The organism is Bacillus swezeyi (assembly GCF_001969815.1).
In the GTDB taxonomy this organism is placed as follows: Bacteria; Bacillota; Bacilli; order Bacillales; family Bacillaceae; genus Bacillus; species Bacillus swezeyi.
Genome location: NZ_MRBK01000004.1, coordinates 230,686 through 346,028, shown reverse-complemented (window position 1 = coordinate 346,028; position 115,343 = coordinate 230,686). Strand labels below are relative to the sequence as shown.

Annotated in this window: 110 protein-coding genes, 3 pseudogenes and 1 riboswitch (2 of these 114 only partly in view); of the genes and pseudogenes, 69 read left to right on the top strand and 44 right to left on the bottom strand. The window is 44.5% G+C overall.

Going from position 1 to position 115,343, the window contains the following annotated elements; translation table 11 throughout:
• The 4 genes from BTA30_RS04505 to BTA30_RS04490 all read left to right on the top strand — a co-directional run.
• Positions 1–524 carry the 3' portion of an ABC transporter ATP-binding protein gene (locus tag BTA30_RS04505; protein ID WP_076759799.1) on the top strand. The gene continues 391 nt to the left of window position 1, outside the view, so only the last 524 of its 915 coding nucleotides appear in the window; its start codon lies beyond the left edge, outside the window; the stop codon is at positions 522–524.
• Positions 521–1,279 (top strand): ABC transporter permease, encoded by a 759-nt coding sequence (locus tag BTA30_RS04500; RefSeq protein WP_076759797.1) that lies wholly within the window; start codon positions 521–523, stop codon positions 1,277–1,279. Before BTA30_RS04505 ends, BTA30_RS04500 begins: the two co-directional genes overlap by 4 nt.
• An 11-nt stretch (positions 1,280–1,290) precedes the next feature.
• A complete protein-coding gene (locus BTA30_RS04495; RefSeq protein ID WP_076759794.1) occupies positions 1,291–2,028 on the top strand; it encodes an ABC transporter permease in 738 nt (245 codons plus the stop codon).
• Between the two features lie 596 nt (positions 2,029–2,624).
• Positions 2,625–3,278, top strand: coding sequence for a winged helix-turn-helix domain-containing protein (locus BTA30_RS04490; RefSeq protein WP_076759790.1), 654 nt, complete (start codon positions 2,625–2,627; stop codon positions 3,276–3,278).
• Positions 3,279–3,361: 83 nt separating this feature from the next.
• On the opposite strand, the gene BTA30_RS04485 is transcribed toward BTA30_RS04490, so the two are convergent.
• Positions 3,362–3,949 carry a flavoprotein gene (locus BTA30_RS04485; protein ID WP_076759788.1) on the bottom strand — a complete coding sequence of 196 codons (588 nt, stop codon included), beginning with the start codon at positions 3,947–3,949 and terminating at the stop codon, positions 3,362–3,364.
• 180 nt (positions 3,950–4,129) lie between these two features.
• Here BTA30_RS04485 and BTA30_RS04480 point away from each other — a divergent pair, with 180 nt between their 5' ends.
• A complete protein-coding gene (locus BTA30_RS04480) occupies positions 4,130–7,330 on the top strand; it encodes a type 2 lanthipeptide synthetase LanM family protein (RefSeq protein WP_411813137.1) in 3,201 nt (1,066 codons plus the stop codon).
• 50 nt (positions 7,331–7,380) lie between these two features.
• Positions 7,381–9,534 (top strand): peptidase domain-containing ABC transporter, encoded by a 2,154-nt coding sequence (locus BTA30_RS04475; RefSeq protein WP_239693575.1) that lies wholly within the window; start codon positions 7,381–7,383, stop codon positions 9,532–9,534.
• A 69-nt stretch (positions 9,535–9,603) separates the two neighbouring features.
• On the opposite strand, the gene BTA30_RS04470 is transcribed toward BTA30_RS04475, so the two are convergent.
• The 6 genes from BTA30_RS04470 to argR all read right to left on the bottom strand — a co-directional run bounded on the left by BTA30_RS04470 (position 9,604) and on the right by argR (position 15,825).
• Positions 9,604–10,281, bottom strand: coding sequence for a Crp/Fnr family transcriptional regulator (locus BTA30_RS04470; protein WP_076759782.1), 678 nt, complete (start codon positions 10,279–10,281; stop codon positions 9,604–9,606).
• Between the two features lie 113 nt (positions 10,282–10,394).
• Positions 10,395–11,348: a carbamate kinase gene (gene arcC / locus BTA30_RS04465; protein WP_076759780.1), complete on the bottom strand. Its 954-nt coding sequence runs from the start codon at positions 11,346–11,348 to the stop codon at positions 10,395–10,397.
• A gap of 18 nt (positions 11,349–11,366) precedes the next feature.
• Positions 11,367–12,773 (bottom strand): arginine-ornithine antiporter, encoded by a 1,407-nt coding sequence (gene arcD / locus BTA30_RS04460; protein ID WP_076759777.1) that lies wholly within the window; start codon positions 12,771–12,773, stop codon positions 11,367–11,369.
• Positions 12,774–12,826: 53 nt separating this feature from the next.
• On the bottom strand, positions 12,827–13,834 hold the full coding sequence (gene argF, locus BTA30_RS04455) for an ornithine carbamoyltransferase (RefSeq protein WP_076759774.1): 1,008 nt from the start codon (positions 13,832–13,834) through the stop codon (positions 12,827–12,829).
• Between the two features lie 29 nt (positions 13,835–13,863).
• Positions 13,864–15,099, bottom strand: coding sequence for an arginine deiminase (gene arcA, locus BTA30_RS04450; RefSeq protein ID WP_076760259.1), 1,236 nt, complete (start codon positions 15,097–15,099; stop codon positions 13,864–13,866).
• Between the two features lie 285 nt (positions 15,100–15,384).
• Complete coding sequence (gene argR / locus BTA30_RS04440) at positions 15,385–15,825, bottom strand: arginine repressor (protein WP_076759771.1); 441 nt, start codon at positions 15,823–15,825, stop codon at positions 15,385–15,387.
• 173 nt (positions 15,826–15,998) lie between these two features.
• A riboswitch (guanidine-I (ykkC/yxkD leader) is annotated at positions 15,999–16,104 on the top strand.
• 87 nt (positions 16,105–16,191) lie between these two features.
• Between argR and BTA30_RS04435 the strand changes: the two genes are divergently transcribed.
• The 13 genes from BTA30_RS04435 to BTA30_RS04375 all read left to right on the top strand — a co-directional run bounded on the left by BTA30_RS04435 (position 16,192) and on the right by BTA30_RS04375 (position 28,560).
• Positions 16,192–17,028 carry a YitT family protein gene (locus BTA30_RS04435; protein ID WP_076759768.1) on the top strand — a complete coding sequence of 279 codons (837 nt, stop codon included), beginning with the start codon at positions 16,192–16,194 and terminating at the stop codon, positions 17,026–17,028.
• A gap of 283 nt (positions 17,029–17,311) precedes the next feature.
• Positions 17,312–17,614 (top strand): WXG100 family type VII secretion target, encoded by a 303-nt coding sequence (locus BTA30_RS04430; protein ID WP_076759765.1) that lies wholly within the window; start codon positions 17,312–17,314, stop codon positions 17,612–17,614.
• A gap of 21 nt (positions 17,615–17,635) precedes the next feature.
• Positions 17,636–18,859 (top strand): tape measure protein, encoded by a 1,224-nt coding sequence (locus tag BTA30_RS04425; protein ID WP_076759763.1) that lies wholly within the window; start codon positions 17,636–17,638, stop codon positions 18,857–18,859.
• An 11-nt stretch (positions 18,860–18,870) separates the two neighbouring features.
• A complete protein-coding gene (locus BTA30_RS04420; protein WP_076759760.1) occupies positions 18,871–19,653 on the top strand; it encodes a YfjC family protein in 783 nt (260 codons plus the stop codon).
• Positions 19,654–19,687: 34 nt separating this feature from the next.
• A complete protein-coding gene (locus BTA30_RS04415) occupies positions 19,688–20,224 on the top strand; it encodes a YfjD family protein (RefSeq protein ID WP_076760258.1) in 537 nt (178 codons plus the stop codon).
• 10 nt (positions 20,225–20,234) lie between these two features.
• Positions 20,235–20,795 carry a YfjD family protein gene (locus BTA30_RS04410; protein ID WP_076760257.1) on the top strand — a complete coding sequence of 187 codons (561 nt, stop codon included), beginning with the start codon at positions 20,235–20,237 and terminating at the stop codon, positions 20,793–20,795.
• Between the two features lie 317 nt (positions 20,796–21,112).
• Positions 21,113–23,029, top strand: coding sequence for a lipoteichoic acid synthase (ltaS, locus tag BTA30_RS04405; RefSeq protein ID WP_076759756.1), 1,917 nt, complete (start codon positions 21,113–21,115; stop codon positions 23,027–23,029).
• Positions 23,030–23,217: 188 nt separating this feature from the next.
• A complete protein-coding gene (locus BTA30_RS04400) occupies positions 23,218–23,646 on the top strand; it encodes a YwqH-like family protein (protein WP_076759753.1) in 429 nt (142 codons plus the stop codon).
• Between the two features lie 52 nt (positions 23,647–23,698).
• Positions 23,699–25,555, top strand: coding sequence for a ribonuclease YeeF family protein (locus BTA30_RS04395; RefSeq protein ID WP_076759751.1), 1,857 nt, complete (start codon positions 23,699–23,701; stop codon positions 25,553–25,555).
• 21 nt (positions 25,556–25,576) lie between these two features.
• Positions 25,577–26,362: a hypothetical protein gene (locus tag BTA30_RS04390; protein ID WP_076759748.1), complete on the top strand. Its 786-nt coding sequence runs from the start codon at positions 25,577–25,579 to the stop codon at positions 26,360–26,362.
• 127 nt (positions 26,363–26,489) lie between these two features.
• Positions 26,490–27,119: a hypothetical protein gene (locus BTA30_RS04385; protein ID WP_239693582.1), complete on the top strand. Its 630-nt coding sequence runs from the start codon at positions 26,490–26,492 to the stop codon at positions 27,117–27,119.
• A gap of 171 nt (positions 27,120–27,290) precedes the next feature.
• Positions 27,291–27,560: an excalibur calcium-binding domain-containing protein gene (locus BTA30_RS04380; RefSeq protein ID WP_076759743.1), complete on the top strand. Its 270-nt coding sequence runs from the start codon at positions 27,291–27,293 to the stop codon at positions 27,558–27,560.
• A gap of 124 nt (positions 27,561–27,684) precedes the next feature.
• Positions 27,685–28,560 (top strand): glycerophosphodiester phosphodiesterase, encoded by an 876-nt coding sequence (locus tag BTA30_RS04375; protein WP_076760256.1) that lies wholly within the window; start codon positions 27,685–27,687, stop codon positions 28,558–28,560.
• 72 nt (positions 28,561–28,632) lie between these two features.
• Here the strand turns inward: BTA30_RS04375 and cimH are convergent, their stop codons facing one another.
• On the bottom strand, positions 28,633–29,985 hold the full coding sequence (cimH, locus tag BTA30_RS04370; RefSeq protein ID WP_076759739.1) for a citrate/malate transporter CimH: 1,353 nt from the start codon (positions 29,983–29,985) through the stop codon (positions 28,633–28,635).
• A gap of 657 nt (positions 29,986–30,642) precedes the next feature.
• Here cimH and BTA30_RS04365 point away from each other — a divergent pair.
• Positions 30,643–32,892 (top strand): glycosyltransferase, encoded by a 2,250-nt coding sequence (locus tag BTA30_RS04365; protein WP_076759736.1) that lies wholly within the window; start codon positions 30,643–30,645, stop codon positions 32,890–32,892.
• Positions 32,893–32,935: 43 nt separating this feature from the next.
• Here BTA30_RS04365 and BTA30_RS04360 read toward each other — a convergent pair whose 3' ends face one another.
• Positions 32,936–33,484, bottom strand: coding sequence for a pyridoxamine 5'-phosphate oxidase family protein (locus BTA30_RS04360; protein ID WP_094777287.1), 549 nt, complete (start codon positions 33,482–33,484; stop codon positions 32,936–32,938).
• A gap of 94 nt (positions 33,485–33,578) precedes the next feature.
• On the opposite strand from BTA30_RS04360, the gene pdxR reads away from it, so the two are divergent.
• Positions 33,579–35,003, top strand: coding sequence for a MocR-like pyridoxine biosynthesis transcription factor PdxR (gene pdxR / locus BTA30_RS04355; protein ID WP_192855960.1), 1,425 nt, complete (start codon positions 33,579–33,581; stop codon positions 35,001–35,003).
• Positions 35,004–35,064: 61 nt separating this feature from the next.
• Positions 35,065–35,916, top strand: a complete 852-nt coding sequence (locus BTA30_RS04350; RefSeq protein ID WP_083696850.1) for a polysaccharide deacetylase family protein — start codon at positions 35,065–35,067, stop codon at positions 35,914–35,916.
• A 34-nt stretch (positions 35,917–35,950) separates the two neighbouring features.
• Here BTA30_RS04350 and BTA30_RS04345 read toward each other — a convergent pair whose 3' ends face one another.
• The 3 genes from BTA30_RS04345 to BTA30_RS04335 form a co-directional block, all read right to left on the bottom strand.
• Positions 35,951–36,199, bottom strand: a complete 249-nt coding sequence (locus tag BTA30_RS04345) for a hypothetical protein (RefSeq protein ID WP_076759731.1) — start codon at positions 36,197–36,199, stop codon at positions 35,951–35,953.
• 319 nt (positions 36,200–36,518) lie between these two features.
• On the bottom strand, positions 36,519–36,710 hold the full coding sequence (locus BTA30_RS04340; protein WP_076759727.1) for a hypothetical protein: 192 nt from the start codon (positions 36,708–36,710) through the stop codon (positions 36,519–36,521).
• A 32-nt stretch (positions 36,711–36,742) separates the two neighbouring features.
• Positions 36,743–36,925, bottom strand: coding sequence for a hypothetical protein (locus BTA30_RS04335; protein ID WP_076759723.1), 183 nt, complete (start codon positions 36,923–36,925; stop codon positions 36,743–36,745).
• 170 nt (positions 36,926–37,095) lie between these two features.
• Between BTA30_RS04335 and BTA30_RS04330 the strand changes: the two genes are divergently transcribed.
• The gene (locus BTA30_RS04330; RefSeq protein ID WP_076759721.1) at positions 37,096–38,142 is read left to right on the top strand and encodes a lactonase family protein; all 1,047 of its coding nucleotides are present in this window, start codon (positions 37,096–37,098) and stop codon (positions 38,140–38,142) included.
• Between the two features lie 77 nt (positions 38,143–38,219).
• Here BTA30_RS04330 and BTA30_RS04325 read toward each other — a convergent pair whose 3' ends face one another.
• A complete protein-coding gene (locus BTA30_RS04325; protein WP_076759718.1) occupies positions 38,220–38,567 on the bottom strand; it encodes a helix-turn-helix domain-containing protein in 348 nt (115 codons plus the stop codon).
• A gap of 213 nt (positions 38,568–38,780) precedes the next feature.
• Between BTA30_RS04325 and BTA30_RS04320 the strand changes: the two genes are divergently transcribed.
• The 4 genes from BTA30_RS04320 (at position 38,781) to BTA30_RS04305 (ending at position 44,313) form a co-directional block, all read left to right on the top strand.
• Positions 38,781–39,770: an asparaginase gene (locus BTA30_RS04320; protein WP_076759715.1), complete on the top strand. Its 990-nt coding sequence runs from the start codon at positions 38,781–38,783 to the stop codon at positions 39,768–39,770.
• Positions 39,771–39,791: 21 nt separating this feature from the next.
• On the top strand, positions 39,792–41,219 hold the full coding sequence (aspA, locus tag BTA30_RS04315) for an aspartate ammonia-lyase (RefSeq protein WP_076759712.1): 1,428 nt from the start codon (positions 39,792–39,794) through the stop codon (positions 41,217–41,219).
• Between the two features lie 330 nt (positions 41,220–41,549).
• Positions 41,550–42,947, top strand: coding sequence for a Na+/H+ antiporter NhaC (nhaC, locus tag BTA30_RS04310; RefSeq protein ID WP_076759709.1), 1,398 nt, complete (start codon positions 41,550–41,552; stop codon positions 42,945–42,947).
• Positions 42,948–42,981: 34 nt separating this feature from the next.
• Positions 42,982–44,313 (top strand): NAD-dependent malic enzyme, encoded by a 1,332-nt coding sequence (locus tag BTA30_RS04305; protein ID WP_076759706.1) that lies wholly within the window; start codon positions 42,982–42,984, stop codon positions 44,311–44,313.
• Between the two features lie 17 nt (positions 44,314–44,330).
• Here the strand turns inward: BTA30_RS04305 and BTA30_RS04300 are convergent, their stop codons facing one another.
• Together BTA30_RS04300 and BTA30_RS04295 are read right to left on the bottom strand one after the other, a co-directional pair.
• Positions 44,331–44,720 carry a DUF1259 domain-containing protein gene (locus BTA30_RS04300; protein ID WP_076759702.1) on the bottom strand — a complete coding sequence of 130 codons (390 nt, stop codon included), beginning with the start codon at positions 44,718–44,720 and terminating at the stop codon, positions 44,331–44,333.
• A 91-nt stretch (positions 44,721–44,811) separates the two neighbouring features.
• A complete protein-coding gene (locus BTA30_RS04295; RefSeq protein ID WP_076759700.1) occupies positions 44,812–45,600 on the bottom strand; it encodes a formate/nitrite transporter family protein in 789 nt (262 codons plus the stop codon).
• Between the two features lie 195 nt (positions 45,601–45,795).
• Between BTA30_RS04295 and BTA30_RS04290 the strand changes: the two genes are divergently transcribed.
• The 6 genes from BTA30_RS04290 to BTA30_RS04265 all read left to right on the top strand — a co-directional run bounded on the left by BTA30_RS04290 (position 45,796) and on the right by BTA30_RS04265 (position 53,932).
• Positions 45,796–46,665: a fructosamine kinase family protein gene (locus tag BTA30_RS04290; RefSeq protein ID WP_076759697.1), complete on the top strand. Its 870-nt coding sequence runs from the start codon at positions 45,796–45,798 to the stop codon at positions 46,663–46,665.
• Positions 46,666–47,059: 394 nt separating this feature from the next.
• Positions 47,060–48,466 carry a cytochrome ubiquinol oxidase subunit I gene (locus BTA30_RS04285; RefSeq protein WP_076759694.1) on the top strand — a complete coding sequence of 469 codons (1,407 nt, stop codon included), beginning with the start codon at positions 47,060–47,062 and terminating at the stop codon, positions 48,464–48,466.
• Complete coding sequence (gene cydB / locus BTA30_RS04280) at positions 48,453–49,469, top strand: cytochrome d ubiquinol oxidase subunit II (protein ID WP_076759692.1); 1,017 nt, start codon at positions 48,453–48,455, stop codon at positions 49,467–49,469. Before BTA30_RS04285 ends, cydB begins: the two co-directional genes overlap by 14 nt.
• A complete protein-coding gene (gene cydD / locus BTA30_RS04275; RefSeq protein ID WP_076759689.1) occupies positions 49,469–51,193 on the top strand; it encodes a thiol reductant ABC exporter subunit CydD in 1,725 nt (574 codons plus the stop codon). Before cydB ends, cydD begins: the two co-directional genes overlap by 1 nt.
• A complete protein-coding gene (gene cydC, locus BTA30_RS04270) occupies positions 51,190–52,938 on the top strand; it encodes a thiol reductant ABC exporter subunit CydC (RefSeq protein ID WP_076759685.1) in 1,749 nt (582 codons plus the stop codon). The genes cydD and cydC overlap by 4 nt, the downstream gene beginning before the upstream one ends.
• 151 nt (positions 52,939–53,089) lie before the next feature.
• Positions 53,090–53,932: an NAD(P)H-hydrate dehydratase gene (locus BTA30_RS04265; protein WP_076759683.1), complete on the top strand. Its 843-nt coding sequence runs from the start codon at positions 53,090–53,092 to the stop codon at positions 53,930–53,932.
• A 45-nt stretch (positions 53,933–53,977) separates the two neighbouring features.
• Here BTA30_RS04265 and BTA30_RS04260 read toward each other — a convergent pair whose 3' ends face one another.
• From BTA30_RS04260 to katA, 4 genes are all read right to left on the bottom strand, one after another.
• Positions 53,978–54,994, bottom strand: a complete 1,017-nt coding sequence (locus BTA30_RS04260) for a pectate lyase family protein (protein ID WP_076759680.1) — start codon at positions 54,992–54,994, stop codon at positions 53,978–53,980.
• 550 nt (positions 54,995–55,544) lie between these two features.
• A complete protein-coding gene (gene hemH / locus BTA30_RS04250; protein ID WP_076759674.1) occupies positions 55,545–56,489 on the bottom strand; it encodes a ferrochelatase in 945 nt (314 codons plus the stop codon).
• Between the two features lie 7 nt (positions 56,490–56,496).
• Complete coding sequence (locus BTA30_RS04245) at positions 56,497–56,913, bottom strand: Fur family transcriptional regulator (protein WP_076759671.1); 417 nt, start codon at positions 56,911–56,913, stop codon at positions 56,497–56,499.
• Between the two features lie 118 nt (positions 56,914–57,031).
• A complete protein-coding gene (gene katA / locus BTA30_RS04240) occupies positions 57,032–58,489 on the bottom strand; it encodes a catalase KatA (RefSeq protein WP_076759667.1) in 1,458 nt (485 codons plus the stop codon).
• A gap of 233 nt (positions 58,490–58,722) precedes the next feature.
• On the opposite strand from katA, the gene BTA30_RS04235 reads away from it, so the two are divergent.
• Positions 58,723–60,288 (top strand): catalase, encoded by a 1,566-nt coding sequence (locus tag BTA30_RS04235; RefSeq protein WP_239693581.1) that lies wholly within the window; start codon positions 58,723–58,725, stop codon positions 60,286–60,288.
• A gap of 509 nt (positions 60,289–60,797) precedes the next feature.
• The gene (locus BTA30_RS22970) at positions 60,798–61,229 is read left to right on the top strand and encodes a hypothetical protein (RefSeq protein WP_076759662.1); all 432 of its coding nucleotides are present in this window, start codon (positions 60,798–60,800) and stop codon (positions 61,227–61,229) included.
• A 120-nt stretch (positions 61,230–61,349) separates the two neighbouring features.
• On the opposite strand, the pseudogene BTA30_RS23680 reads toward BTA30_RS22970, so the two are convergent.
• Positions 61,350–61,595 (bottom strand): annotated as a pseudogene (locus BTA30_RS23680) (hypothetical protein); the annotation flags it as partial.
• A gap of 19 nt (positions 61,596–61,614) precedes the next feature.
• Positions 61,615–62,163: an MFS transporter gene (locus tag BTA30_RS23675; protein ID WP_239693574.1), complete on the bottom strand. Its 549-nt coding sequence runs from the start codon at positions 62,161–62,163 to the stop codon at positions 61,615–61,617.
• A 402-nt stretch (positions 62,164–62,565) separates the two neighbouring features.
• Between BTA30_RS23675 and sigY the strand changes: the two genes are divergently transcribed.
• From sigY to BTA30_RS04190, 7 genes are all read left to right on the top strand, one after another.
• On the top strand, positions 62,566–63,099 hold the full coding sequence (gene sigY, locus BTA30_RS04220; RefSeq protein WP_076759660.1) for an RNA polymerase sigma factor SigY: 534 nt from the start codon (positions 62,566–62,568) through the stop codon (positions 63,097–63,099).
• Positions 63,096–63,422: a YxlC family protein gene (locus BTA30_RS04215; RefSeq protein WP_076759657.1), complete on the top strand. Its 327-nt coding sequence runs from the start codon at positions 63,096–63,098 to the stop codon at positions 63,420–63,422. The genes sigY and BTA30_RS04215 overlap by 4 nt, the downstream gene beginning before the upstream one ends.
• Positions 63,423–63,638 (top strand): transcriptional regulator, encoded by a 216-nt coding sequence (locus BTA30_RS04210; RefSeq protein ID WP_076759654.1) that lies wholly within the window; start codon positions 63,423–63,425, stop codon positions 63,636–63,638.
• Positions 63,638–63,850, top strand: a complete 213-nt coding sequence (locus tag BTA30_RS04205) for a PLD nuclease N-terminal domain-containing protein (protein WP_076759651.1) — start codon at positions 63,638–63,640, stop codon at positions 63,848–63,850. The genes BTA30_RS04210 and BTA30_RS04205 overlap by 1 nt, the downstream gene beginning before the upstream one ends.
• The gene (locus tag BTA30_RS04200; RefSeq protein ID WP_076760253.1) at positions 63,850–64,737 is read left to right on the top strand and encodes an ABC transporter ATP-binding protein; all 888 of its coding nucleotides are present in this window, start codon (positions 63,850–63,852) and stop codon (positions 64,735–64,737) included. The genes BTA30_RS04205 and BTA30_RS04200 overlap by 1 nt, the downstream gene beginning before the upstream one ends.
• The gene (locus BTA30_RS04195) at positions 64,734–65,510 is read left to right on the top strand and encodes an ABC transporter permease (protein WP_076759649.1); all 777 of its coding nucleotides are present in this window, start codon (positions 64,734–64,736) and stop codon (positions 65,508–65,510) included. Before BTA30_RS04200 ends, BTA30_RS04195 begins: the two co-directional genes overlap by 4 nt.
• 122 nt (positions 65,511–65,632) lie before the next feature.
• Complete coding sequence (locus BTA30_RS04190; RefSeq protein WP_076759645.1) at positions 65,633–66,850, top strand: multidrug effflux MFS transporter; 1,218 nt, start codon at positions 65,633–65,635, stop codon at positions 66,848–66,850.
• Between the two features lie 52 nt (positions 66,851–66,902).
• On the opposite strand, the gene bslB (BTA30_RS04185) is transcribed toward BTA30_RS04190, so the two are convergent.
• On the bottom strand, positions 66,903–67,376 hold the full coding sequence (bslB, locus tag BTA30_RS04185) for a biofilm surface layer hydrophobin BslB (protein WP_076759643.1): 474 nt from the start codon (positions 67,374–67,376) through the stop codon (positions 66,903–66,905).
• Positions 67,377–67,630: 254 nt separating this feature from the next.
• Positions 67,631–68,188: a biofilm surface layer hydrophobin BslB gene (gene bslB, locus BTA30_RS04180; protein ID WP_076759640.1), complete on the bottom strand. Its 558-nt coding sequence runs from the start codon at positions 68,186–68,188 to the stop codon at positions 67,631–67,633.
• Between the two features lie 325 nt (positions 68,189–68,513).
• Between bslB (BTA30_RS04180) and BTA30_RS04175 the strand changes: the two genes are divergently transcribed.
• The 4 genes from BTA30_RS04175 to BTA30_RS04160 all read left to right on the top strand — a co-directional run bounded on the left by BTA30_RS04175 (position 68,514) and on the right by BTA30_RS04160 (position 72,661).
• A complete protein-coding gene (locus BTA30_RS04175; RefSeq protein ID WP_076759638.1) occupies positions 68,514–69,173 on the top strand; it encodes a rhamnogalacturonan acetylesterase in 660 nt (219 codons plus the stop codon).
• Positions 69,174–69,287: 114 nt separating this feature from the next.
• Positions 69,288–71,003 carry an ABC transporter ATP-binding protein gene (locus BTA30_RS04170; RefSeq protein WP_076759635.1) on the top strand — a complete coding sequence of 572 codons (1,716 nt, stop codon included), beginning with the start codon at positions 69,288–69,290 and terminating at the stop codon, positions 71,001–71,003.
• 137 nt (positions 71,004–71,140) lie between these two features.
• Positions 71,141–71,449 (top strand): PadR family transcriptional regulator, encoded by a 309-nt coding sequence (locus tag BTA30_RS04165; RefSeq protein ID WP_076759632.1) that lies wholly within the window; start codon positions 71,141–71,143, stop codon positions 71,447–71,449.
• 18 nt (positions 71,450–71,467) lie between these two features.
• Positions 71,468–72,661 carry a chromate transporter gene (locus tag BTA30_RS04160; RefSeq protein ID WP_076759631.1) on the top strand — a complete coding sequence of 398 codons (1,194 nt, stop codon included), beginning with the start codon at positions 71,468–71,470 and terminating at the stop codon, positions 72,659–72,661.
• A gap of 91 nt (positions 72,662–72,752) precedes the next feature.
• Here BTA30_RS04160 and prpB read toward each other — a convergent pair whose 3' ends face one another.
• The 6 genes from prpB to BTA30_RS04130 all read right to left on the bottom strand — a co-directional run bounded on the left by prpB (position 72,753) and on the right by BTA30_RS04130 (position 79,010).
• Complete coding sequence (gene prpB / locus BTA30_RS04155; protein WP_076759628.1) at positions 72,753–73,670, bottom strand: methylisocitrate lyase; 918 nt, start codon at positions 73,668–73,670, stop codon at positions 72,753–72,755.
• A 12-nt stretch (positions 73,671–73,682) separates the two neighbouring features.
• Positions 73,683–75,122, bottom strand: a complete 1,440-nt coding sequence (locus tag BTA30_RS04150) for a bifunctional 2-methylcitrate dehydratase/aconitate hydratase (RefSeq protein ID WP_076759626.1) — start codon at positions 75,120–75,122, stop codon at positions 73,683–73,685.
• Positions 75,123–75,154: 32 nt separating this feature from the next.
• Positions 75,155–76,270: a citrate synthase gene (gene mmgD, locus BTA30_RS04145; protein ID WP_076759624.1), complete on the bottom strand. Its 1,116-nt coding sequence runs from the start codon at positions 76,268–76,270 to the stop codon at positions 75,155–75,157.
• Between the two features lie 76 nt (positions 76,271–76,346).
• Positions 76,347–77,018 carry a GntR family transcriptional regulator gene (locus BTA30_RS04140; RefSeq protein WP_076759622.1) on the bottom strand — a complete coding sequence of 224 codons (672 nt, stop codon included), beginning with the start codon at positions 77,016–77,018 and terminating at the stop codon, positions 76,347–76,349.
• A gap of 157 nt (positions 77,019–77,175) precedes the next feature.
• Entirely contained in the window at positions 77,176–78,024 is an 849-nt protein-coding gene (locus tag BTA30_RS04135; RefSeq protein ID WP_076759619.1) for a dTDP-4-dehydrorhamnose reductase family protein, read from the bottom strand.
• On the bottom strand, positions 78,021–79,010 hold the full coding sequence (locus tag BTA30_RS04130) for a polysaccharide biosynthesis protein (RefSeq protein WP_076759617.1): 990 nt from the start codon (positions 79,008–79,010) through the stop codon (positions 78,021–78,023). The genes BTA30_RS04135 and BTA30_RS04130 overlap by 4 nt, the downstream gene beginning before the upstream one ends.
• A gap of 290 nt (positions 79,011–79,300) precedes the next feature.
• Between BTA30_RS04130 and wecB the strand changes: the two genes are divergently transcribed.
• The 8 genes and pseudogenes from wecB to BTA30_RS04095 all read left to right on the top strand — a co-directional run bounded on the left by wecB (position 79,301) and on the right by BTA30_RS04095 (position 86,875).
• Positions 79,301–80,392 carry a non-hydrolyzing UDP-N-acetylglucosamine 2-epimerase gene (gene wecB / locus BTA30_RS04125; protein ID WP_076759614.1) on the top strand — a complete coding sequence of 364 codons (1,092 nt, stop codon included), beginning with the start codon at positions 79,301–79,303 and terminating at the stop codon, positions 80,390–80,392.
• A 129-nt stretch (positions 80,393–80,521) separates the two neighbouring features.
• Positions 80,522–81,112, top strand: coding sequence for a DNA-3-methyladenine glycosylase (locus tag BTA30_RS04120; protein WP_076759612.1), 591 nt, complete (start codon positions 80,522–80,524; stop codon positions 81,110–81,112).
• 61 nt (positions 81,113–81,173) lie between these two features.
• Positions 81,174–81,284, top strand: a pseudogene (locus BTA30_RS24560) (hypothetical protein); the annotation flags it as partial.
• 171 nt (positions 81,285–81,455) lie between these two features.
• Positions 81,456–83,402 (top strand): BglG family transcription antiterminator, encoded by a 1,947-nt coding sequence (locus BTA30_RS04115; protein ID WP_076759610.1) that lies wholly within the window; start codon positions 81,456–81,458, stop codon positions 83,400–83,402.
• Between the two features lie 127 nt (positions 83,403–83,529).
• Entirely contained in the window at positions 83,530–83,835 is a 306-nt protein-coding gene (gene licB / locus BTA30_RS04110) for a PTS lichenan transporter subunit IIB (protein WP_076759607.1), read from the top strand.
• 14 nt (positions 83,836–83,849) lie between these two features.
• The gene (celB, locus tag BTA30_RS04105) at positions 83,850–85,202 is read left to right on the top strand and encodes a PTS cellobiose transporter subunit IIC (RefSeq protein WP_076759605.1); all 1,353 of its coding nucleotides are present in this window, start codon (positions 83,850–83,852) and stop codon (positions 85,200–85,202) included.
• A gap of 15 nt (positions 85,203–85,217) precedes the next feature.
• Entirely contained in the window at positions 85,218–85,547 is a 330-nt protein-coding gene (locus BTA30_RS04100; protein ID WP_076759602.1) for a PTS lactose/cellobiose transporter subunit IIA, read from the top strand.
• Complete coding sequence (locus tag BTA30_RS04095) at positions 85,547–86,875, top strand: 6-phospho-beta-glucosidase (RefSeq protein WP_076759599.1); 1,329 nt, start codon at positions 85,547–85,549, stop codon at positions 86,873–86,875. The genes BTA30_RS04100 and BTA30_RS04095 overlap by 1 nt, the downstream gene beginning before the upstream one ends.
• A gap of 155 nt (positions 86,876–87,030) precedes the next feature.
• Here the strand turns inward: BTA30_RS04095 and BTA30_RS04090 are convergent, their stop codons facing one another.
• The 8 genes from BTA30_RS04090 to BTA30_RS04055 form a co-directional block, all read right to left on the bottom strand.
• Positions 87,031–88,299, bottom strand: a complete 1,269-nt coding sequence (locus BTA30_RS04090) for an MFS transporter (protein WP_076760252.1) — start codon at positions 88,297–88,299, stop codon at positions 87,031–87,033.
• A 205-nt stretch (positions 88,300–88,504) separates the two neighbouring features.
• Positions 88,505–89,596, bottom strand: coding sequence for a branched-chain amino acid aminotransferase (locus BTA30_RS04085; RefSeq protein WP_076759598.1), 1,092 nt, complete (start codon positions 89,594–89,596; stop codon positions 88,505–88,507).
• Positions 89,597–89,777: 181 nt separating this feature from the next.
• Positions 89,778–90,947: a D-alanyl-lipoteichoic acid biosynthesis protein DltD gene (dltD, locus tag BTA30_RS04080; RefSeq protein WP_076759596.1), complete on the bottom strand. Its 1,170-nt coding sequence runs from the start codon at positions 90,945–90,947 to the stop codon at positions 89,778–89,780.
• Positions 90,947–91,183: a D-alanine--poly(phosphoribitol) ligase subunit 2 gene (dltC, locus tag BTA30_RS04075; protein ID WP_076759594.1), complete on the bottom strand. Its 237-nt coding sequence runs from the start codon at positions 91,181–91,183 to the stop codon at positions 90,947–90,949. Before dltC ends, dltD begins: the two co-directional genes overlap by 1 nt.
• Before the next feature lie 15 nt (positions 91,184–91,198).
• Entirely contained in the window at positions 91,199–92,356 is a 1,158-nt protein-coding gene (gene dltB, locus BTA30_RS04070) for a D-alanyl-lipoteichoic acid biosynthesis protein DltB (RefSeq protein ID WP_076759592.1), read from the bottom strand.
• Entirely contained in the window at positions 92,353–93,861 is a 1,509-nt protein-coding gene (dltA, locus tag BTA30_RS04065; protein WP_076759590.1) for a D-alanine--poly(phosphoribitol) ligase subunit DltA, read from the bottom strand. The genes dltB and dltA overlap by 4 nt, the downstream gene beginning before the upstream one ends.
• Before the next feature lie 14 nt (positions 93,862–93,875).
• Positions 93,876–94,025, bottom strand: a complete 150-nt coding sequence (locus tag BTA30_RS04060) for a teichoic acid D-Ala incorporation-associated protein DltX (protein ID WP_026589214.1) — start codon at positions 94,023–94,025, stop codon at positions 93,876–93,878.
• Positions 94,026–94,302: 277 nt separating this feature from the next.
• A complete protein-coding gene (locus BTA30_RS04055) occupies positions 94,303–94,386 on the bottom strand; it encodes a YjcZ family sporulation protein (RefSeq protein ID WP_076759588.1) in 84 nt (27 codons plus the stop codon).
• Between the two features lie 228 nt (positions 94,387–94,614).
• On the opposite strand from BTA30_RS04055, the gene ywaC reads away from it, so the two are divergent.
• The 3 genes from ywaC (at position 94,615) to BTA30_RS04040 (ending at position 97,235) form a co-directional block, all read left to right on the top strand.
• A complete protein-coding gene (gene ywaC, locus BTA30_RS04050; RefSeq protein WP_076760251.1) occupies positions 94,615–95,250 on the top strand; it encodes a GTP pyrophosphokinase YwaC in 636 nt (211 codons plus the stop codon).
• Positions 95,251–95,634: 384 nt separating this feature from the next.
• Complete coding sequence (locus BTA30_RS04045; RefSeq protein WP_076759586.1) at positions 95,635–95,880, top strand: hypothetical protein; 246 nt, start codon at positions 95,635–95,637, stop codon at positions 95,878–95,880.
• Positions 95,877–97,235, top strand: coding sequence for an MFS transporter (locus tag BTA30_RS04040; protein ID WP_076759583.1), 1,359 nt, complete (start codon positions 95,877–95,879; stop codon positions 97,233–97,235). Before BTA30_RS04045 ends, BTA30_RS04040 begins: the two co-directional genes overlap by 4 nt.
• 323 nt (positions 97,236–97,558) lie before the next feature.
• Here BTA30_RS04040 and BTA30_RS04035 read toward each other — a convergent pair whose 3' ends face one another.
• Together BTA30_RS04035 and BTA30_RS04030 are read right to left on the bottom strand one after the other, a co-directional pair.
• Positions 97,559–97,933 carry a hypothetical protein gene (locus BTA30_RS04035; RefSeq protein ID WP_076759581.1) on the bottom strand — a complete coding sequence of 125 codons (375 nt, stop codon included), beginning with the start codon at positions 97,931–97,933 and terminating at the stop codon, positions 97,559–97,561.
• 489 nt (positions 97,934–98,422) lie between these two features.
• Positions 98,423–99,763 carry a M28 family metallopeptidase gene (locus tag BTA30_RS04030; protein ID WP_076759579.1) on the bottom strand — a complete coding sequence of 447 codons (1,341 nt, stop codon included), beginning with the start codon at positions 99,761–99,763 and terminating at the stop codon, positions 98,423–98,425.
• A gap of 316 nt (positions 99,764–100,079) precedes the next feature.
• Between BTA30_RS04030 and BTA30_RS04020 the strand changes: the two genes are divergently transcribed.
• The 4 genes and pseudogenes from BTA30_RS04020 (at position 100,080) to BTA30_RS23665 (ending at position 102,674) form a co-directional block, all read left to right on the top strand.
• On the top strand, positions 100,080–100,805 hold the full coding sequence (locus BTA30_RS04020) for a YwaF family protein (protein WP_076759575.1): 726 nt from the start codon (positions 100,080–100,082) through the stop codon (positions 100,803–100,805).
• A gap of 88 nt (positions 100,806–100,893) precedes the next feature.
• Positions 100,894–101,757, top strand: coding sequence for a glycosyltransferase family 8 protein (locus BTA30_RS04015; protein ID WP_076759572.1), 864 nt, complete (start codon positions 100,894–100,896; stop codon positions 101,755–101,757).
• Positions 101,758–101,901: 144 nt separating this feature from the next.
• Positions 101,902–102,183 (top strand): annotated as a pseudogene (locus BTA30_RS23670) (glycerate dehydrogenase); the annotation flags it as partial.
• On the top strand, positions 102,162–102,674 hold the full coding sequence (locus BTA30_RS23665; RefSeq protein ID WP_327834447.1) for an NAD(P)-dependent oxidoreductase: 513 nt from the start codon (positions 102,162–102,164) through the stop codon (positions 102,672–102,674). The pseudogene BTA30_RS23670 and the gene BTA30_RS23665, both read left to right, overlap by 22 nt.
• A 33-nt stretch (positions 102,675–102,707) precedes the next feature.
• Here BTA30_RS23665 and BTA30_RS04005 read toward each other — a convergent pair whose 3' ends face one another.
• A complete protein-coding gene (locus BTA30_RS04005) occupies positions 102,708–103,088 on the bottom strand; it encodes a VOC family protein (protein ID WP_076759570.1) in 381 nt (126 codons plus the stop codon).
• A 153-nt stretch (positions 103,089–103,241) separates the two neighbouring features.
• On the opposite strand from BTA30_RS04005, the gene BTA30_RS04000 reads away from it, so the two are divergent.
• Positions 103,242–104,432 carry a class I SAM-dependent rRNA methyltransferase gene (locus BTA30_RS04000; protein WP_076759568.1) on the top strand — a complete coding sequence of 397 codons (1,191 nt, stop codon included), beginning with the start codon at positions 103,242–103,244 and terminating at the stop codon, positions 104,430–104,432.
• Between the two features lie 542 nt (positions 104,433–104,974).
• On the opposite strand, the gene BTA30_RS03995 is transcribed toward BTA30_RS04000, so the two are convergent.
• On the bottom strand, positions 104,975–105,658 hold the full coding sequence (locus BTA30_RS03995; protein ID WP_076759566.1) for a CidB/LrgB family autolysis modulator: 684 nt from the start codon (positions 105,656–105,658) through the stop codon (positions 104,975–104,977).
• The gene (locus BTA30_RS03990; RefSeq protein WP_076759564.1) at positions 105,640–106,026 is read right to left on the bottom strand and encodes a CidA/LrgA family holin-like protein; all 387 of its coding nucleotides are present in this window, start codon (positions 106,024–106,026) and stop codon (positions 105,640–105,642) included. Before BTA30_RS03990 ends, BTA30_RS03995 begins: the two co-directional genes overlap by 19 nt.
• A 483-nt stretch (positions 106,027–106,509) precedes the next feature.
• Between BTA30_RS03990 and BTA30_RS03985 the strand changes: the two genes are divergently transcribed.
• The 5 genes from BTA30_RS03985 (at position 106,510) to thiE (ending at position 109,744) form a co-directional block, all read left to right on the top strand.
• Entirely contained in the window at positions 106,510–106,938 is a 429-nt protein-coding gene (locus BTA30_RS03985; RefSeq protein ID WP_076759562.1) for a DUF5082 family protein, read from the top strand.
• Positions 106,935–107,204 (top strand): YwqI/YxiC family protein, encoded by a 270-nt coding sequence (locus BTA30_RS03980; RefSeq protein ID WP_076759559.1) that lies wholly within the window; start codon positions 106,935–106,937, stop codon positions 107,202–107,204. Before BTA30_RS03985 ends, BTA30_RS03980 begins: the two co-directional genes overlap by 4 nt.
• Before the next feature lie 140 nt (positions 107,205–107,344).
• Positions 107,345–108,262, top strand: coding sequence for a cidABC operon transcriptional activator CidR (cidR, locus tag BTA30_RS03975; protein WP_076759557.1), 918 nt, complete (start codon positions 107,345–107,347; stop codon positions 108,260–108,262).
• The gene (thiM, locus tag BTA30_RS03970; protein ID WP_076759555.1) at positions 108,259–109,068 is read left to right on the top strand and encodes a hydroxyethylthiazole kinase; all 810 of its coding nucleotides are present in this window, start codon (positions 108,259–108,261) and stop codon (positions 109,066–109,068) included. Before cidR ends, thiM begins: the two co-directional genes overlap by 4 nt.
• Position 109,069: 1 nt before the next feature.
• The gene (gene thiE / locus BTA30_RS03965) at positions 109,070–109,744 is read left to right on the top strand and encodes a thiamine phosphate synthase (protein WP_076759553.1); all 675 of its coding nucleotides are present in this window, start codon (positions 109,070–109,072) and stop codon (positions 109,742–109,744) included.
• A 36-nt stretch (positions 109,745–109,780) separates the two neighbouring features.
• Here the strand turns inward: thiE and BTA30_RS03960 are convergent, their stop codons facing one another.
• Positions 109,781–110,944, bottom strand: a complete 1,164-nt coding sequence (locus tag BTA30_RS03960; RefSeq protein WP_076759551.1) for an ROK family transcriptional regulator — start codon at positions 110,942–110,944, stop codon at positions 109,781–109,783.
• Between the two features lie 212 nt (positions 110,945–111,156).
• Between BTA30_RS03960 and xylA the strand changes: the two genes are divergently transcribed.
• Entirely contained in the window at positions 111,157–112,515 is a 1,359-nt protein-coding gene (xylA, locus tag BTA30_RS03955) for a xylose isomerase (RefSeq protein WP_076759549.1), read from the top strand.
• On the top strand, positions 112,503–114,002 hold the full coding sequence (gene xylB, locus BTA30_RS03950) for a xylulokinase (protein ID WP_076759547.1): 1,500 nt from the start codon (positions 112,503–112,505) through the stop codon (positions 114,000–114,002). Before xylA ends, xylB begins: the two co-directional genes overlap by 13 nt.
• A 56-nt stretch (positions 114,003–114,058) precedes the next feature.
• Here the strand turns inward: xylB and BTA30_RS03945 are convergent, their stop codons facing one another.
• A protein-coding gene (locus tag BTA30_RS03945; RefSeq protein ID WP_076759545.1) for a solute symporter family protein crosses the window boundary here: on the bottom strand, positions 114,059–115,343 show its 3' portion. It continues 254 nt past the right edge of the window; the window shows 1,285 of its 1,539 coding nt (coding positions 255–1,539); its start codon lies beyond the right edge, outside the window — the gene reads right to left on this strand; the stop codon is at positions 114,059–114,061.

The window sequence follows — 115,343 nt, the reverse complement described above, 5'->3', positions numbered from 1 at the left end:
AAGAATACTCGCTTGGTATGAAGCAAAGATTGGGGATTGCCGCTGCTTTAATGAGCAAGCCCGACCTCTTGGTGCTGGATGAACCGACAAATGGACTGGACCCTGCCGGCATTCATGAAATTCGGGAGCTGATCAAGGAATTGCCGGATAGATATGGGATGACCGTTCTTGTATCCAGCCATTTATTGAGTGAGATTGACCAAATGGCGACACAAGTGGGCATTATTATGAATGGAAAGCTCATTTTTCAAGATGATATCGAAGCTTTAAGGAAAAAACAAAAACCACTCCTGAAAATTGGAGCCAACAATATTCATGAAGCCCAATCGATTATTCAAAACCGGGGGTTGCATGCGAAGCTTCAGGAAGGGAACTTATGGATTGCTGAAACATCGCCTGAATTTGTTTCGGAAATTAACGGAATGCTGGTTAAGTCGGGTGTCTCTGTTTACCGATTGGAAGAAGTCAAACGTTCTTTAGAAGACATCTTTCTGGAACTCACAGGTACGGAGGGAAGTTTATGAGACAAGTGTTGCGCGGTGAGTCTCTGAAACTGAGGCGTTCATCTCTGTTTATCGTCGTCATCTTAGTCCCTCTTGTTGTTCTTGCATATGAACTCTTGAATTTAACTTATCGGGGCGAGTATGTCCAAAAGCAAGCCGAGATGTTTAAGGCGTCCTCGATGTGGCAATATATGCTGTTTGATAACAGTATGCTGTTTGGGCTGGGGTTTCCTTTAGCTGTAACAATTATTGCCTCAATCATTGCAAATATAGAGCACCAGACAAATTCCTGGAAACAAACGCTGTCTCTGCCTATATCAAAAGTAAGGATTTACTTAAGCAAGTATATTTGGCTTTTTAACAGCCTGCTCTTAACGACAACCTTATTTGCAATAGGCATGGTTGTACTGGGAAAGGCCTTGGGATTTGAAGAACCGATACCATGGGGGCTTTTATTCGGCGACAGTTATGTCATGCTGCTTACGGCTCTGCCGATTATGTCTTTTCAATTATGGCTGTCTATTACATTTAAAAACCAAGCATTTTCAATTCTCATCGGCACAGTCAGCTCAATTGTTGGTTTATTTTTAGCCGCCGGAATAACAACGCGCTGGTTTCCGCTTGCTTACCCCAGCCAGTCATCGACCATCATCTTGCAATATGAGGGTTTGGGGATCAATCCGGATCTATCCGCTTTTGTTGTGATTAATGTTTTTGTCGGACTGATGCTGCTGATCGTTGGCGCCCTTCATTTTAAAAAGCGAGACGTGCTGTAGGAGGAACTATCATGTTAAAAAATATATTAGCTGCTGAAAGGTTAAAATTAAAGCGTTCGAAAATGTGGGTGTTGTATGTATTGGCCCCTTTTATCAGCGTCATATTGGCCTACACTAACTTTCGGAATAACTATAAACTATTTGTACAGCCAGGCGACAACGAGTGGGTTGAAGCCTGGACCCAAATTGCCGTTTTTATGGGATCTTTTGTTCTGCCGATTCTTGTCGGTATATACGCCGCATTTGTGTGCAGAGGGGAACATGTGGGCGGAGGATGGAAGCAACTGCTGGCCCAGCCGGTTTTAAGGTCTCGGGTATTCTTTGTAAAAAGCGTCATGGTTGCCATGATGGTTGGCGTGACGATGAGCATCTTATGTATACTCTTTATTTTATTCGGATTCCTTAATGGGCTGAAAGGCGGTCTGCCTTTTTTCACGATTTTAGGATATGTGGTTCAGGGATCAATCGCCTGCCTTCCGCTTATTGTGCTGCAGCTGATCATCTCCATCAGGTATAAAACATTCGGTATACCGCTGGCGGTCAGCATTGGATTTACATTGCCGTCCATACTTGCCGCTAATACGCCGTTGGGACAAATTTACCCTTGGACTCTTCCTATGCTGGGGATGTCTCCGCCTGATGAATCACCAATTGATTCATATCCGTTATTTTATAGTGTATTAATTGTTTTGTTTGTACTGGTAACAGCATTTGGGGTGAGAAATTTCTCTCGGCGGGATATGATTTAAAGGCACTGGAAAAGGATGATTTTCCCCCGAAAACTTAAGGATATCTAAGAAATGGACTTTAAAAATCACTTATTTCCATTTAGAAAACTTCCTATTCTGACACAAAAATGGTAAATTGTGCACAGGAGGTGATTAAATCCAAAAAATCGACATTTATCAGAAGCCAATTCAATGCAGGACCAATATACGGCTGTTCTTTGCAATTGAATTTGGCATCCATAGGACTTATAGGGTTGAAATATCTGCTGTAAACAGTTTGAATAGAAGCTGTTTTCCGATCTGCTTTTTTAGGAAAACAGCTTTTTGGTTTCAAAATATAAAAATCATAATATTCATGACATATTAACCTCGGAAAAAAGGCTGAGCCTATTGAAAGCAGGGCTTGCTTCTCTTCTAATTTTCGAAAGATTTGTAATAATCAGCTGAGATTTTATCATTTCTGTTATGTATGCCTGCCCTTTTTCTCTTGGATGGCTGCAGGGAGAATACAGAATGAAAAGAATGAGATTTTTCAACTTGAATTCGCGGCAATTGAAGCGGACTTAAAGATACCTCCGGTGGCGGCAGTTTCACATTATGTTGAATAGGAGAATTGGATGAAAAAAATACTTGTCTTTTCAAAAAACAGCTATTTCTTAGCTTATACAAGGCATGTTTTTAAGCCTAATGGAGTTGAAATCATTTGTATCAAATCTTCTAGTGAATTAAAAAGGAGGACGGGTAGCGAAAATTTTTCCGCTGTGATATTGGATAAGTGCCTTTCTAATGATTTGAACCTGTCACTATTCAAAAACATCAGCAGTCCTCTTATCATTTTAGACTCGTTGGAATCTCAGGATGCTTTGGATTTTACATTTACCCCCTTTATTGACCTTTTAGATAATATGAAAAAGAAAAAAAGAAATATTATTGAGCTTTCACCTTCAACTTTTTTTGATATCGGCAAACATTGCATCTGGAAAAAAGAAGAGTATATTCCGCTGCCGGCTCAAGAATTCAAAATCTTATACCTGCTTTATTTAAATTTAAACAACATTGTCACATCTGAAGAATTGATCAGTTACGCAGATTTAACCAGTCGATCCAGTTTATATGTTTATATTAACTCTCTGCGGGAGAAGATTGAAGAAAACCTGGGAAACCCCGAGATTATTCAAACAAAATTTGGAAAAGGCTATCTTATTAAGAAGAAGCAGTCATCCAGCTATACAGAAAAAGTTGTAAAGATGACAGGAAGTGAACATTTGTAGAAACATCTTAGGAATATATCATATGTTCTTATTTCAGATGAAAAAAGCCTCTTAGCACATTGCTTAAGAGACTCATGCCATGATCATGATGTTACTTGATGTTCAATCCTTGTTTCTATGATTTCGGCCATTTCAATTAGGGCTTTATCCGGAGGAATGATGGCCCGGTTAAGCTTTCTTTTCCCGCTTGAAACCTCGAAAGCCATAATTTCTACGGGATCAATGACGATATGATCATCTTCCCGGAGCTGCTGTATATTGCGAGCCACCGCTTTTTTTTGCCACATGACATCGTTCATCGCAGGGAAGAAAAGAGTTTGATGGGGATGCGCCAGTATAGTTGTCGTTAGCAAGTTAATGGCTGCCCCTTGGGATGCCTGTCCCAATATGTTTGCTGTTGCTGGGAGAACACAATATATATCTGCCCAGCCCCCGATTTCAACATGGCTGTAACGCTTCCCATTTTCATCTTTCTGATCGGTATAAACCTTGTCACAAAAGTAGGAGACGGTGCTGGCAGGAATCAGATCTTCGGCCGATTTTGTAAGAATAACCCGTACTTCTTTAAAATAGTTTCTGAAATATAAAAGATATGAAGATATTCCGACTGATGAGATCGATCCTGAAACACCTATCAAAAGTTTTTTGTTTTTTAAGTATGAAAAATCCATTTTAACCTCCAGTTTTTGTATTTCATTATATGGTATGTATTGAAATAATGTAATTCATATATTTAATATTAGTTTTTTTTAAGAAGATATCTTAAAATCCAACTTATATTTTCTATAATTTGTTTTAATTTTCAAATATTGTGATATGTTTATGGAGATTTCTATATAGAAAAGAATGGGGTGTTCATTTTGAAAGCAGGACTTACTGAACAGTCAACAAAATGGAGCAGTGCTTCATCCTTAATAGAAAGAAAAATCAGCCGCGAAAATAAGGGGAATTGGAGCGAAGCATCGGAAAAGCGTTTCGAAAGATGGAGGATGCTCGTAGAAAGCGATGAAGCTATTCGTCTGGAGGATATTTTATCGGCGTATCATATGAATATCGATGTCTTAAAAAATACGTTGGATCAAGATCAAACAGAGTTTGCCCATCCTGCCGATCATCAGGAATGGTTAGGCATTATTCAATCGGTGAACAGCGGCGCCTATGAGCAAACAGAGATTGAAGTGAACAAAGATATTCTTTTTTTTCATTTTGTAAAACCATTTCTTAAGGCAGCAAAAGGAAAATTGAAAGAGAAACTAGAACAAGCCGGGCGGTATGAAGAAATCATGAAAAGCTTCAGTCCGGATGTCGAGATTCAACTCATAACGAACCTTGCAGATGCCCTTGCATCTATAAGCAGCAGAACGCTCATTTTGGAATTGAATGTCGCAAGGGTTACCGGACAGCTTCAAGGTGATACTTCAGAAGACAGGGCAAAATACTATAATGAAGTGATGCTGAATGATCCATCATATTTGCAGGCGATAAGGGAAGAATACGTTGTCCTTACGCGAATGCTGGCAGCAAAGACAAGGTTTTGGACTGATAATGTATATGACATATTATTAAGATATCATGAAGACCAGCGGCTTCTTTCAGATCATTTTAATGATGGGCGGGCACTTGGAATCATAACCGGGATCGACACTGGAAGCAATGTGTCAGACTCACATAACCGGGGAAAAACGGTCGCCATCTTAAGCTTTGATTCAGGCTTTAAAATGGTGTACAAGCCCCGGTCTCTTGAAATAGATGAACAGTTTAATCGCTTTATTCATTTCTTGAATTCAAAAGGATTAACCCACGATCTCAAAACAGTTCAGACACTTAACAGACAACACTACGGATGGACGGAATTCATTACTTATACGGAGTGTCAAAACAAACAGCAGGTGGAGCATTTTTATTGGCGAATTGGGGCTTTTTTAGCCGTTTTATACGCCATGAATGCTGTGGATTTCCATCACCAGAATTTGATTGCTCACGGTGAATATCCCGTTTTAATAGACCTTGAGTCATTGCTTCATAACAATTCAAGATATTCGGATGACAGCGCCTTCAGCAAAGCCCATGACCGGATCGAGCGTTCAGTGCTCCGTGTCGGCCTTCTGCCAAGGAAAATTGGAAGCAAACAAGGGATTGAAGGCATTGACCTCAGTGCCTTGGGTGCGCAAGAAGGACAAGTATCTCCTCACAAAACAACCGTCATCGTCGACCGCAATAAAGATACAGTTCACATAAAGGAACAAAATTATCCAATACCCGTTAGTTTTCACCGGCCGATGCTAAACGGCAAAACGGAAAATGCAGCTCATTTTGAAGAAAGTATTGTCTTGGGATTTGAAGAACTTTATCGTTTCTTTATGAAACATAAAAAAGAAATAAAAGCCCAAATGGATTCATTTAAGGGGATCTCTGTCAGGCAAATTTTAAGAGGAACAGCGAGATATTCCAATCTTCTCAGAATAAGTCTTCACCCGGATTTTATGAGGGACGGCTTGGATAGAGACATGATTTTGGATAAGCTGTGGCTTGATACAAAACTCAATCCGCATTTGAAAAACATTGTCTTGCATGAGAAAAGAGATCTGTTTGTCGGCGACATCCCATACTTTGTCAGCAAACCTGAGGGCACCCACCTATGGGATTCAAAAGGAGAATTGATTCCGAATTTCTTCAAGAGGAGCGCGCTTGAAGAAGCCAAGCTTAAAATTGGCCGCTTAAATCAGATTGATTTTCAAGAGCAGGTCGGTTTTATTCGGACGGCTTTTCTCGTTTTGAAGGATTCGCCAGGAAAACGAGACACATTAAAAAGAACCGATATCCCTCCTTCCTTTAAAACGGAAGATTTCCTGCAGGAGGCAGTCAAAATCGGCAGATATTTAGCGGTCAGGGCGATTCCGGGCGAACAGGAAGGACAAAAAGACCTTTCATGGATTGGTTCATTTGTAGACAATATGCGGGAAGATCAATTTAAAATCTCTCCGGCAAACAGTACGCTATATGAGGGTGTAGCCGGGATATCATTATTCTTTGGCTATTTGGGTCATATGACAAAAGACCCCCGCTTCACGGAAATATCCAGACAAGCCTTAGTCCCTGTGCAAAGGAGTCTGCCAACATCCAAAGATATAAGCGCTTTTGGCGGTATCTCTTCCTATCTTTACGTATTGGACCATTTATCTGTTTTATGGAAGGAACAGGACTTAATTGAAAAAGAGCTTGAACCGGCTTTAGAAAGATTACAGCTATTCATCTCCAATGATCAAAATAATGATATTTTGACAGGAGCTGCTGGTACAGCCATCGTCTTAAAAAATCTATATAGACGTTTTAAAGATGAAAAAATCATGTCATTGATCATAAAATGCGGAGACCAGCTTATCCGCAATATGTCGGAAATGAGCAAGGGAGCAGGCTGGAAGGTGCCTGCGAACCCGGTTCCGGCCTCAGGATTTGCACATGGGGCAGCAGGCATTTCTTGGGCTCTTTATGAAATATATGAGCTAACGAAAGAAAGCAGATATAAAGAAGCGGCTGATCAAGGCCTGGAATTTGAACGGACTCTGTTTATTCCGGAATTCAATAATTGGGCTGACATCAAGCTTGAAAATGGGGATTACCGGAATGTCAATTTTACAGCATGGTGCAACGGGGCAGCCGGTATAGGGCTCAGCCGTGCGTTAATCTTTTCCTATCATCGCGAGGATATCATAAAAGAAGAAGCGCTGACGGCTGCTAAAGCGATTCTTAAAAACGGATTTGGTCAGAACCATTGTCTTTGCCATGGTGACTTGGGGAATTTGGAAATCCTTCAGATCATCGCAAGAACATTGAAAAATAAAGAACTGTATGATTGGGAAGCATCGCTGAGTCATCAAATTTTAAAGGATATCAAAATAAGAGGATATTTGACAGGATTTGAAAAAAATAATGATTCACCTTCTTTAATGATGGGATACTCAGGGATTGGTATAGGGCTGCTGAAAATCTATTCGCCGGATCAAGTGCCTTCAATTTTAACGCTGCAATCACCTCAAGATTTAAACCTATAAATGTGGTTAGGCCTTACTAAGTAAGGTCTAATTTTTTAGGAGTGACAATCATGAAAAAGGTTCCTCTTATCAGACAAATGGGACAGAATGAATGCGGGCCCGCCTGTTTATCGATGATTCTTCATTTTTACGGCTGTAAGGTGTCCTTAAATGAAATCAGTGAAGCATGCAACGCGCAAAGCCGCGGCGTCTCAATCAAAACATTAACCGGGGTATCGTCCCGTTACGGCTTGACATGCAGAGCCTTTCAAGTATGTGCGAAAGATCTGTATGCCCACATTTCTTCTATTGTTCCCTGCATTCTTTTTTGGGATGAACGACATTTCGTTGTGTTGGAGAGCTTGAAGAAAGACCATTTAGAGATTATTGATCCAATGACAGGAAGGAAAAAGATAACTAAAGAAGATTTTGCGAAGCATTACAGTCAAGTCATCTTAACATTTGAAAAGACGGATGCTTTTCAACAAAGATCTTCTTATTCAGATTTAAAATATTATATGAAATACGCAGTACAAAGCTGGAAGATTGTATTATCCATTTTGATCTTTTCTCTTCTAACACAAGCTTTTATCTTCTTCATTCCTTTTTTAATGAAAGAAATGATTGATGCCGCTGTTCTAGAAAACAGCTTGAGCTATTTTTTGAAAATTGAAGTTGGAATGTTGTTTCTTCTTTTCATCATAGGCCTGTTTTTTCTCAGAAGCTATTGGGTTATCAAGTTGCAAGCGTCATTCAGCCAACAGATGACAAACGACTTTATCAATCATGTATTGAAACTGCCGTTGAGTTTTTATGAACATCGAACTGCTGGAGATATTGCATCAAGGATCAATAATATTGCTGTCATCAGAGAAATCATTGTTCGTAATGGTTCAGGTGCAATACTTGATGCACTGATGCTTTTGACTATTTTTACCGCCATGTCCACTCAATCGATGAGGCTCGCTTTGTTTTCCATAGGACTGGCATTGCTTCAATTGCTATTAATGGCTTTTATTATGCCAAAGCTAAACGATTTGAAAAGAAAAAACCTGTCAGCTCAGACTGCTTCTCAAAGCTTTATGGCTGAGGCGCTCCGAGCTATGCCTTTTATCAAATCAAATGGACTGGACCCATATATAGTGAAGAGATCACTTCATTATGACAAGAAACAAACGGAGTCCTTCAAACGGCATGCTTTTACAGATGCTGTGTTAGAGAGCATCAGCAGCAGTCTGCAATTCTGTGCCCCCCTCATTTTAATCGGTTTTGGTTTAAAGGAGACAGTAAACGGCAGTTTAACCATTGGCGGCTTAATCGGGTTTAGCGCTTTAGGAGCTTGTTTTTTCCTGCCTGTGGCTTCTCTTATCAGACATATGCAGCAGTTTCAATTTATTGGAGATATACTTGAAAGAATAAGAGACGTTTTTAAAACGGAGCCGGAAAGAAGCACACATAAACCTTTGGATTTTAATATCGCAGAACAAGATATTCGACTTGAGAATGTTTCCTTTTCTTATGGAAACACTCCGGTCATAAAAAATCTTTCTTTAACAGTTAAAGCCGGCACAAAAGCCGCCTTGATTGGAACGTCAGGCAGCGGCAAAACAACGCTGTCAAGGCTTATTTTAGGATTGTACAGACCAGATGCCGGAAAAGTTTATTATGGAGATCAAGATTTAACGGGTATCAACCTTTATGAACTGCGGGGGAAAATGGGGGCTGTATTACAAGAAAGCTATCTCTTTAATGATACGATTGCCAATAATATTTCAGGATTTAAAGACCTGTCCTTCGACGCAATCATAAACGCGGCTAAGCATGTCGATCTGCATGAGGATATCGAGCAGATGCCCATGGGATATAACACGATCATAGGGGAGAATGGGAGCTTTTTATCAGGAGGGCAAAAGCAGCGTCTAGCAATTGCCAGGGCTATTGTCAACAATCCCTCCGTGGTCATATTGGATGAAATAACAAGTCACCTCGATACCTTGACAGAAAGTAAAATTGACAGCTACTTTGATCAATCAAAGACGACTCGGATTATCATTTCCCATCGCCTTTCCGGTATTAAAAACGCCGATCAAATCGTCGTTTTAGACAGCGGGGAAATCATTGAGCAAGGGTCGCATCATGAATTAATAGAAAATAAAGGCCGCTATTATGAATTGTGGAAGAAGGAGGAAGAAAAGAAACGGAAAATGATCGCCTATTCTTTATGACATGAATTCATCCCGAAAAAAACGGGATGATGTCATATGCAGAGAAGTATGGTTTCTTTTTGTTCAATGTTACGCAAAATACTCGGGGCGATTGATCATAATCTGTTTGTTCATCTGGCTGATAATCCCTTCACAGCGGAGTTTTTTCAGGACAGCGCTTACGGTTTCGCGGGAGGTGCCGGAGATTTTGGCGATTTCTGCGGCGGTAATCGGACAGCTGATCACGGTTGAATTCCTTTCTTTCTGGCCGAGGCTTTCGGTCAAATAATAGATGGCTTGCGTCACCCGGTCATGCGCATGGGAGAGTGTGATTCGTTTGAGCCTTTCTTCGTGAAGGGCAAGGATATCGGATAATTGATTGAGAACATCAAAGAGAAGTTTTTTATTTTCCCTTACAAGATCTTCGAAAATGTTCATGGGAATATAGTAGAGTTCAATATCTGTCAAGGCTTCAGCGGCATAATGATAGTGTTCATCGCGAAACAGGCCGCCAAATGGAAAGAGTGTATGAGGACGTACGTAGTCGGTATAAAACATGGATCCTGTTTCATTGGATTTTTCGAGTTTAATAAAGCCGTCGAGAAGGAGATACATTCGTTCCCGGGGGTCTTCTTCCATAAATAAAATCTGGCCTTTGTGGTAAGTCCGCCAATAGATAAACTGCTTGATGTTTTCCAGCTCTTTTTTACTCAGGGAAGCGAATAGGGAAAACCTTTTCAGTTGATGTACGATGTCTTTGTTCTGCATATTAACGACCACCCTTATCATTTTCTTATGAACTAAGGTTATATACTTTAAATTTTACCTGTTTTTGACGATTGGCAAAAGGAAGAACCCTTGAAAGGCCCTTCCTTTGGAGCTTAAGCTTGTTCGACAATGGTGCCGGCATTGCCTTTGAGAGCTTCCTTGGCCAGCTTCAGGGAGGTAATCACTGTTTTGTTTCCTTTTTTGGCTTCGGCAAACTGAATGGCTGCTTTCACCTTTGGCAGCATGCTTCCCTCTGCAAACTGTTTTTCTTTGATATAGCCCTTCAGCTCTTCAGTTGTCACATGTTTAAGCGTCCGTTCTGTCGGTTTTAAATAATCAACGGCAACATGATCGACGCCTGTTAAAATGACCAGTTCGTCTGCATGAACGAGCTCTGCCAATTTACAGGCGGCAAAATCTTTGTCGATGACGGCGTCGATACCGCAAATCGCGTGGTTCTTTTCGATGACGGGAACGCCGCCTCCTCCGGCCGCGATGACAACATGGCCTTGTTCCACTAAATCATTGATGACATCGTACTCAAGAATGGATACAGGAGCCGGTGAAGGCACAACGCGGCGCCAGCCTCTTCCGGCGTCTTCTTTAAAAACGAGGTCGCCGTTCCGGCTGTTCATCAGTTCTTTTGCTTCTTCTTCGCTGTAAAACGGTCCGATCGGTTTTGTCGGATTGCGAAAGGCCTCATCATCGCTGCGCACGGCGACGCGAGTAATCACGGTCGCCGCATGCCCGTTCTTTCCTTTGGCTTGCAGCGCTTGATCAAGGGCGTTTTGCAGCCAGCAGCCGATCATTCCTTGTGTCATCGATACACACGTTTCAAGCGGCATGGCAGGTGTTTTTGGAGAGTCCGCCTGCTTTTGCTGAATCATCAGATTGCCGACTTGCGGACCGTTTCCGTGTGTGATGATCAATTCAGCTCCGCTGTCAATCATATCTGCCAGATACACGGCCGTTTCTTCCAATGCCCGTTTCTGCGCTTCTGCGCTGGCGTCATCTCCTGTTTGAATAGCATTACCGCCAAGCGCGACGACAATTTTTCTTTTTTTCATTTAAGACACCTCTGTTTGTTAAATTGAAATGCTTCCCGCCATTAATTTCACGATGGCAATAATAGCCAATATTAAGATGATGACGGCAATGACAAGCTCAGCCTTATTGAAAGCGGGTCCTTCTTTTTCTTTGCGAACTGATCGGAATACCAAGATGCCGGGGGCGTATAAAATCATCGTCAACAGCAGATAGTCAAGGCCTGCCGCATAGACGAGCCAGATGCCGTAAATGCTTGCGATCACCCCTATCGTGATGTTTTTGATCCGATCCGGCTCCTTGTGAAGCCAGCTGTATTTGAGCTGATAAAACCCGGAAAATAAATACGGGATTAAGATTGCCGAAGATGCTAAGGAAAAAGCGAATTGGTATGCTGTATCCGAAATGAGAAAAGTCAGCAGAAACAGCTGGATGATAGCGTTTGTCAATGTCAGCGCATTTGATGGAGCACCGTTTTTATTTTCTTTGCCGAACCACTTCGGAAAAACGCCTTCCCGTGCGGCAATCAGCGGCAGCTCTCCGGCAAATAGCGTCCAGGCCAGCCAGGCGCCTATTACTGAAATAATCAGACCTAAGTTAATCAGTACAGCACCCCATTTGCCGACGATATGCTCCATAATGGAAGCCATTGAAGGATTGGGAAGGCCGGCTAAGTCTTGTTGATTCATGGCGCCGAGCGACAGCATGGTGATCATCACATAAATCACCAGCACACTGATCAGTCCAATAACGGTCGCTTTGCCGACATCGCTTGATTTCTTGGCCCGGCTTGAAAAAAGAACGGCCCCTTCAATACCTGTGAACACCCAAACGGTGACAAGCATCGTGCTCTTCACTTGGGCTCCGATCGAGCCTAGCGACAGTCCTTTTCCCCAAAAGTCGGCCGTAAATAAATCAAGATGAAAAACAAAGATGACGGCGACGATGAAAGCAAAAATCGGCACCAGTTTTGAAATGGTTGTAATCAAATTAATCATGGCAGCAGACTGAATACCGCGCAGAATCAAAAAGTGTACGCTCCATAAAATCACGCTTGCACCGATAATCGATGCGATATTTTGGCCGTTTCCAAACGCGGGGATAAAATACCCGACTGCACTGAACAGCAGCGTCCCATATGCCACATTTCCGAGCAGGGCTGCGAACCAGTAACCCCAGCCGCTGTTGAATCCCATGAAATGGCCGAACCCTTCCCTGGCATAAGTAAAAATACCGCCGTCTAAATCAGGTCTTTTCGTCGTCAGATTTTGGAAAGAGAAGGCCAACGCGATCATGCCGACTCCGGTGATGACCCAGCCGATTAAAATCGCGCCTGCTCCGGCTCCTGAAGCCATGTCGCTTGCCAGGTTGAAGGCTCCGCCGCCGATCATTGACCCGATGACAAGCGCAATGAGCGCAAACAGCCCCAGTTTTTTTTCTTCCGCCATTTTTGTCACCTCATTCGGTATAGGATGGAAAAGGGAATTGCACCCTTTTCCTGTCAGTCAAGATCGCCGAGTGTCGCCGCCATGACAGCTTTGATTGTGTGCATCCGGTTTTCTGCTTCATCGAATACTTTAGAATGTTTGCTGCGGAACACTTCATCCGTCACTTCCATTTCTTTGATGCCATGCTGTTCATACACGTTTTGTCCGTATTTTGTATGAAGATCATGAAAGGCGGGCAGACAGTGCAGAAAGATGACATTTTCATTGCCTGTTTTCTTCACAAGCTCCATGTTCACTTGATAGGGCTTCAGCAATTTGATTCTTTCAGCGAATTTATCTTCTTCCCCCATAGAGACCCAGACATCTGTATACAGCACATCGGCTCCGGACGCGGCTTTGTCTATATCGCTTGTTACAGTGATGCTTCCTCCGGATTCTTCAGCGAAAGTTTCCGCCATTTTGACGATGTCCTGGTCAGGGAAAAGGTCTTCAGGCGAGCATATTCTCACATCCATTCCGACTTTGGCTCCGCCGATGAGCAGACTGTTGGCGACATTGTTCCGTCCATCGCCGATATAAGTGAGCTTCACGCCCTTCACGCGCCCGGTGTGTTCTTTTACTGTCATAAAGTCGGCCAGCATTTGTGTCGGATGCCATAAATCCGTTAAACCGTTCCATACCGGTACGCCTGAATGCTCGGCCAGAGATACGACTTTTTCATGTTCAAAACCGCGGAATTCGATGCCGTCAAACATCCTGCCAAGCACTTTAGCCGTATCCTCAATCGATTCTTTTTTACCGAGCTGAATATCGTCTTTGCCGAGGTATTCAGGATGTGCACCGAGGTCGATGCAAGCAGTCGTGAAAGCGCATCGCGTTCTTGTTGACGGTTTTTCAAATAATAAAGCGATGTTTTTGCCTTCCAAATGGCGATGTCTGACCCCTTGTGCCTTTTGATCTTTTAACTGTTGGGCAAGGTCGAGCAAATAAAGGATTTCTTCTTCAGAAAAGTCTTTTTCAGCTAAGTAGCTTCTTCCTTTTAAGTCAATTGTTTTTGCCATTTTTCTCTCTCCTTTTTCTTCTGAATTCGCTATTTTACATCGTCGCGGTACAGCGGCATGCTCATACAGCGCGGACCGCCTCGGCCTCTTGAAAGCTCTCCGCTCGGGATTTCAATGACTTTAATGCCCTGTTCTCTCAAGCAGGCATTGGAAATGTAGTTTCGATCATAAGTGACCACAACACCGGGGGCGATGGCGAGCGTGTTTGATCCGTCATTCCATTGCTCGCGGGCTGAAGCGATTTCATCTCCGCCTCCGCAGAAAATCAGGTTCACATCTGAAAGGCCGAGCGTTTTCTTCAGCACTTCCAGCAGATTGTGCTCTTCTGTAATTTGAACGTCTTCTTCCGTTTTTCCCCGCTCAAGAATGAAGATTCGCATATCGCCTTCCGGACCCTGGATGGCGGGATGGATCGTGAATTGGTCGCGGTCAACCATCGTAAAGACGGTATCTAAATGCATAAAGGCCCTGGTCTTCGGTATTTCGACAGCAAGCACCCGGCGAATCCGGTCCTGGCGTTTAAACAAATTGCGGACAAGACGTTCGATTGCCTGTGCGGTGGAGCGTTCTGAAACACCGATCGCAACCGTTTCATCATTTAGCACAAGCTCATCTCCGCCCTCGATATTGAATTTGAAGTCGCGGTCAAGCCAGACCGGAATGTCATGTTCTTTAAACCGCGGGTGGTGTTCTATGATGTAGCGCATAAACAGGGACTCTCTCCGGCGTGCCGGCTCTTTCATTTTATTGATGGTCAGCCCGCTGCCGATCGCGGCTGCCGGGTCTCTTGTAAAATAAAGGTTCGGCATCGGGTCGAGATAAAATGGATAGTGGTCTTCCATCAGCTCGTGCAGGTGAGAGCGCAGCCCCAGCTCGATTTCGTTTTTTCGGACTCCGCTCATCACATGTTCGACCATTGACTCGGCTTCAAAGGAGAGCAAGTATTCCTTTAGTCTGTGATAAGCTCCGTTTATATCTGCTTTGCTTTCAGATAAAAGCTCGCTGACAAATTGTTCGCGGACTGAAGTGTCACCTAAAGCTTCAGCAGCCAGCTTCTCTAAATAAAGCACTTCCACTCCTTGCTTTTTTAGGGTATCTGCAAATTGGTCATGTTCGTTTTGAACGGCCGGTAAAAAAGGAATATCGTCAAAGAGAAGCCTCTCCAGGTAATCGGGTGTGAGATTTTCCAATTCTCGCCCGGGCCTCTTCAGCATGACTGTTTTCAAATGGCCGATTTCTGAGTAAATGTGAATCGGTGCTGTCATGATCATCCCGCCTCCTAATCTGTTTTTATTACATTTACAGCTTAAAACAGCGAGGCGGGCTGCGATGTGAAAGCGATAACAACAAAAATGTGATCTATTTCACAAGTTTTTTGATGTAGCAAAAACAAAAGTGAATAAATATGACAAAATGACATGGAGTCCTTGTCAGGGCAAAGTAAACATCGTATAAAACGTGTATATTTTTTTGAGGATTTTTTTAAAAAAAATTTTTGTAGGATCATATCTTCCAAAATAAAAAGAGCTGATCCAAATGGGGATCAGCTATCAGCATAAATGTTCACAAAATGATTGGGCGGTCTCTGGTGATTGAGAAATCACAAGACAAGTATCATTCCCGCATATACAGCCCAGCATCTCCGGTCGTCCCAGTTTATCAAGAAGGACTCCGATGGCATGGGCATTTCCGGGCATCGTCTTAATAATGATTAAGTTTTCCGCCTGGTTCACCTGCAAGACAACTTCTGAAATTTTGTCTTTCAGAACTTTGGAAGGGTTGATTGATAAAGAAGTATTCGTGGCATAGACGAGTTTTCCGGCTTCATTAAGCTGTTTGACAAGATACATCTCTTTAATATCCCGGGAAATGGTAGATTGGGAAGCCATTATGCCGCGGCTTTGCAGCAGAGCTGCCAATTGCTCCTGGGTTTCTACCGGATGTTCGAGAATGGTTTGTTTAATGAGCCATTGCCGTTTCTGTTTATTCATCAGGGCGCCTCCCTTCGGCAAGGACGTATATCTACTATTATAAGATGTTTTTTTGTTTTGACATGGAAGCTATTTTACAAAAAACCAAATATTTTAGGCTGGAAAAAAGGCTTGATAGACACCAGAAATTCACTTATAATGCTTGAAGATGACAAATTGATAAAATGAGAGAAAAAGTGGTTTTCTAGGGTTCCGCAGGTGCTCCGCATTTGGTCTGGTCCGAGAGAAAACACATAACGAGAACTCGTTATGACACGGAGGGATAAAAGCCCTGGAGTTTTGGCTCTTGATCAAAAGAGCCTTCTCCGGGGCTTTTTTGCTTTTTAAATAGGAAATTACTTTTAGATATAGGAAGGAGCTGCAGTTATGAAAAAGAAAGCAATTGATATGGTTATGATTATGATAGGCGCATTTTTCTTTGCGCTGGCCGTGAATCTGTTTGCTATTCCGAACGATTTGGGAGAAGGCGGCGTCACGGGGATCACGCTGATTTTATATTACGTTTTTCAATGGTCTCCAGGCATCACCAACTTTGTGTTGAACGGGATTCTCCTCATGATCGGATATCGGTTTTTAGATAAAAAAACGACGGTTTACACAATCATTGCGGTTGTCGCCAATTCATTCTTTCTGCATGTCACGGAGGATTGGGTGATTCCGGCTGATGAAGTGATCATCAGCACGATTTTTGCCGGGATGTTTGCCGGAGTCGGTATCGGCATGATTATCCGTGTCGGCGGAACCACCGCCGGGTCTGCGATTCTGGCGAGAATCGCCAATAAATATTTTGACTGGAATATCAGCTACGCTTTATTGATGATTGATTTGGTTGTCGTATTCAGTTCCTACTTTATCATCGGAGCGGAAAAATTGATGTTTACGATCGTCATGCTCTACATCGCCACAAAGGTCATGGACTTCATTATTGAAGGCCTCAACACGAAAAAAGCGATCACGATTATTTCCGAGCATAAACACGAAATCGCAGCGCAAGTCAACACGCTGATGGACCGCGGCGTCACGATACTATCAGGGCGGGGCCATTATACAGGCAATTCCAAAGAGATCTTATATATCGTGATCAATAAACAAGAGCTGTCCATGCTGAAAAAAATTATTAAAAGTACAGATAAAAAAGCATTTGTCATTATCCATGATGTCAGGGATGTATTTGGTGAAGGGTTTGTAGATATCTCGAAATAAGGAAAGGGCTGCCGGAGGATACCGGCAGCCTTTTTTTTGCATTCTGTGATGTCATTTACCTAATATAAAGGTCTTTTGGTCTATTTCTAGTTGTTTTCATGTCCGTGAATCACTGCTTTGAAATGGCCTTTTAGCCTTCCCTGCCAAAGGGTTATTCCATACATTGCATTTTTAAGCAAAATTTAAGATGAAAGGGAGCTAAATAATACTTTAGTACGATTTGGCAAACGGTTATTTTGATTATAATTAAACGAAAAGACCTGTTTTTAAGGAGTGAAAATAGTTGGATTCAAGCAGGGTAATCGCACTGGCGGAACAATATAAATCAGCCGCTGATGAAGTGAAAAAATCAGAGCTGCATCTAAAGACCCGGATGTCTGCGAATTCCGCTTCATGGAAAGGGAAGACCCGGGAGCAGTTTGACAGTGATTTTGACCAGACATCAGCTGCTTATCAACAATTGGAAGCGGATTTAATCGAAATCAGCAGCGAATTAATGACAGCCGCCGCAAAAATCGAGCAGACGAAGGCAGAAATCATGAGAATGGAAGAGCTTGAAAGAAAAAAGAGAGAGAAATTGAAATAATCAGCAGAGAGGAGCAGCGGAATGGGAAAGGAAATCTTAGTTGATCCAGACAAGCTTGAAGGTTTGGCAAATGATTTTGTCAAAGAGCTGACAGATATGGAGAAGTTGTATAAAGACCTCCATCTTGAATTAACAACGATGATCCTGGGCTGTGACCCGCGCTACAGTCATTGCTTTTCGGGCGTCGGGGATGCCTGGTCAAGCGGCAGTGACCTTGTCGGCAAGCTTGATGCCAATGAACGCTACATACGCAAAACAGCCGATAAATTTGCGGAGCAGGACGATATTTTAAGAAAGCTGTACAACTTATATGATAATTACGGTACGCTCACCGCGATGGCCGGCGTATCGATGACCCAATTCAAGTATTACGGACTTGGAATCACAAAATTTGTGAAAGACGGTTCAGGCCTGTATTCAGTAAAACATACGAAGCTGCTTATGGATCTTTCCAGAATCATCGATGAGTCTAAATACAGCAGAGCGGCGAGAATTTTGTTAAGTCCAAAATATCTGTTTAAGAATCCAAATCTGCCTTTTGCAGACTTAGTGCATAAGAAATTCACAAAATTTTATCCGCAGGATACTGTCGATTTCACGAATAAAATCAAGAGTTTCGCAGCCGGAATGGTCGATGAAGCGGGAAATAAAGCAGCGTTTAAAGACGTATTAAAAGCCGGAGGCAAGTTTGCAAAGGGAAATGCGATTACAGCCGCTTTAATCACAGGGGCCACTGAGACTGTGGGAATGGGCTTGAAAATCTCAGAGAACTACAGCAAATACGGCAATAACCGCGAAGTATTAAAAAGGGAAAATGCAAAGGCAGTCGGAAACGCCGTCAATAACACGGTTTGGATTACAGGCGGATCTGTTGCCGGTGCGGTAATCGGAGGCGCACTTGGCAGTACTCTCGGCCCTGTCGGTACTGTTGTTGGAGGAGCAGCCGGATCGTTTATCGGAGGAATCGTGGGAGAGCAGGCTGCAAAACTCACAGCGGGCATTGCTGAGAAGACAGCTTTATTGCTGAAAAATCCAATTCAAGCTGGACTCGACAAGGCAAAGAAAGGGTTTGAGCTGGCTGGTAAAGGCGTTCAAGCCTTTAATCAAGGCATCGACAATGTGAATGAAGGCATTCGAAAAGGCGCAGAAACAGTAGGGAAAGGGTTTCAAAAGGCTAAGGAAACTGCCGGCTCCCTTGTGAATGGCGCCAAAAATTTCTTTTCGGGTAAGCTGTCGTTCGGTTAAGGGGGATACGTATGGATACATTGAAATTAAGTATTGAAGAATTGATTTTTTGTTTTTACAGTGAAGGCTTATTTGAACAGGGAATGTCATTGAAACAGGCGTATTTTCCCGACATGACGGAGGAGCAGCTTGAATTTATGTTTGAAATCTCATGCCGCTCTCTTTTAGCAAAAGATGTGTTGGAATATAAAGCGCATCAATATAAATTAAAAGAACCGTGCAAACCGTTTATTCAAGCCTTAAATGATGCTGATTATACGATTAAAGCATCTAAATTTTCCGATGAAGCAGAAGAAAGCGTTTCATACCATGTTGCCTCTCAAGGTTTATTCGCTCATCAGCTGATTCATGAGCAGCAGGTTCATCACATCAGTTCGCTGTCTTCGAAAGAGGATATTCTTGAGCAGACCGTTCAGTTTTTAAATATCAAAGAGGAGCAGGAAGCAAAAGGCACTGTTCTTACTTTACAGAATGACCAATTTGAACAATTATTAAAGGGGGCCAGTGAAGAGCGGTTATTGGCCGATGAATTCCTGGTCAAATATGCTGATCATCCTCACGCTAAAGCTTTTATTCAAGATCTGGTTTTCAGGCAAGGAAAAATGGATAGCGTTATGCTTGTAGAATATGGTCTTGATAATACTCCTGATGTAAGAGATCTAATGTTTGTCATTCCTGGAGCGGAGCATACATGGTTTGTCACAGGAAGTGCAAGAAACGAATTCTCGGTTATGGTAGCCGAAAAAGAAAAGATTCGTAACATCATATTGAGAGATAGTCGTTTGCTGAGATAAAGGAGGTCTATTTTCGGAACAGGTGAAAAAACGGATCATTGAAGTGAAAAGCCGAATATTCTTCAGGATATGGGCATTTGCAGGAACTGCAGGTATCGGTTTGGTCGGAATATGGCTCTTTTTTGAAGCGGTAAAATTCGAATCGAATTATTCATTATTATACTTAGGCGCCGGACTGCTTGGGATGGTCTATGGTTTGATCACTTTTTTAATGATTTTTCCCGCCTTCACGAAGAAAGGAAGCGTCATTTTCAGCATCGTAGAAGGAGAAGACGGCCGGCTGTTCTCAGGAAAAAAATCCGTCTATATTAAAGCCATCAAAAGCATCAAAATGGGTCGGCACCGCTACAGCCCGAAAGGCATTTTCTTTGTGGATGTGGTGATTCAGACGCACGCGAACGGATTGGTGCGGATTCCGACTTACAACATTCTCCCTGAGCCGGAGTTTTACAAAGCGGTGGAACTGCATATCCTGCCGTACATGACGGAGGAAGCGCGTGCAGACTGGATTGGGCAGTTTACAGAAGCGCAAAGAAAAGCTTATTTAGGCGAGTTTCATAAGGATATATAGTTTGGAGGGAATGACGATCAGAAATAACAAATTGCCGATAGAAGTAAAAAGCAAAATGTTCTTCAGGGTCTGGCTATTCCTAGGCTCATTTGGGCTGGGAGCAGCGAGTTTGTGGATGTTCTATATGGGGATCACTTTTCAAACAAAATTTTATCTGTTGGCTATACCCGCAGGGCTATTATTCAGCTTCTTTTTCTTTGTCTTATTTTTAATCGCTTTTCCCGCTTTCACGAAGAGAGGAAGCGTCATCTTCAGCATCATAGAAGGAGAAGACGGCCGGCTGTTCTCGGGAAAAAAATCCGTCAATATTAAAGACATCAAAAGCATCAAAATGGGCCGGCACCGCTATAGCCCGAAAGGCATTTTCTTTATGGATGTGCTGATTCAGACGCGCGCGAACGGATTGGTACGGATTCCGACTTACAACATTCTCCCTGAACCTGAGTTTTATAAAGCGGTGGAACTGCACCTCTTGCAATACATGACAGAGGAAGCGCGTGCGGACTGGATCGGGCAGTTTACAGAGGCACAAAGAAAAGCTTATTTGAATACATTTCATAAAGATATTTAATCGTTTCAGAAAACGGCGCCATCAAATCAATTCTCCAGATGGCGCCTGTAAATTCGAAAAGGTTTTTGAAACCTTTGGGGGAATTGATTCGTCTTACTTAAAGGCTGCCTATATAGAATGTGGAATTTTTTCCGCATCGGGCTGTTTTCGGATGAGGCCGGGAGCTGTACAAGCATAAGCTGATGAGGGATTTTAGCAGCCGTGATGCTTGAATATGCATTGAGATTTTTAGTAGAATAATAAATTAATTTCGTCTCCTGCGTTTCATTGACTGAAACAGATAGCGGTCAGAAAATGTTAAAAAGGTAGAGGTTATCATGAAAAAAATATTCTCTCATAAGCTAAGCTTTTTTTTGTTAGCTGTCATTTTTGTATGGGCTAAAACCTATGCTTCTTACTTTTTAGAATTTAATTTGGGCGTGAAAGGAACCACGCAGCAGATTCTGTTATTTATTAATCCATTCAGCTTTACAATTGCTGCACTCGGCTTGGCCTTGTTTGCGAAAGGCCGGCGTTCAGCGGTATGGATCATCATCATTGATGCTGTCATGACGTTCGCTTTATATGCGAATGTACTGTTTTACCGTTTCTTTGATGACTTTTTGACTTTTGCAAATCTTAAACAAGCCGGAAACCTCGGCAATATGTCAGATGGCGTTTTTGATATCATGGCTTTCCATGATGCGATCTATTTCCTTGACCTTGTCATATTGATTGCATTATGTGTGAAGATACCTGAAATCAAGGCTTCCAGTTTGAAGAAAAGATGGGCTGCAATCGTCGTTGTGAGCGGTGTGCTCTTATTTTTCATCAATCTGTCCGTTGCCGAAAAAGACCGTCCCGAGCTTTTGACAAGAACATTTGACCGAAATTATATCGTCAAATACCTGGGGCCTTATAATTACATGGTCTATGATGGTGTGCAGGCCGCTCAAAACGCGAGCCAAAAAGCATATGCAAGCAGCGATGATTTGACGAGCGTTGTCAATTATACAAGCTCTCATTATGCGAAGCCGAATGCTGAATACTTCGGTGCTGCAGAAGGAAAGAACATCATCAAGATTCACCTGGAAAGCTTCCAGACGTTTTTGATTGATTATAAACTGAACGGCAAAGAAGTCACGCCGTTTCTGAATAAGTTGGCTCACGGCCAGGACGACATGATGTATTTCGATAACTTTTTCCATCAGACGGGACAAGGCAAAACGGCTGACGCCGAATTGATGATGGACAACAGCCTTTACGGGCTCCCTGAAGGCAGTGCCTTTGTGACAAAAGGACAAAATACGTATCAATCCCTGCCGGCGATTTTAAATCAAAAAGAGGGTTATACGAGCGCCGTTATGCACGGGGACTACAAGTCATTCTGGAATCGTGACCAGGTGTATAAGCAGATTGGCTATGACAAATTCTTCGATGCCAGCACATATGACATGTCAGAAGAGAACCTTGTCAACCTTGGCTTGAAAGATAAGCCGTTCTTTAAAGAATCGATTCCGAAGCTGAAATCGCTCAAACAGCCGTTTTACGCCCATTTAATCACACTGACGAACCATTATCCATTTATTCTGGATGATGAGGACGCCACCCTTGAGAAGGGAACGACAGGTGATAAAACGGTGGACGGATACTTCCAGACAGCCCGCTATCTTGATGAAGCGCTTGAAGAATTCTTTAAAGAGCTCAAAGAAGCCGGTCTATATGATGACTCCGTCATCATCATATATGGGGATCACAACGGAATTTCTGAAAATCACAACCGAGCGATGAAAGAAGTATTAGGAAAAGAGATTACACCATATCAAAATGCGATGAACCAGCGCGTTCCGCTCTTGATTCGTGTGCCTGGCAAAGAAGGCGGAGTCAATCATACGTATGGCGGAGAAATGGATGTCATGCCGACACTTCTTCACCTGCAAGGAATCGAAAGCAAAAACAATATCAACTTTGGAACAGATCTCTTTTCTAAAGATCATGACGAAACCGTTGCCTTCAGAAACGGCAACTATGTCACACCAAAATACACAATGATCGACACGACGGTGTATGATACAAAAACCGGAAAAGAAATGAAACCAAATCAAGAAACTGAAAACCTGAAATCCCAGGTGTCTGAACAGCTTGATCTGTCTGACCAGGTTCTTTATAAAGATTTATTGAGATTCCATAAGCTTTCAGACTTTACACCTGTTGATCCGTCACAATATCATTATGGAAAAGAAAAAAGCGAATAACACCGAAAACCGCCTGTGACGCAATTAGACGTCGGGCGGTTTTTTTCTGTTCAAAAAGAGTATATTTTCCTATTCATCTCTGTTACTTTCAGCCTTATAATTTAAATTATGGAAAAAGTCCTACATATCTCTTTTTGTGAATATTCAAAAATATAACCCCTCATTTTAAATTCAGAGGTGACGGTTCAGTGAGCTATTCAGATATGTTAGATCGAATACATGCCGCGATTTCAAATCAATCAGCCGATCTTGAAGAAAAGATATCAAGGCTGAAACGGGCAAAAAACAAAATTGAAACGGAACAAAATACGTCTTTGGAAGAAATCAAAAAGATTCGCAATCCCAGTCTCGGTTCCTCATGGCAAGGGAGCCGATCGGAAACGTTTGATGAGTCGAGAGATGAAGCATACAATGAGATGCAAAACATCATAACCGATGATTATGAAAGCTATAAAACGAGGATTCAGTCCAAGATCGTTTTGCTGGAAATAGAGCAGGGTGCTTTATCCGCTGCAAGGGGGCTGGCGCATACGGCAGATCAGCTTCTTACTAAAGGAGAGGAAGCCCTAGAAGAATTGGGCAGCACCATCAGTGATTTAACAAGGCGCTTGTTCTAGGCCTCCAGGGTCATGATTCAATCGACAATAAAAAAGAAAGGGCTTAAGACCGATGAAAATCTACGAAGCAAAAACCTTGGTCTCTGCGATGAAAGAACGTTTACAACAATATCAAGATTTAAGAGAGCAAATCAGTGCTTTAAAGAAGCAATTTCACGGTGTTATGAATCTGGGAGATGACTTTCAGGGAGAAGGCGCTGAAGCCATTAAAGATTTTTATCAGGCTCAGGCTGATGTTGCAGATGCATGGCTCGGCCTGATTGATAAACAGATAGCATTTTTAGACGGCATTTCCGGCGCTTCCGAAGACCTCGACCTTTTCGGAGATACGGTCGTCAAAGGTGACTTTTTAGAAAATGATTTGTCAAATGCTTACACCACATCAAAGTCCATCGTTTCGGAACAAAAAAAAGAGCTGCAAAAAATCTTTGACGATATCGATGACATCATAACGTTAGAAACGTTTTCAACCGAGACCTTTGAAACGCATCTGAACAAAGCGAAAAAAGAACGGGAAGAAACGGTTGAAAAAGTGAATCAGTTTGATGAAGACTTAAAATCGGAGTACGCTTTATCAGAAACGGATGAACGTTTTGTTCTGGGCTTGTACGGAGCGCTTGCTCAAGCAACACAGCACGGCAATGAAGCGTCTCCCATTTACTTTGACGCCAAAGCTTATCACAACAGCGACATCTACGAGCTTAAAGATGAAGTGGAAAAAGGGACGTCGGAATATCTTACGATTAAAAAAGAACAGGAAGATGCAAGGCGGATCGCGAAAGAGCAGGAGGAGCTGGAAAACAGGCCATGGTATGAAAAAGCGTGGGATACGGCTTGCACCTTTACCGGGGAAGTGACGGGCTATTATGATTATAAGAGAGCGTCAGAAGGAATAGACCCTATTACAGGTGAAAAGCTTACCGCCGCAGAGCGGGTCTCCGCGGGCGCAATGGCTGCAGCTGGATTCATCCCGGTTGTCGGCTGGGCTGGGCGTGCCTTTAAAGGCGGCAAAGCCATTTATAAAACAGCCAAAGGCCTCAACACCGCTGAACATGCCCTTGACGCTTACAAATCTGCGAAATCGCTTGACTACTTGAAAAAAGCGGAATACGGGATTTACGGTTTAACCGCAGCGAACGGTTTTGGAGAAGCGATGACGGGAAGGGATATGTTCGGAAACCAATTATCGGATGAACAACGCAAACAAAGCCTATTCAATGCGTTTGCCATTACAGGCGCCGGGGCTGCCGCACGCTACGCCGACAAACTTCCTGTGAAAAACCTTCCGCACAATACCCACAGCAGCAAATGGGTCAATGACAAGCTGAACCGGGCTAAACAGGCAGTCGACAAAGTCAAAAAGAGCCTAGGCAAGATTGAAGTGCCGGTCGGAATCCGCGTTGAACAGCTGGCTACACATGCCGGACCAGCGCTGGGCAGAATCGGCGTGGAGAAAAAACCGCTTCATGATCTGCTGGCGTTTTCGGTGAAGGATGGCGGCAGGCGCTCTAAACCGAAGTGGAACCCGAAACCGGAAGGCATGTCGCAAAAAGATTATGTCGCTCATAATGGCAATCACTACAGCAAGGAAAAAAGAAGAGAATTATACGAGAAGCTCAATAAGAGCAACCGTGCTTATGTAAAAGAAAAAAGAGTGCCGCAGGACCATGAGACTTTTCTCAGCGGTGATGACTTTAAAAGAACGAAAATCCGGGTGAAGGGCGCTCAAGTCTACGAAAAAGACGGTCTGTATTATTACCGTGATACGCTTCATGTAGGGGAAGCTTCCCATATAGAAGTTTTTGACCGCACAGGGAGGAAACATTTAGGGGAAGCGGATCCGATCAGCGGTGTCTTGGACGAAAGCAAAGCCGACCCAAATAAATCGATTTCTAAATTCATAAAATAACTGTGCTGAAAGGAAATAACCATGAAATTACGAGAACTTAATCAAACCGATATTGAAAAAGATATTTATTTTATGGAAGTGTTTTCCGACAACATTGTCATCAATGACGACTATGAAGGAATCACGGTGCTGGACGCCCATTTAAATGTGATAAAAGAGATTGGTTTAGAGGACATCGTCATTGATGCTTCTTATAAAAACACCTTGACGGAAGAATTAGCCCTTTTTTCTCATGATGAACAACGATTGTTTTATTTCAACCTGAAAAACATGAATCATCAGGCATGCGATGTAAAAGCGGAACTTCCTGTTCTGTCCAAATATTATGTTTGGGGAAGCGATGAGATTGTTTTTGTCACCTATGATGAAGATTTTTACCGATACAGCATGACTGATAATGCTTTTATGAAGATCGATAGTGCTTATGTAAAGGCCAAATATGAGCCGTTCTACTCTTTTTGGTCAGAAACAAAGGATTTGCCGGTGATCCGCTATGACATGGATCGGCTGGAAATCATCGCGAATACCAGAAACAACAGATATACTGTGTATCCATCCAACGGGGACAGCATATTTCTGAAATCCAATTATAAACCTCATGATGTCCATTATTCGGGTGAAACGGCAATGTTTGTACAAGAAGACATCATTGAATTGTCCAATCAAGGGGAGCAGATCACATTGGAACCTGGGAAGCAGATGAAATTTTTAAGAGGGAGATTTCTCGCTTATGATAAAATTGCTGTTTTAAGCAGCCACAACTCTGACCTTCTCAGCCAAATCAGGATCTACCAGATGACAGACTAACTTGAAGATTTGATCTTCAAGTTTTTTTATGTCTCCGTTCTAAATCGAAATCCTGCGAATAGGCTTGTATTTGAGAGGACAAATCCAGAGGCGGGGATGGCGTTTTAGGCTATTCATGATATGGGAAGTGAGACGGTTGACGATCTTTCATTATTTTTTCAAATTGCATCCTTTAAGAATTCAAGATGGCTGGAAGGTAAAAGAAAATCATTTATATCAAAAACCGATTCGAGAACGCCGCCAAAAATTGCTGATATTGGAACATACAAAAACCGCAGACATCGTACAAGTTGATGGTGTCGGAGAGCTTTGCTATACCATCCGGATCTTCAATGCCGATCAAAAACAGGACATTTCAAATATTCCGTATGACGAGTTAGTCGAACGGTTGGAAGAGGTGATTTGGAAAGAGAGAACCCCCCGCAATTTGCTGAGGCTGCGCATCCCAACCGGCTGGACTGTACTCCATCACTCATTAACGGATATAAATCCTGACGTATTAGCCCCTGACAGCAAGGCATGGCTGTCTCATTTTAAACAGGATCTGCTCCAGCTCAAACATCATGAAGAGAACCTAGTGTTGGATGTAGAGTGGTTTCCGGAGAACGACCCAGCTGGGCATTATGCCGTTAAACTGATAAAGGACGGCGATTGGAAGCACCCCCTTGAAGATAAGTTGTGCATTCATCCGAAAGAATTGTCTTATGAAATTGGCGCAGTGTTAAAGAAAGCCTGCGGACTTCAATATAAAAGCTGAACCGGCATCGGCCGGTTTTTTGTTTGCTGAAAAAACCAGGACAAAAAGACTGGTGTCATTTTAAGTGATTTGATACTTTTTGTTCAATAAAATGTCATTTTTTTCTTGATGGTCGCCGTGAAATCGCTTATGATAAAAACAGGTACATAAATAAACCCGGGGGGCATAAAGATGAAAAAATGGTTTGCTGCTTTGCTTTCAATAGGTCTCATCATCGGTTTTTCCTATAGCACCGGAGATGCGGCAGAAGCAAAAACAAAGGTGAAAACGTATAAAAATTGCAAGGCGTTAAATAAAGTCTATAAAGGCGGCGTTTCCCGCGCTAAATCAGTGAAAAACAAAGGCGGAAAAACGAAGTACAAGCCTTATGTATCAAAATCGTTGTATGACGCCAATAAAAAGCTTGACCGTGACAAAGATAAGATTGCTTGTGAACGTTAAGGTATATGTTACAGATTCCTCAAATGAGGGATCTTTTTTTGATTGATGGATGCTTTATGAAAATGAAAGACTGCTGAAACATAATCTTTACAGTATAAAGCTATACTTTTGTAGCGAATGGCAAATGAAGAGCAAAAGGGGAGTGGATAATGTGCCGACGGGTTTAAAAAAATGGGTGATGTCTTTATTGATCGGGATTTCTTTCGGTTCAGTGATGTTTGCGTCTAATACGATTGCTGCGAAGCCTCACAAAGTGGATGTGATCGCGCACAGAGGCGCCTCGGGATATGCGCCTGAAAACACAATGGCTGCTTTTGACCGGGCGCTGAAAATGAAATCGGATTATATTGAATTAGATGTTCAGATGTCAAAGGACGGGGAGCTTGTCGTCATCCATGATACAACTGTGAATCGCACGACAGACATTGATTCACAGCTTCCGGTTCCAGTTCAGGATCTGACGCTTGATGAGCTTCGCAAGCTTGATGCTGGCAGCTACTTCGGATCTGAGTTTGCCGGTGAGCGCATTCCGACATTTGAAGAAGTGCTTGATCGATATAAAGGAAAGATCGGCATGCTGATTGAATTAAAGGAGCCTGCACGCTATCCGGGAATTGAAGAAAAAGTGGCGGCCGCACTGAAAGAACGTCGGATGGATAAGCCCAAGCATGATAAAGTGATCATTCAATCATTTAACTTTGAGTCGGTACGAAAGATTCATGAACTGCTTCCATCCATGCCGACAGGCGTTTTAACTTGGCTCAGCTCAGACTTAACAAATGTCAAACTGAAGGAATTCTCCGGATATGCCGACTATGTGAACGCCAACTTAAAAAATGTGGCTGCCGATGCTACACTCGTTTCCCGGATTCATGCGCTTGGAATGAAAATTACGCCGTGGACCGTCCGTTCACGCGCTGAAGTTGCGCCGCTTTTGCAGGCTGGGGTGGACGGGATTGTGACAGACTACCCGGATTACGTGCCGAAAAAAACACGCTAAAAAAACGCGCTTCTTATCAGGAGGCAGTATGAACAGCTGAGAGCCTGCGGAACACTGCAGGCTCTTGATTCATCAATAGAATTGGGCCAGCAACAGCAATGTAAGTGTGACGGTGATCGCTCCACCGATCCTAGTGGACACTTGGGCAAACGGCATAAGCTCAAGACGTTCAGCCGCGCTGAGAATGGCGATGTCCCCCGTACCTCCCTGACCGGAATGGCAAGCGTTGATGATGGCGGTTTCGATCGGGTACATATTCAGCCATTTTCCGGTGAAAAAGCCGACTGTCATCATGGTGACCACGACAGAAACGATCGTAATAATGTTGGCAAGATTAAATGCAGCGATCAGTTTGTCCCACGGTGTCATTGAAACACCGATGGCAAAAAGCAGCGGATAAGTCACAGCAGTCGAAAAGAAGCGTGATACACTGAAGGCTCCGCTTTCTAAATTAGCGGGCGCCAAACGAAACAGTTTAATGGCAACGGCAAGCAAGAGCATCATGACAGGTGCAGGAAATCCAAATAAGTCATGGGAGAGCATGCCGACTAAATATAGTGAAACAGCCAGTATCCCGCCAGACGCAAAATGGGAGAGATTAAAAACGCTTTCTTTTTCTTGATCGTTGTTCTCGAGCAAAAGCGCACCATCACTTTCGGAACGGTCGACTTTTCCATTGCCCGTCCATGCCGGCTTTTTCTTTCCCATCACATTTAAAACCCCTGACAAAATGACGGCGCTTAAGCTTCCAAACATAATAGAAGGAATCACTAATGCGAAAGCTTCTCCTTGAGACATATGCATAATCTCCGAATAGCCGATGGACAGCGGGATGGCTCCTTCTCCGACTCCTCCGGCCATGATCGGAATGACAATATACAACAGTGTATGCTGAAATCCAACGCCGAGCATTGTGCCGACGATTAAGCCGACAGCTCCCGCAGCAATGGACCCGGCAATCAGCGGGATAAAAATTTTAAGAAATGCTTTGATCAGCGTTTCTCTTTTCATCCCTAAAATGCTGCCGACCACAATGGAGGCAATAAATAGATAAAGAAAGTTTGAGTTTTCTGTAAATTCAGTCGTTGATTTTACAATATCTTCAGGAATCAAGTGATAATAGACGATGGCCGAAGGTATAAATGTAGCGAGAATCGCGGCGCCGCCAACAGAACGGATGAACGGAATGGATTTTCCGATTTGCGCGAATGTGAAGCCGAAAAACCCCGTGACAGCGATTGCGGTCAAAATATCGCTTTTTAGATCATGCATATACACAAATGTTGCGATCAAAGCCAGCAGCAGCAAATATACGGGCAGCGGAATAATGCCGACTTTTATATTCATTGCTTTGGCAATAAAGTTTTCGTCCTTTTCATTCGGTGTTTGAAAAGGAATATGTTGAACTTTTGACTTTGCTTCCATATACTTTCCCCCATTCTTAAGTGCAATCCCTTTGCTGAGTTATTTAACTAAATTAAGTATACTAAAAAAATCAAAATTCAGACAACCGTGAAAGAAGGCCTACTGATCTTCACACGGGTTTTGCCACAGCCTGCTTACCGGTTGATTTCATAAAACGGCATGTTTCATATCATTTTTCTGTGCACAAATGATAGCCGGCATAGACCATGCTTCCCGAATTACCTGTTTTTTCAAAAAAAACGACACAAAACGGCTGTTAATCCGTCAAAAATAAATCATAGATTTAGGCATCGAGACCTTTTTTCTTGATGACAGCTGTTTTAAACAGCCGGCTTTCAGGCACAGCTCGTGAAAGCATTTGCGACAAATGGTACAAGCTCGGCTAAATATCCAATGAAAGCTTCCGTTTTTGATTGAATATAGAATATATATCAAATAAAAAAGATTATGATACTTTAAGTTGTTTATTTATAGAGTCAATAGTCTTATAAATAATTGTATTATCATCACAAAGAAATATATTTTATATATTTTTTAAGGTAATTCAGGTTGAAAAGTGGTAATATATTCGAGTGCAAAAAAAGAAACGGAGATTTTTAATGAAAGACCCTGATGAACGGGGTTTTTTTATCTTACTTAAATGAATAGGAGAAGAACATGGAATATATTCTACACTACTATCCTGCAGCGATGATTGCGCTGCTCCTTATCGGTTTTTTAGGCTGCAGAAAAAGTCCGCGTTTTAAAAAGCCTTTGATCATCATGTGTCTGATCACAAACGGCGTTTATATTGTCTGGCGGTTTGGCTTTACTTTGCCGAGCTCGGGACCAGCCGATACAGCAATGGGTGTGATCCTGGTTGCAACCGAGTGCATCGGATTTTTTCAGCTGCTGATCTTTTATACGCTCGTTTGGAAGGAAAAAAAGCGGAATCCCGAGCTGCTGGATGATCAAGACCAATGGCCGAGCGTTGATATTTTAATTGCCACCTACAACGAGGAACGCCATGTCCTGAAAAAATCGGTGGCCGGATGCCTTAACCTGGATTATCCCAAAGAGCTTGTCAATATTTATCTTTGTGATGACGGGAAGCGTTCAGACATAAAAAAGCTGGCTGAAGCGTTCGGTGTTCATTATTTGATGAGAGAAAACAACGAGCATGCGAAGGCTGGCAACTTGAATCATGCCATGAGCTGTTCGAGCGGCGAACTGATTGTGACGATGGATGCCGATATGGTGCCGCTGCCTTCGTTTTTGCGAAAGACCGTCGGCTATTTTAAGAAGAAAAAGGTGGCTTTTGTTCAAACGCCGCAGGCCTTTTATAACGAAGATCCTTATCAGTACAACCTGTTTTCAGGCGCGAATATCCCGAATGAGCAGGACTTTTTTATGAGGAGGCTTCAAGCCGGGAAAGACCGTTTTAATGCAGTGATGTATGTCGGCAGCAATACTGTTTTCAGAAGAACGGCTTTAGAGGAAATCGGCGGTTTTGCGACCGGCGTGATTACGGAAGATATGGCGACGGGGATGCTGCTGCAAACGAAATATCAATCTGTTTTTGTCAGTGAGGTGCTGGCTGTCGGCCTGGCGCCTGAAACATGGACGGATTTACTGAAACAGCGTGACCGCTGGTGCAGGGGAAACATTCAGTGCGGCAAGAAGTGGAACCCGCTTTTCTTAAAGGGCCTGACCCCAATGCAGCGTCTTCTTTACTTTGACGGCATTCTCTTTTGGTTTTTCGGTGTTTTTAAAATGGTATACATTTTAGCGCCGCTGTTGTTTTTGTTATTCGGCATACATAGCTTAAAGACTAATCTATGGTCGATTACTTCTTTTTGGCTGCCTGCGTTTTTGGGCTCCTATCTTTCATTCAAAGCCGTCTCCGACAGGCAGCGCAGCATGAGCTGGAGCCATATATATGATACGTCCATGGCTCCGCATATGGCGATGTCGGCTTTATCTGAATTTATATTCAAAAAACGGTTTGACTTTAAAGTAACCCCTAAAGGAGTCAATACCGACCGGCGGAAATTCAAATATATGACAGCCTATCCGTGCGCCATTCTGCTTGGCATGACGATTGCGGCTCTCGGCAAAACGCTCTATGATTATCTGATTCTTCATACGTTTGATATCAATGTGACGTCATATAATTTATTCTGGGTTCTTTATAATATGGCGGGGCTTATACTGGCGCTGCTCGTTGCTTTTGACAGGCCGAGGTTCCGAAGCTCTGAGCGTTTCAGCATCAACAATACGGCATCCTTTTCGACAAGCAGCTCGGATCAAAAACATCAGTGTGAACTGAAAGACGTAAGCGATACCGGGGCGCGCATCAGACTGCCTTATACGAATGATGCCGAGGTGTATTATCAAGTTGACAGCCTCGTGCTTGACAAGGTCGGAAAAGTGCCTGTTCAAGTGATCTGGACGACGAAAGACGGGGAAGATATTGAAATCGGACTGCGGTTTGAGGAGATGGAGCGCGAACTGTATATCAAGCTGATCGGCTACATGTTTAATGAGGAAAATGCGAAAAAAGCTGATCGGGAAAAGCGCGCTGATACACTATCAACAGCTGTGCGCTTTTTGATGAAAACAGAAAAAAGCCCGGATGCATTTAAAAGAAAATATGTCCGCGAGGCTTTTCAAGGAATGGGGACGCTGCTGTTTCCGGCAGCTTCAGATCAGAATTCGCATCAGATTGTAATCAAGGATATCAGTCTGTCAGGCTGTCAAATAGAAACCGATGTACCGCTTGATATCAACGGAAACGTCTTGATTTCAATCGATGAGAAACATCCGGATCAAAGGCTGGCGCTCGTTTGCTGGACAAAAAAGAAAAGAAAGCGATATACGGCGGGACTGAAATTTCTTGATGAACATTCGGGCGGGGCATCCGCCTGATAGTTCAGGGAGACCCGGCAGCATAAGCTGCGGGTCTTTTTTATCATCGATCTTCATGTACAGTCCGCCCCTGTTCAAATTTCATGCTTTGATTCAGCTCGTTTTCTTTAGCGGTTATGTCGAATGGCCGGATTTTAAAAATAAAGGTTTTGCTTCCCAAAGACGATCTGTACTTTTCTACATGGGCTTTGTGAAGCGGAGAACTGTAGTAGCCCGGTACGTATTTATCAAGGAGAGCCTGCATGGCGGATGTGGCTTCAGCTAAGTCTGAGATGACAGCCGCTTTTCCAAAAAGAATGACGCTCATATATGCGGTATCTGTTTTTGCGGGAATCGGGTGAACCATTGTTCCGTATTGTTCACTGACCGTAAAGCATACGTTTGGATTTTCATGAAGCATATCCACCTTTCGTCCCTCAGATGCCCCGTGAAAATAAATGAAGCCGTTTTTCCAAACGAAATTCAAAGGGATGACATAGGGGTCTCCGTGAGCGGCCAAACCGAGGTATCCGGTTTGTGCCTCTTCTAAAAATTGGTCAATCTTTATTGTATCTGTGCAGGCTAGTTGTTTATGGCGAATTGTATGGTTCATTGCATTCACGCTCCTTTTCATTGTTATCATGATTTTAGGTTGTTATTGTCCCTTTAAAAAGAGACAATAATAGAAAACTTGATGAGGTCAGATCATGATAGAACTAACTCCTTTACTCAATAAAAAACTAAAATCACCTCTATATATTCAGCTCTACCAATATATAAAAAAAGAAATTGAAACCGGCGGTTTGCCCCCCGGGACATTTCTTCCGTCGATCCGCTATTTATGCGAGCATTTAAATCTAAGCAAAAATACCGTTGAGAGCGCCTATCAGCAGCTGACTGCCGAAGGCTATACGGAGAGCAGGGCAAGAATCGGCATAAAAGTGCTCCCCCTGGAAAAAACACTGATGCCGATCAGTCAATTTCAGGATCATACATCTCGTGAACCCCAAGAAACCAGGAGAGAGTCTGCGGCAAAATATGATTTTAAGTATGGTGATATCGTTTTAAGCCATTTTCCACACAAAACATGGAAGCGGTGTCTGCAAGATGCATTGAACAGTGGAGAACCAGATTTATTTTTGTACGGTGATCATAAAGGTGATATTGGCCTGCGAACAGAATTGGCGAAATATTTATTTCAGGCAAGGGGTGTGCGCTGTTCGCCAGAGCAAATTGTCATCTGTTCAGGTACGCAGTATGCGGTCAGTCTGCTTTGTCAGCTGTTCTCTATTAAGGGCGGTTTAGTTGCGGCGGAAAATCCGGGTTATGACGGTGTACGCTCCGTTTTTCTGAACCATGGATGCACTATTCAGCCAATCGGTTTGGAAGCGGATGGGATTGATTTGTCACAGTTGGAGGAAAGTCGGGCGAAACTCGTCTACATTACGCCATCCCATCAGTTTCCGTGTGGGATGGTGCTTCCGATTCAAAAGAGGTTGAAATTGCTGGAGTGGGCTTATCATCATGGCGCCTACATTATCGAAGATGACTATGACAGTGAATTCCGCTATCAGGGACAGCCTATTCCATCTTTAAAAGCGCTCGATACAAAGGAAAATGTCATTTATTTAGGGACCTTTTCAAAATCCTTTCTCCCGGCGGCCAGATTGAGTTATATCGTCCTGCCTGCGGGGCTGACAGACCAGTTTCAGGAAAAGCTCGGCCGCTACAGCCAGGCTTCCTCTCCTATCATTCAAAGAGCGATGTATTTGTTTATGAAAGAAGGCTTTTTTGAAAGACACATTCGAAAAATGAAAAAAGTGTACCAGGAAAAGCATAAAACATTGATATCAGCTATTGAAAAGCATTTCGGGGATGAAGCAGAAATCATCGGGGAAAAAGCGGGGCTCCATATTTTATTGAGGATCAAACGGCAGGCGGACGATATCATACAAAAAGCAGAAAAGCTTGGTGTAAAGGTTTATCCCGTATCAGATTTTTGGATTCATCCTCATGACAGCACCTCTTCCGTTATAATGGCGGGATTTGGAGGACTTTCTGAAACAGAAATTGAAGAAGGGATCAGCCGACTGCATAAAGCATGGTTTTCATCATCCCTGCGGGAATGGTAAAAAAATGGCGGTGCCAGACCGATATTAAGATGGATCCAGTTAATAGAAAGCGGGAAAAATGGTGAAAAAAACGAAGCTGATTCTTCTGCTGTTTATTCTGACAAGTGCTCTGTACGGATGCGCAAGCCATGAAGCAAGAGGAGAAGAAAAGACAGTACCAAAAGCGGTGCAAAAAGCGCCAAAGCAGTCAAAAAAGGAACCTCAGCAAAACAAAGAGAATCCTGATACATCCGCTTGGATAAAAGTGGAAGGCCCGGCCCGCATTCCAATTCTCATGTATCACAGCATCTCATCTGGGAACAGTCTGCGCGTACCGGAGGAAGAATTCCGCGGGCATATGAAATGGCTCAAAGAAAACGGCTATTATACACTGACGCCTGAAGAAGCTTATATCGTTTTAACGCAAGATCAAATGCCGCGTGAAAAATGTGTGTTGATTACATTTGATGACGGCTATACAGACAATTTTGCGAAAGCCTACCCGATTTTGAAAGAAAACGGGATGAAGGCGACGATTTTTATGATTGGCAAATCGGTTGGCAGAAAGAATCATTTAACCGAAAAACAAATGGAAGAAATGAGCCGAAACGGGATTTCGATTGAAAGCCATACGATCAATCATGTCGAGCTGAACGGACTGACACCTGAACAGCAGCTGAATGAAATGACGCGTTCCAAAACATTGTTTGACGGCATGTTCAATCAAGAAACAGCGCTGCTGAGTTATCCGGTCGGGCGCTATAATGAAGATACGCTGGGACTGGCTGAAAAAGCGGGCTATAAAATGGCTGTGACAACAGAGCCTGGGGCAGCTTCAAGAGATCAGGGGATGTATGCGCTGCATCGGGTCCGCATCTCGCCGGGTATGTCGCCTGAAGCCTTTGGAAGAACAGTGGAACATAACAGGCAATAAAAAAAAGGCGGCCTTCTCGGAGGTACCGCCTTTTTTATTTTTCTGGATGCTGTTTTGTCGCGTCCATTACAAGCCGAAGATTCGGGCGCATTCCTTCAGAAGGCTGCCGGCGTCCTTCTTGGCCGGGCGCGGACTCTATCACTTTCAAGAAAACAGGCGGTGAGGATGCCTGCCGGACCGATGTTTTACTTTTAGCCGGTTTTTGATAGGATCTGTTGTTTCTTTTATCAAAAAAGAATGAATACAGGATCAGCAGTGCAAATAAAACCAGTAAAATGATCATATGGGAAAAAACCTCCTCGTCATGAACTTCTTCTTTTAATATCGAACAAGAGGGCGTAAAGTTTTACATGTTATGTCTTAAAATCAATTTTTTGTGACTTTTGAATCAATTTTAAAGTGGGTTCATGTTGTCTTTACATCTTTCCCAATCTGCCGTCAGGTTAAACAAAACTTTAAAGGGAGATTATTTTTTAGGGCCGCCGCTGATATGAATATGAAAGGTAGGAGAAGTGGATGATCCGGCTGCCAGCCGCATGAGGATGCAGCCGTTGCCAATAGAGAGAGGTGAAACTGCTGTTTATGCCGCGTTGCGGAAACGATCAATCTCCGCCGCCACCGCCTCCATCTCCGCCCCCGTCTCCTCCCCATGAATCGCCGCTTCCTGAGTCGTATGAGTCAGAACCGCCAAAGAAGAAAGATGAAGATCCGCCATCTGAACCCCTTCTGCCAGACGGTGCCGAGGCGGAATGAAGGATGAGCAGTACGATGAGTCCGATAATGAAAATGATCATATGAAGACCTCCTCAAAAATATAATATCGTTTTTATACGAAAAAAAGAATTGAAAGGTTTCGAATTTTTGTCAATTCATCGTTTTCAACACCAAGAAACAGCATCAAGTCTTTCTCCCTGATGCTGTACCGCAGTTTGGTAACCGTATTTTTCCAAGCGACTGCGCGACAGCTCCTGAATGTCTTCGAGTCTTCAACAATCATGATATTCGTCATATTGAACACCCCTTTAAACGAACTCAGGCTTACCGGTGACCGCATCTATGTTAAGAGTATTTTAAGGGTGTTTTTCATGTGAGAGTTATGATTTTTTGCAAACCATTCCATGCTTATTCAGCTCTTGTGAGTTAAAATAGGGATAACCGTATCGGAAAGGAGAGGATCATATGACAAAGTACAGAGGTTATATCGGAACATATACAAAAGCAGACAGCGAAGGGATTTATACATTCGAGCTGGATACGGAAAAAAAGTCGTTGAGCACGCCAAAGCTCGCTGCAAAATTGGGAAGTCCGACATATTTGAACATCGCCAAAGACAATAAAATGCTTTACGCCGTTGCAAAGGACGGCGATAAAGGCGGTGTTGCTGCATATCAGGTTGACGGGCTGACAGGAGACCTGACTCTCGTCAATAAACAAACTGGAGACGGACCATCACCGTGTCACGTCAGTGTCGATGATGATAATCGCTATGTTCTTTCCGCCAATTATCACAGCGGAACGATTGCGTCTTATCCTTTAAACGAAAGCCGCGGCTTACTGGAGCCGGATTCAGAAGCGAAGCATGAGGGGACAGGTCCGCATGAGAGACAGGAAAAAGCGCATACTCATTATGCCGGTTTTACACCTGATGAAAACTATGTGGTGGCCGTTGATCTGGGAATCGACAAGGTGATCACTTATCGATTGCAGGAAGGCAAGCTAGAAGAAGTGAAAAGCCATGCCGTTGCACCAGGATCCGGACCGAGACATATCGTGTTTCATCCGAAAGAAAAGTACGCATATGTGATGACTGAGCTGAGCAATGAAGTCGTCGTGCTTGAATATCATCCTGCTTTGGGTGAATTCCGTGAGCTGCAAGTCATCTCCGCATTGCCCGAAGATTTTGACGGTGCAAGCCAGGGAGGCGCGATCCACGTCGCGAAAGACGGCAGGTTTGTATACGCTTCAAACCGCGGACATGACAGCATCGCTGTCTTCAGTGTCAACGAATATTCGGGCGAGCTTTCCTTGGTTGAACACGTTGCAACTGCAGGGCAATGGCCGCGCGACTTTGTTCTTGATCCTACTGAACAATTTGTGATTGCTTCCAATCAGGAGACAGGAACACTTACATTATTTGAAAGAGATCAAAAAACGGGCAGGCTGTCGCTTTTACAGTCTGAGGTTCCTGCTCCTGAAGCGGTTTGTGTGAAATTTTTAAACATATAAAAACGAAAAAAACTTGATTGGCAGATAGGCCAATCAAGTTTTTTAGCTTTATATAAAACTAGTTAATCGCTGTCATTTTACCCCGCGTCAAGTTCTTTTTTGACCTTGATAAACGCTACCATCTGCTTGATTTCTTCTTCAGAAAGAAGCGCCCCATCGACCGTCAGCTTGAGCTTGTCCCATTCCGTCAGTTCAATGGATTTGTTTTTTCGCTTCCCATTATGGAGATCGTCAACTCTGCCAAGCAAATAATCGGTTGAGGTGTTGAATAAATCAGCGATTTCGATCAGAGCCTCTAAAGAAGGGCGGCGATAGCCTGATTCATACCCCGCATAAGTGCTTTTCGCAATACCGAGGCGGTCGGCTGTATATTGCAGTGACCATTTTTTATCTTTTCTCAGTGTAGTTAATCGATCTAAATTCATATATTACGCTCCTTTTGATTCACAGTGATTATAGCACATAATGAGTAAAAGTGTACGCGAAATGAATAATGTTTCTTGATTATTTCACATTTGAAGACTATAATTGCATTAAAGGTACGCATAAAGCGTATACAATGCTTATATGTCAGCCTTCTTTTATACAATGATCATGCATTAGACGATATAAAACTACTTCTTAAAGAGGTGTAGCACATGAAAAAATTACTGCTGTTAACCACCGGCGGGACCATTGCTTCAGTAGAAGGAGAAAACGGACTGGCTCCGGGGGTTAAAGCGGAAGAGCTTCTCAGCTATTTAACTGATGACCACTCCAATTATACGATAGATTGCCAATCTTTAATGGATATAGACAGTACAAATATGCAGCCTGAACACTGGGTGAAAATGGCGGATGCGGTTTATGAGAACTACAGCCGCTATGACGGGTTTGTGATCACACACGGTACAGACACGATGGCCTACACATCGGCAGCGCTTTCATACATGCTTCAGAGTGTGGATAAGCCTGTCGTGATTACGGGTTCTCAGGTTCCGATCACATTTAAGAAAACGGATGCAAAAAAGAATATTAAAGATGCGGTCCGCTTTGCCTGTGACGGGATTGGCGGAGTGTACGTCGTCTTTGACGGACGTGTCATTTTGGGAACGAGAGCGATCAAATTAAGAACGAAAAGCTACGATGCTTTTGAAAGCATCAATTATCCTTATATCGCTTTTATCCACGACAAGGAAATCGAGTATAACAAACGGGTTCCTGAAGTGAAGCCGAACACATTGAAGATCGATACTTCCTTGAACACAGATGTTTGTCTTTTAAAATTGCATCCTGGATTAAAGCCTGAGTTTTTGGATTGTCTGAAAGATTCATATAAAGGCATTGTCATAGAGAGTTACGGAAGCGGCGGCATTCCTTTTGAGGAAAGAAACCTTTTGGAAAAAGTAAACGAGCTGATCGATTACGGGATCGTCGTTGCCATTACGACGCAATGCCTTGAAGAAGGAGAAGACATGAGCATTTATGAGGTCGGCCGAAAGGTTAACCAGGATGCCATTATCCGCTCCAGAAATATGAACACCGAAGCCATCGTACCTAAGCTCATGTGGGCCTTAGGGAAAACCGGAGAGCCCGGCGAGGTTAAAAAAATCATGGAAACACCGATTGCAGACGACATCATCATTTAAAAAAGAAAGCAGGGTTATCAAATGAAAGCTCAGATGACATATCGGACGGAAAAGGATTTTCTCGGAGAAAAAAACATCCCGGCCGATGTCTACTACGGTATTCAAACATTACGGGCAGCAGAGAATTTTCCTATCACAGGGTATAAGGTTCACGAGGAAATGATCAAAGCATTGGCTGTGGTAAAAAAAGCAGCCGCACTCGCTAACATGGAAACGAAACGCCTCTATAAAGGCCTCGGCGAAGCAATCGTCCAAGCGGCCGATGAGATTATCGAAGGCAAGCTTCATGATCAATTTATCGTTGATCCGATTCAGGGCGGTGCCGGGACTTCAATGAACATGAATGCGAACGAAGTCATCGGAAACCGTGCGCTTGAACTGCTTGGCCACAGCAAAGGGGAATATATTCATTTAAGTCCGAATACGCACGTCAACATGTCGCAATCAACAAACGATGTATTCCCAACGGCCATCCACATTTCAACGCTCAAGCTGCTGGAAAAGCTGCTGCATACGATGGATTACATGCTTGAAACCTTTAAGAAAAAAGCAAGCGACTTTGACCATGTCATTAAAATGGGGCGCACTCATCTCCAGGATGCTGTTCCGATTCGTCTGGGCCAGGAATTTGAAGCGTACAGCCGCGTCATTGAGCGCGACATCAAGCGGATTAAACAGTCGCGTCAGCATCTGTATGAAGTCAATATGGGCGCCACCGCGGTGGGAACGGGATTGAATGCAGACCCGCGCTATATTGAACATGTGGTCACATACTTGGCGGACATCAGCGGCCTTCCGCTCGTCGGCGCTGACCATCTAGTTGATGCAACTCAAAATACAGACGCTTACACAGAAGTATCCGCGGCATTGAAAGTCTGCATGATGAACATGTCCAAAATCGCGAATGACCTTAGGTTAATGGCATCTGGTCCGCGTGCGGGACTGGCTGAGATTTCTCTGCCGGCGAGACAGCCGGGGTCATCGATCATGCCTGGGAAAGTCAATCCTGTCATGGCCGAGCTGATCAACCAGATCGCATTCCAGGTGATCGGAAACGATCATACGATCTGCCTGGCTTCTGAAGCAGGCCAGCTCGAACTGAATGTCATGGAACCTGTACTCGTGTTCAACCTTCTTCAATCGATCAGCATCATGAATAACGGATTCCGTTCCTTTACGGATCATTGTTTGGCAGGCATTGAAGCAAATGAAAAACGTTTAGAAGCATATGTAGAAAAAAGCGCAGGCGTCATTACGGCCGTAAACCCGCACCTCGGGTATGAAGCAGCCGCCAGAATTGCGAGAGAAGCCATTCTGACAGGTCAGTCGGTCCGCGATTTATGTCTGCAAAATGATGTATTGACAGAAGAAGAGCTAGATCTGATTTTAAACCCGTTTGAAATGACAAAACCGGGTATTGCCGGGGCTGAGCTTTTAAATCGGGATTAATTGGGAGACAGGCGGAAACACTCTGAATCATTTTACCGGGATAGAATACAGAGTGTTTTCGCTTTCCTTTAAAAGCTTTAAGAGGAAAAAGGAGAACAGCGGTGAAGTATGAATGTGACAGCTTTCTTGCATACGCGCGGATGAAAGGAACGGCGGCTGATTACACGGACGTCCTATCCAAATACCGCCGTCATCACAGCCTGTGAAAGTTGCCTTTTTCATGATATACTGTGTTTTGTTATTTAAATTTTTAAGAAAAACTTGAAGTAATTTGCTATTTTTATGTAGTTTCTTTTGTAAGCGTTTCATTTAATAAGGGGGAATTAGGAGATGAAAAATATACGGTTGCCGTCAATGCTCGAAATCATTTGTGTACTAGGTGCATTCTTAGCAATAGTTTGTTCATTTACAGTTATGTTTAAGTTACCCATACAGCTGGCATTGTTCATTTCATGGTTTTTGGTGATCTTGCTCGGACTGCGTCTCGGGCACAAATATGAGGATTTGCAAAAATCGATTATAAAAGGGATATCAAATGGACTTGAAGCGATACTCATCCTGATTGCTGTCGGTGCTTTGATCGGCACATGGATAGCCGGCGGGGTTGTGCCGACTTTGATTTTTTACGGGCTTGAGTTTATTCACCCGAGCATATTCCTGCTCGCCACGCTCATTATTTGTTCGATTACCTCTGTCGCAACAGGGACGTCCTGGGGAACCGTCGGGACAGCCGGAATTGCCATGATGGCCATCGGGGAAGGGCTTGGACTTCCTCTCCCGCTAGTCGCCGGAGCCGTTTTGTCAGGAGCCTATTTCGGGGATAAATTATCACCGCTTTCCGACAGTACAGTGCTCGCTTCTTCGTTATCAAAGGTCGAAGTCATCACCCATGTCAGAGCGATGCTGTATTTATCCGTTCCCGCATATGTGATCACGGCGATACTGTTTACAATTACGGGCTTTATTTATGGAAGTAAAAATGTAGACTTGGCTAAAGTTGAATTTTTGAAATCGTCTTTGCAGAACACGTTTGATATTCACATTTGGATGCTGATTCCGGCTGTCATTGTCATCGTTCTGCTGGCGATGAGAAAGCCGTCGGTGCCGACGATCGCAATCGGTGCTCTCTTAGGCGCGATTTGGGCGGCGGTATTCCAAGGAATGAATTTTGCCGATGCGATTGGAACAGCTTACAACGGTTTTTCAATCGACTCGGGGATCGAGTTTTTGGACAAGCTTTTAAACCGCGGCGGAATCCAGGGAATGCTTGGCTCTGTCGTTGTCATTATTCTTGGACTCGGTTTTGGCGGGCTGCTTGAGCATTTAGGTGTTCTGAAAGTGATTGTTTCGAAGTTCCAGAAAAAGCTGACATCGGCCGGAAATGTAACGTTCTCAACCATCATCGTCGCCTTCTTGGCCAATGTGTTTGGCAGCGCGATGTATGTCTCGCTGATTTTAACGCCGAAAATCATGGAAAAAAGCTATGACAAGCTGAATATTGACCGGAGAGTACTGTCAAGAAACGCGGAGGTCGGGGGTACGATGACATCGGGAATGGTTCCGTGGTCAGATAACGGAATATACATGGCTAGTATTCTCGGCGTCTCGACCTTCTCTTATCTGCCGTTCATGTGGCTGAGCTTTGTTTCCATTGGAATTGCTATTATTTATGGATATACAGGGAAATTTATCTGGTATACGAACAAAAAGGATTCGCCGGTGCAGTAGCTGATCTTTAACAAATCTTTGGAGGTACTCTATTATGAATGGCAATAATATTATTCGAAATTTGATGCTGGAGATCCCTTCAGCACCCGGAAACCTTGGAAAAGTGACAACTGCGATCGGCCTTGCCGGCGGTGATATCGGGGAAGTTGAAACGATCAAGGTCGGGCCGAATTATACAATGCGTAACATCACCGTTCAAGTTGAACATGAAGAACAGCTGACTGAGATTCTTGATGTGATCCGCAATTTAAAAGAAGGCATCCATCTTCACACCGTTTCAGATGATGTCCTTGCCGCGCATGAAGGCGGAAAAATCCACATGAAGAGCAAAATGCCGATTCGTTCATTGGCAGACTTGAGACGGGTCTATACTCCAGGTGTCGCAAACGTATGTGAGATCATTAAAGAGGAACCGCAAAAAGCAAAGATTTATACCGGTATCGGCAATACGGTGGCCATCGTGACAGATGGAACGGCCATCCTTGGGCTGGGGGATATCGGGCCGGTTGCCGGAATGCCTGTTATGGAAGGAAAAGCGGCGCTTTTTGACCAGCTGGCCGGCATCAGCGGGATGCCGATTCTGCTTGATACGAAAGATCCTGACGACATTGTGCAGACGGTCAAAAACATTGCGCTCGGATTTAACGGCATTCTTCTCGAAGATATCGGTTCTCCGCATTGCTTTGAAATTGAGGAGCGCTTGAAAAAAGACTTGAATATTCCGGTGATGCATGATGACCAGCATGGCACTGCGGTAGTCACGCTGGCAGCGGCGATCTCAGCCGCTGAGAGCGCCGGCGTCGACTTAAAGCAGGCGCATGTCGGTCAAATCGGACTGGGTGCTGCAGGTGTTGCCATCTGCCGGATGTTTATGGCTTACGGGGTCAAACGGGTTGTTGGAACAGATAAATCAATGGAAGCGATGGCCCGTTTAGAAAATTACGGCGGCCATGCGGCTGAAAGCATTGAAGAGTTGATGGAAAGCTGTGACATCATCATCGCAACGACCGGTGTTCCGGGACTTATCAATAAAAAATGGGTTCGTGAAGGCCAGGTGATTTTGGCTCTTTCCAATCCAAAACCGGAGATTGAGCCTGAAGATGCGCTTAAGGCAGGTGCCGCATACGCCGCTGACGGACGGTCCGTCAACAATGTACTTGGATTCCCGGGCATATTCAGAGGTGTGCTAAATGCTGGAGCGGACTCAATCAGCCATCCGATGCTGGTTGCCGCTGCCGAAGCGATAGCCTCTTGTACAAATCAAGGAGACTTGGTGCCTGATCCGCTGAATCCTGACGTTCATGAGATCGTCGCTGAGGCAGTCGAAAGAGTTGCGCTGTCTGAGATGGGAAAAATGAATGAATAAAGAAAACAGCTGCTGCTTTATCGCAACACAGATAAGGCGGCAGCTGTTTTTCTTGCAAAAGTCAGCGGAGACTCCACAGATTGAAAATGAATGTATAAAAGATTCGGTTCAGTGAAAATCCAATGGTTATGCAAAGCGCTGATGATGAGGCCTTGATCAACCAGCCTTTTTGTGAAAAGCGGAATTTCTTCCTGCAATATGGCGATTTCCGCCATGTTCAAGGCGATGCCGTTTTGATCAAGCGCTTCAAACATGATTTCTTCCATCCCGACACCACGGCTCTGCCTTCCCTGAATCCTGACATTTAAATGCCGTTTAATGCTGACGGAACAAACGCCGTTTTCAACGTGGGGCTCCCCATTTAAAATTTGTCCAAACTGCCGGCAAATCGTTTGAAAATGATGCATACCGCAAAACCTCCATTTTGACTGTCACATGATTTTATGAATGGCATCATTTTTTCATGATGATTTAAAAATGGAAGGTTCATCAATGCGGTTATTTTATGATTTCTTCGCCGCCCGGTTTGTTCGCGTAGTTATACATAAAGCCCATCATAAATGCGCCGCCGACCAGATTTCCCAATGTTACCGGAATGATATTGTGGATTGCGCCGGCCAAAGAAATGGTATCAGGATGGTCGGTCACTAAGGCGACAGCAAAGGTGGCCATGTTCGCAATGCTGTGTTCATATCCGGAAATAAAGAAAGTAAAAACAAACAGCATCATAGAGAACATTTTCGCGCCGTCTCCCTTTTGCGCCATCGGAACAAAAAACGCCAGACAGACAAGCCAGTTACAAAGAATCGCTTTAAAAAACAATTCAATTGTAGGCGTATGAATTTTATGCTCCGCAACACTCAGTAAAAAGCCGGTGGAAGACGAATCCTTGAATAAGCCGGTTGCAAAGATGAGGCCGGCAAAAAAGACAGCGCCCATTAAGTTTCCCGCATAGCTGAATCCCCACATCTTGATGACATCGGCCCAGCGCATTTTTTTGCGAAGTGCTGCAAGTGTATAATAAAACGTGTTTCCCGTGAATAAATCTCCCCCGCCATAGACAATCAATATAATGGCGCCCCCAAATGTGATCGCTGCAATCGGATATGTGAAAGGAGATTGCTCAAGATAAAAGAGGTTCCCCGTTTTAAATGCGACGATCACGCCGAATCCGATGAACATACTTGCCAGTATAGAGCGCAAAAGGTAACGGAGTCGGCTTTGCGCGAAAATTCCGTATTTTTTTAAAGCAAGCTCTTCAACTAGAATAAGCGATTTAGTTTCCATGTTTACCACCACCATCAAGTCTTTACTTAAGAAGTCTTTTTAATACGACTTAAGTATATCAGGATATTGTGAAATGTTTCACATAATTAATGACTTTTATGTGAACGGCCATCATGTAAGCTTTGTGGAAGCCTAACCAATCGAGCGCTTTTCATTTTTTCAGCATTTTTGTATAAAGTGAATGGGGGTGACAGAATGGACATCAAAACAGTCGTTGAAAAAGCGGTGCAATCAGCCGGACGCAGTCTCTCGATCAGGCATGTAAGAGAAGTAGGCGGAGGCGACATCAATCACACTTTTCTTGTGGAAACAGATGAAACGTTTTTGTTCGTCAAAGTAAACAAGGGTGTGCCTTCCGACTTTTTTGAAAAAGAAGCCATGGGACTTCAAGAATTGAGGAAAACAGGGGCTGTGAAAGTGCCGGAAGTGATTGCCTATAATGAAAAGAGCGCTCCGGAGCGCTTCCTCGTTCTTTCATATATCAAAAGTATTCGGTCTTCAGGATCGGAAGAAGAATTAGGAAGACGTCTCGCTGCCATGCATCGAACGGAAAAGCCTTATTACGGATTGGCATATGACAATTACATCGGCACATGTAAGCAGGAAAACGGCGTGTATGACAGCTGGCAGGCTTACTATCGGGATCAAAGGCTGCTTCCGCAGATCATGGCCGCCCGGGAAAAAGGATTATTAAACGACCAGCAGGCAAAGCGCCACATCCGGCTCGCTGAAGCCTCCGGCCGCTGGCTTCCGGACGACCCTCGTGCATCTGTTCTGCACGGTGATCTATGGGGAGGCAATTGGATGACGGGGGAGGATGGCTCCCCATACCTCATTGATCCGGCTGTTTTATATGGGGATTATCGCATGGATCTGGCGATGACCGCTTTATTCGGCGGTTTTTCTGATCGGTTTTACCGCGCTTATGAAGAGGCGTCGGGTCAGCCCCTTACCCGGGAAGTATGGCCGCTCTATCAGCTTTTTTATATCTATTTGCACTTGAATTCGTTTGGAAAAAGCTATTTGGTTCATGCTGAGAGAATTGTACAGCGGTATATCGGTTAAAAACAGAATGTCGTCTAAGTGCAGGTAAAAGATACCGATTTTGTGACAGCTTCAGGACACCCTTCATAGGGTGTTTTTTAGTTGATAAACATGGGTTTGCAAGTCGGTATGGTAAATAAAACCTATTTGTTGTCAAAAAAAGTTTAAACTTTCTTCAATATTTGGCCACAAAATGATCCAAATTTTAGGTAATTAGATCTTTTTTTCTATAAACAAACGGTGTAAATTACTTATATAAGAAGTACAAAGATTGATTTATAAGTCTATTGGATTATTTTTTGAACAATCACACCTGAGGGAAGTTCCGAGTGTCGTCCCTCATGATTTTGTGAAGTATTGAACAAGTTTATTTATCATGATCTGTGATCAACAATGGAAATGGAGGAAGCAGGGGATGAACGAATTAATCTTAGCCAGATTTCAATTTGCTTCAACGACGATTTTTCACTTTATTTTTGTTCCGATGTCCATCGGGCTTGTCTTTATGGTTGCTTTGATGGAGACCCTTTATGTTGTGAAGAAAAAAGATATGTATAGGACGATGGCTAAATTTTGGGGGCACTTATTTTTAATTAACTTTGCAGTCGGTGTTGTCACCGGCATCTTGCAGGAATTTCAGTTCGGGATGAACTGGTCGGAATACTCCCGCTTTGTCGGCGATGTATTCGGGGCTCCGCTCGCTGTTGAGGCTCTCTTGGCTTTCTTTATGGAATCGACCTTTATCGGCCTGTGGATTTTCGGCTGGGACCGCCTTCCGAAAAAGATTCACTTGCTGTCCATCTGGCTTGTTTCACTGGGCACAATTCTGTCGGCGTTTTGGATTTTGGCAGCCAACTCATTTATGCAGGAACCTGTTGGTTTTGCCATCAAAAACGGCCGTGCGGAAATGACTGACTTCTTTGCAATCATTAAGAATCCGCAGCTATGGGTGGAATTTCCGCACGTGATTTTCGGCGCGCTGGCTACCGGTTCGTTTTTTATTGCCGGTGTGAGTGCATACAAAATGCTGAAAAAACAGGAAATGCTGTTTTTTAAAAAATCTTTTCAGATTGCGATGGTTGTGGCGCTGGTTTCCGGTATCGGAGTTGCATTCAGCGGACATGAACAGGCGCAGCATCTGATGAAAAGCCAGCCGATGAAAATGGCCGCAAGTGAAGCGCTTTGGGATGACAGCGGTGATCCGGCTGCGTGGACGATGCTTGCCAATATTGATACGGACAAGCAGGAGAACAAATCTGAACTCAGCATTCCTTATGCACTCAGCTATCTGGCGTATAAACAGTTCAGCGGAGATGTGCCTGGAATGAAAACTTTGCAGAAACAATATGAAGAAAAGTATGGCGAAGGAAACTATATTCCTCCGGTGAAAACGACGTTCTGGAGCTTCAGGATTATGGCTGGTGCAGGCATGTTAATGATCGCTGCCGCTATGACAGGTCTTATCCTCAGCTTCCGCAAAAAGCTTGAGACAAGCAAGTGGTTTTTGCGGGGGATGGTTGCTCTGATCGCGTTTCCGTTCATCGCAAACACGGCAGGCTGGATCATGACTGAGATCGGACGCCAGCCATGGACGGTCTTTGGCATTTTGACGACCGCGCAGTCTGTTTCACCGAACGTTTCGGCGGGAATGCTGCTGTTCTCGGTCATCGCGTTTACTGCGATTTATCTCGTACTGGCAATCATCCTTGTCTACTTGTTTATCCGCGAGATTAAAAAAGGGGCTGCACATCATGATCACCATCATGAGGATTCCGTATCGACAGACCCGTTTGATCAGGAGGTTTACCATGGTATCTCTTAATGAGCTTTGGTTCATATTAGTCGCTGTGTTGTTCGTAGGGTTTTTCTTTCTGGAAGGTTTTGATTTTGGCGTCGGCATGGCGACACGGTTTCTCGGCCGCAATGAGCTTGAGCGGAGGGTGATGATCAATACGATCGGTCCCTTCTGGGATGCGAACGAGGTCTGGCTGCTGACGGGCGGAGGCGCAATTTTTGCCGCGTTTCCGAATTGGTATGCAACCATGTTCAGCGGGTACTACATCCCATTCGTCTTTGTGCTGCTTGCCTTGATAGGACGGGGTGTCGCTTTTGAGTTTAGAGGGAAAGTGGAGACCGCTAAATGGACAAAAACATGGGATTGGGTCGTATTTTTCGGCAGCCTGCTGCCTCCGTTTTTGTTCGGAGTTTTATTCACCAGTATTCTACGGGGGATGCCGATTGATGCTGAGATGAATCTACACGCCGGTTTTACAGATTACGTCAATGTCTATTCCGTCACTGGAGGAGTCACCGTCACGCTTCTTTGTCTCTTGCACGGGTTGATCTTTATTACACTCAGAACGGAAGCCGATTTGCGCGTTCGTGCAAGACAGCTCGCTAAAAAAATCGTATTTGCTGTTTTGGCAGCGCTCGTCGCTTTTGTTGCACTGTCTATTTTTGAAACGGATCTGTTTACAGGACGCGGACATGTGACAATACCGCTTGCCGCTCTGATTGTCGTCTGCTATGTGCTTTCCATTATATTTATGAAACAAAAGCGCGATGGCTGGACGTTTGCCATGACGGGAGCGGGGATCGCGCTCACAGTGGCGACGATTTTCACGGCGCTGTTCCCGCGGGTTATGATCAGCTCGGTCAAAAGCGCATATGATTTAACGGTTTACAATGCTTCTTCAGGCGACTATTCTTTAAAGGTCATGACGATTGTAGCGCTGTCATTGCTTCCTTTTGTACTGGGCTATCAAGTCTGGAGCTACTATGTATTTCGGAAACGGGTCAGCAGTAAGGAGCCAATGATTTATTAATGGGAAAAGATCTTTTTCAATATAAAGGAATGAAACGAATTCTCGCGGTGCTGACTGTATTGACCTGTGTCCAGGGCGCCGCGATCATCATGCAGGCTGAGTGGCTTGCCGAAGCGGTGACCCGCCTTTTCAACGGCGAACGAATCGATTCTGTTCATTTATTGATCATCTTCTTTTTGGCGGCGTTCCTTCTCCGTCATGCCATCACGCTTGTCAAGCAGCGGGCGGTTTATGACTACGCCGCCAAAACGGGTGCCGACATGCGAAAAAGCTTCCTCGAGAAGCTTTTTCAATCCGGTCCGCGGCTGGCAAGGAAAGAAGGCACCGGTCACGTGGTCACACTTGCGATGGAGGGGATTGCCCAGTTCCGCCGCTACTTGGAGCTGTTTATTCCGAAAATGATCAGCATGGCCGTTATTCCGGCGGCGGTCGTCGGCTATGTTTTTTTCAAAGACAGATCATCTGCCGTCATACTGATGGTCACGATGCCGATCTTAATTGCCTTTATGATTTTGCTCGGATATGCCGCGAAGAGAAAAGCAGACCGCCAGTGGAAGACGTATGAAACGCTCTCCAACCATTTCACAGACTCGCTGCGCGGGTTGGAAACATTGAAATTTTTAGGGTTAAGCGGTTCACACGCAAACAATATCTTTCATGTGAGTGAACGATATCGGAAGGCGACGATGAGCACGCTTAGGATCGCCTTTCTATCATCGTTTGCCCTCGATTTTTTTACGATGCTTTCCGTGGCAACGGTGGCTGTTTTTCTCGGCCTCGGCCTTGTTGAAGGGCACATCATGCTCGGCCCTGCTCTTGCAGTCCTGATCCTGGCTCCTGAATTTTTTCTTCCGGTCCGCGAAGTCGGCAATGACTACCACGCCACATTGAACGGACAGGAAGCAGGCAAGGCGATCAAGGAAATCCTTGCCGCTCCTTCATTTAAGGAAGAGACCCCGCTTCAGCTTGCTGAATGGTCAGACGGGAATCAAATAAAACTCAAAGAAGTATCTGTCCAGCATGATGAAGAGGATCGCCATTCTTTGACCGATGTTTCTCTTTCTTTTAAAGGGAAGAGAAAAATCGGCATCATTGGTGAAAGCGGCGCCGGGAAGTCAACGCTTATCGATGTGCTGGGCGGTTTTTTAGAAACGAAAAGCGGAGTGATTGAAGTCGGCGGCACAGAAAGAACACACCTGCAGGCGGAAAGCTGGCAGCGGCAGCTTCTTTATATTCCGCAGCATCCGTTTATTTTTCCGGATACATTAAGCGCCAACATCCGTTTTTATCACCCCGGCGCTTCACCTGAAGAAATTGAACGGGCGGCAAAGGCCGCGGGGCTTACACAGTTGATTGAACAACTTCCTTCAGGGCTTGAGGAACGGATTGGCGAAGGAGGAAGGGCGTTGAGCGGGGGACAGGCCCAGCGGACAGCCATTGCCCGGGCCTTTCTCGGAAACCGTCCGATTCTGCTGTTAGACGAGCCGACCGCACACTTGGATATTGAAACGGAATATGAGATTAAGCAAACGATGCTGAAACTGTTTGAAGACAAGCTTGTCTTTATGGCGACCCATCGGCTGCACTGGATGCTTGATATGGATGAAATCATCGTGCTCCAGGATGGGAAAGTGGCTGAAACCGGAACACATCAAGAACTGATCGAAAAGCGCGGAGTTTATTACGATCTTGTGCAGGCGCAGTCTTTTGGGGGTGCATCATGAAGAAAGAAGACCGGTGGGTGCTGCCGTATGTAAAGAAAAATATGAAGCTGTTTATCATTGTGGTTTTGCTCGGCGGACTGACAGTTTGCTCCGCGGCTGCTCTGATGTTTACGTCAGGCTATTTGATTTCCAAAGCCGCGACCCGGCCGGAAAACGTGTTAATGATCTATGTGCCGATTGTCGCCGTCCGCACATTTGGGATTTTACGGTCTGTATCGCGATATGTTGAACGGCTGACAGGCCATCACATGATATTAAAGATTTTATCCGATATGCGTGTTCGGCTGTACCGGATGCTGGAGCCGCAGGCTTTGACGTTGCGTTCGCGCTTTCGTACAGGCGATATGCTCGGCATTTTGGCGGACGATATTGAACACTTGCAGGATATGTATTTAAAAACGGTATTTCCCGGACTGTCGGCTCTGCTATTGTACGCTGCATTTACCTTTGCGCTCGGCTTCTTTTCCTGGCCCTTTGCCGGACTTATCGCAATCTATGCGGCTGTTCTTGTTTTTCTCGTCCCGCTTGTGTCTCTGCTTGTGACAAGGGCGAAAAACATTGTTCTCAAAAGAGGCCGCAGCCGACTGTACCGTCAGCTGACGGACGCTGTGATGGGTGTGAGTGATTGGGTTTTCAGCGGCCGTCAACACGACTTTATTCGTGTGTATGAAGAGGAGGAACAGAAGTGGCTGGAGGTCGAAAAGAGACGCCGGCGGTTTACGCGCTGGAGGGATTTTACCGTGCAATGCCTCACGGCCGGACTCGTTTTGATGATGCTGATTTGGGCCGGCGGACAAAGCGCTGAAGGTGGTTTGGCCCCTACGTTTATTGCCGCCTTTGTCCTTGTTGTTTTTCCGCTGACTGAAGCCTTTTTTCCGCTCTCTGATGCGGCGGAGGCCATTCCGGAGTATCAGGATTCTTTGCGGCGCATGGAAGAGCTTGAGCCGGAACGGGGGGAGAACGGGCTGGCTGCTCAGGCGGAAAGCGCCGAGGCGGTCGGTTTGGAGGATGTAACACTTCGCTTTGAAGATGTTTCGTTTTCCTATGAACAAGGCCAGCCTGTATTAAACGGCGTGACTTTTACGCTAAGGCAGGGAGAAAAAATTGCGCTGCTTGGTCCGAGCGGTGCGGGGAAATCGACGATTTTGACTTTGATCGAAGGCGCGCTGTCTCCATCACAAGGCCGTGTCTCTTTTAACGGCATCGCGGCTGAATCCCTTCATCATCATATTTCCAGGGTTGTGGCCGTTTTTAATCAGCGGCCGCATCTGTTTGACACGACGGTGTTAAACAATATTCGTCTCGGCAATCCTGATGCGAGTGATGATGAAGTGTACTGGGCGGCGCGGCAGGTAAAGCTTCACGATTATATTGAATCGCTTTCTGACGGTTATAACACCTCCGTCCAGGAAACAGGCATTCGTTTTTCGGGAGGGGAACGCCAGCGAATGGCATTGGCGCGGATTCTTCTTCAGGATGCACCGATCGTTATTCTGGACGAACCTACCGTCGGCCTTGATCCCAAAACGGAAAAGGATCTGTTAGCGACAATGTTCCAAGTGCTTAAAGGGAAGACCGTGCTTTGGATTACACACCATTTGGCCGGGGCCGAAGCGGCCGACCGAATTCTCTTTCTTGAAAACGGAATGATTCAAATGGAAGGAAGCCATAAACAGCTTTTGCATGAAAATCCGCGTTATCAGCGGCTTTATCGGCTCGATGCACCTGTTGCAAGGCTTCCGTAAAGATTTTGGAGACAGCTTCAGATGGTGAAGCTGTCTCTTCCGCATTTTATTCCTGCAAATGTTTGGGGGATCTTATACATTTTGCAGGATGTATAAAGGTATGATTCAATAGAACTTAATTAAACGTTTGTTTAAAAGGTGTGAAGTGAAGATGTCTGAAGAAAGTCTGCCGATTTGGACGAAAGAACGTGTGAAATCCGCGTTGCCGAAAAGAGAGAATGACAGTCATAAAGGAGCATACGGCACAGGTCTTTTATTTGCCGGGAGCCATGATATGCCTGGAGCAGCACTTCTTGCCGGAATGGGCGCCATGCGCAGCGGCATTGGAAAGCTTGTAATCGGCACAAGCGGCAGTGCTATTCCGCTGATCGTTCCCGTTCTCCCTGAAGCGACATATTGGCGGGACGGCTTAGAAAAGACAGCCGAAGGCAGATTTGATGAACATTACCGCGTGATTGCAATAGGCCCGGGGCTCTCGCCTTCACAAACGACTGAACAAGCCGTTGAACGGGTATTGGAGGAAGACTGCCCGGTTGTCCTTGATGCGGGAGCTCTGTCAAAAAGGTCGTATCCCCTTCGCAAAGCCCCCACTATTCTGACGCCGCATCCAGGTGAGTTTTCAAGAATTACAGGCCTGTCTGTCCAAGATGTTCAGAAAGACCGTATTTCACTGGCTAAAACATATGCGGCACAACTGGGCGTCACGATTATTCTGAAAGGAAATGAGACGATCACCGCATTTCCTGACGGAGAGTGCTGGAAAAATCAAACTGGCGGCAGTGCGCTGGCAAAGGGAGGAACCGGTGATACGTTAACCGGGATGATTTTGGGAATGCTTTGCTGCCATGAGAATCCGAAAGAAGCGGTGCTAAATGCCGTCCATCTGCATGGCGCTTGTGCGGATGAATGGACGAAGACGAGATCTGCTCATACACTGCTTGCCCATGAGCTTTCTGAATGGCTGCCAAGGGTGTGGAAAGAGTATGAGGTATAAAAAAGAAACGCCCGGGAAAACCCAAGCGTTTCCGTCTGACACCACTTAAGGATTGATTTTGCCGACCCCGGCATTTTGCATGACGATCGATTTGACATTGTCTACATTATCGAGTGAGTAGCTGTACGGCGGATTGTAGGTTGTTGTTGAAGAAGTCGGCATGCTGCCTGTTGAGTTGACAAATTTGTTGTTGGACACGTCCCAATAGCCGGGCGAACTGCTGTACCAGGCAACGATCGGATCTTTGGCGTTTTCAAAGAGGTTGTTTTCAATTTTGAGGCGTGCCCCCATTCTCGAATTGACACCGCTTTCAATGATATTGCTGTAATAGTTGTTGTAAAGGTGGCCTTCACCGAACCGGAATGCGGGAACGCGGGAATTCAGATTTTCAAACCAATTGTGGTGGAACGTAATGGTCCGATTGTTATTATCGCTGTCTGATGACCCCATCAGCATGGATTTCCATGCGTCATGGGCATAGTTCCAGGAGAATGTAATGTATTTCGCGTCTTTTTTGACATCGAATAATCCGTCATAGTGATCTTTATCTACATTCAAGCTGTGATACAGTTCATTATGATCGACCCAAATATTACTGGAAGGCCCTTCGATGCTGATCGCATCTTTATCGCCTGATGCGACTTCATGAATTTTTAAGTTGCGGATGATGACGTTTTCTGCGCGCCACACTTTAATGCCGATGCCCTTGAATTCGCCTTTTGTTCCAGAGCCGACAATCGACACATCTGAAACATCTTTGATGTCAATTTTTGATGCTGATGTATTGGAGGTTGTAATTGTACCATTGACATAAATTTTTAAAGGCGTATTCGAACTTTTATTCTTTAACGCTGCGATGATCTGGTCTCCCGTTGTCACGGTTACCGTCTGTCCGCCTTCTCCGCCGGTGGTTCCTCCGTTTAAAGAAGCGAAGCCTTTCAAGCCGAAGTCGGCCAGCGGACTGACCTTGGCAGAAGCAGCGGCTTCTGCAGATACCGCTGGTGTTAACGCTCCGATAACCCCTAATACAAAGATAAACATGAGACTTATGATTTTCTTCATTGTTTTCCTCCTATTTTTTCGTTTTTTATGACCGTAAGGAAAGCGCTTACAATCAAGGTGGACGGTGTAGAATGGACATCCTCATACCTCCCTTTTATTGGAATTAGGGAGATCATAGCACAGAAAACTGAATTATCTGAATAATCATGAGATAAGTTGGAAGCGGGTGTAAGCTGATGATTATGACAAATGGCATAAATATGAGGAGAAGCGCATGACCATCAAGATCTTTTGTCTTATCAAACTGCAAAAAAAGAATTTATCGATGTGAACATTCAACAAATTCATGTCTGGAAAATGGTTATTGGCTTTTTTGTTTTTCAGGGGATTCATAAGTCAATCTTTAAAATTGAAGGGGGGATCGGTGCCCTTGAGGATGGTTGGCAGCCATTCGGTAATGTTAGTGATGACTGAGATGGGGGTTTTCGCGGCAGCACTTTAAGCAGGATATGCGTAGACAAAGCGGGAAGGCAGAAGCTATCATTGTGACGGCTTCTCCTTCTGCTCTTGTATATCCGAGATGGGCCTTCATCATTTTGCAGCGGCTGTATTAAACCAGTTTCGTTTTTGCCGGTGTTTTTTGCAGGACAACGCCGGCAAGCATCTCAATAAACCGCGGGTCCGTGTTCGGCATTGGCGGACGGTAATAATGGGCGCCCAGCTCGTCCGTGATCACTTTACATTCATAGTCATTATCATAAAGAACTTCCAAGTGGTCAGACACGAATCCGACTGGGGCATAAACGAATGACTGGAAGCCTTTCCGATAAAGTTCTCGTGTTAGATCCTGGACATCAGGGCCGAGCCAAGGGTCAGGCGTGTTGCCTTCGCTTTGCCAGCCGACAGCAACCTGGTCAAATGACAGATGTTCCGCGATCTGTTTTGCTGTTTCCTCAAGCTGCTCGGGATAGGGATCACCGTGTTCCTTGATCTTTTCCGGCAAGCTGTGGGCTGAACAAACGACAACCGTTTCTTTCAATTCATCTTCAGACATTTGCTTCAGAATCCGGCTGATTTCTTCTGTCCAATAACGAATAAAGCCCTCTTCCTGGTGCCACTCATCAATTGATATGATCCGCGGTCCGCCGATTTCTTCTGCGGCCTTTTGGGCGCGGCGATTGTAGACTTCGGTGCTAAAGGTAGAGTAGTGGGGGGCTAGGACGATGGAAATGGCTTCTTCCATTTGATCCCGCTTCATTTGTTCAACCGCATCTTCGATAAATGGGGACATGTGTTTTAAACCGAGATACATGACAAATTCCACTTTGTTTTGCCGCGAGTTTAAGGCTTCTTCCAGTTTTTTGGCCTGAGCCAGCGTAATTTTGGCAAGCGGAGAGATCCCGCCGATATGCTTGTAGCGGTTTTTTAAATCGTCAATCATGTCATCGGACGGCCTTTTTCCATGACGGATATGCGTGTAATACGGAATGATATCTTCCTCTTGATAAGGGGTTCCATAGGCCATGACGAGCAAGCCTATTTTTTTTCGTTCCATTTGTTCTTCACCTCTGCTGCAAATCTTGACATGTCGTACAGACTCCGTAAATCCCTAAATAATGCGTGTTAACCTTAAAATGCGTTATTTGAGCGGCTGCATGCTCAACCTCTTTGAGGTGAGGATACTCTAAATCAACCATCTTTCCGCATGATTTACAGATGACATGATAATGCTGCGTTTTAAACATTTCATACTTGCTTTTACCGTCTCCATAAGGCAGTTCGTTTAAAATGCCTAGCTTCACAAATAACTTCAGATTGCTGTATATCGTCGGCAGACTCATGTATGGCAGTTCACGATGAATATCTTCCGCCGAGGGGTGGCCATTCAAAGAAATGATTGTTTTTAAAATCAGCACCCGTTGAGCCGTTACCCGCAAGCCGCTTTTTTTTAATAATGGAACGAGCTGCTCTTCTTCCACACGTAACATCCCCTGCCATTCTAGATTAAGGGCAGGCACCCGTTTTAAAAATGACGGGTGCCTGTTATGAGAAAATGAGAATATAACTGAGAATAAGCGTCAAATGTTAAATATTTTATTAAACTTCTTGCGGAACGGATAAATTCAGTCCTTCTGCAACGCGTTTGCCATACTCAGGATCTGCTTGATAAAAATGCTGAATCTGGCGAAGCTTAATGTCATCTTTTGTTACTTGTTTCATCGAACCTACGATATTGCTGACAAGGCGTGTGCGCTCTTCTTCGCTTAAGAGGCGGTATAAATCGCCTGCCTGCGTATAGTGATCGTTTTGGTCGTAAGCTGAGCTGTCAGCCGCCCCTGATACCGGATAAGCCGTTGTTTTATTTTCAGGTGATTCAGCCGGTCCTCCGAAGCTGTTCGGTTCATAATAGACAGAACCGCCGCCATTGTTGTCAAAGCGCATTTGTCCGTCGCGCTGATAGTTATGAACCTCAGCCTTCGGACGGTTGATAGGCAGGCTGTTGTGGTTTGCTCCTACGCGGTAGCGATGTGCATCCGCATATGCAAACAGGCGTCCCTGAAGCATTTTATCAGGTGAAGGTTCGATTCCCGGCACTAATGTTCCAGGAGAGAACGTTGCCTGCTCTACTTCTGCAAAATAGTTTTCCGGATTCCGGTTGAGCACCATACGGCCGACTTCAATCAGCGGATAATCTTTTTGCGACCATACTTTCGTGACATCAAATGGATCAAAATGGTAAGTATCCGCATCTTCCAACGGCATAATCTGAACATACAGCTTCCATGCCGGGAAGTCCCCTTTTTCAATTGCTTCGAATAAATCCTGCGTATGATAATCAGGGTTTTCACCTGCAATCTTTGTACCGACTTCCTCAGTCAGATTTTTAATGCCTTGTTCTGTTTTGAAGTGATATTTAATCCAAACGCCTTCGCCTTCGGCATTGACCCATTTGAATGTGTGGCTTCCGAAGCCGTGCATATGCCGATAAGTGGCTGGAATCCCTCGGTCGGACATCAGGATGGTCACTTGATGCAGGGATTCAGGAGATAATGACCAGAAATCCCAAACAGCATCAGGATTTTTTAAATGTGTGACCGGATGGCGTTTTTGTGTATGAATGAAGTCGGGGAATTTAATCGCATCGCGGATAAAGAACACCGGTGTGTTGTTTCCGACAAGATCATAGTTCCCTTCTTCTGTGTAAAATTTAACAGCGAATCCGCGCGGGTCGCGAACGGAATCTGCTGAACCATTTTCACCTGCGACAGTTGAAAAACGAACAAACAAAGGTGTGCGTTTTCCTACTTCTGATAAAAAATTAGCTTTAGTATATGTTGAAACATCATTTGTCACTTCAAAATAACCGTGTGCACCGGCGCCTTTTGCATGAACAACCCGTTCAGGGACGCGCTCTCTGTTGAAATGGGCAAGTTTTTCAAGAAGGTGGACGTCCTGAATAAGAGTCGGCCCCCGTGAACCTGCTGTCATTGAATTTTGGTTGTCTCCAACCGGAGCGCCCCAGCTGGTTGTCAGGTTGTTTTGATTTGTCGTCATTAAAGGATCACCTCGCGTAAAATTTAATTACAAAATAATGATAACACTTCTCAAGAAAAAAACAATATTTATTTATAATAATTATAAACAAAAATTCATTATCGTTTTTTTGAACATTGATCAGCTCACTGTTATTATGCCGAATAACTTTTTTAGATTGGGTTAAATTAATGATTATTCCAAATAAAGGAGTGTAACAAGTGGAACACAACACAAATCAGCAAAAGTCCGATATGGAAACAGATGACACGTTGACAAATCGCCAGGGACATCCGATTACAAACAATCAAAATATCAGAACCGTAGGCAATAGGGGCCCTTCAACATTGGAGAACTATGATTTTCTAGAAAAGATCAGCCATTTTGACAGGGAAAGGGTTCCGGAACGGGTCGTTCATGCGCGGGGAGCCGGTGCACACGGATATTTTGAGGCTTATGGGACAGCCGGTGATGAACCGGTTTCAAAGTATACGAGGGCAAAGCTGTTTCAAGAAAAAGGCAAAAAAACACCTGTGTTTGTCCGTTTTTCGACGGTCACACACGGGATTTCTTCACCGGAAACCCTCCGCGACCCGCGCGGATTCGCGGTCAAATTTTACACTGAGGACGGAAACTGGGATCTGGTCGGAAATAATCTGAAGATCTTCTTTATCCGCGATGCCGTAAAGTTTCCTGATTTGATCCATGCGTTTAAGCCTGATCCTGTTACAAATTTGCAGGATGGTGAAAGGATCTTCGATTTTATCTCTAATACCCCGGAAGCCATGCATATGATTACCTTTTTATTTTCGCCTTGGGGCATCCCGGCCAATTACCGGCAGATGCAGGGGTCTGGCGTGAATACATACAAGTGGGTGAATAAAGAAGGAGAAGCCGTTCTTGTGAAATACCACTGGGAGCCGAAACAGGGCATTAAAAATTTGACGCAAAAAGAAGCGGAAGAGATCCAGGCGAAAAATTTCAATCATGCAACACAAGATTTGTATGAAGCGATTGAGCGCGGAGACTACCCGGAGTGGGAGCTATTCGTTCAAATCATGAGCGATGACGAACATCCTGAGCTTGATTTTGATCCGCTTGATGACACAAAACTTTGGCCTGAGGATCAATTTCCATGGCTTCCTGTCGGCAGAATGGTATTGAATAAAAACCCTGAAGACTATTTTACAGAAGTGGAACAGGCCGCGTTCGGGACAGGCGTGCTTGTGGACGGGCTCGATTTTTCTGATGACAAAATGCTTCAAGGGAGAACCTTTTCCTACTCGGATACACAGCGCTACAGAGTAGGGGCCAATTATCTGCAGCTGCCGATCAATGCTCCGAAAAAAAGAGTGGCAACCAATCAGCGGGGAGGGCAGATGCAATACAAAGTAGACTTGGGGAAAGATCAAAGCCCGCATATAAACTATGAGCCTTCGACAATCAACGGACTAAAAGAAGCAAACCAGGACGGTAAAGAGTACACGCCGCATGTAGAAGGACATTTGGTCCGAGAGAGCATCGACAGGCAGAATAATTTTAAGCAGGCGGGAGATACCTACAGGCATTTAGATGATTGGGAAAAAGAAGAGCTGATCACAAACCTGGTCAATACACTTGCCCCATGTGATCAAAGAATTCAAACGAAAATGATTGATATGCTGAAGCAATGTGATGCGGAATATGGAAGCAAAGTAGAGGAAGACTTGAAGCACGCTTCAAGCCAAAATACATCCAGCAGGGAGCCGATCGGAGCGGAAGGTGCTGAAGATGCACCAAAGCAAGCGGAGGAAAAAGGGCATCGTGAAGATCCTTATTAAAGGGATCTTTTTCTTTTTTGAATTAAATAAGCTCTGGCAGCGAGATCTGGAGAGACAAAAGATTGTTAATCATCACTTGGTTTCTTAACGATTTTAATATACATCGAATAAAACCAGTTTCATCAGAAGTAAAATTGCCTTGCAGAATCTATTGTTCATTTTACTTTATCCGACAAGGCACCGATCCTTAAATACAAACTGCTTAAAAAAACCTCCCCCCGGCCGCCTTCGATAACAAAGCGCCAACAAAGCAAAACAACTCGCGAATTCGAATGATTCCGCCACCTTTCCCGCCAATCGAGCCTAATAAAACCGAGTGGAAAAAATGAATAGAATGAATTTTCATTTTGATGTACGAAAAACTGTTTTTCAACATGAAAGGTCACCTCGTATTTACGATACAGATGAGATTTGATTGATTTCAATAAAAAGACAAAAATACAACAATGAAACAAATAGATATAATGGTAAAATTAAACATGTAATTGAAACAAAAGGGAGGCATTTTGATGTTAAAAAAATTGGCGGTCGGTGTTTTAATGATGGGAATGTTGCTTCTCGGAGTCGGCGGAGCTTCTGTTTTGGCACACGGAAAGTCAGCTTCTCAAGAATCGATTCATCCCTTCAGCACGGCATATACAGATGTGAAGGTGACCGGCAAAACAGTCTACTTTTATATTAAAGGATTGGAAAGTCCATTTAATCAGACTTATTATGAAAGGGTCGCCTGGACAAGCACTGATGAAGAGCCTGATACATTGAAGGACAATATTTTATCTGTGAAAATAGCAGCGAAAACGGGAAGCAGGCATGAGGCAAAATCGAGTGAAAGGCTTGAGCTGATTAAAGACAAGATCGAAACAGGCGGTATCGTTTACGGATGGGCAAAAGCGCAGAACGGCAATTGGTACCCGGCCGGTTCTGCTAAAATCTATTATTAAGAAAAGCGAAAAGCAGGCATCATCCCCGTCTGCTTTTTCCTCGAATCGCAAACTGCTTTGAAAAAGCATGACCCCGGCCGCCGCCAATGACAGAGCGCCTGCAAACCAAAACACCTCGCGAAGTCCGAATTGTTCTGCCGCCTTTCCCGCCGCAATCGGGCCAAGAAAAAAACCAAGCACATAAAAAGATTGATAGAAACCCATCACAGACATTTTGAGCTGAGGCGTGCCAAACTGAACGACTTTGCTGACCAATAGCGGAAAAATAAATCCCAATGTCAGTCCTGTCACAGCGTGGATCAGACATACGTCTCGGCAAACGGCAGCAAGCAAAGAAAAATGGCTGTTATCACATAAGATATCCATATCAGTACATCGGCGGCCTTTACTTTGTAAAAGATGCATTACACGGATGCCAGCTTTTGCGGAACAAAAAAGCGCACATGACCCAAATCAGCTGTTTCTCATCGATTCCGACCGTCTCCTCGTAAATCGGTGTGAAGCCGAACACGGTCATAAATAACACGGTGTGGGCTATAAATGATAGTGTTATAAGCGCTTTTAAATCAGGGAGATGCCAAGTCTGTTTGACGTAGTCTGATAGAGCCATCCCCTTGGCCGTCTGGCGGGGTCCATAATCTTTAATGTAAAATGACAGAACAAGTCCTATGCATGATACGGCAACCCCGATCCAAAACGGAAACATCCAGCCGAACATATGGATGAGGTATCCGCTGACAGCCATGCTGAGAAATGGGGGAAAAACCGTTAAAAACTGCAGAATGCCCATCGCTTTTGAGGACTGATCTTTTGTAAAATGCTGCGAGTATAAAACGGTTGCCATCACCCACATTGCAGCAGTCATACCGGCAAGCAGTCTGGCCGTGATCACCATGATGAACGAATCGAAAAACAGAAATATGAAGCAGCTCAACGGACATGGCAAAACCGCTGATCAACAGCTGTTTACTAAGCGGAGAAAGGACATCTGACAGGATACCGAACGGAAACCGCAGTAAAATCTGCATGACGCCGTAGCTCCCCAGTACGATTCCTATCGCTGAGTAGGAAAAGCCGATGCTGTCTGTAGCAAACCAGAAACAAAAGACGGCACCCCAAAAAATCACATGATCTTTTTTAAAATTTGATTTTCTTCATGAACAAGTTTTTCCCGTAACTCCATCCCCTTTAAGTCACATCCCTTCAGTTTCAAGTACACCATAAATGCCGAATGTGAAACAAGATCATTTTTTATCTTATCAGAATAGATTTGAACGGTTTGCCGGCGGCTGTCGTCTTATAAACAGAGACAAAAGAAAGGGGGGTTGACATTTCAGTGGATCAGACAGATGAAAAAGAACTTATCAAGCTAGCAAAAAACGGTGAAGATGCCGCCTTTACAAAACTATTTCAGCTAAATTACCCCTTTTTATATCAATATGTGCTGAAATTAACGCTCCATCCTGATCTGACAGAGGATTTGGTTCAAGAGACGATGCTGAAAGCGTATATCAGCCTTCAGCAATTTCAGGGAAATGCCAAATATTCGACTTGGCTGATTTCGATTGCTTCCCGGTTATTTATCGACCACCAGCGTAAGACAAAACGTGAAAACCGCAAGACGCAGGCAGCCGGAGAGGAAGCCTTTCGAAAAATGAAATGGGAAACTTCACTTCTAGGACATGAGTGGAGCGAATATTTGGAGTTGTTCGCAGCGCTTGAGCCGGAGTTTAGAATGCCGATTCTATTAAGGCATTACTACGGGTTTACATATCCTGAAGTGGCAAGGATGCTGAAAATAAAAGAGGGAACTGTCAAATCCCGTGTTCATCACGGATTAAAAAAAATTCGAAAGGAGTGGGATCAGTGAATGAACGAGATGAAAAAAAGACGATTTCTCATTTGAAGGAAGAGCTGAAAAAAATAGATGACATCTTTGAGCCTGCTGTTCCCCATCAATTAGAGCTGGATCAGCGTTTAGCCCGCTTTAAAAAAGAGCGTAAACGGGCGATTCAAAAGGAATTGCTTTGCTTTATTGTTTTGGCATTCGTGATTTTATTCGTTTATATTGCTATTTCAATTCGAGTTCCAGCTATATTTTTAACGGTGCAAGGCGCGGCGGTTGTTATCCTCCCGGTGCTTGCTTTATTTGAAAAAAAACGGCGGCGGACGGTTAAGGGGGAGGCAGATTAGATGAACCTTGAAACGACTCCAGAAAAATTGTTGGCTCTGCTGTTGATTTCGCCGCTTCTATTCACCCAAGGCATCCTCCTTTTTCTCGATGCCAAAAAAAAGGGAAGCAATGCTTGGTTTTGGGGGATTTGGGGCCTTATTCAAACTCCGATGCCTTTATTATTCTATTATTTATTTGTCGTCAGACCTTTTCATAAGAAAAGGAGGATGCCGTAATGGCTGTATCTGAAATCCCTTGGTCACTGATTGCCCCTTTGATTGTGTTATATCTGATCCTTGTCGTTTCCGCATTGGTGAATTGCCTCAGGCAGGAGGAAACAAATGGCCCCAAGTGGCTGTGGGTCCTGATTATTGCAGGCATCAGTTTCATCGGCCCCATTTCGTACTTTGTCATCGGTAAAAAAACATATGGGAGGGAGCACATGTGATGCTGTCCGTCAAAGGGTTAACAAAAATTTATCAGCAGCAAAAAGCCGTTCAAAATCTGAGCTTCGATCTCAGCCATCATCAATGTGCCGCACTGCTCGGGCCTAACGGGGCCGGGAAAACAACAACACTGCAAATGCTGTCCGGTTTATTGACCCCAACGTCAGGAAGGATACAGTTTTTAGGCCGGGAAACGATAGACCGGAGCCAAATCGGATATCTGCCCCAGCATCCTGCTTTCTTTTCATGGATGACGGCGGAAGAATATTTGCTGTTTGCCGGCAGGCTTTCCAATTTGACACGCCGCGAATCTTTGGAAAAGAGCCGGATTATTTTGCGCTATGTCGGGCTCGGCAGGTATGGAGACCGGAAAATCGGCGGTTTTTCAGGAGGAATGAAGCAAAGGCTCGGGCTGGCTCAGGCTATGATTCATGAGCCGAAGCTGCTGATTTTGGATGAGCCTGTTTCTGCGCTGGACCCGTCTGGAAGACGCGAAGTACTCGATATGATGAAGGAGTTAAAAAAGAAGATGACGATTCTGTTCTCGACCCATGTCCTATATGACGCCGAACAGGTATGTGATCAGATTGTCATGCTGAAGGAGGGCGCTGTCCGGTGGAGCGGCCCGCTTGCTCGATTAAAAGAGCAGCATCAAAAGCCGTCTTTTATTTTATCGGCCGAAGAAAGCCTTGAAGGATGGCTGGCAAATCTTTCTTATGTCAGCAGGCTCACGTTTAACCATCCCAACCAAGCCGAGTTTCATTTATCCGGCAGATCTTACCGCCGTGAATTATTGGCTGAATGCTTGAAAAGAAACGTTTCGATTCTTCATTTTGAACAAAAAACACAGTCTTTGGAAGATATTTATATGAAGGTGATGGGGCTATGAATTCATTTTATATTTTATTTCAGAAGGAATGGAAGGAAAGCTGGAAGGATGGAAAACTGCTTTGGCTGCCTGTCGTCTTGATACTTCTCGGTCTGATTCAGCCGATCAGCCTTTATTATATGCCCCAAATCATCGATATGGCCGGAAACCTGCCTGATGGAGCGGTCATCGACATTCCAAAGCCCGGCGGTGAAGAGGTGTTGGTAAGCACACTTTCCCAGTTTGGAACGGTCGGCACTGCCATTTTCGTATTCAGTGTGATGGGAAGCATTGTTAATGAACGGAACCATGGCTCTCTTTCATTGATAATGGCGCGGCCTGTCAATCCGATTCATTATATCGGTAGTAAATGGCTTGCACAGGTCTTGCTCGTTTTAGCGTCTTTTACGGTTAGCTACGGGCTGGCTTTCTATTATACAAATCTTCTATTTGGCAAAGTGGGAATTGACCGGTTTTTATTAAGTTTATCGGTGTACAGTGTATGGATTGTGTTTGTTATGACCGTTACGCTCTTTTTCAGTGCTTTGTTTCGCCATATCGGCGGGGTTGCCGGCGGGAGTATTACTCTGATAGCCGCCGTTTCATTGGCTGGCTCGCTGTTTCCCCGCTTTACAGAATGGACGCCGGATAAAGCGAAAAGCCAAGCCAGTTATATTATCATGCACGGTTCATGGGATGGTACTTTCGCCTGGATGATGTTTTCATCAGCGGGAATTGTATTTCTTCTGTTCATGTGCACCGCTTTTGTTTTTAAAAGATATGAATCTTACTGACAGCCGGGGCCATCCCGGTTTTTTTAATTGTCAGAACCATGAAATAGGGTATACAATACACTGAAGGTGATCAGGCGTTTAAAGAAAATCTGCGAAAATGTTAAATATAGAGGAGTGATCCAATGAATATCATAAACAATCAGCCAGATATTGCGGTTCAGGCGAAAGCGCAGCCGAACAAAGTGTGGATCGCTGTCATATTGGGCATTTTATCCGGAATCGGGCCGGTTGTGATCGATTTGTATCTGCCGGGGCTTCCGCAGATGGCGGCGGATTTACATACGAATGCGTCCGTCGTCCAGCTGAGTTTAACATCCTGTTTATTGGGACTGGCAATCGGACAAATTGTCGTCGGTCCTTTTAGCGATGTATCGGGCAGAAGGATGCCGCTGATTGTTTCATTGGCTGTTTTTGCCGCGGCATCTTTTTTATGTGCATTGGCTTCATCTGTGTGGGTATTGATCGCCATGCGGTTTATTCAAGGCGCGGCGGGAGCGGGGGGCATTGTGATATCCCGTGCGATTGCCCGCGATTTATATTCAGGCACAGAGTTGACGAAATTTTTCTCGCTGCTGATGCTGGTAAATGGGATTGCGCCTATCTTATCTCCGGTAGCAGGCGGACAGCTTATGAAGGTTACGACTTGGAACGGCGTTTTTTTAATTATTGGGCTTTTTGGCATCATCATTATTCTGTCTGTCATATTTGGAATTAAAGAGTCGCTTTCTCCGGAAAATCGTACGAAGGGCGGTTTCAAAGAGACGTTCGTATCATTTGGAAAGCTCTTCGGCCAGCGGACTTTTATGGGGTACGCTTTAGCACAGGGGTTGATTGTAGCGGGAATGTTCGGCTATATATCAGCCTCTCCATTTGTTTTGCAAGACATTTACGGATTATCGGCTCAAGCTTTCAGTTTTTGTTTTGCGGCAAACGGCTTAGGGATTATCATCGCTGCCCAGATCACAGGACGGCTTGCTGGACGGTTCGGTGAGGCAGCCTTATTGAAATGCGGGTTGTTGATTTCTTTGACCGCCAGCCTGGTTTTATTGATATCCGTCCTCTTAAAAGCGTCGTTGATTTTTGTTTTAGTTCCGCTGTTTATCGTGGTGGCCTGTATTGGGATCGTAACGACGTCCAGCGGTTCCTTAGCTATGCAGAGCCAGGGAAAATCAGCTGGGAGCGCCTCTGCGCTTTTGGGACTGCTGACGTTTATTCTAGGCGCTGCCGCGGCGCCGCTCGTAGGCATCGCAGGAAGTCATACCGCTTTACCGATGGCCGTTGTGATTGTATTTTGCAGTATCAGTGCGTTAACCTGTTTTAAGGTGCTGATTAGAAAATAAAAAAAGCTTGCCGGACAAAGCTGCCGGCAAGCTCAAATTTTTTAAATAATGACTAACGGGGAACGATCTCTACAGTAGTTTCCGCGTGATTATAGTTTCTGCCGAATTTTTGCAATTCCGCGGTAATTTTGTGCGTCCCTGCATTCGGAAGCGTTTTCCTAACCATCACAAGCTTAAACTGAGAAGAACTGAATGCATAGACAGGAACTCTGACAGTTTGTCCGTCATTCAGAATTTGTGTATAGTTCAATGTTCTGCCGTTTAGCGAATCTCGTGTATTCGCATGAAAGCGGTATGGGAAGTTAAATTCAACATAGCTGGAGCCAACAAAAGAGTTTGGTTTGTAAGTGACTTCAATGTCAGAGGTTGTCCATTCTTTATTGCTGTCAACTGTTTCGACATGAAGCGTCGGGGCGCTTCTAAAAAAGGTTGCGCTAGCTTCTTGTGCCGGAAGAATAAATGAAAGCAGAGCTGCTGAAGATAATAGGCCGACACCTAATTTGCCAACGAATTTCCGTTTAAACATAAACATACTCCTCCCAAATGACAAGTTTTAATAGAGAATAAGATCGAAAAAGGAAAAAATAAGATTGTCATCTACTAAATTCCTTTTCCTGCCCATTTAATCTATCACTACCTACCATAGAAGTAAATATTTTCGATGAAACATTCAAGAAATTTTTAAATAATGCAATAAATGAGATTGAATTGTTGGGGAAATCATTGTTTTTACAACCGCCGGCAAGGGACTCTTCCCTTTGCCGGCAGGCTGAATGTTATTTAACGAGGGACAATCTCCAAAGTTGTCTCGGCATGATTAATGTTTTTTCCATTTTGATGAAGTTCGGCAGTAATTCTATGCGTCCCTGCGTTCGGAAGCGTTTTCCTAATCATCACTAGTTTGAATTCAGAGGAGCTCAAAGCATAGACGGGAACTCTGACAGTTTGTCCGTCATTTAGAATTTGCGTATATTCAAGTGCTTTACCATTTAGTGTATCCCTTGTGCTTGCATGAAAACGGTAAGGGAAATGAAATTCAACATAGCTGGAGCCGACAAATGTATTCGGTTTATAAGTGATTTCGATATCAGAAGTCGTCCACTCTTTATTGCTGTTAATCGTTTTGGCCTCAAGCACCGGCTGCTTCGTCGGATCATCCGGCTGCTTAGGCTGCGGCTTTTTCGGCCAATGAGGCGGCGGACAAAAGATCGGACCTCTAAAGTGTTTTGTATTCACTTCCTGAGCGCTTGCTCCAGAGGTAGGAAGGATAAATGAAAACAATGCTGCTGAAGTTAATAAACCAACACTGAGTTTGCGAATGAATTTCCGTTTAAACATCAAAATGTTCCTCCTAAATGGCAATTTTAAAGTTAGAGGACGTCCTAAAATATTCAAGAAAAGGTATAAATACGATCGCGATCTACTAAATTCCTTTTCTTGTGTAATTAATCTATCATCTTTTACCATGCAAGTAAATATTTTTAGTTAAATTTCTAAAAAAAATTTAAAATATTCAGGGTTAATTAATAGTTTTCAGTTAATTAATAGCGTTTTTTTATAAAAAAGAATCGTATAAAGAACAAACTGGATAATTATGTATAGTTTGTTGCCGTTTGTTGATATACATTCTAATATAGTAAAAAAGAAAATAGGGGGATGGGCAATGAAAGACATTCAGTTATTTTTGGCCGGCGATTCAACCGTTTCCGATTATGGTGCATCAGCGGCGCCGCGTGCAGGATGGGGTCAACGGATTGAAGAATGTTTGAAGACGGACATGGTAGTCCGCAATGAAGCGGCATCAGGGAGAAGTTCAAAGAGTTTTATTGAAGAAGGAAGGCTCGAGCGGATCTTGGAACAAATTCAACGCGGCGACTATTTGTTTATCCAGTTTGGACATAACGACCAAAAACCGGATGAGCGCCGTACAGAGCCTTATGGAACATTCCAGCAATATTTGCGTCGTTATGTAGATTCAGCGCGGCTGAAAAAAGCGATTCCAGCCTTGATCACACCGGTACAGAGAAGATCGTTTGACACTCAAGGCCGCCTCAAACATACACATGGCGACTACCCTGATGCCATGAGGCAGCTGGCGGCAGAACTTCAGGTCCCGCTGATTGATCTTACTTTAAAAAGCGGACGATTGCTGCAATCCTTGGGGCCTGAAGCGTCCAAAAAGCTGTTTTTGTGGCTTGAACCGGGAGAGCATCCCAACTATCCAGACGGCGCCGAGGATAATACACACTTTTGCGAATATGGGGCAGGGGAAATCGCGAAGCTTGTGGCGCTGGGGGCGCGAGAAGCCGGGCTTCTTTTATGAGGCAGTGTACTTGAGAATAATTTTCAATTATTTTTCAAAAAATTTGCACTTCAACCTTTAAACTGTGATACGATCTATTTCATAAAGATTTTAAAAAGGAGTGCACATCATAACATGATACGTCGCTTTTTTTCATACTATAAGCCGCATAAACGGCTGTTCTTGATTGATTTCAGCAGTGCGATCATCGTCGCAGTTCTAGAACTCGCGTTTCCTTTAGTTGTTCAGTGGTTCATCGATACACTGATTCCGGGGGGAGACTGGTTTGAAATCGTCTGGGTCAGCATCGGGCTGCTGTTGATCTATCTGCTCAGCACAGGTCTCCAGTACATCGTCAATTACCTTGGGCATCAGCTGGGGATTAACATAGAAACAGACATGCGCCAGGAGCTCTTTCAACATGTGCAGCGTCAATCGTTCCGCTACTTTGATAATACGAAAACAGGGCATATTATCAGCCGCATCACAAACGATCTGTTTGACATCGGAGAGCTGGCCCATCACGGACCGGAAGATTTGTTTATTGCGGTTATGACCTTTTTTGGAGCATTCTGGATCATGTTGACGATTAACGTAAAGCTTGCACTGGCCGCCATTTTGTTTGTTCCGCTGCTGATTATTTTGATCACTTATTCAAACATCAGAATGAACCGTGCCTGGAGAGAGATGTATAGTGAGATTGCAGATGTCAACGCCAGGGTTGAGGACAGCGTATCAGGCGTTCGCGTCGTTCAATCGTTCACCAACGAACGCTTTGAGATTTCCCGTTTTTTGAAAAATAATCAAAAATTCCGCAACGCCAAACTCAAAGGGTATAAAACAATGGCGCTGACGACAGCAGGGACATTTTTAATGACTCGGCTGATGATTCTTTCAGTCCTTGTGTTCGGGGCGTGGCTCAGTTTTTCCGGGAACATGTCATATGGCGAATTTGTAGGATTTGTTCTGTATGTCAATGTTTTGTTTAAGCCGATCGATAAAATCAGCGCGATTTTGGAGCTTTATCCGAAAGGAATGGCCGGGTTCAAGCGGTTTACGGAATTAATAAATACAAAGCCGCAGATTGTTGACCGCGAGGATGCTGTTGATGTTCCCGCTTTAGAAGGACACATTGTCTTCCGCAATGTGACATTTGGCTATGAAGAGCATAAACCTGTCCTTTCAGGAATTGATTTATCGATCAGATCAGGTGAGACGGTTGCATTTGTAGGACCGTCAGGAGCGGGCAAAACGACGATCAGCTCGCTGATTCCGCGCTTCTATGATGTAGACGGCGGATCGATTACGATTGACGGAATCGATATCCGTGACATGACAAAGCGGTCTCTACGTTCGCAAATCGGCATAGTTCAGCAGGATGTGTTTCTATTTACAGGTACTCTTCGTGAAAACATTGCCTACGGACAATTGGATGCAACAGATGAAGAAATTAAACAGGCAGCTAAGATGGCGCATTTGGAACAGCTTATTGAGTCGCTTCCGGACGGCTATGAAACCCAGGTCGGTGAGAGAGGACTGAAGCTGTCGGGCGGTCAAAAACAGCGGATCGCGATCGCCCGGATGTTTCTGAAAAACCCGCCGATCCTCATTTTGGATGAAGCTACGTCTGCTCTTGATACAGAGACGGAACAAATTATTCAAAACGCTTTGACCGAGCTCGCAAAAGACAGGACAACGCTCGTCATCGCCCACAGGCTTGCCACCATCCGCAACGCCGACAGGATTGTAGTCGTAACGGAAGACGGAATCGCAGAAGAAGGATCACACGATGAATTGGTGGAAAAGGGCGGGATATTCGCCAGCCTTCACCGGGTTCAATATCAGTCATGAAAAAAACGGGCAAGCCTATGTTTAGGCTTGCTTTTTCGTTCAAAAGACCTTGAAAAAGGGGGATGTGAGGTGTTAAACTTCCGTTATATATTCAATATCGAAATCCGATATTGATTTTCGATAAAGGGGGTGCTGTATTGGAAGATAAAGTATTGCGAAAACTATTCCTCGGCTTCATTCAGATTCATATTCTGCACCATGCCAGTGAACATCCGATTTTCGGATTGTGGATGCTCGAGGAATTAAAGGAACACGGATATAACATCAGTGCGGGCACATTGTATCCGATACTTCATTCCATGGAGTCTGACGGACTGCTCAAAAAAGAAGAACGAAATGTGGACGGGAAAATCAGAAAGTATTATTCTGCTACGGAAAAAGGAATCAGCGTACTAAAGGACGCAAGATTGAAAGCATATGAACTGTTTAAGGAAATTAAAGAATAGCCAAAAAGGAGTGGGAAAATGACAAAGCATAAAGCGGACAGAAGCTTGAAGACGCTGATTGAAATCCTCTTTGTTTCAACGAGACTTGGATTGACGTCTTTTGGAGGACCGATTGCTCACTTAGGATATTTCCACGCAGAGTATATCCGTAAAAGAAATTGGCTGGATGAAAAAAACTATGCCGATCTGGTCGCTTTATGCCAGTTTTTGCCCGGTCCGGCCAGCAGCCAGGTTGGGATCGGAATCGGTGTCATGCGTGCCGGCGTTCTCGGCGGAATATTGGCGTTTATCGGGTTTACGCTGCCGTCTGTGATCGCATTGGTTTTATTTGCCTTGATCCTTCAGGGGACTGAAATCGGAAGCGCCGGCTGGATCCATGGGTTAAAAATCGTTGCCGTTGCCGTAGTCGCACAGGCGATCCTAGGCATGGCGCAAAAGCTGACGCCTGATTTAAAACGAAAGGCGATTGCTTTGTTTGCGCTTGTCACTACACTGCTTTGGCAGACGGCATTTACCCAGGTCGGCATCATCCTGCTTGCTGCATTCGCCGGCTATCTCTTCTATAAAGAGCAGAAAGAAACGAACGATTCTGTGATGAAGTTTCCCGTATCCCGGCGGTTCGCAGCGGTTTGTCTGAGCTTATTTTTCGGACTGCTAATTCTTCTGCCGGTTTTAAGGGAAATGACATCCATCAGCTGGATTGCGATGTTCGACAGTTTTTACAGATCGGGTTCGCTCGTCTTCGGCGGCGGCCATGTCGTATTGCCTTTATTGGAACGTGAATTTGTTCCTGCTGGGTGGTTAAGTGAAGAAGCGTTTTTAGCCGGTTATGGTGCGGCCCAGGCTGTTCCGGGTCCATTGTTTACATTTGCTTCATATCTCGGTGCGGTCATCAATGGCTGGCAAGGCGGACTGCTTGCAACAGCTGCGATCTTTCTGCCGGCATTCCTTCTCATCTTGGGAACGCTGCCTTTTTGGGATACACTGCGCCGAAATCCGAAAGTAAAAGGGGCTTTAATGGGAGTGAACGCAGCTGTTGTAGGAATACTGATTTCGGCGTTTTATCATCCGATCTGGACCAGTTCCATCCTGGCGCCGCTTGATTTTGCGTTTGCAGCCGTTTTATTCAGCCTGCTTGCCTACTGGAAGCTCCCGCCTTGGATAGTCGTTGCTGCCGGTGCTGCAGGAGGCGCTTTGATGACACTGGTTTAGGGTTACAAAAAGGCTGCCGATAGAGATCGACAGCCTTTTTTAACTTGCCTGACATACACCCCGCGGTCTGTCGGCATCTCAGCCGACCATTTCAGCGCTTTTCTTTTCCGATCTCGGGCAGTATGGTTTTGGCAATGTTTTCATCCATTTTTTCATAGTCATAGTAATGGATAGCATCATATAGCTCCTCACGCGTCTGCATATCTTGCAGTACGTCTTTTTGCGTGCCTTTTTCATAAATTTCCGCAAAGACCCGTTCATACGCTTTTGCAGCAGCCCTCATGGAAGTGACCGGATAAATCACCATGCCGCATCCGAGCAGCTGAAATTCTTCTGCTGTATAATAAGGCGTTTTTCCGAATTCCGTCATATTGGCCAGCAGAGGAGCCTTTATGGCTGAAGCTATTTCTTGAAATTCGGCCGCACTTGTCAATGCTTCCGGAAAAATCGCGTCAGCCCCTGCATCAGCGTACAGATTGGCCCGTCTGACCGCGGCTTCAGTTCCTTCAACAGCTTTTGCATCCGTACGGGCCACGATCACGAGTGAAGGAGCGGTTTCTTTAATCGCTTTGATTTTTGCTATCATGTCTTCTGCGGAAATCAGTGTTTTTCCGTTTAAGTGTCCGCATTTTTTTGGCAGCTGCTGATCTTCGATTTGGACGGCTGCGACTCTGCTCTCCATCATTTCTGCGGCTGTACGAGCTGCATTCAACACTCCGCCATAGCCAGTGTCAATATCAACCAAAAGCGGGAGGTTCGCGGCTCTGACTAGTTCGCGGGCTTTTTCCGCCATCTCTTGTGAGTGGATTATCCCGAGGTCCGGCATTCCGCGGCTTGCCGTATAAGCTGCTCCTGAAAGATAGAGGGCTTTAAAGCCGATATTCTTAGCGGTTATCGCCGCCATTCCGTCGTGAACCCCGGGGATTTTTAAAATATCCGGCGCTTTCATAAGCCTTCTGAACGCTTCAGCCAGTTCCTCCTGGCTCGCTTGTTTTGAAACTATCCACATGCTAAAAACCTCCTAGATCACAAACAATTCCATAAAATCTGGGACAGATGTGTCTTTTAATTTGTGCGGATCATTGAGCAAAGAGTTGATTTGTTCCGCCTGGCCAGCCGGGAAGCGGGTTTTCAAATTGGCTATCAATTTTTCCTTGAGCAGCGGAATGCCTTCATTTCGGCGGCGCCGATGGCCGAGCGGATACTCGATCGCGACTTTTTCCGAATGTGTGCCGTCTTTATAAAAAACTTGAACGGCATTTGCGATGGACCGTTTTTCCGGATCGAGGTAATCGGCAGAGTATTGTTTGTTTTCTACCGTTGTCATTTTCGCGCGGAGCCGGTCGATCTCCGGATTTTGCGCTGTTTCATCTTCATAATGGTCAGCCGTGATGTCCCCGTAAATGAGACCGATGGCCGTTATATATTGGAGGCAGTGGTCACGGTCAGCCGGATTGTGTAAGCTTCCAGTTTTGTCGATAATTCGTATGGCTGATTCGTGAGTCGTTATGACGATTTGGTCAATTTCATCAAGTCTGTCTTTCACTTGGCTATGAAGCTGGATCGCCGCTTCAGCCGCCGTTTGGGCATGAAATTCCGCCGGGTATGAAATTTTAAAGAGGACATTTTCGATCACATAAGAGCCGAGCGGCCTGGCAAGCGTCAGTTCTTTTCCGCCGAATAATACATCTTGAAATCCCCACATTGGAGCGGACAATGCCGTTTTGTAGCCCATTTCGCCTTTTAGGGTCATGAGAGCAAGCCTTACGCCGCGGCTGGTCGCATCACCGGCGGCCCATGACTTCCGCGATCCGGTATTCGGCGCGTGCCGATAGGTCCGCAGGCTGGAATTATCAACCCAAGCTTGTGAAACGGCATTGATGACATCTTGTTTTGTGCCCCCTAAAAGCGAGCATGCGACAGCCGCTGAGGCGACTTTTACAAATAGCACGTGGTCAAGACCGTTTCTGTTCAGACTGTTGTTGAGAGCGAGGATGCCTTGAATCTCATGGGCTTTTACAATCGCCGTGAGCACGTCGTTTATGGTGAGCGGTTCTTTGCCTGCTGCCAGCCGCTGTCTGCTGATATAGTCGGTGCAGGCTAAAATGGCTCCCAAGTTATCTGACGGGTGACCCCACTCGGCCGCCAGCCATGTGTCATTATAATCGAGCCAGCGTATCATACAGCCGATATTGAACGCACCCTGCACTGGATCAAGTTCAAACTGCGTGCCCGGAACGCGGGTTCCGTTTGGGACGACTGTTCCCGGCACAATCGGGCCGAGATGTTTCGTGCATTCGGGAAACTTGAGCGCCAATATTCCGCAGCCGAGTGTATCCATTAAGACATAGCGCGCCGTCTCAATGGCTTCTTCGCTTGAAATGGCGGCATTGACCGTATAGTCTGCAATTTCTTCAAGCAATTGATCACAGATTTTAGCTTCTGTTATCTTCGTTTTCATGAAATCACCCTTTCTTTCTTGATCAATCTAAATTATGGATGAAGATGACGCGGTCCAGTATAGTGAACCCGCGGACGGAACAGCCGATTGTCCGCATGCTGTTCAATGACGTGCGCACTTAAGCCGATAGAGCGGGCCGCAAAGAATATCGGCGTATAGAGATCGATCGGAATGCCGAGCAGATAATAGACGGGAGCCGCGTAATAATCAAGGTTTGGATAAAGTCCCTTTTCTTCACGCATCAGTTTTTCGCCTTCATCGCACATTTCAAATAAATCCTGCCTTCCGAATTTGTGAGCCAGCGAAAAGAGCGCTTTTTTCAATAGAGCTGCGCGCGGGTCCATTTTTCTCATGTATACGCGGTGTCCAAAGCCCATAATCTTTTCTTTTTTGTTTAACTTTTGCTTGATCAGTTTAATGAAGCTCGATTTTGTTTCACCTTCCAGCAGCATGTACATGACTGCTTCATTAGCGCCGCCGTGTAAATTTCCTTTTAGAGAAGCTGCGGCGCCTGTGAACGCTCCGTATATATCTGAGTTTGTCGAGGCGATGACTCTGGCGGCAAAAGTGGAGTTCGGCATTTCGTGCTCGCTGTAGAGCATTAATGTTTGATCAAAGACAGCCGTTTCTTGTTCGCTCGGCTCTTTTCCCGTCAGCATGTATAGAAAATTCTGGCTGTAGGACAATTGTTGATCAGGCATTATGGTTTTCTGCTGATGCAAGATGCGGTAGCTGTTTGCAGTAATATTCGGAACCTGTGCGATCAAACGCAATGCTTTGGCCGTATTTGCTGTTCTAGACCGGTCATCCAGTTCCGGATCATATCCAGATAAAGCTGAAATTCCTGTTCTGAGTGCATCCATTGGGTGAGTATCCTGCGGAAGTGATGACAGAATGGTGTAGATTCCTTTAGGAAGTTCATAGACATTCTTTAAAGCGCTTTCAATTTCGTTTAGTTCCATCTGATCAGGCAGCTTATCATGCAGGAGAAGGTAGACGAGGTTTAGATATGTTTTTTGTTCCGCAAGCTCGATCAGATCATAGCCTTTGATGACGATTTCTTCCGCTTCGGTATCCAGGTAGGAAATTTTTGTTTCTCCTGCGATGACGCCTTCCAATCCGGGTTTAAATACACCTTGTTTGCCCATTTTTCCACCTCATATTCGTTATTTGGCATGTGTGTGCAAATACGTGATGTGAAATTGGCGTCGGCTTTTCGGAGGGTTAGTATAAACGTTCGAGCGTTTCTTCAATGGAACGTAAACTGCGTCTGATATGAGAACGCATGGCTGCTTCTGCCAAACTGCTGTTTCTTTCTTTCACGGCATCGAAAATGTCCAGATGTTCATGTAAGGATACGGACGGTTTGTAATGAGGATTTTTGTATCCGCTGATTCTCCGATACCGTTCAATCCTGCTTTCAAGCTGTTCAAGAAAACGTTTTGCAGTTGCATTTGTACTGATGGCGTGCAAAATCGAATGAAATTCAGACCCGTATTTGACCGTATCTGCCTTGCGATCCTTTGCGGCAGCCATCTTCATTAATTCGATTCTGTCTTCAAGCTGGTGAAGGCGCTCTGTTGTCATAAGCTGTGCGGCTTCGGCGGTGAGGAGCCCTTCAAGTGCTTCGCGAACTTTAAAAACTTCTTTCGCTTCATCAGGCGAAATCGGACAGACGCGAAGCCGGCCATTAGGCTGTTTATTGACCAATCCTTCAAGCTCCAGCCGGTAAAGTGCCTGGCGCAGCGGAGTTCGGCTGATTTCTAAATCCTTTGCAAGACTGTCCTCGGCAAGCTGCTCAGAGGGCGGGTATTCGAGTTCAATGATTTTGCTTCTTAGTTCATTGTAAGCATAATCACTTGCAGACTGTCTTTTGACTGGATTTGAAGAGTGCATGAAAGGTGTTCTCGCCTCCTTTTTCAGAATATAAATATAATTGTATACAATGATACAGATATGTCAATGTCATCCATGCCGATTTCCGGGGTGACAGCATCAAAAAAACAAACATCGTCTCTTAGATAAGAGATTGTTGATGTTTGTTTTTCCTTGTTCAATCGTATTGATATAAATGAGGCCGATCATTGATCCACTGTTTTAGTTCTTCGATCATCTGTTCATAGCCGGCAGGCTGATAAGGTACATCCTCCCTTGTCATGACCAGGCTTTTATCAGATTGGGTGCGATGATCGGGAATAATCGTAATTCCCCTGGAAAAGGTTTTATTTAATAAGTGGAGCAGTTCATATTTGGAGATGGACCGATTTCCGGTCAAGTGGACCAACCCGCTTAATTTTGAGGTCAGGAGCTGCTCAATCGCTTTTGCCAGTTCGAGGGTCGTCAGTCCGTTCCAGAACACGTTTTTATAGCCGTATATGATTTCCGTTTGCTTCATAAACCAATGGAACAAACCGATGCCGTCTTTCAGCTCGGGTCCGATAATGGATGTCCTGATCGTTAAGTTTTTACCGTCTGTCACCTCACCTAAACTCTTTGTTTGCGCATATACTGAACTTCCGTCTTTCACATCTGTTTCGGAATATTTTCCTTTTGAACCTGAAAAAACGCAATCGGTGCTGATATGAATCAGATCATAGTGATAGGTGCTGCTCATCTCAGACAAGAGATGCGGCAGGATGCTGTTGACATGAATCGCTTCGAGCATACGCTGGCGTGCGGCATCATTTAATATGCCTGTTGCATTAATCACGGCATCAGGTTTTACCTTTTCCAGCAGTTTTTTTAATTCATCTGTGTTTGTAGCATCGAGAAAGAAACAATTTAAATCATTCGGCAATGATTGCCGCTGTGTCCAAAATACTTCATATTGTTTTTTGGCAGAAAAATATTCTTTCAGTACATGGCCGGCCATTCCATTTCCGCCTAAAATCAACAGCTTCACTGAAGAAAACCTCCTTCCTTCAACATTTCTGCGATTTCAGCTTTGGACATAAGCAGATCATTTGATTGGAACTGCTGAAAGTCTGCTTTTGTGAATTTCTGATAGTGATGAATCAGCTTTTCTGATGGATGGGAAGGCAAGATCACATAATATTGGGAATCATAAAGGTAAGTAAACGGAGCCTCATGATTAGAAACGAGTATTTCATGAAGCTTCTCACCAGGACGAATACCTATTTCTTTTATTCCGACGGGACTTGAAGCCAGCTCCTCTATCAAAACTTCCGCAAGGTCCAGTATATTGCAAGCCTTCATTTTCATGACAAAGATTTCTCCCCCTATGGCTTCTTTGGAAGCCTTGAGCAGCAAATCAATCGCTTCGCCGACTGTAAGGAAAAATCTTGTCATCTCTTTTGAGGTCAGGGTAAGGGCCTGCCCCTTTATAATGAGGTCTTTGAAGAGCGGCACGACGCTTCCGTTTGTTCCTAAAACATTTCCGCCTCTGATGCATACAAAATCTGTGTCGGCGTTATAATCATTGGCGCGGATCATTAATCTTTCACCGAGTGATTTGGTCATTCCGTAAAAGTTGACGGGATCAGCCGCTTTATCAGTTGATACATCAATGACTTTTTTTACTTTGTTGGCGATGGCTGCACGAATGACATTTTGCGTGCCGATGACATTTGTTTTCAATGCTTCTTCAGGCTGATCCTCGCAGATTGGAACATGTTTTAATGCTGCGAGATGGAAGATATAATCAACATCTTTGCAGGCTGTCTCCAAGGAAAGATAGTCTCTTACATCGCCGATCATAAATTTTAATGAAGGGTGGTGATTGAACTCCCGCTGCATGCTGATTTGCGTGAATTCATTTCTTGAAAAAATCCTGATCTCTTTCGGTTTATATAACAGTAATTTTTTAGTCAGTTCCATCCCCCATGAACCAGTGCCTCCGGTAAGCAGTATTCGGGTGTTTTTAAACATACTTCTCCTCCTAAAACAGATCGTTTGATAGACTGTTTAAACTAGCATATAAATGTATATGATTTTTTGAAAAATTTGTGTGATAGAACCGCCTGATTTGAAAGGAATAAGGCATACTTGGATATTGCATGCAGACTTATAGCGATAGTTTGCCTATTAAATTGCACACCTTTTTCATCAATTGAATATATATATATAGATTTTCAGGCAAATAGGGCCCTAGCGGAGATTTTAACCGACGGCTGTGTCTGTGTGTTCAATCTATCCTGAGGCTAAAAAGGAGTAAGATGATGAAGATCATGACGATTATCGGAACCAGGCCGGAGATCATCCGCTTAAGTTTGATCATCCGCAAGCTTGATCAATTTGCAGATCAGCATATATTGGTTCATACTGGTCAAAACTATGATGAAAAACTAAGTGAAATTTTTTTTGAGCAATTAAATGTGAGGATGCCAGACTATCATATTAAACTGTCCCGTTATTCAATCGGCGCACAGATTGGCGAAATATTTACAGAGGTCGAGAAACTGATATTGAAGCTCAAGCCCGATAAATTGCTGGTGCTCGGCGATACGAATAGTGCGCTGTGCGCTTTTATCGGCGAAAGATACGGGATTCCCGTGTATCATATGGAGGCCGGCAATCGCTGTTTTGACAACTCGGTTCCGGAGGAGATCAATCGGAGGGTGATCGATTCAATCGCATCATTTAATTTGCCTTATACAAACATCGCCAAAGAAAACTTAGAAAGGGAAGGCATGCATCCGCAAAGAATATGGGTTTCAGGAAATCCGATTTATGAAGTGATGAATCATTTCAGTGAAGACATTTCAAAAAGGAATGTACTCGATACGTTAAATGTCAAGAGTCAATCATTTATATTGGTAACGGCGCACCGGGCTGAAAACGTAGATGTAAAGGAAAGGCTGCAGCATATTGTGGCAGCGCTGAAATCGCTGGCCAATACGTATCAAATGCCGATTATATGCAGTGTTCATCCAAGAACAAGAGATCGTTTGCAGAAGTTCGGCATTCAAAACGACGAGACGTTGCTGAAATTTTGTGAACCATTTGGTTTTTTTGATTTTATCCGGCTGCAGCAGCATGCAAAATGTGTCATAACGGACAGCGGAACGGTTCAGGAAGAAAGCTGTATACTAAGAGTTCCTTCAGTTACGATAAGAAACAGCACTGAAAGGCCGGAAACGGTGATGTGCGGAAGCAATGTTGTATCAGGACTTGAAGCAGAGCGCATCGTGAAGGCAGCAGAGCTGATGATGCAGGCCAAAACCGATTGGGAGCTGCCGGAAGGATATGCAGACCCGAACGTCTCGGACAAAATTGTTCATTTTATTTTGGGCGGTTTGAGACATGTTTGACCTATTGAGTATAGTATTCAAATCGTGAGTGGAAGCCTCCTGGTTCTGGCATAGACTTAATAAGAAATGTTAAAATTTATCATAATCAATATGCGGCTGCTCACTTAAGCCAAAAGGAGGCTGTTAAAAATGAATATCACTCACGAGCCCCTCCCGCTTGATTTTTACCGCAAACCGACAATTGAACTTGCACAATCTCTTTTAGGCTGTCTTCTGGTCAAAGAAACGAAGGAAGGGCTGGCTTCAGGGTATATTGTCGAAACTGAGGCTTATAAAGGCCCTGAAGACAGGGCTGCCCACAGCTATGGAAACCGCCGGACAAAACGGACAGACGTCATGTACAAAGAAGCCGGCGTTGTGTATACGTACACAATGCATACCCACACCTTGATCAATGTTGTGAGCGCTGGAGCTGACGAACCTGAAGCCGTTCTCATCAGGGCGGTTGAACCGCATGAAGGACTTTTGCTGATGGAGAAAAGGCGGAGCGGAAAAAAACCGCGTGATTGGACAAACGGTCCGGGGAAACTGACGAAGGCGCTTTCCATCACGATGGATGATTACGGAAGGCCGCTGGCAGAGCCCCCGCTTTACATTGCAAAAGGGTATTCCCCAAAAGACATTTCATGCGGTCCGCGCATCGGAATTGAGAATTCGGGGGAAGCCCGGGAGTATCCATGGCGGTTTTGGATTAAAGGAAATCGCTATGTTTCACGATAGGATAGACATGTTTGACTTCTGATCATCAGGGTAAAGGTGATAAAAAACGGGAGGGAGTCAAGCCATGAAGAAGATGTTTAAAAATGTCGTCAAATGGACGCCTGTCATCTATCCGATTGCAAGAAAAATCGTCAAAAACCGAAGAGAGAAAAAACAACCGACAGCCGGCTGACCGGCTGTTTTTATATGTGAATGGACAAATTGACTTGAAAACGCAATCATAATAGAATTTACTTAATCTATGAGAGGATCTTCACATAATCATTGAATATATTGAAAGCAGGAGAAAAAAGACGCTGCCTGTGTGTTCTCGATTCAAGTGACTAAAGAGGGAGGACCATCTATGCTCAATGCTCGGCTAAAGCTTATTCTCGGCGAATTGATGACAGCAGAAACACCATTGACAAGCACTTATTTGGCTAATGGATTAAATGTGACCTCCAGAACGATCAGATCAGATGTAAAAGAATTAGACCACCTCCTCTCTAAAAACGGAGCAGCCGTTCAATCGATCAGAGGAACCGGCTATCAGCTCTCCATACAGAACGACCGCCTCTTTCGCCAGCTTTTGCAAAATACATTTCAAGATGAGTTTTCAAATCCGGTTTTTCCGGATGAGCGGATTCTCTATTTGTTAAAAAGACTGCTGCTGACAGATGAGTATCTCAAACTGGAAGATTTGGCGGACGAAATGTTCATCAGCAAGTCGACGGTTCAAAACGATATGAGAGACGTACGGAAAAGGCTGAAACCTTATGGAATTGAGTTAGAGATCAAACCGAATTACGGCTTTAAGCTGAAGGGAGATGAAATGAAGCTGCGCTATTGTATGGCTGAGCATATTTTCCCAAAGCGGGAAACGGATGTCGATATTATGAACACCCGCATTTCCATTCTTCCGAAAGAAGAACTGGGTTTGATCCGTCAGACGATTTTAGACAGAATAAGCGAAGATCAGATCTCTCTTTCTGACATCGGCTTAAACAATCTCTTGATCCACATCTCCATTGCCTGCAGGCGAATTCGCAAGGGAAAGCATGTCTCGCTTTATTCCGAAGATGTAAAAGACATTATGAATCATAAAGAATATGAAGTAGCACGCGAGATTGTCCGTACGCTTGAAGAAAAATTGAAAGTGGCATTTCCGGAAAAAGAGACGGCTTATATTGCCATTCATTTACTCGGAGCCAAGAGGACGGCCATGGCCGAGATCAACGGCGATAAAATGGAAAACTTCATTGATGAAGAGACCGAGCGGCTGACACAATTGATCATGGACACAATTGAACGGAAATTCACGCTCGGCATCAAAAACGATAAAGAATTAAAAATCGGTCTCAGCCTTCACTTAAAACCTGCTTTGAATCGCTGCAAATATGGCATGAACATCAGAAATCCGATGCTTGATGCGATAAAAGCCAACTATCCGCTGGCATTTGAAGCCGGAATCCAAGCCGGTGCAGTGATCAAAAAAGAGACGGGGTTTGACATTCAGGAAAGTGAAGTCGGCTATCTCGCTTTGCATATCGGCGCGGCGATGGAAAGAAGAAAAATGAGCATTCCTTCAAAACGCTGCATGATTGTCTGTGCTTCAGGAGCAGGCAGCGCCATGCTGCTTCAGGACAGACTGAGAGCAAAATTCGGGTCGAAACTTGAAATCCTTGGAACGGTTGACTACTACAAGCTCAACCAAATCTCGCTTCACGCCCTCGATTTTGTCATTAGTACAATCCCTTTGCCTGAGGAGCTTCCGATTCCGGTAATTAAAGTAAATGCAATATTGGGAGGAACGGATTTAGCGAAAATAAAACATATCCTTGCAGCAGAACAAGAACTCGCTGCAAAATATACGAGGAAACAGCTCGTTTTTTTGCAAAAAAGCTTTCAATCCAGAGATGAAGTTCTCCGTTTTTTATGCGGAAAGATATCACAGCTTGGCCTTGCAGAGGCTGGGCTTGAAGACTCCGTTTTTGAAAGGGAGTCCGTCGCACCGACTTGTTTTGGCAATCTTGTTGCCATTCCCCATCCCATGTCACCGCACACAGATGTAACATTTTGGGCTATATGCACGCTGCAAAAACCGATAGAGTGGGAGGATAAAAGGGTTCAATTCATTTGCCTGCTCTGCGTTGAAAAGGATAATACCTCAAACCTGCAGGGAATGTACAAATTATTGGGCAATGTTTTAGATGATCAGTCGATGGTCAGGGAGCTTTTAAAATGTAAAACGTATGAGGCGTTCATGTCCGTTTTTAGAAAAAACAGCCCGAATCATTCATTTTTTGGATAAAAATGTTCCCTTGTCTTTTTTCCTCAGAGAAGAGGAAAATCATTAAGTTAATATGAAAGCGGTTTCATAATATGATGGAATTGTAACACGGAATAGAACTTATACGTAAAAGGGGGACATATAAAAAATGAACATCTTATTAGCTTGTGCAGCAGGTATGTCAACTAGTTTACTTGTTACGAAAATGGAAAAAAGCGCAGAGGAGCAAGGGAAAGATTATAAAATTTGGGCTGTTTCGGGAGGAGAAGTCCAGAATCATATTGATAAAGCGGATGTATTGCTGCTCGGCCCGCAGGTCCGGTACATGCTTCCGCAGTTAAAGACATTAGGAGAATCAAAAGGAGTGCCTGTCGATGTCATCAACACGGTCCATTACGGAACATGTAATGGAGCGGAAGTGCTAAAATCCGCTGAACAGCTTACCGGCTCTTAAAGGAGGCGGAACATGTGAATAAGTTTAATGCGTTTTTAGAGGGGAAGGTCATGCCGATTGCCGGCAGGATCGCCGCCCAGCGCCATCTGCAGGCTCTCAGAGATGGAATTATTCTTACCATGCCGCTTATCATCATCGGCTCGCTGTTTCTTATTTTAGCCAACTTGCCGATCCCTGGATACTCGGAGTTCATGGCGGGAATCTTCGGAGATCAGTGGGCAGAGAAATTAAGCTACCCTGTAGGCGTCAGCTTTGATATTATGGCGCTTATCGCAACTTTCGGGATCGCATACCGCCTTGCCGAAAAATATGATATTGATCCTTTGTCATCAGGAGCGATTGCCGTAGCGGCTTTCCTGCTCGCCACGCCTTATCAGATTCCCTTTACACCTCAAGGTTCCGCTGAGGAGATTTTAGTAACAGGCGGAATTCCGATTTCTTTAATGGGAAGCAAAGGCCTGTTTGTCGGAATGCTGATTGCTATGCTATCGACAGAAATTTACCGCTGGATTGTTCAAAAAGACATTGTCGTCAAAATGCCTGATGGCGTGCCGCCGGCTGTCAGCAAATCATTTATCGCCCTGATTCCGGGTTTCGCGGTGATTGGATTGATCTGGGTTGCCCGTCTCATCATTGAAATGACGCCGTTTGAAAGTCTGCATAATGTTGTAAATGTCCTTTTGGGCACGCCGCTCTCCATACTTGGTGGCAGCCTCGGCGGAAGCCTTGTGGCAGAGACCGTCAAAATGCTGCTGTGGTCATGCGGGCTGCACGGAGCAAACATTGTCGGCGGCGTCATGTCCCCAATCTGGTATGGGGCAATGGATGAAAACCGCCTTGCTTTACAAGCCGGTGAAGTTCTGCCAAACATTTTCACAACCCAGTTTTTCGAAATTTGGATCAATATCGGCGGAAGCGGCGCTACCTTGGCATTAGTCATCACGATGTTCTTCAGAGCGCGAAGCAAGCAAATGAAGCAGTTAGGGAAACTGGCAATCGGTCCGGCTATTTTTAATATTAATGAACCGATTATCTTCGGTATGCCGATCGTCATGAACCCGATGCTTTTAATTCCATTCATCGTATCACCGCTCTTAATGATCACGGCTACCTATATCGGAATGAGCACTGGCCTTGTCGCAAAACCGGCCGGCATCGCTGTTCCGTGGACAATGCCGCCGGGCTTCTCGGGATATTTGGCAACAGGCGGAAAAATCTCAGGAGCGGTCATGCAGCTAATCAACTTGTTCATCTCGTTCATCGTATATTATCCATTCTTTAGAATGTGGGATAAGCAAAAGCTCAAGGAAGAAAGCGAGCTGGAAGCCGGGGCGTCCGCAAATGAGGAGCAGCAGATCAGTGTATAGAAAAGGGGTGAGGAGATGTCTAAGGAATTAGAACAAACGATTTTTCAAATCATCCTTCACGGAGGAAACGGCAGAAGCTTTTGTATGGAAGCCATTGCTGAAGCGAAAAAGGGTGATTTTTCCCAAGCGAAAGAAAAGATTCGTGCAGCTGACGAGGAATTGATTAAAGCTCATCACTGTCAGACAGCACTTATTCAAAATGAAGCGAAGGGAGCAAAAACTGAGCCTTCATTATTAATGGTCCATGCTCAAGATCACTTGATGAATGCGATGACAATGAAAGATTTGGCTGCGGAAATTGTGGAGCTGTATGAAAGAATAAATGTTCACGGAGGTGTCAATTGATGAAGAAAGGTTTGAAAATCGTAACAATTGGCGGGGGATCAAGCTATACGCCGGAGCTCGTTGAAGGATTGATTAAAAGGCATGATGAGCTCCCTGTAAGCGAACTTTGGCTCGTAGATATACCGGAAGGGGAAGAAAAGCTCAATATCGTCGGCACGCTGGCAAAACGCATGGTGGAAAAAGCGGGCGTCCCGATGGATGTCCATCTGACGCTGGATCGCAGAGAAGCTTTAAAAGACGCTGACTTTGTTACGACTCAATTCCGCGTCGGTTTGTTGGAAGCGAGAGCAAAGGATGAAAGAATTCCTTTAAAATACGGTGTCATCGGCCAGGAAACAAATGGACCCGGCGGCCTTTTTAAAGGGCTTCGCACAATCCCGGTCATCCTTGATATTGCGAAAGATATAGAAGAGCTGTGTCCTGACGCGTGGCTTGTCAACTTTACCAACCCGGCGGGCATGGTGACAGAGGCGCTCCTCCGCTACTCAAACCTGAAAAAAGTCGTGGGCCTCTGCAATGTTCCGATCGGCATGAAAATGGGGGTCGCGAAAGCGCTTGATGTTGACGAAAGCCGCATCGAAATCCAATTTGCCGGTTTGAATCATATGGTGTTCGGCCTCGATGTCTTCCTGGACGGGATCAGCGTTAAGGAAAAGGTGATCGAAGCGATGGCTGATCCGGCAAATGCAATGACCATGAAAAATATTTCCGGAGAGTCGTGGGAGCCTGACTTTATCCGAGGGCTTGACCTGATACCATGCGGATACCACCGCTACTATTATAAAACGCAGGAAATGCTTGAGCATGAATTAGAGGCTTCTAAAACAGAGGGAACGCGTGCAGAAGTCGTTCAGCAAGTGGAAAAAGAATTGTTTGAACTATATAAAGATCGAGAATTGGCTATTAAACCGCCTCAGCTTGAAAAACGGGGAGGCGCGTACTACAGTGATGCAGCCTGCAATTTAATCAGCTCAATATATAATGACAAGCACGATATTCAGCCCGTCAATACGATGAACAACGGTGCGATAGCAAGCATTCCTGATGATTCAGCAGTGGAAGTCAACTGTGTCATGACGAAGAACGGGCCGAAGCCGATCGCGGTCGGAGACTTGCCTGTCACCGTCAGAGGCCTTGTCCAGCAGATTAAATCATTTGAGCGTGTCGCGGCCGAAGCGGCAGTGACAGGTGATTACAATACTGCGCTGGTGGCGATGACGATCAATCCGCTTGTACCGTCTGACAAAATCGCAAAACAAATATTGGATGAAATGCTTGAAGCGCATCAAGAGCATCTTCCGCAGTTTTTTAAATCGGTAGAAGCATAGATTGATGATCAAGGTTCCGGTTACTCCCGCCGGAACCTTTGCACGCTTGACGAGGAAAGCGTGCAAGCCCGCGGCCAGCGCATCGCCATTCTGTAGCAGCCTTGACAGCAGCTCTTATTTAAGGAGATGAACCGGGATTTTCGGGTGCCATGACCTTACATATTGGCGGTTGTCTCTTTTTCCTTTTGCAGATCTGATCGCTGAGCTTTGGCGAGCTGAGTAAACAGAAGAATGCCGATGCCTGCAAGAATCTCGATGAACCCCCCGGTCGCAATGACTTTGCCTGCGCTGAGAACCTGTGCGGCATATCCGCAGACGATCGCGCCTAAAGGAAGTGAAAGGTTTGTGATCGTATGAATGACAGCAAACACTTGAGGCTGATCATCACCTTCAACAGATGTTTGAATAATCGTGAATTCTGGAACATTGATCGAGCTGATCGCCGCTCCAAAGGCAAAGGCAGCGAGAAAGACGAGCGGTAAAAAGGTATTCAATCCGGTGATAAAATAGGCTGCCCCTTCAAGAACACCGGCCGTAATAAAAAGCAGTCCATATCTGTTGATTTTTATTTTTGCAAGAATTAGACCCAATAAAAACGCCCCTCCAGCCGTCGTAGCCTTTAGCAAAGAATGGATGAACGGCGTCCCGTTTAAATCCTCTGCAACATAAACCGCAGACAGCGCTTCCCATGGCGATGCTGCCAAATTCATAAATATACAATAAATGGCCAGCGGAAATAAGATCTTGTGGTTTCTCACAATTGTAAATCCTCTTTTTAATCTTGCAAAATATGTACCTCTTTGTTTTGAAGTATGAGACTCCGATTGCTTCTGAACGGTTTGATATTTGATGTAAAGAACAAAGATACCCGATATGATATAGAGAATGAATGAAATGATCAATGTGGTCGCAGGACCGATAAAAGTCAGAAGCACTCCGCACAGTGTAACAGCACCAAGCCTTACGATTTCTGAGGAAGACTGGAGGATCGCATTCGCCTTTTGAATCAGACTTTCATTCACGATTTGCGGAATCAGCGTGATGGAAGCGGGATTGTATGTGGCTCCCGTTGCTGAATGGATAATCATGAGCCCCAAAACAAACCACATCGGTGAAAAGCCGTTAAAATAACATATTGGAACAGTAAGAACAACGGCTGCTCTCGTCAAATCTGAAAAGTACATCCAGAATTTCAGAGCGCTTCTTTTCACCAGCGGCCCTGTCACCGGCGCCAAAAAGGCTTCGGGAAGAAAAGTGACGGCAAGCAGTAATGAAGTGCCGATGGCGCCTTTTCCATCAAAAATCAAAAACCATAAAATGGAGTTGAAAGCGAAACAGTCGGCCGAAATTTTAATGAGCCTGGAGAAGAAAAGAAATGTGAAGTTTTTCTCCCAGACGCTTAGTGGTTCAGTGGTTTTTTCCATCATTCAAAGTCCTTTCTATTTTACGTGTTGCATGGGGGTGTTGGATCGTTCCTTTCTATTGTTTTGGCATAGATAATTTTAACATAAAAGATATAAAATGGAATCTGTTTTGTCTAACAGCAGAGGGGAGATTTTAAATAGAGGGAAGCCGGATATCGGCGTGTGAGATTCAGCCCCCTTTTATGAAAAGAGGGCTGAATCGCTTTTAGCAGGTCTGGCTGACTGAATCGACTTCAACTGTCCATCCGAATGAGTCGGGCAGAGCGCCTTTTTGAATGCCTGTAATCGTGTCATAGAGCTTTTTGGCAATCTCTCCGGTTTTTCCATTGTTGATCACAAAGTTTTCCTCTTTCCAGATCAGCTCGCCGACCGGAGAAATGACGGCAGCCGTTCCGGTGCCAAAAGCTTCTTCAAGCTGGCCGACTTTGTGAGCCTGAATCAGTTCGTCAACGGAAATTCTCTTTTCAGTAACCGAGAGGCCCCATTGTTTTAAAAGATAGATGACAGAATTTCTCGTAATGCCTTCCAAAATGCTTCCGTTTAACGCAGGAGTGACAATTTCGCCGTTGATTTTGAAAAAGATGTTCATGCTTCCGACTTCTTCAATGTACTTCTTCTCGATTCCGTCCAGCCATAACACTTGGGAAAAGCCTTTGCTTTCAGCCACTTCCTGAGCCTTCAGACTCGCGGCGTAATTTCCGGCGGTCTTTGCATTTCCCGTACCGCCAGCAACAGCCCGGACAAATTCGCTTTCAACGGCAATTTTTACAGGGTGGATTCCTTCTTTATAGTAAGAGCCGACCGGCGATAAGATAATCAGCAACTTATAGGTCTTGGACGGGGCGACGCCGAGATACGGCTCCGTTGAAATAATAAATGGACGAATATAAAGGGAGGTTCCCTCTGCTGTCGGAATCCATTCTTTGTCGATCTGAAGCAGCTGTTTCAGCCCTTCCAGCACGGTATCGGGATCAACCCGCGGAATGCAGAGGCGGTCATTTGACTTATTCAGCCGCTCAACGTTTTTTTCCGGTCTGAATAACAGAACTTTTCCCTTATTTGATAGATAGGCTTTTAAGCCTTCAAAAACAGATTGGCCGTAGTGGTATACCATGGCGGCCGGATCCATTTCAATCGGCTGATAAGGTATGATCCTCGGATCATGCCAGCCGCTTTCAGCCGAATAATCCATGATAAACATGTGGTCGGTGAATGTGCGGCCGAATTCGAGCTGATCAGCCTTGGGCTTTTGTTTTTTTGCTGTACTGAGCTGTACGCTGATGGTTTGTTTTGTCATATTCATTCTCCCTGCCGTTTCTATTCTTTTTCCAAAAAATATTTATCTTCTATTTTAAACCTTCTATTGATAATCGCAATAGATTTCAGAGAAATTTGTAAAATAGAATTTTTGGAAACTTTAAAAACATTTTCGCCCAAGTTTGCAGGAGCAAAAAAGGACTCCCGCTTAAGGGAATCCTTTATGATTTCTTATGATAATACGTTTTGATTTCTTTATCTACGTAAACCCAGCCTTTCCAGCCGAGGTGGAGCGAATCCTTCAGAAAATAAGGATCATATTCATGGTCTGTTAAATCGGCAACCTGAAAACCTTCTGCTTCGATTTGCTTTTTAATCTTAGCATAGTAATCGGTCCGGCCTTTTTTAGGAAAGCCGGTGTAGTCGTAAAATTTGCCGTGCACCGGAACAGAGATGAACAGAGGGTCTGCCCCGGATTCCTTCAGGACATCCAGCATCATTTGAAAATCGCCGAATTCCACGGATTTTGCATAGTTCATCTTTTTATTATGGCCTTTAAGCTTGGCCAGCTTCGGTTTCATTTTTTTAAAGACGCCATTTGTCATTTTAAACTTATTATTCCGGGATTCCTTTTCACCAAGCTTTTCAGCCATGTGTATCAGTTCATCCCATGATTTGTTCTTCACGCTTTCTGAAATGGTCCGCTTCGGACCTTTTCCTTCCACCATGGAATAGTAGATATCCTTTTTTTCCAGAATGCTTTTATAGCCTTTGGCGGCCGGCGTCAGGAGGGACAGTGTCAGACGGTCCTGATTGAGCTCCGCTCTAAAAAGTGATGCAAGCAGGGCATCATTTTTCACCGCATCATACTTCAGCATGCGTTTGATGATTTTCTTCTTGAGCCCGGAGTCGATATCTTGATTGAACAAGAGATCGTATGCCTGTAAAGCCGAAAAGTTTGGCGCGAAATGGGATTCGTCAGACCCTTTTTTCTGAAACCATTGCGGCGAAATGATGAATACCATTTTCTTTCCTTTTAACTGATTCGCATGTGCCGCGAAATTGATCGTATGAATCAAGGACTGTGAGCCGCCTTTTCCGACTAGATAAGGGGTAAATCCTTGTTTGTTGACTTTAAAATAATTGGACGGATGAAATTTATCCAGCCGGGAAAGCTCTGATGATCCATAGATCGGAAGGTATTTAGGGTCTTCAAGCATTTTGCCCTGAAGATACGTCCCCTGGAACATCATCGGGTTTAATTCTGTAGCTGAGGTCGCGACCCGGTCTTTAGGAACGAGCGGAGCCAGCCATGAATTTGGAATCAAGATCATGGTGAAAAAAAGTAAAAATGCCAAGATGATTGGCCCGAATAAAAAACGCTTTTTCATTATCTCAACTCATTCAGCTGCTTTATAATTTGATTTGGCGTGTTCCATGCATCCCGGTCAAATTCCGTAATCGGCACAGTGATGTTAAAGTGATTCTCAAACGCAAGCAGCAGTTCTACAGTGCCAAATGAATCAAGGATTCCTTCTTCAAAAATATCGATGTCCGGATTCTCCTTAACGATATCGTCCTGACATACCTCTGCTAAAACTGAAAGTACTTCTTGATTGAAATCCATTATTAAAAACTCCTTTTAGTGAAATAGTTTTCCTGAGAAAATAAAAAATCCAAAGCATACGAAGTGGAAGGTCACAACAATTGAGACGGCTGTCGTCCACTTATTGTTCGGCCACCATTTGTACTTCTTATTCAATTTTTCAAAGAAATTGAAGCCAACCATGAGCAGTGCATGATATAGTCCGTAAATGATGTACTGAGGCGCAAGACCGTGCCAGACGCCCATCAGAAGAAACAGCAGTACATATCCGATATTAGAAACCAACATCCGGTTTTTGATCCATTTTTTCTTTGTCATCCAAAAGACAAAGCGCATGAACACGTAGTCTCTGAACCAAAATGAAAGGGACATATGCCAACGGTTCCAGAAATCTTTAATATTGCGGCTGATGAACGGCATATTAAAGTTTTCCGGAGATTTGATCCCCATGATATAGCTGATTCCGACCGCAAATGCCGTGTAGCCGGCAAAATCGAAGAACAGGTAAAGGCTGTAAGCATACATGTATGCAACTCCATGCGAAATGGCGCCGGATGTCATATACGGCAGCTTCAAAATGATATAAGTATTAATGCAGTAGCCGATGATAAATTTGTATAAAAAGCCGAGAAAAATTTTGTTGATCCCCTTGTACAGCAGCTCTTCATACTGGTCTTTCGTCCAGACCGTCTGCTCATCCTTTTCAAAACGGCGGTACCTGTCAATCGGACCGGATGAGATGGTCGGAAAAAAGAGAATAAAGTAAAGCAGCCTGCCGAGGGGAACCTGCTTTTTAATCAGCCCGTCCCGTGTTTCAATGATGAGCTGAACCCCTTTAAACGTTAAATATGAGATTCCAAGAAAGCTTGCCCAGTTGTCAACGGCAAAGAACGGCAGCAGCTTGGACAGCGCCAAAGGCAGGATCGAAGCTGCTGCAGCTAAACAAAATATGATGCCGCTGTTCGCTTTTAGACGGTAGGAAATATAGCCTTTGATCAGCACCGTCTGCCAAAGCGTAAACAGGCACAATGTAATCAGCCCGTGCAGGCTGTTTGAGAAAATAAGCGCCAACACAACAACGGACACTGCCATATTGTAAAAGCGGAAGCTTTTTCCGTTTAATCCGAGAATGATCGTCGGCGCCAGCAAAATTCCTAATATGATGAAGAAAAGAAATGAACCATACGGCGTCATACGGTTACCTCTTCTTTTAACCGTTTCCGGTCGATTTTACCGTTTGCTGTCATCGGAATCTCATTTTGATACATGAATTTTCTCGGAACCATATAAGCCGGCAGCTTGCTGCCAAGATCTTTCTTAATCGCGCTTGTCAGCTGGTATTCCTTTTCAAAATCGTGTTCGGCAGGCACGATCATTGCGATCAGATACTCGATTTTCTCTTCGCGATAAAATGGAATGACAACCGCTGATTTTACATACCGGGACTGATTGATTTGATATTCAATTTCCTCAAGCTCGATGCGGTAGCCATGCAGTTTGATTTGAAAGTCGAGTCTCCCGAAGAAGAACAGCTGGCCGTTTTCTTTGTAGCCTGCATCACCGGTCCGATAAGCCGGTGCCCCGTTATAGGAGAAAAACGCTTTTTCAGTCAGCGCTTTTTCGCCTAAATACCCTTTGCTGACGCTTGCTCCGGTAATGATGATTTCTCCTTTTTCCCCGTCTTGCACGGCTTCTCCTACTTCATTGATGATAACGATCTCAGTGTCCGGCTTCGGCGAACCGACGGGAAGGGAAGAGTATCTGTCTAAAACCTCGTCTGTCACTTCAATGGAAGTCACGGCGACTGTTGCTTCGGTCGGGCCATATGTGTTGAAAATCCGGGCTTTTGGAAATCTCTCTTTCAGCTGTCTGGCAACTGAAGCGGGAAGCGTTTCTCCGCAGAACATAAACACGGAGAGGCCCGGCAGCAGATCCTCTGAAAAGGACGGGTCCATTAAACACATCTGTGCAAACGAAGGCGTTGATGTCCATACATTGACATTTGAACGTTTCAGCGCTTCAAATAAAAGCTTCGGACGGTTAATCATATCTTTTGTGACGGTCCAAAGAGTGCCTCCCGCCTGCAGGCAAGGATAGAGGTCCATCACAGACAAATCAAAGGAAAACGGCGCCTGATTTAAAAACACCCGGCCGTTTTCAACCGGAAAATCATTTGTCATCCAGTCTGTAAAGCTCTGGAGATTATCGGCGGAAATTTGCACGCCTTTTGGATTTCCAGTGCTTCCTGATGTGTAGATGATATAGAAGGTCTCCCCGTTTTTCACCCAATGGCCCGGATTCGTCTCCAGTTCATCTTCTGTGTCAAGCCCGCTCGGTTCGATCACAGAGATGCCTGTATCTCCTGTATCGATGGCAGCGCCTGAGTTATTAAGCAAAAGCTCGGCTTTTGAGCTGTTAATGATTTTTAGAATCCGGTCTGCCGGAATTGAAACATCCACCGGGATATACGGGTGGCCGGCTTTCACACAGGCAAGGAAAGAAACCGCCATGACCGGCTTCATATGGCCGTAGACGATGATGGGAGAAGCGTCTGTTAGCGCTTCTTTTTGGAGCCGTGAGGCGAGGCGCTCAGATTGCGACCACAGTTCTCCGTAGGTCAGCTTTTCCTCTTCATTCACAAAAGCAAGTGTATCGGGTTGTGTTTGTGCGTATGTTTGAATGGTTTCTATCAGTTTCATTGTTTTTTTCTCCATTAAAAGTCATTATAAATATATGAACCTGTATTTGCTGTATGGAATCCATAAATCAAAAACAACAGCAGCAGAATGAGAAAGTAATAGGAAGTGTTGAGCAGCCACTTCGTTGTTGTTTTTTCATACAACACTTTAAGCTTATTTAACATTGATCTGTTCCTTTCCGTATTGAATTGCCTTAACAAAAGTATAAGACGAATAGGATGTATAAAAGTTTCATTTGTGGGAAAGTTTTTGAGCTGTGCCGTTGAAAAACGGCCGCTGAAGCCCATCAGCCTATTATAAACATTTTCTGTTGAATATCAATCTTTTGTGGAAATAAATTCTTTTTGAGCGGCGTAAAAAACAGGCCGCAAGAAAAGATGCAACCTTTTCCTGCAAGCCTGCCGTTTGGGCGGAGGAGGTCTGACATGGGGAGGAAACAGCTTAGTATCTCACAAATGCAGAACCGACAATGATAAGCAAAATAAATAGCACTACGATTAAAGCAAAGTGATTAGAGAAAGACATAAAACATCACCTCCCCTTAGATGGTAATACAAAATATGAAGTATTCATGACTTTTGAAAGGGTAATAAATTTAAATTTATGGAAAATGATGAAGTCAACTACTACTTCAACATTCACGATCTTAAATATTCGAAACTTTAGCTGAGATGAGCCCGTCTACTTTTTTAGAAAAAGCGAAATGATGATATAAGGAGAAAAATAGCGATGGATATTGGAATAGATAAAATGATGGGGCTCCCTGCGGATCAAATCGAAGACTTAAGGAGCCTGATGGAAGATTGGAAAAATGAGCTTTTGGTATATAAATTTGCTTTGGATCAAATGGATACAAAATTTTCGATTATCAGCCAGGAATACAATTTAATTCACGGTCATAACCCGATCGAACATACGAAATCAAGGGTGAAAAGCTTTGAAAGCCTGATCAACAAGCTGGTGAGAAAAGGCTGTGATATTACAACCAGTGCCGCAAAGGAACATATTCATGACATCGCCGGACTCAGAATCGTTTGTTCATTCATGTCCGACATTTACAATATGGTCGAGGTGTTAAAGCAGCATGAAGACATTAAGATTTTGAAAGTGAAAGACTACATTAAAAATCCGAAGCCGAACGGATATCGGAGCCTTCACTTGATTGTAGAAGTGCCTGTGTATTTGACCAACCGTGTTGAACATGCAAAGGTGGAAATACAAATCAGAACGATTGCCATGGATTTTTGGGCGAGCCTTGAGCATAAGATCTACTATAAATTAAATAATGAGGTGCCGAACCAGCTGACTGATGAATTGAAAGAAGCAGCGGATATCGCCAATTATTTGGATGAAAAAATGTTTCACATCAGATCAAAAGTGGATCAATAAAGAAAGCCGGGGCAAGGCAGATCGCCCGGCTTATTTTTTTTGCCTGATGAGCAAAGTGATCCCCTCTGAAATCAGCAGCTCCCTCGGATATGAATTCTAAACTTTCCCCCGAACTTTAAAGCTTTTGTCTAGTTTGCTACTTTTCGAACGCTCCTTTGATTAAGTTTTTCATTTTTTTCTTCGCCAGACGCTCAGACTTCCTTCAGCTTTTTGTTCTGTAAAAGCATCGCCTGTTTTTCTTACTCACGCCATATGTGGCTGTCAGCAATAGAATGTCATCACTTGATGAGTCCGCTTCGATTTTCCGTGCCTTCCAGGAACATAATTGTGAATCGAAAAATCGAATCAAGAAAAAGATAATAACAGCTTTGAGGAGGCCTTGATATGGATACGGATTTCAGCCAATCGGTTTTGCTATACAATTTGCGAGTAGGAGAGGCCGGAGTGAGGCGGGACGCTCGGGTCGGGGGAGGATCTGCATTGCAAGTTGTTGTTCAGCAGAAGGCGGTCTTAGACAAATACAAAATGGATTTGGATCTTTGGATTCCAGCTGAAAGGAGAGCCGAAATGGAAAAGGCGCATTCTCATGACGGAACGAGAGGCAGCTGGAAACGGCGGAAGAACAAATGAACATATTGAAGAAGAATCGTGCTTTATTTTTGACGACTGTCGCCTCCGGCACCATGCTGAATCCGCTGAACTCTTCCATGATTTCATTGGCGCTGCACAGCATTCAACATGATTTTCAGCTTTCGTTTACAACTGTATCGTGGTTAATTTCATCATTTTATTTGGCAAGTGCGGTTGCTCAGCCTGTAACGGGAAAGCTGGGAGATTTAATCGGTCGGAAAAAAATGTTTTTGTTCGGGTTGATTCTCGTAGCTGTCTCGGCAATCGGTGCGCCTCTTGCTCCGGCTTTTTCTATCTTGCTGGCTATGCGCTTATTCCAATCAATTGGGAGCGGCGCCATCTATCCTTCAGGCGTAGGGCTGATCAGAAGCCATATTCACGAACGCCAGGCATCCGCTCTTGCAGTTCTTTCGATTTTTTCTTCTGCCATGACAGCTTTTGGTCCGACAGTAGGAGGGTTTTTAATCGTACTAGGCGGGTGGCCGGCGATTTTTATTGTCAACTTTCCATTTATACTGTTCAGCTTTTTATTGGGGATGTTTATTTTACCGAAGGACGAGAAAAAAGCCGGTGTAAATGCCAAGGCCGTCATCAGGCAGCTTGATTTGACGGGAATCATTTTATTTGCGGGCGGCATTGCTCTGTTATTGTCTTTCTTGCTTTCTTTAAACTCCTCTCCCCATTATGCCGAGGGTGCAATCGGCTTGCTTTTTCTTTTGATGTTTGTATGGTGGGAGCTGCGCACGAACAGTCCTTTTATTGATATACGGCTGTTTATATCACGGCGGTCTTTGTCATCCGTCTATATCCAGTTTATAATGTTAAACATTTTTAATTATTGTTTATTCTTCGGGCTGCCGAGTTATTTTCAGGATGAAATGCATCTCTCCGTTCAAACAAGCGGTTTGCTCATGCTGTTTATGTCGGGGATGAGCGTGATCGTTTCGCCGCTTGCAGGGATATGGATTGATCGTTCAGGAGAAACACAGCCGGTGTTGGTTGGTTCATGTTTAATGGCTGCAGGCGCAGTGTTGCTTACCCTGTTTTTTGTTCAAGCACCGATGATATGGAAAGGCGCCATCCTTTCTCTATTAGGGATCAGCTACGGGCTCGGCAATGTGGCTCTGCAGGCCGCCATGATCAGGACAAGTCCGGCAAATATCGTCGGGACGACCTCAGGTCTTTTTCAAACGTGCCGCTATTTAGGTTCGATCCTTTCATCGATTATCCTCGGATTGCTGTTTGGGAAAGAAATAACGGCCGGACATTTTCAGGATTTAGGGGTAATCATGATCATCGTCGCCATTGGAAGCCTGGTCATGAGTGTCCGGTTCATCAAGCTGATAAAGGATTGAAAAAATGGAGCACGAGATGGGGCTTCATTTTTAGTTATGCCGATTCCTGCAGATCCGAACAAAAAATGGGTATGATTGATTAGAGATCGGGAAAACGATGGTCATATCGGGAGAAGTTGTTCTAGGCCAGTTACATGGGTACTTGTTTTAAGTGTTGAATCTCTTTAAAACATTCAAAACGTATGGTTGATCAACCATACACTTATTTATAGAGAATCATTACAAATTAACGTCTGCGCTTATTGGTCACAACTCTAATGATCATAATGACTATAAAGATAGTGAATAATTGGATAAGGTAAGGGAACACAATAAAACATCTCCTAGTAAATTTTTGAGAATATAATAAATAAAATGTTGATTGTTGCAATAATAAGAGCACCAAGGATTGCAATAACTGTCTGCGCACTCAAGTTTATCATGTTATTTGCTAGTAAGATAAAAAAAATAAAGAGATATCCCATCAAAATAAAATAATGATAAAACATGGCTTTTTGTTGTATTAATTTATGGCGCTCATCATTTTTCTTAAATTGAGGATATAAATAACCTAATGTGAAAAACATGATAAATAAAGAAAAAGGCAGAAAAGCCATTTCAAGTCCAGATCTTCCATTAACCACTGTACTAAAAAACATATATAGACTTAAAATCAACATCAAAAAACTGATTGTGAAATAACCTAATCGTGAATTCATGATTGACCTCCTAAATCTTCGCCAAAGCTTCTCGAGAATAGTTGTATTTCTGTCTGAATTCAACAAGTCGATTATCCATAACCTCGTAATTCCACCGTAACGTAAAATAAACTTTACATAAAGGGAGATTTACAAAATGAGGACCATAGGCCCAGTCATCCAAACACCGATCATGTTGAAAGGCATCGTGCTTTTCACGCAGCTATAGTCTGGGCAATGTTACCTTGTAAGCGGCATAATCAGGATAAGTACGAAAAAGTTGGTCGGCACAGCTTCAGGGTATATGTGCCGCGATTTAAGTTTGATCCTTTCATCGATGATCCTCGGATTGTTGTTTGGGAACGAAATGACCCAGGGTATTTCAGGACGGGGAAGGTGATAACGTTGGAAACGATCGGGAGCATGGCGGTAAGTTTCCGGTTTATCAAATAAAGCGGAATAAAAAAATGAAGCAGATCAAATCGATCTGCTTCATTCAAATGTCAAAGACTACTGAAGTCCAGAAGTCTTTTCTTTTTTGATATGGTCATAAATTGCCGTTCCGGCGATTTGTCCGGCTGTTTTCAGTCTGTCCTTGCTGATGTGTTCAATCGTATCGAAAGGAGTGTGATACCAAGGCTCTAAAGCGCCTGTACCCGGTTCTCCCCAAATAAAGTTAGCTGAATCGATGCCCGCTTCATTGAATGGTACATGGTCGGACGAGCCGCCTTGGCTTAAGTATAAAACATCTTTACCAAGCTTTGCCGCCGCTGTTTGGCTCAATTGCCAGACAAGGTTTGCCGAACCGTCGGGCGTGTTGATATAAAGCTGTGAGGCATTTTCCCAGTTTGTTGCGACCATATCCAAGTTGAAATTGGCTGCACTGCGTTTGATCTCCTGCTCTGACAAGTGGCTGATATAATATCGCGAGCCGACAAGCCCGATTTCTTCGGCTCCGAATGTAATAAAGCGGATTTCTTTATCAGCGGGAATGTTTTTCATGATTCGTGCAAGCTCCAGTACGACTGAAGTTCCTGATGCATTGTCATTGGCTCCCGGCGCATCAGGCACACTGTCATAATGCGATGTCACATATACGATGTCCGGATTTTTGATTCCTTTTGGTTTGCGGACGCCGATCACGTTTTGGGAGGTTTGATTTTTAAAAGCCTTTACCTTAAGTGTAGCTTCTTGTTCAGAGAGCAGCTTTTCTCCATCATCCTTTTTGATTCCGACAACCGGAATGTCGGTTTTATTGCCGCCTAGGTTTGGCGTCAGAGGAACGAGGCCGTCTATATGATTATAAATAATAACCCCCGCTGCACCTGCCTCAGCGGCGTTTTTTGCTTTTTCATAAAATGTAAGCTCCCCCCTTAAAATCACCGCGATTTTCCCTTTTGCTTCTTTAGTGAAGTCCCCGGGCAGACCGAGTCCTGCATCATAGAGCGGGGCGGTCAAACCTTCTTCGGCAGTAGGGGCGGAACCGGCGGCAGGCCGTGATGATATTTCATCTCCATGAACGGTCAGGATTCCTTCCAATCTGTCCGGGATGCTGAAGGTTTGTGTGCTTACTTTCAATTTTGATTTTTTCATCTGTTTCGCGATAAATTGTCCGCTCTTTTTTTCTTCTGCTGTACCTGTGACACGAGGGCCGATCGTTTCGCTTAAATGATAAATTGTTTGATAAGCGCGGTTTTCATTAAACTTCTTGCCGATCTTTCCTGCATCTTTGGCAATAGCAGTTTCCGGCGCCGCCTGAACTGTATTTGCCATGCCATCGGCGGATGGAATGAAAACACCGCCTGCAATAATGGATAACGCCAACCCCAGTATCATCATTTTTCTCTTCATAAAAAAACCTCCTTGATGGTCTTTCCTTTGGAAAAGAAATTCTCATCAAAGAAAGCAAATCCTGCCATCACATGATAAATGAGGCGATAGACTGGTAATTTGAGGCTGATTTTTATGTGATCAGAATGTTGGGGTGACCACTCTTTCCATTGGCCTGTAAAGTTTGCCGGACGTGTGGAGCGTTTAAAAAGCCGAATGTGATGCAAATGAAAACGGTTATCTTCCCATTCGGCAGCCTTTTTTCATGATATCAGTGAATAATCGAGAAGTTTTGTCGCAAAATAACGTTAAAATACTTTCACGACAGGTGCTCATGATGAAGACATATTTTCAAAAAGATTATCAGCTCGGGTCTTTTGAGCTTTTTTCAACTTCACATATTGTGACATTATTGGTGGTTGCGGCGCTCGGCGTTTGTCTGTTCGTGTTTCGGAAGACGCTGCAAAAGCCCGAATGGAACCGGCTGATTCGCTATGCCTTTGTGGCGATTCTCATCATTTCAGAAATCAGCTACCACTCATGGTTCATTTTTGTCCGTTCATGGACGCCCCGGTATTGTTTGCCTCTTCATCTCAGCGATCTTTCGGTTTACCTTGTCATCATCTTGTTGTTGACAAAAAACCTCAATCTGTTTAAATTTCTTTATTTCGCCGGCCTTGGAAGTGCGCTGCAAGCGATGCTGACGCCTGACCTGGGAAGATTCGGATTCCCCCATTTCCGTTTTTTTGAGTTTTTTATTTCCCACGGGCTCGTCGTTCTCGCCTGCCTTTTCATGGTCGCGGCTGAAAAATATAAACCGACGGTGCGCTCTCTTTGGATCACGTTTCTCCTTGTAAATGTTTATGGAGCAATGATCTTTGTCGTGAACCGCCTGTTGAAATCGAACTATATGTACATGATGAAAAAGCCCGGGGGAGGAGCGTCGCTTTTAGATGTGCTCGGGCCTTGGCCGTGGTACATTTTGTCAGCCGAAGCTGTGACGATTGTCTTCTTCTATCTCCTCTATACGCCCTTTTGGATCAGACGGAAAAAGGATCAATGATGATCCTTTTTTTGTTTGAACATATTGATGGTGTTTATTTTTTGAAGAAAGGGAATAGAACAAAAAAAGAAAAGGAGATGGAAATCATATGAAAACCGACCGTACCATGCACATTATTTCTTGCACAGACAATAACTACGCACAGCATTTGAGCGTCATGTTTACATCGTTATTAATGAACATGGATAAAGCACGGGATATAAAGCTGTATGTCATTGACGGAGGAATTGAACAGGACAATAAGAAGCGTCTAGAAGAAACGACCCTTCGTTTCGGGGTTCCCATCACATTTCTAAATGTGGAAAAAAGCCAGTATGACCGTGCGATTGAAAGCAGCCATATTACAAAAGCGGCCTATTACAGGATTTCCATTCCTGACCTTATTCAAGATCAATCTGTCAAAAGAATGATCTATGTCGATTGTGATGCCCTAGTATTAGAGGACATTTCCAAACTGTGGAACAAAGATATTGCCCCCTACTATGCAGCAGCGGTTGAAGATGCCGGGCAGCATGAAAGACTGAAAAAAATGAAGATCAGTGATGAGGCAAAATATTTTAACTCAGGCATTATGATCATCGATATGGAAGCATGGAGAAAAAACAACATTTCCAAAAAAGTGATCGACTTTATTCATAACAACGGTGAAGAGATGTTTGTCTTTCATGACCAGGATGCGCTTAACGCGATTCTTTATCATCAGTGGCATGAACTTCATCCAAGATGGAACGCTCAAACCCATATTATTTTAAAAGAAAAAACACCAGCTTCCCTTTTGGACAAAAAGCGCTATATGGAAACAAGGGCAAATCCCGCAATTGTTCATTTCTGCGGAGGAAACAAGCCTTGGAATTCACAAACATCACACCCATATGCCCGTCATTATTTTAAGTATTTGCAGTACACAGCATTCGGACAGCCTGCCAAATGGTCTAAAAACCATGTCAGCTAACATGCCGATATTCTTTATAAGTATAGAGTGAATGGATATAATCACGATAATCCTGACGTATCCCCATAATCGCTTGTTTCCTCAAGTTTGGAAACAAGCATTTTTCTAGTCGTGAAAAATCCAAATGAATGGAGGCCGGGACTTATGGTTAAAGTACTTTTGACGCTTAGTGAGTTTTTTTACCGCGCTGCGCCGCAGTTAAAAGAAAAAATTGAAAGGCTCGGGGCTGAATTCACCTTCCTGGATTCAAATAAAACGGTCAGACAGGACTTGTTAACCTATATCAAGGATGTCCATATTTATGTTCTCGAGATTGAAAAAGCAGATCGAGAGCTCATCGATGCTGCTCCCAATTTGCGATACATCATGAAATTTGGAGCGGGAGTCGATAATATAGACACGGAATACGCAAGGGAAAAAGGGATTTACATAACAAATGCCCCCGGTCAAAATGCTTCGTCTGTTGCAGACTTGGCTTTCGCCTCCTGCTGTCAGGCGCCCGGTCGATTCCACAATCAAACGCCGCTGTCAAAAGCGGTTTATGGCATGTATCCATGGGATATGAACTCGATGGCAAAACACTACGTCTCATCGGCTTTGGCGAAATCGGCAAGAAGATTGCCAGAAGAGCTTTGGGCTTTAACATGAACATGCTGGCTTACGGCACATACAAAGACTACAAGGCGGCAAAACGGCTGAATGTAAGGTTTTCAAAACTGGATGATGTATTGGCCAAATCAGATTTTGTCTGCATCAGCACATCATTAAGACCTGACACCTATCATCTGATAAATGAAGAAAGAATAGCGAAAATGAAGAAGACGGCTTTTCTGATTAATATCGTCCGCGGAGAAGTGGTTGACGAAAACGCGCCGCTCGCCTTTTGTGTGGCTCCTGGCGGCATCCCAACCTCATAGTGCCGGGGAAGGGAGAGGGTTCAGCCATCTCTATCAGGTTCTTTGGAAAAATTCGATCGCTTCACCTTCAGGACCGAATATAAAAAAGTAGCGGTAGCCGTTCGGCAGTGTGGTTATCCCGTCTTCCATCAGCTTGACCTCGTTTTCTCTCATTCGGGTCAATTCAGCGTCAATATCATCTGTCGAAATGGCAAAATGGTGTACTTTTCCTTCTGCCGGAAGATTGTCGTTATACCCTTGGATCAGTTCGAGCTCTGTTTCTTCACTGTTTTCAAAACCTAAAAAAGCAAGCTTCATGATGCCGTTTGTGTGTGTCATTTTGTCTTTTAAAGTCATACCGACAATATCCTGATAAAATGTGATAGATGCCTCAATGTCCTTTACCATCAATCCTACGTGATCGATTCGTGCCATCTCGGGATTCCTCCTTCTTTTCCTCCATTATCTTAGAAAAATCGGAATCATCTGTCAATTATTTCGACAGAGAAATTTGGCTATCATGTATAGGAAAATGAATAGAGCATTATGGTAGGATAGAGAAAGACTTCGACATAAGGACTGAAAACAATGAAGACGTTAAAGATAAAACACAGCTATGCGGAAAAGATTAAAAAAGGCTATCCTTTGATTTCGAAAGAATCTGTTCTTTCAACAGACAGCCATATCACAGAAGGGGCGCTGATCGAGCTTTATGATGAAAACGGAGGTTTTTTGGGAAAAGGCTATTACGGGGAGCAGAACAAAGGAATCGGCTGGGTTCTGACGAAAAAACGGGAAGAATCAATCGATGCAAACTTCTTTCTGAGCAGGCTGGCAAAAGCCTTTCAGGAAAGGGAGACACTGTTCCAAGATGCGGAAACTACAGCTTTTCGCTTGTTTAACGGGGAAGGAGACGGAATCGGCGGCTTTACGATCGATTATTATGATGGGTATTTTCTGATTCAGTGGTACAGCAAAGGGATTTATACATTTAAGGATTTGATCATCTCCGCCCTTGATGAGCTGGCTGACTATAAAGCTGTCTATGAGAAAAAACGATTTAACACGGCGGGGCAGTATGTCGAGGATGACGACTTTGTCAAAGGAACAAGGGGAGAGTTTCCGATTATTGTAAAAGAGAACGGCATGCATTTTGCTGTTTACCTCAATGACGGAGCCATGACGGGCGTTTTTCTTGACCAGCGTCATGTGCGCAAGACGATTAGAGACCGGTATGCCGAAGGGAAAACCGTGCTGAACACATTTTCCTATACCGGGGCATTTTCCATTGCTGCAGCACTTGGAGGCGCCCGAAAAACAACAAGCGTTGATGTCGCAAACCGCAGTTTAAGCAAGACGATCGAACAGTTCAGCGTCAACGGTCTTGATTATGAAGCCCATGACATAAAAGTGATGGATGTCTTTAAATATTTCCAATATGCCGCCAAAAAACAGTTTAGCTTTGATCTGGTGATCCTTGACCCGCCATCATTCGCAAGAACGAAAAAACATACGTTCAGCGCGGCAAAGGATTATAAAAATCTGTTGAAAGAAACGATCCAAATTACAAAAGATCAAGGGGTTATTGTCGCTTCAACAAACAGCAGCGCTTTTGGGATGAAAAAGTTCAAAGGATTCATTGAAGCGGCGTGCAAAGAAACGGGAACAAGCTACACGATTCTGGAAGAACACTCTCTGCCTGAGGACTTTCAAACGATAAAAAGCTATCCGGAGGGCAATTATTTAAAGGTTGTATTTTTGCGGATTCAGCGCCGCTAAAATGGTTGAAAACTGACATCAGAGCATTTTGTTCCAGAAACAGGATAAGCCTGAGGATGCGTTCGCATTCCCAGGCTTTTTTGTGCATTTTACGAGACAAAAAATTTCTACCAGATGATTCATGTATATTGAGGTTACGCGAAAAACTGACTAGCGGGAAGTTATGAATGACGGAGTAATGACATCGATAGGTATTTATATGGCTGGAATGCTGCTGATCGGATATGGAGAACAGCGGATCTGACCGAATATATGCTTTTGGAAAGAAATCTGGGCCCGCTGTCACCGCTTTAAGCGCCGGTGTTTTCTAAAGTGAATTCGGTTGACCCCGACCTTTTGCGTCTATTCAAGGGAACATATGGTGATTCCAATGTATTTTTTACCCTAAATTCTTTCGGATTGAAAGAATTCAGGGTAATGTTTTTGTTTTGTATAACCATTCATTTAATTCAGGTTTTTTTTATTCCATTGTATTTAACAGATACTTTTACTTCTCTTTTTGGGTAAAAGGTGTGCAAGAAACAGATGTTAGTAACGCGATTTTACACAGTCACAAGAGAAATCAAAAACGGTGCGGCGCAAAGTGTAATAATCGCCGCTAAAATCATTGATACGCTGGAGATGGTCCCGGACACTGAGCTCAGCTCAAACGCTTTTGACGTGCCGGCGCCGTGGGCGCTTGTTCCGAGCAAAACGCCTCTTGCAATTTCATTGTCGATCCGAAAATAGCGGATCACCATCGGTCCGATCACTGATCCGAACAAAGCGGTCAAAATGACAAACACGGCCGTGACCGGAGGCACTCCGCCGATCATTTCAGACACGCTCATCGCAATCGGGGTTGTGATCGATCTTGGAACGAGGCTCTCGATAAGGTTTGCATTCAGCTTGAACAGCTTTGCGATCAACGCTGTTGACAGAATCGCGATGCAACAGCCGACTGTTACATTGATCATGATTTCAACAGCGTATTTTTTTAAGATCGGAAAATATTTATAGAGCGGAATCGCAAAAGCCACAGTAGCAGGCTGGAGCATGTCTGTCAGCAGCCGTCCGCCTGCATTGTATGCATCAAAAGGTACATTGATCAAAAGCAGGAGGCCGACCAATATCAGCGGAGTGATCAATAGAGGTGAAGCATACACCTTGGGATGACGGGTATACAGCGCCTTTGCCCCCATATAAATGAACACTGTGGCAATCAGGCTTATGCATCCGATGAACATGTTTTTTTCCTTTCCTTTCTGTTAGCAATCATTTGAGTCAGCATCCCCGTTGAGACCATGACGACAAAAGTGCTGAGCAGCACAACGAGTATAATGCTTGTTCCGAATTCCTTAAGTAACTCTCCATAATTCATAATTCCTACCGCTGAAGGGACAAAAAACAGAAGAAGCTCCGCAAGAAGCCATAATGCGCCGATTTCAATCCATTCGAGCTTAATGACCTTGAAATGGAGAAGCGCAAAGATCACGATAATACCGATAATGCTTCCGGGTATTTTTATATGAAGAACCTCAACAAGCAGATTCATCAAACGCGCAAATATAAATAAAAGAGCGACCTGACCGATTCCTTTAATGAATGTTTTCATGTCATTATCCCCCTTTCTAAACAAGAGTGTACATGAGATTTAGGTATAGGTAAAATACATAAACAGAATAGTTATTATTCATTTTGTCTATATGAAAAAAGCAAAAACCAGGGCAAAAGAAACAGTTTATTTACTAAAATTAGAAACTGTCATTCGGAATAGATTGGCTGATTTTTGTGACAATCAAACCGCCTCGTTCCCGTGTCTTTGGACTTGGTCGAGGAGAGAAGGCCCTGTGGTTAATTCCAAAAGACCGGGCGTATATTCTTAAAAACCTCAGTCGTAAAGGTTAGCTGCTGTGTATAATGCCCTAAAAACAGTATTTAAAGCCTATTCAACATCCATGCTTTTCGACTTAAACTATAAATATTGGAAATGTGCGCAAGTCTAGTAAAAGATGTGAATCTATGAATGGCAACTGAAGCGTGATTTGACAGGAAAAAACCAATGTAAATCATACTGCAATTTCAGAGGTGACAATGAATGGACTACTCAAGCACGCTGCAAAAAATACACGGCGTACTCTCGCATAAAGCGGCGGAGCTGGAAGAACAAATTTCAAGGCTGGAACGGGCAAAACGGGATGTTGAAAGGGAACAAAATCTCGGCATTGAAGAAATCCGACAGATTTTACGTCCGAGTCTTGAAAAATCTTGGACCGGAAGCCGGGCAGCCGATTTTAATGAAGCACGTGATGAAGCGCACACAGTCATGTACAGAATTTTTAACGATGATTATGAGAGGTATATTCATAAAATCGATTTAAAGATATTTGCTTTAGACGCTGAAAAAGGAGCGGTTGAAGCTGCAAGCTGGTCGGCGGACCGGGCGGACTTTCTGCTGGAAAAAGGAGAAGAAGCCGTCGATGCTCTGCACAGCACAATTAATGGTTTAAAAGGGTGGTTGAAATGAGTAAAACGATTAAACTGAACCATGCAGCGGTCATGAAGCAGCTGGACCAGGTAAAAAGCGCGCTTGACTCTGTTTCCTTAAAAGGCCCTTCAGCCGGGTCTCTTGGCCAAAACAACCTTGACTTTACAAAAAAATGGCTTGAACGCGAAGACACCATTCGCGACATGGTCAAACAGTACAAAGAAGCCGTTCATAAAAATATTGAAGACACCCGGTCGAATGTGGATACATTGAAGGAACAAGATGAAGCAATCGCCAGAAAATAAGTGCTGCCGGCAATTTGCCGGCAGCTTTTTTTTCGGGCCCTGAAAAAAGGTTGGGGTGCAGAAAATTTTAAATTTGGTTTAAAATATGAGGGTAAACAGCAAATATGATATATGAAAAGCTCTGAAAGGATGTCAAACAAATGGACATACGTCACCTAACCTATTTTTTGGAGGTTGCCCGTCTGAAAAGCTTTACAAAAGCGGCCCAGTCATTATACATATCACAGCCGACGATTTCGAAGATGATCAAAAATCTTGAAGAAGAGCTGGGGATTGAGCTGTTTTACCGGCGCGGGCGGCAGATCGAGCTGACTGATGCCGGACAAAGCATGTATGTGCAGGCCCAGGAGATTACCAAGTCGTTTCAAAATCTGACTTCAGAGCTGAATGATTTAATGGACGTGAAAAAAGGACATGTTCGAATCGGTTTGCCGCCTATGATCGGCTCCGGTTTTTTCCCGAAAGTGATAGGGGATTTCAGAGACAAATATCCCAATGTCACCTTTCAGCTTGTTGAGCACGGATCTGTGAAAGTGCAGGAGGGTGTAGAAGACGGATCGCTTGATATCGGAGTTGTTGTCCTGCCGGCAAAAGAAGAAATATTTCATTCCTTTACGATCGTAAAAGAAAATTTAATGCTTGTCGTTCATCCTTCACACCGCTTCAGTGATGCGGAAGAAATTGAGCTGAATCAATTGAGCGAAGAACCGTTTATTTTTTTCCGGGAAGACTTTGTTCTCCATGAACGGATCATTACGTCATGTTTGAAAGCGGGATTTCAGCCGAATGTGATTTATGAGACGTCACAATGGGATTTTATCAGTGAAATGGTCTCGGCAAATCTCGGCATCGGTCTTCTGCCGGAAAGAATCTGCCGGGATCTTGATCCGGAAAGGGTGAAAATCATCCCCTTAGTCAGACCCTCCATCCCATGGCATATCGCTGTTATCTGGAGAAAAGACCGCTATCTTTCATTTGCGGCCAGGGCTTGGATTGATCATACAAAATCGTATATATGGAGTGCGAATTCAAAACCAGAAAGGGATGAGGCAAAATGAATCAACAAGATGCCGCAACAGGAATTGAAGAGGTCAGAAAACAAAAACCGCTCGTTCACAACATGACCAACAATGTCGTGACAAACTTTACAGCAAACGGTTTGCTGTCTCTCGGCGCATCTCCGGTGATGGCTTATGCGAGGGAAGAGGCGGCCGACATGGCAAAAATCGCCGGAGCTCTAGTGCTTAATATTGGCACGCTCAGCCTTGAGTCTGTAGAATCGATGATTATTGCAGGGCAATCTGCAAACGAGCATGGGGTTCCCGTCATTCTCGATCCTGTCGGGGCGGGGGCGACGTCTTTTCGAACGGCATCGGCCCAGCGGATCATGCGCAAGGTAAAGGTTTCTGTCGTCAGAGGCAATGCCGCCGAAATCGCCAACACGCTCGGTGAAGACTGGGCCATTAAAGGGGTGGACGCCGGAGAAGGAAGCGGCGACCGGATGGAGCTGGCAAAAAAAGCGGCAAAAGCCTGGAATACTGTTGTTGTCATTACAGGAGCTGAAGATGTTGTGACTGATGGGACAAGCGCTTATACCATAGGGAATGGCCATGAGCTGTTAACGAAAGTGACAGGGACCGGGTGTCTGTTTACTTCTGTCATAGGTGCGTATTGTGCCGTTCAAAAAGATTATTGCAAAGCTGCTGTATCAGCTGCCGCTTTTTATGGCTTGGCGGCGGAACTGGCTGCGGAAAAAACCGCAAATCAAGGACCGGGAAGCTTTCAGGTGGAATTTTTAAATCAGCTTGCTGCTGTGAATGCTGATGACATTAAACAGCGCGGCATTGTCAGAGAGGTGGAGTAGTATGAAGCGGGTTGCGAAGCAGACAATGAAAGATCTGTTATCCGTATATTTTATTATGGGTTCGAATAATACCGGCGGAGACCCTTTAACAGTGATTGATTCCGCTTTAAAAGGCGGAGTATCCCTTTTTCAATTACGTGAAAAAGGGGAAGGGGCGCTGCAAGTCGGAGATCAAAAGGCATTCGCTCAAAAGGTGCAGGCTCTTTGCCGGGAGGCCCGCGTTCCATTTATCATCAATGATGACGTCGAGCTTGCCCTTGAGCTTAATGCCGACGGTGTGCACATCGGCCAGGATGATGAAAAGGCCGCTGACGTCCGCGCCAAAATCGGTGACAAAATTCTCGGCGTGTCCGCCCATACCCTTGAAGAAGTCATAAAAGCAGAAAAGGATGGTGCCGATTATATCGGCGCGGGACCGATTTATCCTACAGAAACGAAGCGCGATGCAAAAGCCGTTCAAGGCGTCGCACTGATCAAAGAGATGCGCAGACAGGGCATCGATATCCCCGCAGTCGGCATCGGCGGGATTACGATCAAAAACTGCGCTCCCGTTATAGAAGCAGGAGCTGACGGCATCAGCATCATCAGCGCCATCAGCAAGGCCTCTGATCCAAAACAGGCGGCCGGCGCGTTCTATATGAAGGTGCAGGATATCAAAAAAAACGCAACTTCCTAGTTGGGGGTTGCGTTTTTTATAGGAGGCAGCTCTTCGTCAAACCATCTCATTCATAAACTGTTCGAGAAAGCGCTCGATCACAATGCGTGAAACGCCGAGCGAGGAGGCAATGCGGCCAAGTGAGGAAATTTTCAACTGATAATCGGTCAGCGCTTCTTTTGCGCTTCTTGAGGAGATGGTTTTCTTAATGGAGTCGACGATCATCGGATAAGATTCCACAATCGTATTGCGCAAAATAATCGTGCCGGGATTCAGCGTTTTAATGATGTTGAGCAGCCCCACGCCGATATAGAATCCAAATGTTTCAAACGTTTTAAGCATGTTTGGGTCATCGCGGTCGGCTAGTTCTTTTACGATTTGATGCAATGGCGCCTCTGTATTTGAAAGGAATGAAGAAAAAACGGCTTTTTCTGATGCGTAAAGCTCCCAGCATCCTTTATTTCCGCAGCGGCATGCCGGGCCATTAAAATCAATCGACATGTGCCCCGCTTCGCCTGAAAACCCCTCGACACCTCTGAAAAGCTTGCCGTTCATCAATATCCCCAAACCGATGCCGGCATTGATGCTTACAAAAACCGCATGCTCCAAATGACTGGCATCACCATACTCCTTTTCGCCGAGAGCTCCGGCGTTTGCTTCGTTTTCAATAAAAATCGGAACATTAAATTTTTCTTCGAGCAGGTTTTTCAAATCAATCAGATGAATCGGCTTATTTGGCGTGAACACCACTTGCTGGGCGTTGTCAACCAAGCCCGGCACACACACGCCAATCCCTGCCAAGCCATAGGGGGAGGGCGGCATTTTCTCGATGGCAAGTCCAACGAGTTCGATTAATGCCTGTTCTGTGGCCGGAATATCTTCTTCATCAAGATCGCGTTCATCATGTTCAATAATGTTGCCTTCAAGGTCGGTTAAAACGACGATCATATAATTCGTCCCAATATCAACGCCGACCGCATAGCCCGCTTTGCGATTGAATTTCAGCATGACAGGCCGTCTGCCGCCGCTCGATTCACCGCGGCCGGTTTCGAAAATCATTTCCTTTTGAAGCAGGGAAGACACCTGGGAAGAAACGGTCGATTTATTTAATCCCGTTATTTCTGAAAGCTTTGCCCTTGAGATGGGGGCGTTTGCAATAATCTGCTCAAGGATAAGCGCTTTATTCATTTTCTTTACAAGGGCTTGGTCCGCGGTATTCAATGGCAATCACTCTCTTTTGCGTGTTATGAATCTGTCATTTTATTATATTATAACAAAATGTAAAAACAAAATTTTTCTAGCATTTCCAATTGAAAGCGTTTAATTCATCTTGTAAAATAAATATTGGAAAGTTAGTTTAATGGTTAAACAAACTTGCCGCTGATGTATCTCTGTGAGTATTTTTTCAAGAAAACATGAGGAGGAGATCGAAAATGTTTTTTAACGAAGTGGGAAAGGTCAAGTATGAAGGCGCAGATTCGGAAAATCCATACGCGTATAAATATTACAACCCGGAAGAATATATCGGCGGCAAGGCGATGAAGGAACACCTCCGTTTTGCTGTTGCGTATTGGCATACGTTTGATGCCGACGGGAAAGATCCTTTCGGCGACGGAACGATGAGCCGTTCGTGGAATCGGCTGACACAGCCTTTGGATAAAGCGAAAGCCCGTGCAGAAGCGGCTTTTGAATTTTTTGAAAAGCTCGGCGTTCCTTATTTTTGTTTTCATGATGTTGATATCGTGCAGGAAGGCGATACATTGCGGGAAACGTTTCTTTATTTAGATAAAATGGCGTCATTTTTAAAAGAAATGATGGAGACAAGCGGTGTGAAATTATTATGGAATACAGCCAATATGTTTACACATCCGAGATATGTCCATGGTGCGGCAACCTCCTGCAATGCTGATGTTTATGCCCATGCAGCAGCAAAGGTGAAAAAAGGATTGGAAATCGCCAAAGAGCTCGGAGCGGAAAATTATGTGTTCTGGGGCGGCAGAGAAGGCTATGAAACATTGTTGAATACAAATATGAAGCTTGAGCTTGATCATTTGGCGGCCTTCTACAGGAAGGCGGTTGATTATGCCGAAGAAATCGGATTTGACGGCCAATTTTTAATCGAGCCCAAGCCGAAAGAGCCGACAAAGCATCAATATGATTTTGATGCGGCGACATCGATTGCTTTTCTAGAAACATATGGACTAAAAGATCATTTCAAACTGAATCTGGAAGCGAATCACGCGACTTTGGCAGGGCATACGTTTGAGCATGAGCTCCGGGTGGCTGCCCTTCACGATGTGCTCGGTTCTATTGATGCGAATCAGGGGGATTTGCTGCTGGGCTGGGATACAGATGAGTTCCCGACAGATCTGTATTCCGCGGTTTTGGCTATGTATGAAATTCTGAAAGCGGGCGGCTTTAAAACAGGCGGCATCAATTTTGACGCCAAAGCGAGGCGGGCCTCATTTGCGGACGAAGATTTATTTCTCGGGCACATCGCCGGAATGGATACGTATGCGGTCGGCTTAAAGGTCGCCTATCGGCTTTTGGAGGACAAAGCGCTCGAACGGATGATAGATGAGCGCTACAAAAGCTATACGAAAGGCATTGGTCTCGAAATTGCAGAAGGGCGGACCGATCTGAAAAAACTTGCCGCTTACGCGCTTGAAAATGACCATATTGAAAACCGATCCGGCCGTCAGGAAAATCTTAAAGCGACAGTCAACCGCTATTTATTAAATGTTTTGCGCGAGTCGCCGGCTAGAAAGGAGAAACAGCAGTGGAATATGTGATCGGGGCGGACCTTGGCACAAGCGCGGTCAAAGTCATACTTGTCAACCAGCGCGGAGAAATGTGCGGGGAAGCCTCTAAGCCGTTTTCGATCATACAGCCGCATTCGGGTTATTCTGAACAGGACCCAAGAGAATGGGCGGAGAAAACGAAAGTGGCCATAAAGGAATTGATCGAGAATGCCCGTGTTGAGGCAGCTCAGATCAAAGGCATCAGTTTTTCAGGACAGATGCATGGGCTGGTCCTTTTAAACCGCGAAGGAGAAGTATTGCGAAATGCCATCTTATGGAATGATACCCGAACAGCTGATCAATGCCGGCAGATTAACGGAGTAATCGGGAAGGCGCGCCTTCTTGAGCTTGTAAAAAATCCGGCGCTGGAAGGATTCACCCTTCCGAAGCTCCTGTGGGTGAAGGAGCATGAAAAAGAGCTGTTTGAAAAGACGGCAGTCTTTTTGCTTCCTAAAGATTATGTCAGATACACCATGACGGGATGTCTTCACAGCGAGCACTCGGATGCGGCGGGCACGCTTCTGCTTGATGTAAAGCACAAAAACTGGAGCGGAGAAATATGCAGACGGCTGGGAATACCGGAGTCAATTTGCCCCGAATTAGTCGAATCAGGCGCCTGTGTCGGCGGTCTCACAGCAGAATTTGCGGCGGAAACCGGGCTGTCGCCCGATGTCAAGGTGTTCGCCGGAGGGGCGGACAATGCATGCGGAGCGATTGGCGCCGGGATTTTAAGGGAAGGCACCGCCCTGTGCAGCATCGGTACGTCAGGTGTCGTTCTCACCTATGAAACAGACCCTGAACAAGAGTTTAGAGGGAATATCCACTTTTTTAACCACGCTGCTTTTGGGTCGTATTATTCAATGGGTGTGACGCTTTCAGCCGGACGCAGCTTCAGCTGGTTTAAGGATGTATTCGCTGATCAGTATTCATTTGATTCATTAATCAGCGAAATGGACCGTTCTAAACCCGGAGCAAGGGGTCTGCTGTTTACCCCGTATCTTTCCGGAGAAAGGACCCCTCACGCTGACGCCGATATCCGCGCCAGCTTCATCGGGATGGACAGCTCCCATACGAGGGCAGACTTTATTAGAGCAGTTATTGAGGGCATCACATTTTCCCTTCATGAGAGCATTGAACAATTTCGCGCCGGCGGAAAAAAAATCGACCGTGTCATTTCAATCGGCGGAGGTGCAAAAAGTGAAAAATGGCTGCAAATCCAAGCTGACACGTTTAATGCCGAGATTGTCAGGCTGACAAGTGAACAAGGCCCGGCTTTCGGTGCAGCAATGCTTGCAGCGGTCGGCTGCGACTGGTTTCCGACCCTTGAAGATTGTGCCGGACAATTTGTTCATACTAAGGAGTCATTCTTCCCCCGTCCGGAAATCAGCAGGCGATATCAAGACTTGTTTCAAATATACAAAGATGTCTACCGGCAGACGAAACCATTGAATGAGCGGCTTGCATGCTTTCGTAAATAGCCAAAAACTTATGGGCAGGCGCGGCCCATAAGTTTTTAGTTTTCAGGCTCAATGTTTTAAGATTGATCCATATGGATGCCTGTGTGCGCTTTCACTTGAATCTCTGCAAATGCATCCTTATCCGGGGCTTTTGAAGATAAGATGGTTCCGAGATACGCTCCTAAAAAGCCGAGCGGAATCGAGATGATGCCCGGATTTGAAATTGGAATCAGCGGTTCTCCGATAAAGATGGCATTTCCGGCCGGATCCCAAACACTCGGACTGATGGAGACAAGAATCAAAGCGCTTAGAAGCCCGATCAGACTTCCTGTCAGAGCCCCGGCTGCATTAAATCTTTTCCAGAAAACAGTGAAAATAATAAGCGGAAGATTGGCGCTTGCCGCCACCGCGAAAGCCAGAGACACAAGAAACGCGACATTCAGCGACTGGGCGAAGACAGCGAGCAGGATCGAAAGCACGGATACACCGATGGAAGCCCATCTTGCAGCGATCATCTGCTCTTTTTCTGTCGCCGCTCCTTTTCTGATAATCTGACTGTAAATATCGTGAGCAAAGGCGGAAGCCGCAGACAGCACAAGTCCTGTAACAACTGCCAAAATCGTAGCGAAGGCGATCGCTGAGACAAAGGCGAACAAGAAATCTCCTCCAAGTGCCTGAGCCAGCAGCGGCGCAGCCATATTCCCCGCCTGATCCGCAGCTAAAATGTTTTCAAAACCGACAAATGCGGCAGCGCCAAAACCGAGAAACACCGTCATAATATAAAATATACCGATAATCCATGTAGCAGAAACAACCGATTTCCTTGCGGTTTTGGCATCTTTCACCGTATAAAACCGGATGAGGATGTGGGGAAGCCCTGCCGTCCCGAGGACAAGTGCCAAATTAAGTGAAAGCGTTTCAAGAGGAACCTTGTATTTGTTGCCCGGGTTTAAGAAGTCTGCACCAAGAGGAGTGGCCGTTTTCATTTGCTCGAACATGTTTGTGAGGCTGAATCCGAATTTGGAAAAAACCAGTATTGATATAATAAGCGTTCCTGCCATTAAGAGAACGGCTTTAATGATCTGCACCCAGCTCGTAGCGATCATCCCTCCGAATACGACGTAGATGGTCATTAAAACGCCGACGATACAAACTGCCAGCGTATAGTCGATGCCAAGCAGAAGTTTAATCAGCGCCCCGGCGCCGACGAGCTGAGCGATCATATAGAACGTTGAAATGGTAATGGTGTTTAATGCCGCGACTCCGCGAATCTTCTTTTGCTTAAAACGAGAGGCGATCATATCAGCCATCGTAAATTTTCCAAGATTTCTGAGCGGCTCGGCCACAATATAAAGAACGACT

Coding starts and splice junctions, on each gene's coding strand:
- BTA30_RS04500 (WP_076759797.1), top strand. CDS start 521: ATGAGACAAGTGTTGCGCGGTGAGTCTCTGAAACTGAGGCGTTCATCT.
- BTA30_RS04495 (WP_076759794.1), top strand. CDS start 1,291: ATGTTAAAAAATATATTAGCTGCTGAAAGGTTAAAATTAAAGCGTTCG.
- BTA30_RS04490 (WP_076759790.1), top strand. CDS start 2,625: ATGAAAAAAATACTTGTCTTTTCAAAAAACAGCTATTTCTTAGCTTAT.
- BTA30_RS04485 (WP_076759788.1), bottom strand. CDS start 3,949: ATGGATTTTTCATACTTAAAAAACAAAAAACTTTTGATAGGTGTTTCA.
- BTA30_RS04475 (WP_239693575.1), top strand. CDS start 7,381: ATGAAAAAGGTTCCTCTTATCAGACAAATGGGACAGAATGAATGCGGG.
- BTA30_RS04470 (WP_076759782.1), bottom strand. CDS start 10,281: ATGCAGAACAAAGACATCGTACATCAACTGAAAAGGTTTTCCCTATTC.
- arcC (WP_076759780.1), bottom strand. CDS start 11,348: ATGAAAAAAAGAAAAATTGTCGTCGCGCTTGGCGGTAATGCTATTCAA.
- arcD (WP_076759777.1), bottom strand. CDS start 12,773: ATGGCGGAAGAAAAAAAACTGGGGCTGTTTGCGCTCATTGCGCTTGTC.
- argF (WP_076759774.1), bottom strand. CDS start 13,834: ATGGCAAAAACAATTGACTTAAAAGGAAGAAGCTACTTAGCTGAAAAA.
- arcA (WP_076760259.1), bottom strand. CDS start 15,099: ATGACAGCACCGATTCACATTTACTCAGAAATCGGCCATTTGAAAACA.
- argR (WP_076759771.1), bottom strand. CDS start 15,825: ATGAATAAACAGAAACGGCAATGGCTCATTAAACAAACCATTCTCGAA.
- BTA30_RS04435 (WP_076759768.1), top strand. CDS start 16,192: ATGAAAAAGAAAGCAATTGATATGGTTATGATTATGATAGGCGCATTT.
- BTA30_RS04425 (WP_076759763.1), top strand. CDS start 17,636: ATGGGAAAGGAAATCTTAGTTGATCCAGACAAGCTTGAAGGTTTGGCA.
- BTA30_RS04420 (WP_076759760.1), top strand. CDS start 18,871: ATGGATACATTGAAATTAAGTATTGAAGAATTGATTTTTTGTTTTTAC.
- BTA30_RS04410 (WP_076760257.1), top strand. CDS start 20,235: ATGACGATCAGAAATAACAAATTGCCGATAGAAGTAAAAAGCAAAATG.
- ltaS (WP_076759756.1), top strand. CDS start 21,113: ATGAAAAAAATATTCTCTCATAAGCTAAGCTTTTTTTTGTTAGCTGTC.
- BTA30_RS04395 (WP_076759751.1), top strand. CDS start 23,699: ATGAAAATCTACGAAGCAAAAACCTTGGTCTCTGCGATGAAAGAACGT.
- BTA30_RS04390 (WP_076759748.1), top strand. CDS start 25,577: ATGAAATTACGAGAACTTAATCAAACCGATATTGAAAAAGATATTTAT.
- BTA30_RS04380 (WP_076759743.1), top strand. CDS start 27,291: ATGAAAAAATGGTTTGCTGCTTTGCTTTCAATAGGTCTCATCATCGGT.
- BTA30_RS04375 (WP_076760256.1), top strand. CDS start 27,685: ATGAAGAGCAAAAGGGGAGTGGATAATGTGCCGACGGGTTTAAAAAAA.
- cimH (WP_076759739.1), bottom strand. CDS start 29,985: ATGGAAGCAAAGTCAAAAGTTCAACATATTCCTTTTCAAACACCGAAT.
- BTA30_RS04365 (WP_076759736.1), top strand. CDS start 30,643: ATGGAATATATTCTACACTACTATCCTGCAGCGATGATTGCGCTGCTC.
- BTA30_RS04360 (WP_094777287.1), bottom strand. CDS start 33,484: ATGAACCATACAATTCGCCATAAACAACTAGCCTGCACAGATACAATA.
- pdxR (WP_192855960.1), top strand. CDS start 33,579: ATGATAGAACTAACTCCTTTACTCAATAAAAAACTAAAATCACCTCTA.
- BTA30_RS04345 (WP_076759731.1), bottom strand. CDS start 36,199: ATGATCATTTTACTGGTTTTATTTGCACTGCTGATCCTGTATTCATTC.
- BTA30_RS04340 (WP_076759727.1), bottom strand. CDS start 36,710: ATGATCATTTTCATTATCGGACTCATCGTACTGCTCATCCTTCATTCC.
- BTA30_RS04335 (WP_076759723.1), bottom strand. CDS start 36,925: ATGACGAATATCATGATTGTTGAAGACTCGAAGACATTCAGGAGCTGT.
- BTA30_RS04330 (WP_076759721.1), top strand. CDS start 37,096: ATGACAAAGTACAGAGGTTATATCGGAACATATACAAAAGCAGACAGC.
- BTA30_RS04325 (WP_076759718.1), bottom strand. CDS start 38,567: ATGAATTTAGATCGATTAACTACACTGAGAAAAGATAAAAAATGGTCA.
- BTA30_RS04320 (WP_076759715.1), top strand. CDS start 38,781: ATGAAAAAATTACTGCTGTTAACCACCGGCGGGACCATTGCTTCAGTA.
- aspA (WP_076759712.1), top strand. CDS start 39,792: ATGAAAGCTCAGATGACATATCGGACGGAAAAGGATTTTCTCGGAGAA.
- nhaC (WP_076759709.1), top strand. CDS start 41,550: ATGAAAAATATACGGTTGCCGTCAATGCTCGAAATCATTTGTGTACTA.
- BTA30_RS04305 (WP_076759706.1), top strand. CDS start 42,982: ATGAATGGCAATAATATTATTCGAAATTTGATGCTGGAGATCCCTTCA.
- BTA30_RS04300 (WP_076759702.1), bottom strand. CDS start 44,720: ATGCATCATTTTCAAACGATTTGCCGGCAGTTTGGACAAATTTTAAAT.
- BTA30_RS04295 (WP_076759700.1), bottom strand. CDS start 45,600: ATGGAAACTAAATCGCTTATTCTAGTTGAAGAGCTTGCTTTAAAAAAA.
- BTA30_RS04290 (WP_076759697.1), top strand. CDS start 45,796: ATGGACATCAAAACAGTCGTTGAAAAAGCGGTGCAATCAGCCGGACGC.
- BTA30_RS04285 (WP_076759694.1), top strand. CDS start 47,060: ATGAACGAATTAATCTTAGCCAGATTTCAATTTGCTTCAACGACGATT.
- cydB (WP_076759692.1), top strand. CDS start 48,453: ATGGTATCTCTTAATGAGCTTTGGTTCATATTAGTCGCTGTGTTGTTC.
- cydD (WP_076759689.1), top strand. CDS start 49,469: ATGGGAAAAGATCTTTTTCAATATAAAGGAATGAAACGAATTCTCGCG.
- cydC (WP_076759685.1), top strand. CDS start 51,190: ATGAAGAAAGAAGACCGGTGGGTGCTGCCGTATGTAAAGAAAAATATG.
- BTA30_RS04265 (WP_076759683.1), top strand. CDS start 53,090: ATGTCTGAAGAAAGTCTGCCGATTTGGACGAAAGAACGTGTGAAATCC.
- BTA30_RS04260 (WP_076759680.1), bottom strand. CDS start 54,994: ATGAAGAAAATCATAAGTCTCATGTTTATCTTTGTATTAGGGGTTATC.
- hemH (WP_076759674.1), bottom strand. CDS start 56,489: ATGGAACGAAAAAAAATAGGCTTGCTCGTCATGGCCTATGGAACCCCT.
- katA (WP_076759667.1), bottom strand. CDS start 58,489: ATGACGACAAATCAAAACAACCTGACAACCAGCTGGGGCGCTCCGGTT.
- BTA30_RS04235 (WP_239693581.1), top strand. CDS start 58,723: ATGGAAACAGATGACACGTTGACAAATCGCCAGGGACATCCGATTACA.
- BTA30_RS22970 (WP_076759662.1), top strand. CDS start 60,798: ATGTTAAAAAAATTGGCGGTCGGTGTTTTAATGATGGGAATGTTGCTT.
- BTA30_RS04210 (WP_076759654.1), top strand. CDS start 63,423: ATGAACCTTGAAACGACTCCAGAAAAATTGTTGGCTCTGCTGTTGATT.
- BTA30_RS04205 (WP_076759651.1), top strand. CDS start 63,638: ATGGCTGTATCTGAAATCCCTTGGTCACTGATTGCCCCTTTGATTGTG.
- BTA30_RS04200 (WP_076760253.1), top strand. CDS start 63,850: ATGCTGTCCGTCAAAGGGTTAACAAAAATTTATCAGCAGCAAAAAGCC.
- BTA30_RS04195 (WP_076759649.1), top strand. CDS start 64,734: ATGAATTCATTTTATATTTTATTTCAGAAGGAATGGAAGGAAAGCTGG.
- BTA30_RS04190 (WP_076759645.1), top strand. CDS start 65,633: ATGAATATCATAAACAATCAGCCAGATATTGCGGTTCAGGCGAAAGCG.
- bslB (WP_076759643.1), bottom strand. CDS start 67,376: ATGTTTAAACGGAAATTCGTTGGCAAATTAGGTGTCGGCCTATTATCT.
- bslB (WP_076759640.1), bottom strand. CDS start 68,188: ATGTTTAAACGGAAATTCATTCGCAAACTCAGTGTTGGTTTATTAACT.
- BTA30_RS04175 (WP_076759638.1), top strand. CDS start 68,514: ATGAAAGACATTCAGTTATTTTTGGCCGGCGATTCAACCGTTTCCGAT.
- BTA30_RS04170 (WP_076759635.1), top strand. CDS start 69,288: ATGATACGTCGCTTTTTTTCATACTATAAGCCGCATAAACGGCTGTTC.
- BTA30_RS04160 (WP_076759631.1), top strand. CDS start 71,468: ATGACAAAGCATAAAGCGGACAGAAGCTTGAAGACGCTGATTGAAATC.
- prpB (WP_076759628.1), bottom strand. CDS start 73,670: ATGTGGATAGTTTCAAAACAAGCGAGCCAGGAGGAACTGGCTGAAGCG.
- BTA30_RS04150 (WP_076759626.1), bottom strand. CDS start 75,122: ATGAAAACGAAGATAACAGAAGCTAAAATCTGTGATCAATTGCTTGAA.
- mmgD (WP_076759624.1), bottom strand. CDS start 76,270: ATGGGCAAACAAGGTGTATTTAAACCCGGATTGGAAGGCGTCATCGCA.
- BTA30_RS04140 (WP_076759622.1), bottom strand. CDS start 77,018: ATGCACTCTTCAAATCCAGTCAAAAGACAGTCTGCAAGTGATTATGCT.
- BTA30_RS04130 (WP_076759617.1), bottom strand. CDS start 79,010: ATGTTTAAAAACACCCGAATACTGCTTACCGGAGGCACTGGTTCATGG.
- wecB (WP_076759614.1), top strand. CDS start 79,301: ATGAAGATCATGACGATTATCGGAACCAGGCCGGAGATCATCCGCTTA.
- BTA30_RS04120 (WP_076759612.1), top strand. CDS start 80,522: ATGAATATCACTCACGAGCCCCTCCCGCTTGATTTTTACCGCAAACCG.
- BTA30_RS04115 (WP_076759610.1), top strand. CDS start 81,456: ATGCTCAATGCTCGGCTAAAGCTTATTCTCGGCGAATTGATGACAGCA.
- licB (WP_076759607.1), top strand. CDS start 83,530: ATGAACATCTTATTAGCTTGTGCAGCAGGTATGTCAACTAGTTTACTT.
- BTA30_RS04100 (WP_076759602.1), top strand. CDS start 85,218: ATGTCTAAGGAATTAGAACAAACGATTTTTCAAATCATCCTTCACGGA.
- BTA30_RS04095 (WP_076759599.1), top strand. CDS start 85,547: ATGAAGAAAGGTTTGAAAATCGTAACAATTGGCGGGGGATCAAGCTAT.
- BTA30_RS04090 (WP_076760252.1), bottom strand. CDS start 88,299: ATGGAAAAAACCACTGAACCACTAAGCGTCTGGGAGAAAAACTTCACA.
- BTA30_RS04085 (WP_076759598.1), bottom strand. CDS start 89,596: ATGACAAAACAAACCATCAGCGTACAGCTCAGTACAGCAAAAAAACAA.
- dltD (WP_076759596.1), bottom strand. CDS start 90,947: ATGAAAAAGCGTTTTTTATTCGGGCCAATCATCTTGGCATTTTTACTT.
- dltC (WP_076759594.1), bottom strand. CDS start 91,183: ATGGATTTCAATCAAGAAGTACTTTCAGTTTTAGCAGAGGTATGTCAG.
- dltB (WP_076759592.1), bottom strand. CDS start 92,356: ATGACGCCGTATGGTTCATTTCTTTTCTTCATCATATTAGGAATTTTG.
- dltA (WP_076759590.1), bottom strand. CDS start 93,861: ATGAAACTGATAGAAACCATTCAAACATACGCACAAACACAACCCGAT.
- BTA30_RS04060 (WP_026589214.1), bottom strand. CDS start 94,025: ATGTTAAATAAGCTTAAAGTGTTGTATGAAAAAACAACAACGAAGTGG.
- BTA30_RS04055 (WP_076759588.1), bottom strand. CDS start 94,386: ATGTCTTTCTCTAATCACTTTGCTTTAATCGTAGTGCTATTTATTTTG.
- ywaC (WP_076760251.1), top strand. CDS start 94,615: ATGGGGCTCCCTGCGGATCAAATCGAAGACTTAAGGAGCCTGATGGAA.
- BTA30_RS04045 (WP_076759586.1), top strand. CDS start 95,635: ATGGATACGGATTTCAGCCAATCGGTTTTGCTATACAATTTGCGAGTA.
- BTA30_RS04040 (WP_076759583.1), top strand. CDS start 95,877: ATGAACATATTGAAGAAGAATCGTGCTTTATTTTTGACGACTGTCGCC.
- BTA30_RS04035 (WP_076759581.1), bottom strand. CDS start 97,933: ATGAATTCACGATTAGGTTATTTCACAATCAGTTTTTTGATGTTGATT.
- BTA30_RS04030 (WP_076759579.1), bottom strand. CDS start 99,763: ATGAAGAGAAAAATGATGATACTGGGGTTGGCGTTATCCATTATTGCA.
- BTA30_RS04020 (WP_076759575.1), top strand. CDS start 100,080: ATGAAGACATATTTTCAAAAAGATTATCAGCTCGGGTCTTTTGAGCTT.
- BTA30_RS04015 (WP_076759572.1), top strand. CDS start 100,894: ATGAAAACCGACCGTACCATGCACATTATTTCTTGCACAGACAATAAC.
- BTA30_RS04005 (WP_076759570.1), bottom strand. CDS start 103,088: ATGGCACGAATCGATCACGTAGGATTGATGGTAAAGGACATTGAGGCA.
- BTA30_RS04000 (WP_076759568.1), top strand. CDS start 103,242: ATGAAGACGTTAAAGATAAAACACAGCTATGCGGAAAAGATTAAAAAA.
- BTA30_RS03995 (WP_076759566.1), bottom strand. CDS start 105,658: ATGTTCATCGGATGCATAAGCCTGATTGCCACAGTGTTCATTTATATG.
- BTA30_RS03990 (WP_076759564.1), bottom strand. CDS start 106,026: ATGAAAACATTCATTAAAGGAATCGGTCAGGTCGCTCTTTTATTTATA.
- BTA30_RS03985 (WP_076759562.1), top strand. CDS start 106,510: ATGGACTACTCAAGCACGCTGCAAAAAATACACGGCGTACTCTCGCAT.
- BTA30_RS03980 (WP_076759559.1), top strand. CDS start 106,935: ATGAGTAAAACGATTAAACTGAACCATGCAGCGGTCATGAAGCAGCTG.
- cidR (WP_076759557.1), top strand. CDS start 107,345: ATGGACATACGTCACCTAACCTATTTTTTGGAGGTTGCCCGTCTGAAA.
- thiM (WP_076759555.1), top strand. CDS start 108,259: ATGAATCAACAAGATGCCGCAACAGGAATTGAAGAGGTCAGAAAACAA.
- thiE (WP_076759553.1), top strand. CDS start 109,070: ATGAAGCGGGTTGCGAAGCAGACAATGAAAGATCTGTTATCCGTATAT.
- xylA (WP_076759549.1), top strand. CDS start 111,157: ATGTTTTTTAACGAAGTGGGAAAGGTCAAGTATGAAGGCGCAGATTCG.